The organism is Mycobacterium sp. VKM Ac-1816D (assembly GCF_000416385.1).
Taxonomy (GTDB): domain Bacteria; phylum Actinomycetota; class Actinomycetes; order Mycobacteriales; family Mycobacteriaceae; genus Mycobacterium; species Mycobacterium neoaurum_A.
In genome coordinates this window covers 56,165-169,657 of record NZ_AOHQ01000132.1, presented here as the reverse complement: position 1 = coordinate 169,657, position 113,493 = coordinate 56,165, and the positions used below count along the sequence as shown (strand labels likewise).

At 67.5% G+C, this 113,493-nt stretch carries 114 protein-coding genes and 2 riboswitches (2 of these 116 only partly in view); of the genes, 53 read left to right on the top strand and 61 right to left on the bottom strand.

Going from position 1 to position 113,493, the window contains the following annotated elements; genetic code table 11:
- Positions 1-1,946, bottom strand: partial view of an MMPL family transporter gene (locus tag G154_RS12475; protein WP_019513320.1) — the 5' portion only. Its footprint begins 31 nt before the window's first position; only the first 1,946 of its 1,977 coding nucleotides appear in the window; the start codon lies at positions 1,944-1,946; its stop codon lies off the left edge, out of view.
- A gap of 58 nt (positions 1,947-2,004) precedes the next feature.
- On the opposite strand from G154_RS12475, the gene G154_RS12470 reads away from it, so the two are divergent.
- Complete coding sequence (locus G154_RS12470; protein ID WP_019513319.1) at positions 2,005-2,469, top strand: MarR family winged helix-turn-helix transcriptional regulator; 465 nt, start codon at positions 2,005-2,007, stop codon at positions 2,467-2,469.
- Here G154_RS12470 and G154_RS12465 read toward each other — a convergent pair.
- Positions 2,456-4,024 carry a Na+/H+ antiporter gene (locus G154_RS12465; RefSeq protein WP_023985225.1) on the bottom strand — a complete coding sequence of 523 codons (1,569 nt, stop codon included), beginning with the start codon at positions 4,022-4,024 and terminating at the stop codon, positions 2,456-2,458. The two genes, G154_RS12470 and G154_RS12465, sit on opposite strands and share 14 nt — an antisense overlap.
- Positions 4,025-4,048: 24 nt before the next feature.
- Between G154_RS12465 and G154_RS12460 the strand changes: the two genes are divergently transcribed.
- From G154_RS12460 to G154_RS12420, 9 genes are all read left to right on the top strand, one after another.
- Positions 4,049-4,348 (top strand): UBP-type zinc finger domain-containing protein, encoded by a 300-nt coding sequence (locus G154_RS12460; RefSeq protein ID WP_023985226.1) that lies wholly within the window; start codon positions 4,049-4,051, stop codon positions 4,346-4,348.
- Positions 4,349-4,372: 24 nt separating this feature from the next.
- The gene (locus G154_RS12455) at positions 4,373-5,401 is read left to right on the top strand and encodes an ATP-grasp domain-containing protein (RefSeq protein WP_045546421.1); all 1,029 of its coding nucleotides are present in this window, start codon (positions 4,373-4,375) and stop codon (positions 5,399-5,401) included.
- Complete coding sequence (locus tag G154_RS12450) at positions 5,398-5,841, top strand: hypothetical protein (RefSeq protein ID WP_019513315.1); 444 nt, start codon at positions 5,398-5,400, stop codon at positions 5,839-5,841. The genes G154_RS12455 and G154_RS12450 overlap by 4 nt, the downstream gene beginning before the upstream one ends.
- Positions 5,842-5,857: 16 nt before the next feature.
- A complete protein-coding gene (locus G154_RS12445) occupies positions 5,858-6,289 on the top strand; it encodes a rhodanese-like domain-containing protein (protein ID WP_019513314.1) in 432 nt (143 codons plus the stop codon).
- Positions 6,290-6,297: 8 nt separating this feature from the next.
- Positions 6,298-7,506: an O-succinylhomoserine sulfhydrylase gene (locus G154_RS12440; RefSeq protein ID WP_019513313.1), complete on the top strand. Its 1,209-nt coding sequence runs from the start codon at positions 6,298-6,300 to the stop codon at positions 7,504-7,506.
- Positions 7,507-7,518: 12 nt separating this feature from the next.
- Complete coding sequence (locus G154_RS12435; protein WP_019513312.1) at positions 7,519-7,923, top strand: hypothetical protein; 405 nt, start codon at positions 7,519-7,521, stop codon at positions 7,921-7,923.
- A gap of 5 nt (positions 7,924-7,928) precedes the next feature.
- Positions 7,929-8,837, top strand: coding sequence for a LysR family transcriptional regulator (locus G154_RS12430; protein ID WP_023985228.1), 909 nt, complete (start codon positions 7,929-7,931; stop codon positions 8,835-8,837).
- A 106-nt stretch (positions 8,838-8,943) separates the two neighbouring features.
- Positions 8,944-10,476, top strand: coding sequence for an APC family permease (locus G154_RS12425; protein WP_019513310.1), 1,533 nt, complete (start codon positions 8,944-8,946; stop codon positions 10,474-10,476).
- 16 nt (positions 10,477-10,492) lie between these two features.
- On the top strand, positions 10,493-11,500 hold the full coding sequence (locus G154_RS12420) for an aminotransferase class IV (protein WP_019513309.1): 1,008 nt from the start codon (positions 10,493-10,495) through the stop codon (positions 11,498-11,500).
- Positions 11,501-11,525: 25 nt separating this feature from the next.
- Here G154_RS12420 and G154_RS12415 read toward each other — a convergent pair whose 3' ends face one another.
- Positions 11,526-12,386: an SDR family oxidoreductase gene (locus tag G154_RS12415; protein WP_019513308.1), complete on the bottom strand. Its 861-nt coding sequence runs from the start codon at positions 12,384-12,386 to the stop codon at positions 11,526-11,528.
- Positions 12,387-12,524: 138 nt separating this feature from the next.
- On the opposite strand from G154_RS12415, the gene G154_RS12410 reads away from it, so the two are divergent.
- The 3 genes from G154_RS12410 to G154_RS12400 are packed head-to-tail and all read left to right on the top strand — an operon-like array spanning position 12,525 to position 14,340.
- A complete protein-coding gene (locus tag G154_RS12410) occupies positions 12,525-13,007 on the top strand; it encodes a GNAT family N-acetyltransferase (protein ID WP_019513307.1) in 483 nt (160 codons plus the stop codon).
- On the top strand, positions 13,004-14,113 hold the full coding sequence (locus G154_RS12405; RefSeq protein ID WP_019513306.1) for an LLM class flavin-dependent oxidoreductase: 1,110 nt from the start codon (positions 13,004-13,006) through the stop codon (positions 14,111-14,113). The genes G154_RS12410 and G154_RS12405 overlap by 4 nt, the downstream gene beginning before the upstream one ends.
- Before the next feature lie 17 nt (positions 14,114-14,130).
- The gene (locus G154_RS12400) at positions 14,131-14,340 is read left to right on the top strand and encodes a hypothetical protein (RefSeq protein WP_019513305.1); all 210 of its coding nucleotides are present in this window, start codon (positions 14,131-14,133) and stop codon (positions 14,338-14,340) included.
- Positions 14,341-14,359: 19 nt separating this feature from the next.
- On the opposite strand, the gene G154_RS12395 is transcribed toward G154_RS12400, so the two are convergent.
- Positions 14,360-15,115 (bottom strand): bifunctional 2-polyprenyl-6-hydroxyphenol methylase/3-demethylubiquinol 3-O-methyltransferase UbiG, encoded by a 756-nt coding sequence (locus tag G154_RS12395; protein WP_019513304.1) that lies wholly within the window; start codon positions 15,113-15,115, stop codon positions 14,360-14,362.
- On the bottom strand, positions 15,112-15,843 hold the full coding sequence (locus G154_RS12390; protein WP_019513303.1) for an MBL fold metallo-hydrolase: 732 nt from the start codon (positions 15,841-15,843) through the stop codon (positions 15,112-15,114). The genes G154_RS12395 and G154_RS12390 overlap by 4 nt, the downstream gene beginning before the upstream one ends.
- 23 nt (positions 15,844-15,866) lie before the next feature.
- On the opposite strand from G154_RS12390, the gene fgd reads away from it, so the two are divergent.
- The gene (gene fgd / locus G154_RS12385) at positions 15,867-16,877 is read left to right on the top strand and encodes a glucose-6-phosphate dehydrogenase (coenzyme-F420) (protein WP_019513302.1); all 1,011 of its coding nucleotides are present in this window, start codon (positions 15,867-15,869) and stop codon (positions 16,875-16,877) included.
- On the opposite strand, the gene G154_RS12380 is transcribed toward fgd, so the two are convergent.
- Genes G154_RS12380 through G154_RS12370 form a run of 3 tightly spaced genes read right to left on the bottom strand, consistent with a single transcriptional unit; the run spans position 16,837 to position 19,381 of the window.
- Complete coding sequence (locus G154_RS12380) at positions 16,837-17,604, bottom strand: GntR family transcriptional regulator (protein ID WP_019513301.1); 768 nt, start codon at positions 17,602-17,604, stop codon at positions 16,837-16,839. The genes fgd and G154_RS12380 overlap by 41 nt on opposite strands.
- A gap of 2 nt (positions 17,605-17,606) precedes the next feature.
- Complete coding sequence (fabG, locus tag G154_RS12375) at positions 17,607-18,383, bottom strand: 3-oxoacyl-ACP reductase FabG (protein WP_019513300.1); 777 nt, start codon at positions 18,381-18,383, stop codon at positions 17,607-17,609.
- A gap of 8 nt (positions 18,384-18,391) precedes the next feature.
- Complete coding sequence (locus G154_RS12370) at positions 18,392-19,381, bottom strand: phosphotransferase enzyme family protein (RefSeq protein WP_019513299.1); 990 nt, start codon at positions 19,379-19,381, stop codon at positions 18,392-18,394.
- Between the two features lie 251 nt (positions 19,382-19,632).
- Between G154_RS12370 and G154_RS12365 the strand changes: the two genes are divergently transcribed.
- The 4 genes from G154_RS12365 to G154_RS12350 are packed head-to-tail and all read left to right on the top strand — an operon-like array spanning position 19,633 to position 25,602.
- Entirely contained in the window at positions 19,633-21,159 is a 1,527-nt protein-coding gene (locus G154_RS12365) for an APC family permease (RefSeq protein WP_019513298.1), read from the top strand.
- Positions 21,160-21,167: 8 nt separating this feature from the next.
- Positions 21,168-22,424, top strand: coding sequence for an aspartate aminotransferase family protein (locus G154_RS12360; RefSeq protein WP_019513297.1), 1,257 nt, complete (start codon positions 21,168-21,170; stop codon positions 22,422-22,424).
- Complete coding sequence (gene pta, locus G154_RS12355; protein WP_019513296.1) at positions 22,421-24,490, top strand: phosphate acetyltransferase; 2,070 nt, start codon at positions 22,421-22,423, stop codon at positions 24,488-24,490. The genes G154_RS12360 and pta overlap by 4 nt, the downstream gene beginning before the upstream one ends.
- Complete coding sequence (locus G154_RS12350) at positions 24,487-25,602, top strand: acetate kinase (RefSeq protein WP_019513295.1); 1,116 nt, start codon at positions 24,487-24,489, stop codon at positions 25,600-25,602. Before pta ends, G154_RS12350 begins: the two co-directional genes overlap by 4 nt.
- Here G154_RS12350 and G154_RS12345 read toward each other — a convergent pair.
- From G154_RS12345 to glnX, 4 genes are read right to left on the bottom strand one after another with little or no spacing between them, the layout of a single operon-like run.
- The gene (locus G154_RS12345) at positions 25,538-25,774 is read right to left on the bottom strand and encodes a hypothetical protein (RefSeq protein WP_036479613.1); all 237 of its coding nucleotides are present in this window, start codon (positions 25,772-25,774) and stop codon (positions 25,538-25,540) included. The genes G154_RS12350 and G154_RS12345 overlap by 65 nt on opposite strands.
- 2 nt (positions 25,775-25,776) lie before the next feature.
- Entirely contained in the window at positions 25,777-28,017 is a 2,241-nt protein-coding gene (locus G154_RS12340; protein ID WP_019513293.1) for a serine/threonine-protein kinase PknG, read from the bottom strand.
- A gap of 16 nt (positions 28,018-28,033) precedes the next feature.
- Positions 28,034-28,990 carry a glutamate ABC transporter substrate-binding protein gene (locus tag G154_RS12335; RefSeq protein ID WP_023985232.1) on the bottom strand — a complete coding sequence of 319 codons (957 nt, stop codon included), beginning with the start codon at positions 28,988-28,990 and terminating at the stop codon, positions 28,034-28,036.
- Positions 28,990-30,309, bottom strand: coding sequence for a protein kinase G-activating protein GlnX (glnX, locus tag G154_RS12330; protein WP_019513291.1), 1,320 nt, complete (start codon positions 30,307-30,309; stop codon positions 28,990-28,992). Before glnX ends, G154_RS12335 begins: the two co-directional genes overlap by 1 nt.
- An 87-nt stretch (positions 30,310-30,396) precedes the next feature.
- Between glnX and G154_RS12325 the strand changes: the two genes are divergently transcribed.
- A complete protein-coding gene (locus tag G154_RS12325; protein WP_023985233.1) occupies positions 30,397-30,876 on the top strand; it encodes an NUDIX domain-containing protein in 480 nt (159 codons plus the stop codon).
- Here G154_RS12325 and thiE read toward each other — a convergent pair.
- Positions 30,866-31,525 (bottom strand): thiamine phosphate synthase, encoded by a 660-nt coding sequence (gene thiE, locus G154_RS12320; RefSeq protein WP_019513289.1) that lies wholly within the window; start codon positions 31,523-31,525, stop codon positions 30,866-30,868. The genes G154_RS12325 and thiE overlap by 11 nt on opposite strands.
- 11 nt (positions 31,526-31,536) lie before the next feature.
- A riboswitch (TPP riboswitch) is annotated at positions 31,537-31,648 on the top strand.
- Between thiE and thiO the strand changes: the two genes are divergently transcribed.
- From thiO to G154_RS12265, 11 genes are all read left to right on the top strand, one after another.
- The gene (gene thiO, locus G154_RS12315) at positions 31,640-32,668 is read left to right on the top strand and encodes a glycine oxidase ThiO (RefSeq protein WP_019513288.1); all 1,029 of its coding nucleotides are present in this window, start codon (positions 31,640-31,642) and stop codon (positions 32,666-32,668) included. Its footprint overlaps the riboswitch before it by 9 nt.
- On the top strand, positions 32,665-32,862 hold the full coding sequence (thiS, locus tag G154_RS12310) for a sulfur carrier protein ThiS (protein ID WP_019513287.1): 198 nt from the start codon (positions 32,665-32,667) through the stop codon (positions 32,860-32,862). The genes thiO and thiS overlap by 4 nt, the downstream gene beginning before the upstream one ends.
- Positions 32,855-33,613: a thiazole synthase gene (locus G154_RS12305; RefSeq protein WP_019513286.1), complete on the top strand. Its 759-nt coding sequence runs from the start codon at positions 32,855-32,857 to the stop codon at positions 33,611-33,613. Before thiS ends, G154_RS12305 begins: the two co-directional genes overlap by 8 nt.
- The gene (locus tag G154_RS12300) at positions 33,610-34,497 is read left to right on the top strand and encodes an ATP-binding cassette domain-containing protein (protein WP_019513285.1); all 888 of its coding nucleotides are present in this window, start codon (positions 33,610-33,612) and stop codon (positions 34,495-34,497) included. Before G154_RS12305 ends, G154_RS12300 begins: the two co-directional genes overlap by 4 nt.
- Positions 34,494-35,171, top strand: coding sequence for an ABC transporter permease (locus G154_RS12295; protein WP_019513284.1), 678 nt, complete (start codon positions 34,494-34,496; stop codon positions 35,169-35,171). Before G154_RS12300 ends, G154_RS12295 begins: the two co-directional genes overlap by 4 nt.
- Before the next feature lie 15 nt (positions 35,172-35,186).
- On the top strand, positions 35,187-36,680 hold the full coding sequence (locus tag G154_RS12290) for a M28 family metallopeptidase (RefSeq protein WP_019513283.1): 1,494 nt from the start codon (positions 35,187-35,189) through the stop codon (positions 36,678-36,680).
- Positions 36,677-38,095 (top strand): M28 family peptidase, encoded by a 1,419-nt coding sequence (locus tag G154_RS12285; RefSeq protein WP_019513282.1) that lies wholly within the window; start codon positions 36,677-36,679, stop codon positions 38,093-38,095. Before G154_RS12290 ends, G154_RS12285 begins: the two co-directional genes overlap by 4 nt.
- A gap of 35 nt (positions 38,096-38,130) precedes the next feature.
- The gene (locus G154_RS12280) at positions 38,131-40,254 is read left to right on the top strand and encodes an MMPL family transporter (protein WP_023985234.1); all 2,124 of its coding nucleotides are present in this window, start codon (positions 38,131-38,133) and stop codon (positions 40,252-40,254) included.
- A gap of 60 nt (positions 40,255-40,314) precedes the next feature.
- Positions 40,315-41,382, top strand: a complete 1,068-nt coding sequence (locus G154_RS12275) for a type III polyketide synthase (protein ID WP_019513280.1) — start codon at positions 40,315-40,317, stop codon at positions 41,380-41,382.
- 1 nt (position 41,383) lies between these two features.
- Positions 41,384-41,878: an isoprenylcysteine carboxyl methyltransferase family protein gene (locus G154_RS12270; RefSeq protein ID WP_019513279.1), complete on the top strand. Its 495-nt coding sequence runs from the start codon at positions 41,384-41,386 to the stop codon at positions 41,876-41,878.
- A complete protein-coding gene (locus G154_RS12265) occupies positions 41,875-42,900 on the top strand; it encodes an NAD(P)/FAD-dependent oxidoreductase (protein WP_019513278.1) in 1,026 nt (341 codons plus the stop codon). Before G154_RS12270 ends, G154_RS12265 begins: the two co-directional genes overlap by 4 nt.
- Here G154_RS12265 and G154_RS12260 read toward each other — a convergent pair.
- From G154_RS12260 to thiC, 11 genes are all read right to left on the bottom strand, one after another.
- Entirely contained in the window at positions 42,881-44,137 is a 1,257-nt protein-coding gene (locus tag G154_RS12260; protein WP_031601304.1) for a uracil-xanthine permease family protein, read from the bottom strand. The genes G154_RS12265 and G154_RS12260 overlap by 20 nt on opposite strands.
- A gap of 26 nt (positions 44,138-44,163) precedes the next feature.
- A complete protein-coding gene (locus G154_RS12255) occupies positions 44,164-45,519 on the bottom strand; it encodes an aldehyde dehydrogenase family protein (RefSeq protein ID WP_019513276.1) in 1,356 nt (451 codons plus the stop codon).
- An 8-nt stretch (positions 45,520-45,527) separates the two neighbouring features.
- Positions 45,528-46,322, bottom strand: a complete 795-nt coding sequence (locus tag G154_RS12250; protein WP_019513275.1) for a coniferyl-alcohol dehydrogenase — start codon at positions 46,320-46,322, stop codon at positions 45,528-45,530.
- On the bottom strand, positions 46,319-47,866 hold the full coding sequence (locus G154_RS12245) for an acyl-CoA synthetase (protein WP_023985236.1): 1,548 nt from the start codon (positions 47,864-47,866) through the stop codon (positions 46,319-46,321). The genes G154_RS12250 and G154_RS12245 overlap by 4 nt, the downstream gene beginning before the upstream one ends.
- Before the next feature lie 168 nt (positions 47,867-48,034).
- Entirely contained in the window at positions 48,035-49,243 is a 1,209-nt protein-coding gene (locus G154_RS12240) for an APC family permease (protein ID WP_019513273.1), read from the bottom strand.
- Positions 49,244-49,513, bottom strand: a complete 270-nt coding sequence (locus G154_RS12235; protein ID WP_019513272.1) for a hypothetical protein — start codon at positions 49,511-49,513, stop codon at positions 49,244-49,246.
- A 34-nt stretch (positions 49,514-49,547) separates the two neighbouring features.
- Entirely contained in the window at positions 49,548-51,035 is a 1,488-nt protein-coding gene (locus G154_RS12230) for an NAD(P)/FAD-dependent oxidoreductase (RefSeq protein WP_019513271.1), read from the bottom strand.
- Between the two features lie 18 nt (positions 51,036-51,053).
- Complete coding sequence (locus tag G154_RS12225; protein WP_023985237.1) at positions 51,054-51,830, bottom strand: DUF4190 domain-containing protein; 777 nt, start codon at positions 51,828-51,830, stop codon at positions 51,054-51,056.
- Positions 51,827-52,453, bottom strand: a complete 627-nt coding sequence (locus G154_RS12220; protein ID WP_019513699.1) for an alpha/beta family hydrolase — start codon at positions 52,451-52,453, stop codon at positions 51,827-51,829. The genes G154_RS12225 and G154_RS12220 overlap by 4 nt, the downstream gene beginning before the upstream one ends.
- Positions 52,450-53,289: a bifunctional hydroxymethylpyrimidine kinase/phosphomethylpyrimidine kinase gene (gene thiD, locus G154_RS12215; RefSeq protein ID WP_019513700.1), complete on the bottom strand. Its 840-nt coding sequence runs from the start codon at positions 53,287-53,289 to the stop codon at positions 52,450-52,452. The genes G154_RS12220 and thiD overlap by 4 nt, the downstream gene beginning before the upstream one ends.
- Positions 53,286-54,854 carry a phosphomethylpyrimidine synthase ThiC gene (thiC, locus tag G154_RS12210; RefSeq protein WP_019513701.1) on the bottom strand — a complete coding sequence of 523 codons (1,569 nt, stop codon included), beginning with the start codon at positions 54,852-54,854 and terminating at the stop codon, positions 53,286-53,288. Before thiC ends, thiD begins: the two co-directional genes overlap by 4 nt.
- A riboswitch (TPP riboswitch) is annotated at positions 54,846-54,954 on the bottom strand. (Overlaps the previous gene by 9 nt.)
- 87 nt (positions 54,955-55,041) lie before the next feature.
- On the opposite strand from thiC, the gene G154_RS12205 reads away from it, so the two are divergent.
- On the top strand, positions 55,042-56,724 hold the full coding sequence (locus G154_RS12205) for an MFS transporter (RefSeq protein ID WP_019513702.1): 1,683 nt from the start codon (positions 55,042-55,044) through the stop codon (positions 56,722-56,724).
- A 38-nt stretch (positions 56,725-56,762) separates the two neighbouring features.
- Here G154_RS12205 and G154_RS12200 read toward each other — a convergent pair whose 3' ends face one another.
- A complete protein-coding gene (locus G154_RS12200) occupies positions 56,763-57,386 on the bottom strand; it encodes a TetR/AcrR family transcriptional regulator (protein WP_019513703.1) in 624 nt (207 codons plus the stop codon).
- A 405-nt stretch (positions 57,387-57,791) separates the two neighbouring features.
- Between G154_RS12200 and G154_RS12195 the strand changes: the two genes are divergently transcribed.
- From G154_RS12195 to G154_RS12175, 5 genes are all read left to right on the top strand, one after another.
- A complete protein-coding gene (locus G154_RS12195; RefSeq protein ID WP_019513704.1) occupies positions 57,792-58,394 on the top strand; it encodes an MSMEG_1061 family FMN-dependent PPOX-type flavoprotein in 603 nt (200 codons plus the stop codon).
- A 62-nt stretch (positions 58,395-58,456) separates the two neighbouring features.
- Positions 58,457-59,326 (top strand): PDR/VanB family oxidoreductase, encoded by an 870-nt coding sequence (locus G154_RS12190; RefSeq protein WP_200879137.1) that lies wholly within the window; start codon positions 58,457-58,459, stop codon positions 59,324-59,326.
- 53 nt (positions 59,327-59,379) lie between these two features.
- Positions 59,380-60,903 carry a PPE family protein gene (locus tag G154_RS12185; RefSeq protein ID WP_019513706.1) on the top strand — a complete coding sequence of 508 codons (1,524 nt, stop codon included), beginning with the start codon at positions 59,380-59,382 and terminating at the stop codon, positions 60,901-60,903.
- A 74-nt stretch (positions 60,904-60,977) separates the two neighbouring features.
- Positions 60,978-61,700 carry a siderophore-interacting protein gene (locus tag G154_RS12180; RefSeq protein WP_019513707.1) on the top strand — a complete coding sequence of 241 codons (723 nt, stop codon included), beginning with the start codon at positions 60,978-60,980 and terminating at the stop codon, positions 61,698-61,700.
- Between the two features lie 71 nt (positions 61,701-61,771).
- On the top strand, positions 61,772-62,242 hold the full coding sequence (locus G154_RS12175) for a hypothetical protein (protein WP_234713032.1): 471 nt from the start codon (positions 61,772-61,774) through the stop codon (positions 62,240-62,242).
- A gap of 73 nt (positions 62,243-62,315) precedes the next feature.
- Here the strand turns inward: G154_RS12175 and G154_RS12170 are convergent, their stop codons facing one another.
- Genes G154_RS12170 through G154_RS12160 form a run of 3 tightly spaced genes read right to left on the bottom strand, consistent with a single transcriptional unit; the run spans position 62,316 to position 64,758 of the window.
- On the bottom strand, positions 62,316-63,356 hold the full coding sequence (locus tag G154_RS12170; RefSeq protein ID WP_019513709.1) for a phosphotransferase family protein: 1,041 nt from the start codon (positions 63,354-63,356) through the stop codon (positions 62,316-62,318).
- Entirely contained in the window at positions 63,353-64,015 is a 663-nt protein-coding gene (locus tag G154_RS12165; RefSeq protein ID WP_019513710.1) for a TetR family transcriptional regulator, read from the bottom strand. Before G154_RS12165 ends, G154_RS12170 begins: the two co-directional genes overlap by 4 nt.
- Positions 64,012-64,758, bottom strand: a complete 747-nt coding sequence (locus G154_RS12160) for an SDR family NAD(P)-dependent oxidoreductase (RefSeq protein ID WP_019513711.1) — start codon at positions 64,756-64,758, stop codon at positions 64,012-64,014. Before G154_RS12160 ends, G154_RS12165 begins: the two co-directional genes overlap by 4 nt.
- 67 nt (positions 64,759-64,825) lie before the next feature.
- Here G154_RS12160 and G154_RS12155 point away from each other — a divergent pair, with 67 nt between their 5' ends.
- From G154_RS12155 to G154_RS25540, 3 genes are read left to right on the top strand one after another with little or no spacing between them, the layout of a single operon-like run.
- Positions 64,826-66,124: an acyl-CoA dehydrogenase family protein gene (locus tag G154_RS12155; RefSeq protein WP_234713052.1), complete on the top strand. Its 1,299-nt coding sequence runs from the start codon at positions 64,826-64,828 to the stop codon at positions 66,122-66,124.
- The gene (locus G154_RS25545; RefSeq protein WP_051154382.1) at positions 66,124-66,612 is read left to right on the top strand and encodes an alcohol dehydrogenase catalytic domain-containing protein; all 489 of its coding nucleotides are present in this window, start codon (positions 66,124-66,126) and stop codon (positions 66,610-66,612) included. The genes G154_RS12155 and G154_RS25545 overlap by 1 nt, the downstream gene beginning before the upstream one ends.
- Positions 66,551-67,168, top strand: coding sequence for a zinc-binding dehydrogenase (locus tag G154_RS25540; protein ID WP_019513713.1), 618 nt, complete (start codon positions 66,551-66,553; stop codon positions 67,166-67,168). Before G154_RS25545 ends, G154_RS25540 begins: the two co-directional genes overlap by 62 nt.
- Positions 67,169-67,177: 9 nt before the next feature.
- Here G154_RS25540 and G154_RS12145 read toward each other — a convergent pair whose 3' ends face one another.
- Positions 67,178-68,080 (bottom strand): DUF4344 domain-containing metallopeptidase, encoded by a 903-nt coding sequence (locus tag G154_RS12145; protein WP_200879138.1) that lies wholly within the window; start codon positions 68,078-68,080, stop codon positions 67,178-67,180.
- Positions 68,081-68,240: 160 nt separating this feature from the next.
- Here G154_RS12145 and G154_RS12140 point away from each other — a divergent pair, with 160 nt between their 5' ends.
- Positions 68,241-68,882, top strand: a complete 642-nt coding sequence (locus G154_RS12140; protein ID WP_019513715.1) for a class I SAM-dependent methyltransferase — start codon at positions 68,241-68,243, stop codon at positions 68,880-68,882.
- On the opposite strand, the gene G154_RS12135 is transcribed toward G154_RS12140, so the two are convergent.
- The 7 genes from G154_RS12135 to G154_RS12105 are packed head-to-tail and all read right to left on the bottom strand — an operon-like array spanning position 68,857 to position 77,207.
- Positions 68,857-69,516: a hypothetical protein gene (locus tag G154_RS12135; RefSeq protein WP_019513716.1), complete on the bottom strand. Its 660-nt coding sequence runs from the start codon at positions 69,514-69,516 to the stop codon at positions 68,857-68,859. The genes G154_RS12140 and G154_RS12135 overlap by 26 nt on opposite strands.
- Positions 69,516-70,283, bottom strand: a complete 768-nt coding sequence (locus G154_RS12130) for an exodeoxyribonuclease III (protein WP_019513717.1) — start codon at positions 70,281-70,283, stop codon at positions 69,516-69,518. The genes G154_RS12135 and G154_RS12130 overlap by 1 nt, the downstream gene beginning before the upstream one ends.
- Positions 70,283-73,654 carry an ATP-binding protein gene (locus G154_RS12125; RefSeq protein ID WP_019513718.1) on the bottom strand — a complete coding sequence of 1,124 codons (3,372 nt, stop codon included), beginning with the start codon at positions 73,652-73,654 and terminating at the stop codon, positions 70,283-70,285. Before G154_RS12125 ends, G154_RS12130 begins: the two co-directional genes overlap by 1 nt.
- The gene (locus G154_RS12120) at positions 73,651-74,322 is read right to left on the bottom strand and encodes a DUF4194 domain-containing protein (RefSeq protein WP_019513719.1); all 672 of its coding nucleotides are present in this window, start codon (positions 74,320-74,322) and stop codon (positions 73,651-73,653) included. Before G154_RS12120 ends, G154_RS12125 begins: the two co-directional genes overlap by 4 nt.
- Positions 74,319-75,731 carry a DUF3375 domain-containing protein gene (locus G154_RS12115; protein ID WP_019513720.1) on the bottom strand — a complete coding sequence of 471 codons (1,413 nt, stop codon included), beginning with the start codon at positions 75,729-75,731 and terminating at the stop codon, positions 74,319-74,321. The genes G154_RS12120 and G154_RS12115 overlap by 4 nt, the downstream gene beginning before the upstream one ends.
- The gene (locus tag G154_RS12110; protein ID WP_019513721.1) at positions 75,724-76,611 is read right to left on the bottom strand and encodes an N-acetyltransferase; all 888 of its coding nucleotides are present in this window, start codon (positions 76,609-76,611) and stop codon (positions 75,724-75,726) included. The genes G154_RS12115 and G154_RS12110 overlap by 8 nt, the downstream gene beginning before the upstream one ends.
- A 2-nt stretch (positions 76,612-76,613) precedes the next feature.
- On the bottom strand, positions 76,614-77,207 hold the full coding sequence (locus G154_RS12105; protein WP_019513722.1) for a peptide deformylase: 594 nt from the start codon (positions 77,205-77,207) through the stop codon (positions 76,614-76,616).
- Between the two features lie 128 nt (positions 77,208-77,335).
- On the opposite strand from G154_RS12105, the gene G154_RS12100 reads away from it, so the two are divergent.
- From G154_RS12100 to G154_RS12080, 5 genes are read left to right on the top strand one after another with little or no spacing between them, the layout of a single operon-like run.
- On the top strand, positions 77,336-77,644 hold the full coding sequence (locus G154_RS12100) for a DUF3263 domain-containing protein (protein WP_019513723.1): 309 nt from the start codon (positions 77,336-77,338) through the stop codon (positions 77,642-77,644).
- Positions 77,645-77,662: 18 nt separating this feature from the next.
- A complete protein-coding gene (locus G154_RS12095; protein WP_019513724.1) occupies positions 77,663-78,130 on the top strand; it encodes a LytR C-terminal domain-containing protein in 468 nt (155 codons plus the stop codon).
- A gap of 10 nt (positions 78,131-78,140) precedes the next feature.
- Positions 78,141-78,821, top strand: a complete 681-nt coding sequence (locus G154_RS12090; RefSeq protein ID WP_019513725.1) for a superoxide dismutase family protein — start codon at positions 78,141-78,143, stop codon at positions 78,819-78,821.
- Entirely contained in the window at positions 78,802-79,932 is a 1,131-nt protein-coding gene (locus G154_RS12085; protein ID WP_023985242.1) for a glutamate--cysteine ligase, read from the top strand. Before G154_RS12090 ends, G154_RS12085 begins: the two co-directional genes overlap by 20 nt.
- A gap of 20 nt (positions 79,933-79,952) precedes the next feature.
- Positions 79,953-80,570, top strand: coding sequence for an LON peptidase substrate-binding domain-containing protein (locus tag G154_RS12080; protein ID WP_023985243.1), 618 nt, complete (start codon positions 79,953-79,955; stop codon positions 80,568-80,570).
- Here the strand turns inward: G154_RS12080 and G154_RS25535 are convergent, their stop codons facing one another.
- From G154_RS25535 to G154_RS12005, 15 genes are all read right to left on the bottom strand, one after another.
- Entirely contained in the window at positions 80,571-81,344 is a 774-nt protein-coding gene (locus G154_RS25535; protein WP_019513728.1) for a hypothetical protein, read from the bottom strand. It abuts the gene before it with no gap.
- A 12-nt stretch (positions 81,345-81,356) separates the two neighbouring features.
- Complete coding sequence (gene mnhG, locus G154_RS12070) at positions 81,357-81,698, bottom strand: monovalent cation/H(+) antiporter subunit G (protein WP_019513729.1); 342 nt, start codon at positions 81,696-81,698, stop codon at positions 81,357-81,359.
- The gene (locus G154_RS12065; protein ID WP_019513730.1) at positions 81,695-81,976 is read right to left on the bottom strand and encodes a monovalent cation/H+ antiporter complex subunit F; all 282 of its coding nucleotides are present in this window, start codon (positions 81,974-81,976) and stop codon (positions 81,695-81,697) included. The genes mnhG and G154_RS12065 overlap by 4 nt, the downstream gene beginning before the upstream one ends.
- Entirely contained in the window at positions 81,976-82,509 is a 534-nt protein-coding gene (locus G154_RS12060; protein ID WP_019513731.1) for a Na+/H+ antiporter subunit E, read from the bottom strand. Before G154_RS12060 ends, G154_RS12065 begins: the two co-directional genes overlap by 1 nt.
- Positions 82,506-84,095 carry a Na+/H+ antiporter subunit D gene (locus G154_RS12055; RefSeq protein ID WP_019513732.1) on the bottom strand — a complete coding sequence of 530 codons (1,590 nt, stop codon included), beginning with the start codon at positions 84,093-84,095 and terminating at the stop codon, positions 82,506-82,508. Before G154_RS12055 ends, G154_RS12060 begins: the two co-directional genes overlap by 4 nt.
- On the bottom strand, positions 84,095-84,559 hold the full coding sequence (locus G154_RS12050) for a Na(+)/H(+) antiporter subunit C (protein WP_019513733.1): 465 nt from the start codon (positions 84,557-84,559) through the stop codon (positions 84,095-84,097). The genes G154_RS12055 and G154_RS12050 overlap by 1 nt, the downstream gene beginning before the upstream one ends.
- Positions 84,556-87,423: a Na+/H+ antiporter subunit A gene (locus G154_RS12045; RefSeq protein WP_019513734.1), complete on the bottom strand. Its 2,868-nt coding sequence runs from the start codon at positions 87,421-87,423 to the stop codon at positions 84,556-84,558. The genes G154_RS12050 and G154_RS12045 overlap by 4 nt, the downstream gene beginning before the upstream one ends.
- Before the next feature lie 134 nt (positions 87,424-87,557).
- Positions 87,558-89,699 carry an AAA family ATPase gene (locus tag G154_RS12040; RefSeq protein WP_019513735.1) on the bottom strand — a complete coding sequence of 714 codons (2,142 nt, stop codon included), beginning with the start codon at positions 89,697-89,699 and terminating at the stop codon, positions 87,558-87,560.
- Positions 89,696-90,559, bottom strand: coding sequence for a phosphatidylcholine/phosphatidylserine synthase (locus G154_RS12035; protein WP_019513736.1), 864 nt, complete (start codon positions 90,557-90,559; stop codon positions 89,696-89,698). The genes G154_RS12040 and G154_RS12035 overlap by 4 nt, the downstream gene beginning before the upstream one ends.
- Complete coding sequence (locus G154_RS12030; protein WP_023985245.1) at positions 90,559-91,269, bottom strand: phosphatidylserine decarboxylase; 711 nt, start codon at positions 91,267-91,269, stop codon at positions 90,559-90,561. The genes G154_RS12035 and G154_RS12030 overlap by 1 nt, the downstream gene beginning before the upstream one ends.
- 35 nt (positions 91,270-91,304) lie before the next feature.
- Positions 91,305-92,507, bottom strand: coding sequence for a gephyrin-like molybdotransferase Glp (glp, locus tag G154_RS12025; protein ID WP_019513738.1), 1,203 nt, complete (start codon positions 92,505-92,507; stop codon positions 91,305-91,307).
- A complete protein-coding gene (locus G154_RS12020; protein ID WP_019513739.1) occupies positions 92,507-93,430 on the bottom strand; it encodes an SDR family NAD(P)-dependent oxidoreductase in 924 nt (307 codons plus the stop codon). Before G154_RS12020 ends, glp begins: the two co-directional genes overlap by 1 nt.
- A gap of 46 nt (positions 93,431-93,476) precedes the next feature.
- Positions 93,477-94,235 (bottom strand): enoyl-CoA hydratase/isomerase family protein, encoded by a 759-nt coding sequence (locus G154_RS12015; protein WP_019513740.1) that lies wholly within the window; start codon positions 94,233-94,235, stop codon positions 93,477-93,479.
- A 22-nt stretch (positions 94,236-94,257) separates the two neighbouring features.
- On the bottom strand, positions 94,258-95,424 hold the full coding sequence (locus G154_RS12010) for an acyl-CoA dehydrogenase family protein (protein WP_019513741.1): 1,167 nt from the start codon (positions 95,422-95,424) through the stop codon (positions 94,258-94,260).
- Positions 95,425-95,434: 10 nt separating this feature from the next.
- Positions 95,435-97,018 carry a class I adenylate-forming enzyme family protein gene (locus tag G154_RS12005; protein WP_200879139.1) on the bottom strand — a complete coding sequence of 528 codons (1,584 nt, stop codon included), beginning with the start codon at positions 97,016-97,018 and terminating at the stop codon, positions 95,435-95,437.
- A 64-nt stretch (positions 97,019-97,082) separates the two neighbouring features.
- Here G154_RS12005 and G154_RS12000 point away from each other — a divergent pair, with 64 nt between their 5' ends.
- Entirely contained in the window at positions 97,083-97,883 is an 801-nt protein-coding gene (locus G154_RS12000; protein WP_031601309.1) for an enoyl-CoA hydratase/isomerase family protein, read from the top strand.
- Positions 97,880-98,371 (top strand): nuclear transport factor 2 family protein, encoded by a 492-nt coding sequence (locus tag G154_RS11995; protein ID WP_019513744.1) that lies wholly within the window; start codon positions 97,880-97,882, stop codon positions 98,369-98,371. The genes G154_RS12000 and G154_RS11995 overlap by 4 nt, the downstream gene beginning before the upstream one ends.
- On the opposite strand, the gene G154_RS11990 is transcribed toward G154_RS11995, so the two are convergent.
- The 4 genes from G154_RS11990 to G154_RS11975 form a co-directional block, all read right to left on the bottom strand.
- Positions 98,329-99,237 carry an SDR family NAD(P)-dependent oxidoreductase gene (locus G154_RS11990; RefSeq protein ID WP_019513745.1) on the bottom strand — a complete coding sequence of 303 codons (909 nt, stop codon included), beginning with the start codon at positions 99,235-99,237 and terminating at the stop codon, positions 98,329-98,331. The genes G154_RS11995 and G154_RS11990 overlap by 43 nt on opposite strands.
- Positions 99,238-99,245: 8 nt before the next feature.
- Positions 99,246-99,884 carry a TetR/AcrR family transcriptional regulator gene (locus tag G154_RS11985; protein WP_019513746.1) on the bottom strand — a complete coding sequence of 213 codons (639 nt, stop codon included), beginning with the start codon at positions 99,882-99,884 and terminating at the stop codon, positions 99,246-99,248.
- Positions 99,885-99,914: 30 nt separating this feature from the next.
- Positions 99,915-100,463 carry a TetR/AcrR family transcriptional regulator gene (locus G154_RS11980; RefSeq protein ID WP_019513747.1) on the bottom strand — a complete coding sequence of 183 codons (549 nt, stop codon included), beginning with the start codon at positions 100,461-100,463 and terminating at the stop codon, positions 99,915-99,917.
- 110 nt (positions 100,464-100,573) lie between these two features.
- Positions 100,574-101,857, bottom strand: coding sequence for a cytochrome P450 (locus G154_RS11975; protein WP_019513748.1), 1,284 nt, complete (start codon positions 101,855-101,857; stop codon positions 100,574-100,576).
- Positions 101,858-102,046: 189 nt separating this feature from the next.
- Here G154_RS11975 and G154_RS11970 point away from each other — a divergent pair, with 189 nt between their 5' ends.
- Positions 102,047-102,862, top strand: a complete 816-nt coding sequence (locus G154_RS11970; RefSeq protein WP_023985248.1) for an HAD-IIA family hydrolase — start codon at positions 102,047-102,049, stop codon at positions 102,860-102,862.
- Here the strand turns inward: G154_RS11970 and G154_RS11965 are convergent.
- The 3 genes from G154_RS11965 to G154_RS11955 all read right to left on the bottom strand — a co-directional run bounded on the left by G154_RS11965 (position 102,859) and on the right by G154_RS11955 (position 106,068).
- Positions 102,859-104,577 (bottom strand): DEAD/DEAH box helicase, encoded by a 1,719-nt coding sequence (locus G154_RS11965; RefSeq protein ID WP_023985249.1) that lies wholly within the window; start codon positions 104,575-104,577, stop codon positions 102,859-102,861. The two genes, G154_RS11970 and G154_RS11965, sit on opposite strands and share 4 nt — an antisense overlap.
- Positions 104,578-104,666: 89 nt before the next feature.
- Positions 104,667-105,161 (bottom strand): cupin domain-containing protein, encoded by a 495-nt coding sequence (locus G154_RS11960; RefSeq protein WP_023985250.1) that lies wholly within the window; start codon positions 105,159-105,161, stop codon positions 104,667-104,669.
- A gap of 10 nt (positions 105,162-105,171) precedes the next feature.
- A complete protein-coding gene (locus G154_RS11955) occupies positions 105,172-106,068 on the bottom strand; it encodes an SDR family NAD(P)-dependent oxidoreductase (RefSeq protein ID WP_019513752.1) in 897 nt (298 codons plus the stop codon).
- Between the two features lie 85 nt (positions 106,069-106,153).
- Here G154_RS11955 and G154_RS11950 point away from each other — a divergent pair, with 85 nt between their 5' ends.
- The 5 genes from G154_RS11950 to groL all read left to right on the top strand — a co-directional run bounded on the left by G154_RS11950 (position 106,154) and on the right by groL (position 111,051).
- Positions 106,154-106,717, top strand: coding sequence for a TetR/AcrR family transcriptional regulator (locus tag G154_RS11950; RefSeq protein WP_019513753.1), 564 nt, complete (start codon positions 106,154-106,156; stop codon positions 106,715-106,717).
- A 34-nt stretch (positions 106,718-106,751) separates the two neighbouring features.
- The gene (locus tag G154_RS11945) at positions 106,752-107,561 is read left to right on the top strand and encodes an ABC transporter permease (protein WP_019513754.1); all 810 of its coding nucleotides are present in this window, start codon (positions 106,752-106,754) and stop codon (positions 107,559-107,561) included.
- Positions 107,558-108,274 carry an ABC transporter ATP-binding protein gene (locus tag G154_RS11940; RefSeq protein WP_019513755.1) on the top strand — a complete coding sequence of 239 codons (717 nt, stop codon included), beginning with the start codon at positions 107,558-107,560 and terminating at the stop codon, positions 108,272-108,274. The genes G154_RS11945 and G154_RS11940 overlap by 4 nt, the downstream gene beginning before the upstream one ends.
- A gap of 43 nt (positions 108,275-108,317) precedes the next feature.
- Positions 108,318-109,262 carry an ABC transporter substrate-binding protein gene (locus tag G154_RS11935; protein ID WP_045546424.1) on the top strand — a complete coding sequence of 315 codons (945 nt, stop codon included), beginning with the start codon at positions 108,318-108,320 and terminating at the stop codon, positions 109,260-109,262.
- 163 nt (positions 109,263-109,425) lie between these two features.
- Entirely contained in the window at positions 109,426-111,051 is a 1,626-nt protein-coding gene (gene groL, locus G154_RS11930; RefSeq protein WP_019513757.1) for a chaperonin GroEL, read from the top strand.
- Positions 111,052-111,128: 77 nt separating this feature from the next.
- Here the strand turns inward: groL and G154_RS11925 are convergent, their stop codons facing one another.
- The 3 genes from G154_RS11925 to G154_RS11915 all read right to left on the bottom strand — a co-directional run.
- A complete protein-coding gene (locus tag G154_RS11925) occupies positions 111,129-111,962 on the bottom strand; it encodes an endonuclease domain-containing protein (protein WP_019513758.1) in 834 nt (277 codons plus the stop codon).
- A 61-nt stretch (positions 111,963-112,023) separates the two neighbouring features.
- Positions 112,024-112,398, bottom strand: coding sequence for a hypothetical protein (locus G154_RS11920; RefSeq protein WP_019513759.1), 375 nt, complete (start codon positions 112,396-112,398; stop codon positions 112,024-112,026).
- On the bottom strand, positions 112,395-113,493 hold the 3' portion of the coding sequence (locus tag G154_RS11915) for an amidohydrolase family protein (RefSeq protein WP_019513760.1). Its footprint extends 659 nt past the window's final position; the window shows 1,099 of its 1,758 coding nt (coding positions 660-1,758); its start codon lies beyond the right edge, outside the window; it ends in the stop codon at positions 112,395-112,397. The genes G154_RS11920 and G154_RS11915 overlap by 4 nt, the downstream gene beginning before the upstream one ends.

Sequence of the window (113,493 nt, the reverse complement as noted above, 5' to 3'; positions counted from 1 at the left end):
ATGCGCGGACCGATGAGGGTGAACAGTGCCGGGATGATCACGGTGCGCACCACGAAGGTGTCCAGCACGATGCCCAACCCGACGATGATGCCGATCTGGGTGAGCACGATTAGCGGTAGCACCCCCAGCACGCAGAACACCGCGGCCAGCACGATTCCGGCGCTGGTGATCACCGCACCCGTCGCCGAGACGGCGCGCACGATGCCCTGCCGGTTGCCGTACTGCGGGGTCTCTTCCTTGGCGCGCGTCACCAGGAAGATCGTGTAATCCACGCCGAGGGCGACCAGGAAGAGGAAGGCGAACAGCGGAGTTCCGTTGTCCAGTGCGGGGAAACCGAACAGGTGCACACTTGCCCACCCACCGAGGCCCAGTGCGGCCAGCGCGCTCAGCACGGTGACCGACACCAGGATCAGCGGTGCCAGCAATGAGCGCAACAGCACGAACAGCACCGCCAGCACCACCGCGAGGATGGCGGGGATGACCACCATGCGGTCGTGGCGGGCCGCGGCGGCCGCGTCCCTGGCCTTGGCGTCGGAACCGCCGACGAGGGCGTCCGGACTGACCGCGTGCACCGAACTACGCAGGGCGTCAACAGTATCGAAGGCGGCGTCGGAGGCGGGCTCGGCCTGCAGGACCGCCGACCACTGGGTCAGGCCGGTATCCGATTCGCCGGTCGGTCGAGCCGACACCACCCCGGGTGTCTGCCCGATCGCCTGGCTGACCGCGGCGGCATCCGAACTCGGGGCGATCACCACCGTCGGGTCGGTCAGACCGCTCGGGAAGTGCTGCGACAGCGTCTCGAAGCCGGCCACCGACTCGGCCTGCACGCGGAACTGCTCGGTCTGGGTCAGCCCGACGGGGGTGCCGACCAGGCCGAGGCACAGCGCCGCCAGCGCGGCCAGGGCGCCCCCGGAGACCCAACCGGGTCGCTGCGCAACCCACGAGGCGATCCGATGCCAGGCCCCGTTGTCGGTGAGCGCCTTGTTACCCACCTGCGGGATGAACGGCCAGAACAGCTTTCGGCCGAACAGGCCCAGGAAGGGCGGTAGTACCAGCAGGACGAAGATGGCGGCGACCACCAGGCCGGCGGCGGCCTGCACGCCGAGGCTGCGGTTGCTCGGCGCGGTCGCGAAGGCCAGCGTCAGCAGTGCCAGCACGACCGTGGCGTTGCTGGCCAGGATGGCCGGGGCGGCAGCCCGCACCGCTACCCGCAGTGCCTCGCGATGGTCCGCGCGTGCGCCCAGTTCCTCGCGGTAGCGCGAGATGAGCAGCAGCGCATAGTTGGTGCCCGCACCGAAGACCAGCACGCTGGTGATACCGCCGGTCGAACCGTCCGGACTCAGGCCCAGGCCCGCGGCCACCGCGGTCCCGACCACCGAGCCGACCCGGTCGGCGAAGGCGATCACCAGAAGCGGTACCAGCCACAGGATGGGGGAGCGATAGGTGACGATCAGCAGCAGGGCCACCACGGCGGCTGTGACCGCGAGCAGGGTGAAGTTGGCTCCGGCAAAGGAATTCGCGATATCGGCGCCGAAGGCGGGGCCGCCGGTCACCTCGGCCTGCAGGCCGTCGGGCAGGCGTTGCGACGTCGAGATGCGCAGCTCCTGCACGGCATCGTCGAGGGCGAACCCGGAAAGGTCGGCGGGCAGCGGCGCCACCGACAATGCCGCCTTGCCGTCCTCGGACACCTGTGCGCCTGGCCCGGCCGCGGCGATATCGGCCGCGCCGAGCGGCGTGCCGTCCGTGCGGCTGAACACGATGATCGCCGGCGCCTGATCGCCCCCGGGGAACTGGGCGCGCAGGGCGTCGACGCGCGCCGACTCCGCACCCGCCGGCACGGCCACCGGAGACTGCGATGCGGAATCTCCGCCGCTGAGCAGCGCCATTCCGGCACCCGAGGCCAGGATCACGAGCAGGGCAACAAGCCACGAGAGTCGACCGGACATGACATCAAATATTTCAGATACTTAACTAATAATCAACCCTTGCCGATATGATCGCGGGGTGACACGTGAGGACCTGGAGCGGTTGATCGCCGGTGACGTCCGCGCCCTGACCGCCGAGTCCGACCAGATCGGTCACGAGTTCGCACGTCGGCATGATGTGAGCGCCAACGACTTCCGGGCGCTGCTGCACGTGATGGTCGCCGACGCCGCGGGGGAGCCGCTGACGGCCGGCGAGCTGCGCAAGCTGATCGGAACCTCGGCGGCCGCGGTCACCTACCTGGTGGAGCGGATGATCGCCTCCGGACATCTTCGTAGGGAGGCTCACCCGAAGGACCGGCGCAAGGTCATCCTGCGCTACGACGATCACGGGATGGCCGTCGCGACCGACTTCTTCACCCCGCTGGCGAAGATCAACTCCGCGGCGCTGGCGGATCTGCCCGACAGCGATCTGGAGGCGGCGCACCGGGTGTTCACGGCGCTGGTCGGTGCCATGCACCGGTTCCGGACGGTCAACGACGGTTGAGAGTGGCCTCCTCGAGGTCGAGGCCGCGCAGCACCTCGCGCAGGACCTCGTCGTCGATGTTGCCCGCGTCGCGTTCGGCGATGAACACCGCTCGCTCGGCGGCCAGCATCTCCAGTCGCAGGCTGCGGAACGTCGAGGCCGGGCTCTGCCCGATCTCCTCCTCGCTGCGCCCCAACCGCTCCCAGGCCGCGTTGCGCCGCGCGGTGTTCCAACGGCGCAGCACATCGGCTGCGCTGTCCTGGATCGCGTTGCCCTCGGCGCGCTGCTGCTCGAGCAGCTCGTCGAGCCGGTCGGCCGCCGCGCGGGCCGCCTTGTCCTGGGCTGCGGCCTGCGCCAAGGCATCCGAACGCGCGTCGTCACCCTCGACACCGAACCGTCGGATCACCCACGGCAGCGTGAGACCGTGCAGCAACAAGGTGCCGACCACCACCGCGAAGGTCAGGAACACCAGCTGATCGCGGCCGGGAAAGGCGTCCCCGGACAATGTCGTCATCGGCACACCGAAGGCGGCGGCCAGCGATACGACCCCGCGCATCCCGGCCCACGCCACCACGAACGTCTCGCCGACCGACGGCCGTGGCGAGCGCAGGTAGGCGAAGGCATACACCCACACCAGACGCACCGCGATGGTCGTGCCGAGCACGGCGAGCGCCGACATGGCGATCCTGGCCGGTGAGAATCCCGCCAGCTGGTCCACCACGCTGGGCAGCTGCAGCCCGATCAGCAGGAAGGCGAACGACTCCAGGATGAACTGCAGCGCCCGCCACACCGCGTCGTCCTGCAGCCGGGTGGCATACCCGGCGTGGGTCGTGGTGCGCCCGCCGAGCAGCACGGCGGCGGTGACGACGGCCAGCACGCCGGAGGTGTGCGCCTCCTCGGCCACCAGATAGACGACGAACGGCGCCAGCAGGCCGATGGCGCTTTCGACGACGGGATCGTCCAGGCGTGCGCGCACGAACGTGATGCCCGAACCCGCGAGGGCTCCGACCACCACACCGCCGGCCGCGGCCAGCACGAAGGTGCCCAGTCCCGACGCCCACCCCGTCGATGCACCGACCGCCGCCGCCAACGCGACCTTGTACGCCGTCAGCGCCGTCGCGTCGTTGAGCAGGCTCTCGCCGCCGATCAGCGTCATCACCCGCCGTGGCAGTCCCAGCCGACGGCCCACCGCGCTCGCGGACACCGCATCCGGCGGGGCCACGATCGCCCCCAGCGTCAAAGCCGCGGCCATGGTCAGCTCCGGGACCACCCGGAACGCCACCAGCCCGACCACCAGCGTGGTGACCAGCGGGAGGCCGACCGCCAGCGAGCCGATCGCGCCCGCGTTCCTGCGCATGTTGAGATAGCTGCTCTCCAGGCCTGCCGACCACAGCAGCGGCGGCAGGATCACGAACAGCACCAGATCGGGATCGAGCTCCACACCGTCGAAACCCGGGATGTACGAGGCAGCCAGACCCGCCACGACCAGCGCCAACGGCGCCGACACGTCGAGGCGGCGGCTCACCGCGGCCAGCAACACGGCGGCCACCGATACCGCCAGTACTGTCACTCCCACCGCATCCACCTATCCTCGGTCACCATGCTCAAGCGTTCACGACGGCAGTCGCCGACTCCGCTGTGTGAGCATCTCCAGGCGATACCCCACAGCGCTGAACCGGCCCCGCTTACTCCCGGCAAGTGCCAGGAATGTGCCGAGCACGGCGAGAACACGTGGGCCCACCTGCGGATGTGCCTGTCCTGCGGTCACATCGGATGCTGTGATTCCAGCCCGCACCAACATGCCACCGCGCATTTCCGCGAGACCGGCCACCCGGTGATGTGCAGCATCGAACCGGGTGAGTCGTGGCGGTGGTGCTATGTCGACATCCGGCTCGGCTGAAAAATCTGGCAGGCTGGGATGGCGATGACAAGGCACGCCGAAGACGCTGACCCCCACGCCGACCCGAGGGCGCCCGTGGTGCTGCTGCGCGAACCCGGTGCGACCGGCCGCGAGCAGGCTCTGTCCTTCGCACGGCTGGGCGCCGTGGTCACCACGAATCCGGCCGACGACGCCGATTTCGTGGTCACATCCGAGCTCGACCTGGACCGCGAGGGGTTACGCAGGCTGGCCGCCGACGAGCTGGGGCTGCCGACCGCGCCGTTCTGGTTCGCCGGAACGGCCGCGGAGCTGGCCGCGATCGCCGAGCACGCGGGCTTCCCACTGGCGGTCACCCCGGTCGCCGACGAGGCGGACACGGGGCGATCGGTGTTGTTGCGGCCCGAGGATGTCGGTCCGGCCTGGGACCGTGCCGTCGCCGCCGGTCACCAGCGGGTGATGGCCGAAACGGTCGTCGAGATCGACGACCAGGTCACCCTGCTGACCGTGCGCACCGCCAGCGCCGCCGGTCCGGTGGTGCATTTCTGCGAACCGATCGGACACCGGGTCGCCGACGACGGCACCGTGTCGGCCTGGCAGCCGCACCGGCTGGCCCCGGCCGCGCTGGACGCCGCCAAATCGATCGGTGCGCGCATCGTGAACTCGCTGGACGGTCGCGGTGCCTACGCGGTGGAACTGCTGGTGCGCGGTGACGAGGTGTACTTCGCCGATGTGCGGCCGCGCCCCGTCGACGCCACCCTGCTGACCCTGCGCACGCACCGATTGTCGGTCTTCGACCTGCATGCGCGCGCGGTGCTCGGGCTTCCGGTCGACACCATCATGGTCTCCCCGGGTGCCGCTGTGGTGGGCCGGGCAGGCGACGCTGTGCTCGACGTGGCCGCCGACAAGGCCACGGCGCTGGCGGTGCTGGCGCAGGCCCACGAGGTGGCCGAAAGCGATGTCTGGCTTTTCGGTGACGGGCTCGGCGCGGCATTCGCCACCGCCCAGGACGTCACCATCGCGCGTGACCGTGCGCAACGCACCGCGGTGTCGCTGCGTAGACTCTGGCAGTCGTGAGCGGCGACGAAGCAGACCGGGACAGGCCGACGGCGACGCCGTTCCTGCTGGCTCTCGTCATCATCGTGGTTGTGATCACCGCGATTCTTGTCATCAACCGCGGCGAGGGTGACGGTGATCCCCAGCAGATCGGCCGCGTGGTGGTCGCCCAGAACGACGCCCTGCAGCGGCAGGACTATCAGGCGTTCAAGGCCAACACGTGCGCGGCCAAGCAGGGCACCGAGAAAGAGGTTCTCGACCGGCAGCGGGATTCGGTTGCCAAGCACGGTGATCGCTATGTCGACGGGACGGGAAACATCGCCGTCGTCGGCGATACCGCCACCGCCACCGTCAAGTATCACTTCGGCACCGCCGACGAAACGGACACCCAGGTCAGCGCCGACATGATGTTCACGCGCGAGGACGGTCAGTGGAAGGTCTGTTCGCAGGGTCCGGCCTAGCCGTTACGGTAGTGCTGTGTCCACATCCGAGAGCCCGGGTTACGCCGGTGACATCACGCCCGAGCAGGCATGGGAGCTGCTGTCCGACAATCCCGAAGCCGTCCTGGTCGACTGTCGCACCGAGGCGGAGTGGCGGTTCGTCGGCGTTCCCGACCTCGCCCCGTTGCGGCGCGAGGTGGTCTTCGTGGAGTGGAACAGGACCGACGGCTCGCGCAACGACGCCTTCATCGACGATCTCGGCAGGTCAGGTATCGCCCCTGGGGCGCGGCCGGTGGTGTTCCTGTGCCGCTCGGGTAATCGATCCATCGGCTCGGCGCAGGCCGCGACGGCCGCGGGTATCGGGCCGTCCTACAACGTGCTCGACGGTTTCGAGGGCAACCTCGACGAGAACGGTCATCGCGGTGGTACCGGATGGAAAGCCGTCGGCCTTCCCTGGAAGCAGAGCTGAGAGCAGCCATGAGTGACGTTCCCTCCGTGCGTATCCCCGCACCACTGCCCGACGGCGTCAGCCAGGCCACCATCGGCGTGCGCGGCGGCCTGCTGCGCTCGGGCTTCGAGGAGACCGCCGAGGCCCTGTACCTGACCTCGGGCTACGTCTACGAATCCGCCGCCGACGCCGAGCGCGCGTTCACCGGTGAGATCGACCGGTATGTGTACTCGCGCTACGGCAACCCCACCATCTCGATGTTCGAGGAACGGTTACGCCTCATCGAGGGCGCCCCGGCGGCGTTCGCCACCGCCACCGGCATGGCAGCGGTGTTCACCGCGCTGGGTGCACTGCTGGGTGCCGGTGACCGACTGGTCGCCGCGCGCAGCCTCTTCGGATCGTGTTTCGTGGTGTGCAACGAGATCCTGCCGCGCTGGGGGGTGGAGACCGTCTTCGTCGACGGTGACGACCTGTCCCAGTGGGAGGAAGCGCTCAGCGTGCCGACCCAGGCCGTGTTCTTCGAAACCCCGTCGAATCCCATGCAGTCACTTGTCGATATCGCCGCGGTCGCCGAGTTGGCGCACGCTGCGGGTGCAAAGGTGGTGCTGGACAACGTGTTCGCCACCCCGCTGCTGCAGCAAGGGATCCCGCTGGGGGCCGATGTGGTGGTGTATTCCGGTACCAAACACATCGACGGCCAGGGCCGCGTCCTAGGTGGCGCCATCCTTGGTGACAAGGAGTACATCGACGGCCCGGTGCAGAAGCTGATGCGCCACACCGGCCCGGCGATCAGCGCCTTCAACGCCTGGACGCTGCTCAAAGGCCTTGAGACATTGGCGGTCCGGGTCGACTACGCGAACCGCTCCGCGCAGCGGGTCGCCGAGTTCCTGGAACAGCAGTCCGGTGTGAACTGGGTGAAATACCCGTTCCTACAGTCACATCCGCAGTACGAGCTGGCGCAGCGCCAGATGCGCGGCGGTGGAACGGTGGTCACGTTCGAGGTGGACGGCGGCAAGGATGCGGCCTTCAAGCTGTTGGACAAGCTGCGCGTCATCGACATCTCCAACAACCTCGGCGACGCGAAATCGTTGATCACGCACCCGGCCACCACAACCCACCGGGCGATGGGTCCGGAGGGGCGGGCGGCGATCGGTCTCGGTGACGGCGTGGTGCGTGTCTCGGTGGGCCTGGAGGGCACCGAGGACCTGATCGCCGATCTGGGCCAGGCGCTGAGCTGATCGGGATAGTCGATGTCCAAGGGATCGGATGCGAAGAAGGCGCGTCGCAAGAAGCGTAAGACGACCGCTGACACACGGTGGGTTCCCGACGCGGTGATAGAGCAGCTCTCGGCCATCCAGGATGCGGTGGTCGCCGACCTTGCGGAGTTCGACGAGCGAATCACCGAGCGCGGCTGGATCTTCGACGAGGAAGAATCCGATGACGACTACGCCATCTGGTTCTTCGAGCCGTCCGGTGCGGTGGTCGAGGACGGCATCTCGGTCACCTCGTTGTGGCTGGACGCCGCCGAGGACGGTGCACTGGTTCACGTGACCTTCGTCGGAACCACCGATAAGCACAGCTTCACCCACGAGGAGCTGTTCGACCGACTCGACGCCATCGAGTCCTACCGGAACGGCGAGCCGATCCCGGAGTGAGTGACGTGACGTTGCGGCAGCTCCGCTACTTCGCCGTGCTGGGGGAAGAGCTGAACTACCGCCGCGCCGCCGAACGCCTGTTCATCACCCAGCCCGCGCTGTCCACCGCGATCAAACAGCTCGAGCACCAGTTCGGTGTGGTGCTCTTCCACCGCAACACCCGCGAGGTCACGCTGACCGATCTGGGCGCGGCGTGGCTGCCCCAGGTGCACCAGGCGCTGTCGGGGGTGGAAGCCGTCGTCGATAACCTTTTGCTGCTCTCGGGCACCCGGCGCGGTGTGTTGCGCGTCGGCTACCTGATCGGCACCGGAGCCGACCTGTTGTTCCGATTGGTCCGCCACTTCGAGTCCGCCTATCCCGAAGTGACCGTCGAACCGATCGAGTTCGATTTCGCCGATCCCACCGCGGGCCTTGCCGACGGGAGCACCGAGGTCGCGATCATCCGCCCGCCGGTCGACCTGCCAGAGCATCGCGTGCTCATCCTGGATTCCGAGTCGTGGGTCGCGTGTCTGCCGCGCGATCACCGGCTGGCCGACCGCACCGAGGTCGGGATCGCCGAGCTGCTCGACGATCCCATCGTCTGCGCTCCGCTCACGGCCGGAACGTGGCGGGACTATTGGCTGGCGATGGACGTCCGGGGCAACCGGCCACCGACCATCGCCGCCGTCGCCGCGACCTACGAGGCCGAGACGACGGCGATCGCGCGGGGACTCGGGATCAGCTTCACCACCTCCTCGGTGGCGCGCTTCTATGACCGCCCGGGCATCGTCTATGTGCCGATTTCCGACCGTCCGCTCAGTCATACCGCCCTGGCGTGGAACCCCGCGGCTCTCACGCCGCAGGCAGATGCGCTGGTCAGGCTGGTGGAAGCGCGTTGGGGAGTCGGCGGCGCCGACACTTCTGCCCAGGACTGATAACTCTTGCTTATAAGCAGATCAAAACATCGAACTTCCGATGTCCCCCGGATGACGGTTGTCTGACCTGGAGGAGTTCGTCCCCACGTCTTGACCTGGAGTGACTATGACCGACGCAATAGCTCCACCCACTCATTCGGATACCCCTGCCGCCCACAGCTCCGGCAACACGGTCGCCGCGCCCGGCTCCGAAGATGCCAAGCTGGCCGAGCTCGGCTACACCCAGAAGCTCGACCGCTCGGTCGGCACCCTGGCCTCGTTCGCCATCGGCTTCGCCACCATCAGCGCCACCACCGCGGTGTTCACCGGATTCGGCGCGGGCTACTTCACCGCAGGCGCGCCGTTCGTGTGGACGCTGCTGCTGGCCGGTGCGGTGTTCGCGCTGTGGACGTTCATCGCCGCCGACCTGACCGCCAAGCTGCCGCTGGCCGGCTACTCCTATCAGTGGATCAGCCGGATCAACGGGCCGAATCTCGCCTGGTTCACCGGCTTCATCGCGCTGATGGGCTGGGTCTGCGGCATGACCGGCGTCGGCTTCATCCTGTCCGGCTACCTCGGCGGGCTGCTGGGCTGGAGCATGACGCAGACCACCCAGATCCTGCTGGCCATCGCCGTGGTGTTCCTCTGCGTGCTGATCAACATCTACGGTGTCCGCTTCGCCACCATGGTCAACAACATCGGGGTCAGTCTCGAACTCGTCATCACCGTGGGCGCCACCGCCCTGATCGCCGTCATCGCCTTCTCCACACCGGAGAACCACCAGCCCATCTCCACCCTGTTCACCGGCGGCGAATCCGGGGACAAGGACTCCTACATGCTGGCCTGGCTGGCCGCCGCGCTCGGACCGTTCTTCGGTCTTATCGGCGTCGAGTCCGGTGCCGACGTCGCCGAGGAGACCAAGAACGCGCGACGGGTTGTCCCCAAGACGATGTTCTATGCCTTGATCACCTCGATCGTCATCGAGTTCCTGATGTACGTCGTGTATGTGCTGGCCATCAAGGATCCCGCTGCGGTGGAAGCGAATTCGGCCGCACCGATCGAGGAGATCATTACCCAGCAGGCCGGACCGGTCGTCACCAAGGTCGTCGTCGCCATCGCGCTGACCAACATCCTGGCCTGCCTGCTCGCCAACATCCTGGTGGCCACCCGGCTGACCTATTCGATGGCCCGGGACAACATGCTGCCGTTCTCGCACGTCTGGCGCCACGTCTCGCCGAAGAGCAAGGCCCCCACCTATGCCGTCCTCGGGTTGGGTTGTCTGTCAACGGTTCTACTGCTCTCGGCGCTGGTCAACGAGAAGGCCTTCAACTACATCATCGGCATCGCCTCGCTGCTCTTCTTCTTCGTCTACATCCTGCAGACCATCGGCCTGCTCGTCGGCTACAAGCGCGGCACGATCCCCGCGGCCGAGCCGGGCACCTTCGATCTGGGCCTGTTTCGGTTGCCGCTGTACGTCACCGCTCTGGTGGTGTTCCTCGGTGTCGCCGTCGCCCTACTCTTCCTGCCCCAGTTCACCACCAACAAGTGGGTCTTCCTGGGCATCGTCGTGATCGCCGCCATCTGGTGGGCCACCGGATTGAAGTCACGGCTGCGCCGTGGCGACGCCGGTGCCGATTACGCCAAGACCCACAACCTCTAGAAAGGACCGCATCATCATGAGCACAGGAACCTCCAACCTCGTGGCCGTCGAACCGGGAGCCATCCGGGAGGACACCCCGCCGGGGTCGGTGATCCAGTACAGCGATTACGAGCTGGACCACAGCAGCCCGTTCGCCGGCGGCGTCGCCTGGATCGAAGGAGAGTTCCTGCCCGCGGAGGATGCCAAGATCTCCATCTTCGACACCGGCTTCGGGCATTCCGATCTCACCTACACCGTCGCGCATGTGTGGCACGGCAACATCTTCCGGCTGGGGGATCACCTGGACCGACTGCTCGACGGGGCCCGCAAGCTGCGTCTGGACGCCGGTTACACCAAGGACGAGTTGGCCGATATCACCAAACAGTGCGTCGCGATGTCGCAGCTGCGCGAATCCTTCGTCAACCTCACCGTTACCCGGGGCTACGGAAAGCGAAGGGGCGAAAAGGATCTGTCCAAGCTGACCCACCAGGTGTACATCTACGCCATCCCGTATCTGTGGGCGTTCCCCCCGGCCGAGCAGATCTTCGGCACCACCGCCATCGTGCCGCGCCATGTCCGTCGGGCCGGCCGCAACACGGTGGACCCGACCATCAAGAACTATCAGTGGGGCGATCTGACCGCGGCCAGCTTCGAGGCCAAGGACCGCGGGGCCCGCACTGCCATCCTGCTCGACTCGGACAACTGTGTGGCCGAGGGGCCGGGTTTCAACGTCTGCATCGTCAAGGATGGCAAGCTGGCCTCCCCGTCGCGAAATGCGTTGCCGGGCATCACCCGCAAGACTGTTTTCGAACTCGCCGAGCAGATGGGCATCGAGGCCACCCTGCGCGATGTCACCAGCCACGAACTCTACGAGGCCGACGAGCTGATGGCCGTCACCACCGCCGGCGGTGTCACCCCGATCAACTCCCTGGACGGCGAGCCGATCGGCAACGGTGAGCCCGGTGAGATGACGGTCGCCATCCGGGACCGCTTCTGGGCGCTGATGGACGAGCCCGGCCCGCTGATCGAAGCGATCGAATACTGAGATCGGGCCGGGGTCGTCCGCGCTGTTACGAGCCGTCGGAATCGATGACGCCCTGGGCGGCCCTGGCCCGATCCTCGTAGGCCTTGCGCTTGCTCCTGTCGAACTCCAGGAACACGGTGTCCAGGCCCAGTGCCTTGTTCATCGCACGGCGGCCCTTGGGCGGCAGCATCTGCGCGGCCTGCGCGGTGAAGCGCAGCGGGGCGGGAACGGACACGTGGGTCTTGGGCTTGTCCAGCGTCTTGACGATCGCGGCCGCGATGTCCTCGGGCTCGACGGGTTTGATCGCGCCGCCGGACTTGGTGCCCGAGATCAGCTCGGTGTTGGTGAACGGCGGCATGATGACCGAGACGTTGACACCGTGCGGCGCCATCTCGTCGGCCAGCGCGGTGGACAGGCCCACGACGGCGTACTTGGCACCCACGTAGACCACCTGGCCGGGCAGCGGGATCAGGCCCGACAGTGAGGCGATGTTGATGATGTGGCCGCTGCGGCGGCGCACCATGTCCGGCAACGCGAGCTGACAGCCGGTGAGCACACCGTAGACGTTGACCTCCAGTGAGGACCGCACCGACTGCTCGGTCTCCTCGAGGAACGGGCCGACGGGCATCACGCCGGCATTGTTGATCAGCACGTCGATGTGGCCGCCACCGTCGGTGCGGGCCTTGTCGAGGAAGGTCTCGAACGAATCGCGATCGGTGACATCGAGCGGGTAGCCGGACACCTGGCCGAGCTTGGTGAGTTCGACGACGGCCGATTCCTGCAGCGCGACGTCCCGGTCCCCGATGACGACGCGTGCCCCGCGCGCCAGCAAAGCCTTGGCGGTGGCATAACCGATACCGCGAGCGGCGCCGGTGATCGCGATGGTCTTGCCCCTGATGTTGTCCATGGCGGCGAACTTTACACGTGTCAAGTTTTTCGCGGAAGAGGGGTTCGCCAGCCGGTATTTACGATCAGGACGAGCCGATGGCCGCTCCGGAATGCGCGGAGCCGCGCCGCGTTGGACATTCGAGTGATGGCAGGAGCAATGGTGAAGACTCTGCGTTTCGTCCCGGTGCGGCAGACCGACCCACTGGCCGAACCGCTACTGGCCGAACTCGCCGTCGAATACTCCCGGCGCTACGGCGGCACCGAGGCCGGTGTGGCCCGCTGGTTGCGGGCGCACCCGGCCGAGGATTTCGCCGCGCCGCACGGTGCGCTGCTGATCGGGCTGGACGACGGTGTCCCGGTCACCGGCGGGGCGTTCCAGCGCTTCGATGCCGACACCGCCGAACTCAAACGGATCTGGACCGCTCGTGAACACCGCAAGCGCGGCTACGCCAAGGCCCTGCTGGTCGAACTGGAGACGTTGATCGCCCAGCGCGGGTATCGGCGGATCTATCTGACCACCGGCGACCGCCAACCGGAGGCCGAAGCGCTCTACGAATCCAGTGGCTACACCCGCCTGAGCGAGCCGCTACCGAAACAGGGCGAGAGCTATCCGATCGCGTTCGAGAAGGTCCTGGGGTGACCGCCGCGCTGTCGGTGCTCGACCTGGCCCCTATCTCGGCGGGGGACACCGCCGCGGGTGCGCTGCGCAAGACGGTCGATCTGGCCCAGCACGCCGAGCGGTGGGGATATCGCCGGTACTGGGTGGCCGAGCATCACTATGCCGCGGTGGCCAGCGCCTCGCCCGCGGTGCTGATCGGGCAGCTCGCCGCCGCCACCACGACCATCCAGGTCGGCGCGGCCGCGGTGCAGCTGGGCCACACCACCGCGATCGCCGTGGTGGAGAGCTTCGCGACGCTGGATGCCTTCCATCCGGGCCGTATCGACCTCGGCGTCGGACGATCGGGCCAGCGCCGCGCCGAGGCCATTCGGCAGGCACCGCGCCCACCGCGACCGCCCCGGGCGCGCCATGAGGTGGACGGCGTCGTCGTACCGGCACCGTTCGACCTGTCGGTCCAGCTGCGCAATCCGCGGCTCAAGGCGATGTTGGGGACGCTGCAACAACCTGAGGCCGTCACCCCGGACTTCGGCGATCAGGTGGCCGACATCCTGGCGCTGCTGAACGGCACGTATCAAGTCGACGGCTTCGCCGCGCACGCCAGCCCGGGTGCGGGCACCGCGCTGCGGCCGTGGGTCTTCGGCACCAGCAGGGGGCAGAGTGCGCGGGTGGCGGGCAGTCTCGGGCTGCCGTTCGTGGCCGCCTATCACATCGTCCCGGCCACCGCGCTGGAGGCAGTCGAGGCCTACCGCAACGCTTTTCGGCCATCGCAGGTGCTCGCCGAACCCTATGTGGTGGTCTCGGCCGACGTGCTGGCCGCCGACGACAGTGCCCGTGCCCACCGCCTGGCCAGAGGCTTCGACCACTGGGTGTACTCGATCCGGGCCGGCGGCGGCGCGATCCCGTACCCCGACCCGGACACCGTGGGCCCGTTGACCGACGAGCAGCTGGCCGTGGTGGCGGACCGTCTGGACACCCGCTTCGTCGGATCCGCCGACGAGGTCGCCGAGCGGCTTGCCGCGCTGGCGCGGGTCACCGGTGCCGACGAGCTCGTCATCACCTCGGTGGCGTTCGACCACGCCGACCGATTGCGTTCCCATGAGTTGATCGCGACGGCCTGGGCGAGCTGATTTCGTAAGCTGATGCGGTGTCACTGCTCATCGTCGCACTGCTGATGGTGGTGGGCGCCGTCCTGGTGCTGCTGCTGGGGCTGGGCGTGCGCACCCTCGTCGGCCGCCGGGCCGACGTGGCCGACAGCGCCGAACTCGACGAGAAGATCCTGATGCCGACCATCGTGGTGGCCTGCGGTCTGGTCGTCACCGCGGCCTTCGTGGTCGGCTATGACCTCATCGTGTGAGACCTGATCGTGTGAGACCTCACGGTTCGGGTGACGGTGTGCACAACACAGCCAGCGCGTCATTGGTCGCCTGGACGCCGGCGGTGCTGATCAGCGCGGTCAGCCGGGTCCGCAGACGCTCCTGATCGGCCGCGGGCAGCCGCAACACATTGGAGTAGGTGGTGACCATCTCCACCCACTCGGGGCAGGAGTAGTGCGGATGCTCCAGGTACCGGCGACGCTCATGGCTCAGCCCGGCCGCCGCCAGCAGCGGGTCGAGGTCATCGCCCTCGATATCGGCAGAGGGGCGCTGCCAGTCCTCGAGGAGACCCGCATACGCCCGCCCGAGCTGGTCCCGGTCCGGGCTGACGGGCACGATACGGTTCCACAGCAGCGCCAGCCTGCCGCCGGGGGCCAGCAGGGCCCGCACCTTGTGCAGCGCCGGCTGCGGATCCACCCAGTGGAACGACTGCGCGAACACCACCAGATCGAAGGTGCGGCCGCGGGGTTCCCACTCCTGGAACGTCGCCAACTCGACGGACAGCCCCTTACGCCCTGCCACCTCGGCCATCTGCGGATCGGGTTCGACCGCCAGCACGTCGGCGCCTGCCGCGCGTAACTGCGCGCCGGCAATACCTGTCCCGGCACCCACATCGAGCACGCGGATCCCCTGGTACGCAACGAGATCGGCGATCAGCTCGGCGGGGTAGCGGGGCCGGTGGCGGTCGTAACGGGCGGCCGCCGAACCGAACGATTCGGCCCGCTGCCGATCGGCGTGCAGCGGGGTATCGCTCATCGGGCCGCCATCTCGGCCGCCTTGCGGATCGAGCCGCGCCACAGCGGGCCGTGCCCCGGCACCAGTACCTCGCTGTCCAGCAGGCCGAGCGCGGCCAGGCTGCGCAGGCAACCGTCCTGGTCGTGGTTGAAGATCGTCGGCAGCAACTGCGGGCCGTGCCTGCTACTCAACGGGTGCCCGGTGATCAGCGCATCGCCCGCAACCAACACACCGTCCACGACATAGGAACAGTGCCCGCCGGTGTGCCCTGGCGACGGGACCGCCATCGGGGTGCCCGGTAGCGACGCCGCGATGTCCTCGTCGAGGGCGAGCGCGGACGGGATGCCCTCATGGGTCAGCCCGCCCCTGCGGGCCAGCGCCAACGTCCAGGTCAGATAACGCGGCTGCCACGCCCGGGTCAGCACGTCCACCGGGGAAACCTGCTCCAGGTACTGCCGCTGTGCGTGACCGACCTCGGCGGCATGCGTATACACCGGTGTGCCATGGGTTTTCGCGAACCAGATGGCCGAACCCAGATGGTCGACGTGGGCGTGGGTGAGCAGGATCGCCCGGACATCCTCGGGGCCGAAGCCGAGCTCGCGCAGCGAATCCAGAACCTCGTCACGGTGCCCCGGGTAGCCGGCGTCGATCAGCAACACCCCGGATTCATCGGTCACCACCGTCCAATTCACGAGGTCGGTCTCGGCGAGGTGAACGCGTTCGGTGACGGCCGTCAGAACCGGTGCCATGTTGTGAGTGTAGAAACTTATGTATGGCTGAACTGAAACTGGGCTACAAGGCGTCGGCGGAGCAGTTCGCGCCTCGTGAACTCGTCGAACTCGCCGTCGCGGCCGAAGAGCACGGTATGGACAGTGCCACCGTCAGCGACCACTTCCAGCCGTGGCGGCACGAGGGCGGCCACGCCCCGTTCTCGTTGGCGTGGATGACCGCCGTGGGGGAGCGCACCGAGCGGCTGATCCTGGGTACCTCGGTGTTGACCCCGACGTTCCGCTACAACCCGGCCGTCATCGCGCAGGCGTTCGCCACCATGGGTTGTCTGTACCCGAACCGGATCTTCCTCGGTGTCGGCACCGGTGAGGCCCTCAACGAGATCGCCACCGGTTACGAGGGCGAATGGCCCGAGTTCAAGGAGCGCTACGCGCGGCTGCGCGAATCGGTGCGCCTGATGCGCGAGCTGTGGCTCGGTGACCGCGTCGATTTCGAGGGTGAGTACTACAAGACCAAGGGCGCCTCGATCTACGACGTGCCCGAGGGCGGCATCCCGATCTACATCGCCGCGGGCGGGCCGCAGGTCGCCAAGTACGCCGGCCGCGCCGGGGACGGTTTCATCTGCACCTCCGGCAAGGGTGAGGAGCTCTACAAGGAGAAGCTGATCCCGGCCATGCGCGAGGGCGCGGAGGCCGCGGGCAAGAACGCGCAAGACATCGACCGGATGATCGAGATCAAGATCTCCTATGACACCGACCCCGAGGCGGCGCTGGAGAACACCCGGTTCTGGGCGCCGCTGTCGCTGACCGCCGAGCAGAAGCACTCGATCGACGACCCGCTGGAGATGGAGAAGGCTGCCGACGAGCTGCCCATCGAGCAGGTGGCCAAGCGCTGGATCGTCGCGTCGGATCCCGACGAAGCCGTCGCCAAGGTCAAGGACTACGTCGACTGGGGACTGAACCACCTGGTGTTCCACGCCCCCGGCCACGACCAGCGCCGCTTCCTTGAGCTGTTCAAGCGGGATCTGGAACCGCGGCTGCGCAAGCTAGCGTGAGCCCGGTGCTGCTGGTCGCGGTCAGTCGGACGCGGTCGGCGCGGAACAGGTCGTAGGCGTACTCGAACGGCACGCCCGAGGTGGCCCTGGTCACCCGGGTGATGGCCAACAGTGGTTTGCGACTGCCGATGTCGAGGCACTGCGCCTCGCGGGGGCTGGCGCTGACGACCTCGATGGTCTCGGTGGTGCTGGCCGGTGCCAAGCCATAACGGGTCCGGAACAGCTCGTAGAGCGAGCCGCCCAAGGGCTGCTCCAGCAGATCCACGGCATGCGCGGCGACGAAACAGGACTGGTCCACCGACAGCGGCACCCCGTCGGCGTAGCGCAGTCTGCGGATGACGACGACCGGCTCGCCGTCCGGGATCGCCAGCGCGACGGACTCGGCCACGGTCGCCGGTCTGCTGTCGGTCGCCAGCACCTTGGTATGGCTGCTGTGCCCGCCGCTGTGCAACAGCGCGGGCAGACCGGCCTGCTCGGCCGCGTGGCGTTGGACGATATCGGCGCGCACGAAGGTCCCGCCGGCGCGGCCGGTACGCCGTTCCAGGACACCGGCCTGGCTCAGCGGCAGCAGTGCGCTGCGCAGCGTCGCGCGGGACACGTCGAAACGCGCGGCCATCTCACGCTCGGTGCCCAGCCGCGAACCGGGGCGCAGCGCGCCGCTGGACAGCATGGACAGAATCCGGCGGCGCACATCCTCGGCGACCGCTCCCCCCACGGTTTCCTCCATGGTCAGGTGACGATCGCGTCCAGCGATTCGGGTAGCACCTGCCCCCCGTCGACGGCGATGGCCTGCCCGGTGATGTAGGCCGCCTCCCTGGTGGCCAGGAACGCGGCGAGATGTCCGATGTCCTCCGGGGTACCGAGCGCGCCGGCCGGGATGGATCGCGCCATGCTCGCCAGATACTCCTCGCCGTTGTCGAGCAGCCCCTCGGTGAGGATGTTGCCGGGCAGTATCGCGTTGACGGTGATCCCCTTGGGCGCCAATTCGATTGCGGCGGTGCGCATGAAGCCCAGCTGGGCGGCCTTGGTGGCGCCGTAGTGTGACCAGCCCGGGTAACCGGTGATGGGTCCGGTGATCGAGGAGGTGAGGATGATCCGGCCTGCTCCCGAGGCGGTCAGCGCATCCAGACAGGCCTGCACGGCGTAGAACGTGCCGTGGACGTTGACCGCCATGATCTCGGTGAGCTGTTCTTCGGTCATGGTGGCCAGTGGGGCGTCCGGGAAAATTCCGGCGTTGGCGCACAACACATCCAGGCCACCGAACGCATCGATCGCGGCTGCGGCCATCTCGGCACACGATTGCCGGTCGCTGACATCGACACGCACGCCGAGCACCTTGCCCGCGCCAAGTCCGTCCAACGCGGCGACGGCCTCGTCCAAGCCGGCCGCCGTGCGCGCTCCGATCGCCACATTGGCTCCGGCCTTGGCGAACACCGACGCGATTCCGCGGCCTATGCCCTTACTGCCGCCGGTGACCAACACCGAGCGGGACTGCAGGTCGAACATTTCTCTCCTCACCGTAACCAGCTGTGGTCGTTGAGATAGCGCTCGGCGAGCCGGGCGGTACCGAGTGCATAGCCGGGGCCGATCGCGATCGCGGCGTCGGCATCGGCGTGCGAGGCGATCCAGGCGGTGAGCTGGATGCGTCGCAGCATCACGAATGTCGGGATGAGTGCCAGGTGTTCGTCGGCGAGCGTCCGCACCTTCGTGTAACCGCCCAGCCATTCGGTGATGATGCGTTCGGCTTCCGGGGTGTCCTCGATCCAGGAGACCACCGCGCCGAGGTCGGCAAGGTTCCAGCCCCAGCCGGCATCGTCGAAATCGATGACGGTGATACCCGCCGACGGCGCGGCCGGGTCGACCATCAGGTTGGACAACCGCAGGTCGGCGTGGATCAGTCCGAATCTGTCTGCGCCGGTGCCGTATCCGGCAAGTCTTTCGGTGATCTGGTGGGCCGCTCGCTGAATACCTGCCCGGTCCGGCTCGGACAGGCCCGGGGCCGCGCGCCAGTCGCCCCAGCGTGCACCGGGGCCGAGGATATCGTCGAGGTCCCAGCGGAAACGGGTGAAATCGGGCGGGGGAGCCCAGTTCAGCACGTGCTCGTGCATGATCGCGGTCAGCTCGCCGAGCTGGGCGAAGCCGACCGCGTGGGGGACCTCCTCGGCGGTGCACCCCGAGATCAGCGATACGGCGTCGACATGCAGCTCCCGCCCGCCGACCGAGGCGGTGACGACATCCTCGCCGGCGGTCGAGCACACCAGCTCCGGGGTCTGCACCGCGGTGTCGCGGCGCAGCGCGGCCATCCAGGCCAGCTCGGAGCGGATGCCCTGCACGGAGTGATAGCCGGGCCGGTGCACGCGCAGCACGATCGGGTCGTCGTCGCACACCAGGTAGGTCGCGTTCTCGGACAGGCTCAGCAGGCGCAGCGCGGTGTCGGGGGCGCGGCCGTAGGCGGGTAGCGCCGCCCGGGCGAAGTGCTCATGGTCGGCAGGCAATCCCGGCATGCCGACCAGTGTGGCCCAATGGTCGGGTCAAAGCAGACCAAATGGAGGTTTTTAACGCAGTCGTTGCACCATTCCCAGTTTCGAAACCTTGTCGAAACACAGCTGGCTGACAGCTGAATCTCCCAGTTGACCAAGCGATCTGGGGAGGGTAACAATTGCCCGCGTCGTTCTTGTCGAAGGCATCGGTGCCGACGACCCTTCAAAGACCAGACCAAATATCGGTCTGGGAAATGCCCTCAGATTGGGATCCAATGAGTGAGACTATCCAGCGACTCAAGCCGAATGCGGTCGGCTTGGTCGGTGTGCTGTTCATGGCGGTCGCCACGGCGGCCCCCATCACCGCCATGGTCGGCAACGTGCCGATTGCCGTCGGCTTCGGCAACGGCGCCTACGCGCCCGCCGGCTATTTCGTCGCCACCATCGTCTTGACCCTGTTCGCGATCGGCTATGCCGCGATGAGTAAACACATCACCGCCACCGGCGCGTTCTACGGCTACATCTCACACGGCCTCGGGCGCATCGTCGGGCTCGGCGCGGGCTTCTTGACCGCGCTGGCCTACATGGTCTTCGAGGCGTCGCTGATCGGTATCTTCAGCTTCTTCGGCACCGACCTGTTCTCGTCCCTGTTCGGGGTGGACGTGCCCTGGCTGGTGTTCGCGCTGGTGATGCTCGCGATCAACGCGTTGCTCACCTACTTCGATATCAACCTGGCGGCCAAGGTGCTCGGCGTCTTTCTGGTGACCGAGATCGTGATGCTGGCCGCGATGGCGCTGTCGGTGCTGTTCACCGGCGGCGGACCGCAGGGATGGTCATGGGGATCGCTGAACCCGCTCAACGGGTTTCAGAGTCTGTCCGGTGTCGTCGAGGGTTCTGACGGATCCACCATGGCCGTCATCGGATCCGCCGGCGTGGGGCTGTTCTTCGCGTTCTGGTCCTGGGTCGGTTTCGAGTCCAGCGCCATGTACGGCGAGGAGTCGCGCAACCCCAAGAAGATCATCCCGATTGCGGTCGTGAGCTCGGTGATCGGCATCGGCGCCTTCTATGTCATCGTGTCCTGGCTGGCGATCGTCGGCACCGGGCCGGAGAATGCCATTGCGCTGGCGCAAGATTCGGCCACCGCGGGTGACATCTTCTTCAACCCGGTGCATGACAACCTGGGCCAGTGGGCGGTCGACCTGTTCAAGATCCTGCTGATGACCGGGTCGTTCGCCTGCGGAATGGCATTCCACAACTGTGCGGCCCGCTACCTGTACGCCCTCGGCCGTGAGGACGTCATCCCCGGGATGCGCAAGACGCTCGGCGCCACCCACCGCGTCCACGGCTCACCGCATATCGCCGGTTTCGTGCAGACCGGTTTCGCGTTCCTGGTCGTTCTCTTCTTCGAGTTCACCCATCGCGATCCCTACACCGGTCTGTACGGCCTGATGGCCCTGCTGGGTACTACGGCCATCATGATCGTCCAGGCGCTGGCGGCCTTCTCGGTGATCTCGTACTTCCATGTGCACAAGCGGCATCCGGAGACGGCCAACTGGTTCACCACCTTCCTGGCGCCACTGCTCGGCGGCCTCGGGATGGTGTACGTGGTCTACCTGCTGGCCAAGAACGCGTCGTTCGCGGCGGGAGCCGCGGCCACCGACTGGATCTTCGCCGCCATCCCCTGGGTGGTCGGTATCGTGGGCATCGGTGGGGTGTTGCTGGCGCTCTTCCTCAAGTACAAGGATCCACAGCGCTATGCCGAACTGGGCCGTACGGTGCTGGAAGAAGCCCACGAACGCTGACGGGAATCATGTCTTTCTCCAACATCATGGACTCGAACAGCTATCGGGGCGGTCACCTCGGTGACCCCCTGATAGCTGCCCGCGACCGCGTGCTCGGGCCCGCCTACCGGTTGTTCTACGACAACCCGGTGCACCTGGTCCGGGGTCAGGGCACCCGACTCTATGACGCCGACGGCAACTGCTATCTGGATGCCTACAACAACGTGGCCAGTGTCGGGCATTGCCATCCGCACGTGATCGATTCGGTGACAAGGCAATTGGGCACGCTGAACACCCACACACGCTACCTTCACGAAGGTATCGTCGACTATTCGCAGCGGCTGTTGGCGACATTTCCCGACGCGGGATCGGCGGATTCCTATCAGGTCATGTACGCCTGCACCGGATCCGAGGTCAACGATCTGGCCCTGCGGGTCGCCGCCGCCTACACCGGCGCCCGCGGGGTGATCGTCACCACCGAGGCTTATCACGGCAACACCGAGGCGGTGACCGCCATCTCGCCGTCGCTCGGTGGTATCGCTTCGCTGGGGCCCCATGTGCGTGCCGTCGATCCGGATCTCACCGGTGTGGCCGAGGCCATCGCCGACCTGCAGGCATCCGGTTACGGGCTGAGTTCGCTGATCGTCGACACCATCTTCTCCTCCGACGGGATCTACCCGGACCGCAGCGTCCTGCGACCCGCGGTCGAGGCGGTGCACGCCGCCGGCGGCGTCCTGATCGCCGATGAGGTGCAGCCCGGATTCGGTCGCACCGGTGACGGTATGTGGGGATTCGATCGGCACGATGTCGTGCCGGATCTGGTCACCATGGGCAAACCGATGGCCAACGGCATGCCGGTGGCCGCGATGGTGGCCCGCAGTGCGGTGCTCGCACCCTTCGCCGAGAGCGTGCCGTACTTCAACACATTCGGCGGCAACCCGGTGTCCATGGCGGCCGCGGCGGCGGTGCTCGACATCATCGAGGACGAGAAGCTGATCGCCAACGCCGCCACGGTCGGCGAGGCCATGTGCTCGGCGGCCGCGGCGCTGGCGGACCCGCGGATCACCGCGGTGCGCGGTGCCGGGCTGTATGTGGGCGTGGAACTGGTGGACCGGGAGACCGCACGCCGGGTGGTCAACGGTATGCGCGAGCGGCGCGTACTGATCTCGGTCTGTGGGGCGGGTGGGAACGTTCTCAAGATCAGGCCGCCGATGGTGTTCTCGCTCGCCGACGTGGACTGGCTCATTGCCGAACTCGAGCAGGTACTGGCAAGCTTGGCGGAGTGACCGCGCCCGCTGCTTCGGCCATCTATATCGCCTCTCCCGAGGGCGACACCGGAAAATCGACGATCGCGCTGGGAATCCTGCACCGATTGGCGGCCACGGTCGCGCGTGTCGCGGTGTTCCGCCCCATCGCCCGCCAGGGTGACCGCGACTACATCCTCGAGTTGCTGCTGGCGCACACCACGGCCGGGCTGAGCTATGAAGAGTGTGTCGGTGTCGGTTATCAGCAGGTGCACGAGGACCCGGATGCGGCGATCGCCGATATCGTCGAGCGGTTCCACGCTGTCGCCGAGCGGGCCGACGCGGTGGTGATCGTCGGCAGCGACTTCACCGATGTGGCGACGCCGAGCGAACTGAGCATGAATGCGCGTATCGCGGTGAATCTCGGTGCGTCGGTGGTGCTCGCGGTCAAGGCGCAGGATCGTACGCCTGCCGAGGTTGCCCAGGTGGTCGAGCTGTGTCTCGGTGAGCTGGCCGCCCAACACGCCCATACCGCGGCCGTGGTGGTCAACCGGTGCGATCCGACGCAACTGGTCGCCGTCGCCGAGGCGCTCAACGCGCTGGAACCCAAGAGCTATGTGCTGCCGGAGGAACCGCTGCTGGTCGCGCCCTCGGTGGCCGAACTGTGTGCGGCTGTGCACGGCAGGCTCACCGGAGGCGACGAGGAGCTGCTGGGACGCGAGGCGATGGGCGTCCTGGTCGCGGGGATGACGGCCGAGCACGTATTGGAACGGTTACGCGAGGGGATGGCGGTGATCACCCCCGGCGACCGCTCGGATGTGGTGATGGCTGTGATGGGAGCACATGCGGCGGCGGGCTTTCCGTCGCTGGCTTGTGTGGTGCTCAACGGCGGTCTTGCGCTGCATCCCGAGGTGGCCAGACTGGTGGACGGTCTCGGCTCACGACTGCCCATCATCAGTACCGATCTGGGCACCTATGACACCGCGCGTGCGGTGGCCTACACCCGCGGTCGTGTCACGGTGAACACCCAGCGAAAGATCGATACCGCGTTGACGCTGATGGAAGAACATGTCGACACCGCCGATCTGATTGCGCGGCTGTCGATCCCGATTCCCAGCGTGGTGACACCGCAGATGTTCACCTATCAGCTGATCGACCGGGCCCGTGCCGACACCCGGCGGATCGTGCTGCCCGAAGGAGACGACGACCGGATCCTGCGGGCCGCGGGCCGGCTACTGGCCCACCGGGTGGCCGAGCTGACCATCCTCGGTGAGGAGGCGGCGGTGCGGGCCCGGGCGGCCGAGCTGGGGGTGGACATCGCGGCGGCCACCGTGCTCGACCCCAAGTCCAGCGAGTTGTGCGACCAGTTCGCCGAGCAGTACGCCCAGATGCGCAAGCACAAGGGCATAACAGTGGATCAGGCCCGCGAAACCATCCATGACGTCTCGTATTTCGGCACCATGCTGGTGCACAACGATATGGTCGACGGGATGGTCTCCGGTGCGCGGCACACCACCGCGCACACCGTGCGACCGGCATTCGAGATCATCAAGACCTTGCCAGGGGTGTCGACGGTGTCCAGCATCTTCCTGATGTGCCTCGAGGATCGGGTGCTCGCCTACGGTGACTGTGCCATCGTGCCGGATCCGACTGCCGAAGAGCTGGCCGATATCGCCGTTTCATCGGCGCGCACGGCGGCACAGTTCGGCATCGACCCGCGGGTGGCCATGTTGTCGTACTCGACCGGGACATCGGGTACCGGCGCCGACGTCGACAAGGTCCGTGCGGCAACCGAACTGGTGCGCGGGCGCGAGCCCGAGCTGCTTGTCGAGGGACCGATCCAGTACGACGCCGCGGTGGACCCGGCCACCGCGGCGACCAAGATGCCCGATTCGGAGGTGGCCGGCCGGGCCACCGTGCTGATCTTCCCGGATCTCAACACCGGCAACAACACCTACAAGGCCGTGCAACGCAGCGCCGGTGCCATCGCGATAGGCCCGGTCCTGCAAGGGCTCAACAAGCCGGTCAACGACCTGTCTCGTGGTGCGCTGGTCGAAGATATCGTCAACACCGTGGCGATCACCGCGATCCAGGCGGCGAACCGATGACCGCGCCTTCGGTACTCGTCCTCAACAGCGGCTCATCCTCGGTGAAGTACGAACTGGTGGAGCCCGACTCGGGTGTCTCGCTGGCACACGGCATCGTCGAGCGGGTGGTCGATTACGGCGAGGCGCTCAAGCAGGTGTTCGCCGAACTGCCGGACCTGGACGGACTGGTCGCCGTCGGGCATCGAGTGGTGCACGGCGGGAACAGGCTGTACGGGCCGACCCTGCTCGACGATGACACCATCGCCATCATCGAGGAGCTGGCACCGCTTGCGCCGCTGCACAATCCGCCGGCATTGCTCGGTATCGCCGAGGCGCGCAAGGCGTTACCGGACCTGCCGCATATCGCCGTGTTCGACACCGCGTTCTTCCACGATCTGCCCGCCGCCGCGGCCGAGTACGCCATCGACCGTGATATCGCCGAGCGCTGGCACATCCGTCGCTATGGATTTCACGGGACATCGCATCGTTATGTCAGCGAGCAGGCGGCCGCATTCCTGGACCGGCCGATCGGTGAGCTGAATCAGATTGTCCTGCATCTGGGTAACGGAGCCTCGGCATCGGCTGTCCGGGGTGGCCGAGCCGTGGACACCTCCATGGGCCTTACCCCGATGGAGGGTCTGGTGATGGGGACCCGCTCGGGCGATATCGACCCGGGCATCATGTTCTATCTGTGGCGGACGGCGCAGATGAGCGTCGAGGACATCGAGACGATGCTCAACCGTCGCGCTGGCGTGTACGGGCTCGGCGGTGAGACCGACTTCCGGGAACTGCACAAGCGCATCGACGGCGGGGATGAGCAGGCGCGGTTGGCCTATGAGGTCTACATCCACCGGTTGCGCAAGTACATCGGCGGTTATCTCGCGGTGCTCGGTAGCACCGATGTCATCACCTTCACCGCCGGGGTGGGGGAGAACGACGCTGCGGTGCGCCGTGACGCGCTGGCCGGGTTGAACGGGCTGGGCATCGAATTGGACGATGGTCTCAATACTGCGAAAAGCCATGATGCGCGCCGTATCTCGGCCGAGGGTTCACCGGTCCAGGTGCTGGTCATCCCGACAAACGAGGAGCTTGCGATCGCGCGGTCCTGTCTTGCCTTGTGCGACGGTCGGTGATCTCCAGCGCGATCAGCACGTCGGCGGTGGTGATCAACAGACCCCACCAGTACATCCACTTCATATCGTTATTGGGTGTCGCCCCGAAGTAGATCAACAAGAAGATCGGCCCGACGATGCCGTAGACGAAAAGCTGTCCCTGGATCTTCAGATAGGTCGTCAGGGCCGACATCGTCAGAAGGTACTCATCGGACGCACGCTGTTGGCCAGGTCGACCAGGGCGTAGCGATGCTCCTGGGTGGGGGCGACGCGGGCGAGCTGCCGCAGTGCTGCCTCCACCCCGAGCTGCAGACCGTGCTGGGTGAACGGGAACCCCAGGATGTGGTTGGTGCTCGCGGAGTTGTCGGCCAGCCAGTCCATGGCAGTGCCGAGCACCAGCGCGCGGATCTGCAACACCCTGGGTTCGCTGTCCGGCAGCGCCTCCACCCGCCGCGCGGCACTACGGATCTGCTGCTCGGTGACCTCGTTGGTGGAACGGCCGGAAAGCAACGTCACCGAACTGGTCAACCGGGCGGTGGTGAAATGCCGGGAGGTCGGTGGCACCTGGTCGAGCGTGCGCACCGCGTCATCGCGCTCCCCGGCGGCGGACTGGGCGCGGGCCAACCCGAATCCGGCGGAGATCACGCCGTTGTCGGTGCGCCACACGGTCTGATAGAACCGGCGCTCGTCGGAGCTACCTGCCAGCTCCGCGGTGGCCGCCAACGCCAGCTTCGGTGCCAGCTCGCCGGGCAGGGTGTCCAGGACCTCGGTGAAATGTTTTGTGGCCGTGTCGTAGTCGGCGGTCAGCATGGCCGCGACGCCGCGGAACCAGGACAGTCGCCACCGCCAACCGACGCGCTCGGTCAGGTCGTCGAGTTTGCGGGTGGCCTTGGCGACATCGCCGAGATCGAGCAGGGCGCGAGCCTCCATCAGCGGTAGCTCCACCGAATCCGACAGGTCCACCCCTTCGGAGTCCAGCGCGCCGTGGCGGGCCGCGCGCAGTGAGTCCAGGGTCTGCACCGGCTCACTGAGCACGGTCGCGGACAGGATGGGGGCGCCGACATCGGCGGGATCGACGAGTGGGACCTGCAGCGCCTTGACGATCTCGGCGGCGGTCAGCTTCTCCGAGTGCACCTGTCCGTCGAGGTAGACGTCGGTGTGAGCGACCAGCAGATCCACCCCGAATGTCGAGCGCGGTGGGCTGAACACCGTGGACAGGCCGGGGCGGGGCGCCCCGGTGTCCTGGGCCACCACCTCGCGCAACACGCCCATGAGCTGACCGGACATCTCCTCGGCGCTGGCGAATCGGCGCCGCGGATCCGGATCGATGGCGCGGCGCAGCAGTCGGCCGAACGAGTCGTACTTGGCCAGTACCGGATCGTCCTCGGGAAGGCCGTCGACATAGCGGCCCCTGTGGGTGCGCAGGTTCAAGGTGAGCGCGGCCAGCGTGCGCCCGACCGTGTAGATGTCGGTCTGCACCGTCGGTCCGGTGCGGACGATCTCGGGGGCCTGGTAACCGGGTGTGCCGTAGAGGTATCCGAACGAGTTGATCCGCGATACCGCGCCGAGGTCGATCAGCTTGAGCTGCTCCTCGGTGACCATGATGTTCTCCGGCTTGAGATCGTTGTAGACCAATCCGAGGGAATGCAGGTACCCCAGCGCGGGCAGGATCTCCAGCATGTAGGCGATGGCTTGGGCCACCGGCATTTTGACGCCCTTGGCCTGCTTGAGCGAGGTGCCCCCGACATACTCCATCACGATGTAGCCGACCGGCTCACCGTGCTTGTCGTCGTGCTCGACGAAGTTGAAGATCTTGACGATGGCCGGGTGCGTCACCTCGGCAAGGAACTGGCGCTCGGCCATCGCGGTGGCCTGTGCCTCGGCATCCCCGGAATGCACGAGACCCTTGAGCACCACCGGGCGTTCGTTGACGTTGGTGTCGAAGGCGAGGTACACCCAGCCCAGGCCACCGTGGGCGATACAGCCCTTGATCTGGTACTGCCCGACCACCATGTCGCCGGGACTCAGCTGGGGCAGAAACGAATACGGGCTTCCGCAATGCGGGCAGGTGCCCTCGGAGCGGCCAGGGCCCTCGCGGGTGGCCCGGCCGACGCGTTTACCGCAGTTCCAGCAGAATCGTTTGGATTCGGCGACCACCGGATTGCTCATCAGGGCCGTCAACGGGTCGCGTTCGTAGACCCGCGGCACCTCCACCAGTCCGCCGCCCAGCTTGCGGATCGGTGAGCGCGGTCTGGTGAGCACACCCAGCGTGGTCGCCGACGGCTCGGTGGAGGCAGTGGTGGCGCGGTCGGTGTCGTCGAAATCGGGCCGGTAGACGGCCTGCGTGGCCATCGGCCGCACGGTGGCTACCGACTCGTCGTCCAGATCGTCGAGGTCGGCCAGGCTGGCCGGCTGGGTGCCCGGGTCTTCGCTCATCAGCCGATGTCGTTCATCAGTTGTAGTACCTCGCCACCGGCGGGGCGGGTGTGGGGCCGAGCACCGTCAACCATTTGCGGTAGAGCGTGTTCCAGGTACCGTCGCGGCGGATGCGCTCCAGGGTGCCGTTGACGAACCGGACCAACCCCTCGTTGTTCTTGTTGATCCCGATGCCGTAGGGCTCGGAGTTAATGCTCGGCCCGACGATGTGCAGATACGGGTCCTGGCTGACCAGGCCCGCCAGGATGGAGTCGTCGGTGCTGACCGCGTCGACCTGACGCTGTTGCAGCGCGACCAGGCAATCGGCCCAGGTGATCACGTCGACCAGCTCGACCGGTGGCTGGATCTGCTGGACCCGTTTGCGCGAGGTGGTGCCCTTCACGGCGCACACCCGCTTACCGGACAGATCGGCGGCCTGCCGGATGCGCGAATCGCGGGTGGCCAGGATGCGCTGGTTCGCCGAGAGGTACTCGGTGGAGAACGCCACCCGCTCCCTGCGCTCGCAGGTCATGCTCATCGTCTTCACCACGATGTCGACCTGGTTGTTCTCCAGCGCCTCGATGCGGTCGGCCGAGGACAGGATGCGGTATTCCATCTGCGATGGCGTGCCGAAGATGTCGCGGGCCACCTCGCCGGCGATGTCGACGTCGAACCCGGTGATCTCGCCCGTGATCGGATCACGGAACGAGAAGAGATTGCTGCCGATGTCCAGTCCGACGATCAGCCTGCCGCGATTGCGGATGTTCTCGACGGCCTCGTCGGCCTGGGCGCGGTCGGCGAACGGCCGCAGGCTCGCGGTGCGGTCGCAGTCGTCGTTGTCGGGCAGTTCGGGCACCGGCTCCGGTGGAGCGGCCTCCATCCCGGCCGGTGTCGGCGGAGCCAGCGTCAGCTCGGGGATGGGGTCGATCTGGGGGTTCTGCTGGCACCCCGCCAACAGTGCGGCGGTGACGAGCACGCCGGCCAGCCGGGCGATCACCGGTACTCACTCAGCCTCGGCCACAACCCGAGGGTCACCGCGAACGCGGCGATGATCGACAGGCCGGCCGCGCCGACGGTGGTGCCCGAGAGCACCCGGCGGGCGTTGACGATATCGGTGCGCAGTTGGCTGCGGCTCTGCTCGATGGAGCGCGAGAGGGCTTCGTCGAGGGTGCTGAAGGCCGGGCTGGAATCGTCCTCACCGGTCCCGAGAGCCACCTGCGTGGCGGCCTGGTAGTTGCCCACCGAGATGTAGGCGTTGATCCGGTCGTTGGAGGCCCGCCACTTGCGCAGCAGGTCGTCGGCATCGGCGAGGTCGGCCTTGTCGATATCGTTGTCCGCGGCCAGGTAGGCCTTCAGCTGTTCCTGGATGGTCTCGATGCGCTGGTAGTACGACTGCTTGCGGACGTCCTCGTCACCGCGGCGGACCAGGGCCAGGGTTTCGTCGGCACGGGCCTGCTGGGCGGTGATGGCCATCGTGGTGACGGTCTTCAGCGACTGCGCCGCAGTGTTTTTGGCGCTGCGGCTGTCCGCCGTCGAGATGACCAGAGCGGTACCCACCCAGACCACCATAATCAAGACCGCCAAACCGCCGGCCACGAAACCCATGTTGATCCGGCGCCGGGTCCGCTTGCTGAGCCAACGGTTGGCGAACAACCCGAACAGGATGGTGGCGAGCACCACCAGGATGACCGGGGCGGGAATGCGCGTCGACGCGGTCGTCTCGGTGTCCACGCGCGCCGAGGTCGCCTCGTAGAGTCGCTGGGCCTGCGGCAGGATCTCCGACTGCATCAGTGCCGAGGCCTCGGACAGGTATGACGAGCCGACCGGATTGCCTGCCCGGTTGTTGGTCCGGGCCGTCTCGACCAGACCGGTGTAGACCGCCAGTTCGGCGTTGACCCTGCCGAGCAGTTCGACCATCGGCTCGGTGGTCAGACCCGCCGATGCGCGGGTCACCGCGACGGAGGCATCGGTGATCGCCTGTTCGTAGCGCTCCCGCACATCCTGCGGCTCGGCACCGGCGATGAAGGCGGTCGCCGCGGCGGCGTCGGCGACCGAGAGCTTGGTGTAGAGCTGTCCGGCGGCGAAGGCCAGCGGCTCGCTGTGGTCGAGCACCGTGCTCAGTGCTTCCTGGCGGTCGGTGATCGTCGTGGAGGTAGCGAAAGCGCACGCCATCACCAACGCCGACAGCACGATGCCGATGGTCAGGATGCGCCCCGGCGTGGTCCACAGGAACCACCACCGGGGGTGTACGGGGCGCGTCGGCGAACGGGATGCCAGCGGCTCGGTCGACGGGTGCGCCAACTCCACGGTCACGTGTCCGCCAACCTCCTCGGTATTTCTAAGAAGTCTAAGAGACATTGGTGTGACGTGTGGGAATTCGCGTACCCCTATTCTGAACACGTGCGCGGTGACGGTGACGGTTGGGTGTTGTCGGACGGCGGTGCGCACTTCTGGGGCCGGCATGGCGCCGCGGGACTACTGCTGCGCGCACCGGATGCCGATGGCGGATTCGCGGTCCTGCTCCAGCATCGTGCGCCGTGGAGCCATCAGGGCGGGACCTGGGGATTGCCCGGCGGCGCGCGCGACAGCCACGAGACGGTCGAGGAGGCCGCGGTACGCGAAGCGGCCGAAGAGGCCGGCCTGTTGGCGGGGCAGTTGACCGTTCGGGCCACCGTGGTCACCCACGAGGTTCCCGGATGGAGCTACACCACCGTGATCGCCGACGCGGCGGAGCAGCTGCCGACGATCGCCAATCGAGAGAGCGCCGAGCTGCGCTGGGTGGCCGAGGCGCAGGTCGCGACGCTCCCGCTGCATCCCGGCTTCGCGGCCAGTTGGGAGCGGTTGCGCGAGGTCACCGCCGAGCTGCCGCTCAAGCCCTGAGTGCGGCCTTGAGCGCCGTCTTGAGCGTGGAGGCCGCGGCCTGGGGATCCTCGGCCTCGGTGATCGCCCGCACCACCACGATCCGTGTCGCACCGGCGGCGAGCACCTGCGGCAGCCGTTCGGCGTCTATACCGCCGATGGCGAACCACGGTGTGGCCGGCTCGATATCACCGGCCAGCGCGGCAGTGTGGCGCACCAGGTCGAGACCGGGCGCGGGACGGCCGGGTTTGGTCGGTGTCGGCCAGCACGGGCCGACACAGAAGTAGTCGATGAGTCCGGCGTCCGCATCGACGAGAGCTCTGGCCACCTGATCGGTGTCGTGGGTGGACCGGCCGATCAGCGCGTCCGGCGCGATCTCACGGGCAATCGTGAGCGGCAGGTCGTCCTGGCCGAGGTGCAGGACATCGCTGCCCGCCGCCCGCGCGATATCGGCGCGATCGTTGACCGCCAGCAGCGCGCCGTGGCGGCGGGCCGCGTCGGCCAGCACCGCCAGAGCGTCGAGCTCCTGGCGAGCCTCCAACCCCTTGTCCCGCAGCTGGATGATGTCCACCCCGCCGGCCAGCGCCGCGTCGGCGAACTCGGCGAGATCACCGCGTTCGGTGCGGGCGTCGGTGCACAGGTACAGCGAGGCGGAATCGAGTCGGGACACCCGAGTATCCTTTCAGCAGACACGGGAGTCCCGGGAGCGGGGACTGAGAGTGGGCGCGCACCGGCCTTGACCGTCGTACCTGATCCGGGTCATGCCGGCGAAGGGAGAGGAAGAATGGGCAGTACGTCGAGGGCCGGCTCGGTCGGCTCGTTGGGCATCGTGGGCGGTGGCGTCATCGGGCTCGCGGTCGCGCGCCGGGCCGCCTCGGACGGCTGGGATGTGCGGGTGCACCGCACCGAGCAGCGCGGCGCCTCCTGGGTGGCCGGTGGCATGCTCGCCCCGCACAGCGAGGGCTGGCCCGGTGAGGAGGCTCAGCTCGCGATCGGTCTGGAATCGCTGAAGCTGTGGCACAGCGGGTTCCTGGCCGGTCTGCCCGGCGATATCGTCACCGCGCGCCGGTCGTTGGTGGTGGCGGTCGACCGCGCCGATGTCGCCGATCTGCGGACGGTGGCGGACTGGCTGTCCGCCCAAGGGCATCCGGTGACGCCGACCACCACCGCCCGGGACTTCGAACCCCTGCTGGCGCAAGGTATCCGGCACGGCTTCATCGCCGAGACCGAACTGGCGGTGGACAATCGGGCCCTGGTGGCCGCGCTGGAGACGGCCTGCGTCGACGCCGGTGTGCGCTGGGCGCCGCCGGTCACCGATCTCGCCGAGGTCGACGCCGATGTCCGGGTGATCGCCAACGGTATCGACGCGCCGACACTGTGGCCGGGCCTTGCTGTCCGCCCGGTCAAGGGAGAGGTGCTCCGATTGCGTTGGCGCAAGGGCTGTATGCCATTGCCGCAGAGTGTGATTCGTGCCCGGGTGCACGGCAGGCAGGTGTATCTGGTACCGCGTGGTGACGGTGTGGTGGTGGGCGCGACCCAGTACGAACACGGTCGCGACACCACCGTGGTGGTGACCGGGGTGCGTGACCTGCTCGACGACGCGTGCACGGTGCTGCCCGCCCTCGGCGAGTACGAGCTCGCCGAATGCGCGGCAGGTTTGCGTCCCATGACCCCCGACGGCCTGCCGTTGGTGGGTAGGCTCGACGAGCGGACGCTGGTGGCCACCGGCCACGGGCGCAACGGATTTCTGCTGGCACCGTGGACTGCCGAGCGGATCGCCAGGGAACTCGCGGTATTCGGAGGGGCACAATGATTCTGCTGGTCAACGGGGAGGATGCCGACGTTCCCGACGGCACCACCGTCGAGGGGCTGATGAGCCGGCTGGGTTTCCCGGACAAGGGCATCGCCGTGGCGGTCGACTGGGAGGTGCTGCCGCGCTCGTCATGGCACACCGTGCTGGCCGACGGTGCCAGGGTGGAGGTCGTGACGGCGGTGCAGGGTGGCTGACGCGACGCTCAGCATTGCCGGCCGCGAGTTCGGTTCGCGGCTGATCATGGGCACCGGTGGCGCGGCGAACCTGGCGGTGCTCGAAGAGGCGTTGATCGCCTCGGGAACCGAACTGACCACGGTGGCGATGCGCCGGGTGGACGCCGAGACCGGTACCGGAGTGCTGGACCTGCTCAACCGGCTCGGCATCGCGACGCTGCCCAACACCGCGGGTTGTCGCGGCGCCGCCGAGGCGGTGTTGACCGCCCAGCTCGCCCGCGAGGCCCTCGGCACCGACTGGGTGAAGTTGGAGGTCATCGCCGACGAACGCACCCTGCTGCCCGATGCCATCGAATTGGTCAGGGCCGCCGAGCAACTGGTCGACGACGGTTTCATAGTGCTGCCCTACACCAACGACGACCCGGTCCTGGCCCGCCGCCTGGAGGACACCGGCTGCGCGGCGGTCATGCCGTTGGGTTCACCGATCGGCACCGGACTCGGCATCTCCAACCCGCACCACATCGAGATGATCGTCGACGCGGCGAACGTGCCCGTGATCCTGGACGCCGGAATCGGCACGGCCAGCGATGCCGCGCTGGCGATGGAACTGGGCTGTGACGCGGTGTTGCTAGCGACCGCGGTGACCAGGGCGGCCGACCCCGCCACCATGGCGTCGGCGATGGCCTCGGCCGTCACCGCCGGGTATCTGGCCAGGCAGGCCGGCCGGATCCCGAAGCGGTTCTGGGCCCAGGCGTCCAGTCCGGCGCTGTGATCGAACTGGTCGGACTCACCAAAACCTACGGTCGCAGCCGGGCGGTCGACGGGCTGAGCTGCACCATCAAACCGGGTGTGGTGACCGGCTTCCTCGGCCCGAACGGTGCGGGCAAGTCCACCACCATGCGGATGATCGTCGGGCTGGACCGGCCGACGGCGGGCACCGTCACCATCGGCGGACGCCGTTACCGGGACCTGAAACAACCGCTGCGCACCGTCGGTGCCCTGCTGGATGCGCGTCAGGTCTACCCCAACCGCTCGGCGCGCGCCCACCTGAGCTGGCTGGCGGCGACCAACCGGATCCCGCAGGCGCGGGTCGACGAGGTGCTCGAGCAGGTCGGCCTGACCGCGGCCGCCGGCAAGCACGCCGGGTCGTTCTCCCTCGGCATGCTGCAACGGCTCGGGATCGCTGCGGCCCTGCTCGGCGATCCGCAGGTGCTGTTGTTCGACGAGCCGGTCAACGGCCTGGACCCGGAGGGAATCCGGTGGATCAGGACGTTGATGCGTGACTTGGCCGCCGAGGGACGCACGGTGCTGGTGTCGAGCCACCTGCTTGCCGAGATGGCCAACACCGCCGACGAGCTGGTGGTGATCGGCCGGGGCCGGTTGATCACCGCCACCACGATGGCCGATTTCCTGCGCAGGGACGCAGCGGTGCGGGTGCGCAGCCCGCAGCTGGACCGGCTCGCCGCGCTGCTGCCCGAGGCCCGCCGCGATGGCGATGCGCTGCTGGTGCCGGGCAGCACCGAGCAGATCGGTGAGCTGGCGGCCGAACACGGGATCGTGCTGCACGAACTGAGCGCCCGGCAAACCTCACTGGAGGAGGCCTACCTCGGACTGACCGATGATGCGGTGCAGTATCGCGGTGGGGGCCCCTCGTGACCGGCGCGCTCGAGGCGGAGGCCCGCAAACTGGCCACCACCCGGTCGGCGCTGTGGTTGACGCTCTCCGTGGCGGTACTGGCCCTCGGGCTGGCCGCGATGACAAAGGATCCGTTGCTCGGGGTCGCCAACTTCGGGGTGCCGGTGCTGATGATCCTGTCTGCGCTGACCGTCACCGGCGAGTACCGCACGGCCATGATCCGCACCACCTTCCTGGCCACCCCGCGCCGCACCGGCGTGCTCGCCGCCAAAGCCCTTGTCACCGCCGGATTCTCCGCCGTGGTGGCCGCCGCCATGACGGCCGGGTCGATCCTGATCGCGGGGTCGGGTGAGTGGTGCTCGGTGGGCGCGCTCGCGTTGTATGCCGCCGCCGGCGCTGTCCTGGCGGTTGCGGTGGGGGCACTGCTGCGACACACCGCCGCCGCGGTCGCGGTGCTGCTGTTGGTGCCCTTCGTGGTCGAGCCCATGCTCAGCGTCAGCACCGACATCGGGGGCACCGTGGGGCCGCTGCTGCCCTTCGTCAACGCCGCCGCGTTCACCGGCGCATCGATTTTCGGCTTTCTGCACAGCTTTTCGATGTGGTGGGGTCCGCAGGGTTCGGCGCTGTACTTCGGCGGTGTCGCCCTGGGGATCTTCGCGGCGGCCGTCGTCGTGGTCGAGCGCCGGGACCCCTGAGCTACCGTGGGGTCCATGCAGCGCAGATCACGGTCCCTGGGGGCCCTGTTGGCCCTGACCGCCCTCGTCGCCGGTTGCGGATCGCCGGGTGCGCCCGAGCCGTCGCCGACCGCCGATGCCGCCGGCTACGCCGACGAGATCAGCAAGCGTGTGCAGACCGATGCCATGATGGCGCATCTGACCCGGCTGCAGGAGATCGCCGATCAGCACGACGGTAACCGTGCGCTGGGAACGCCCGGCTACCAGGCCAGCCTCGACTATGTGGTCAACGCGCTGCGCGACAAGGGTTTCGAGGTGCAAACCCCGGATTTCGAGGTGCGCATCCCGTTCGCCGAGGACCCCACCGTCGAGGTGTCAGGCACCCCGGTGGCGGCCCTGCCGATGAGCTTCACCATCGGAACGCCTGCCGACGGGGTGCGCGGACCGCTGGTCGCCGCACCCGTCGACGACACCCCCGGTTGCGCCGACGCCGACTACGAGGGCCTGCCCGTGCAGGGCGCGGTGGTGCTCGTCGACCGCGGCTCGTGCCCGTTCAGCGACAAGCAGGCCGTCGCCGCGAAACGGGGAGCGCTGGCCCTGCTGGTGGCCGATAACGAGGACCGTCCCGTCGAGGACTTCGGCGGCACGCTGGGCAGCGGAACCGACGTCAAGATCCCGGTGCTCGGCATCACCAAGAGCGAGGGCGCGCGACTGCGCGCGAACCCGGGCCAGGCGTCGATCCGGCTGGAGGCCGGGGTGAACGTCAAGCGCAGCAACAACATCATCGCCCAGACCAGCACCGGCGCAACGGACAACGTCGTGATGCTCGGAGCGCATCTGGACAGCGTGCCCGAGGGGCCCGGTATCAACGACAACGGATCCGGGGTGGCCGCGGTGCTGGAGACCGCCCTGCAGATGGGCAGTGCCCCCGAGATCCGCAACGCGGTGCGCTTCGGGTTCTGGGGCGCTGAGGAGGTCGGGCTGGTCGGCTCCGACCGCTACGTCTCCTCCCTGGATGCAGAGGGGCTCAAAGATATTGCGCTGTACCTGAATTTCGACATGCTCGGCTCCCCGAATCCGGGATACTTCACCTATGACGGTAACCAGTCGGCGCCACCGGCGGCCGACGGCAGCGTGCCCCGTGTCCCGGAGGGATCGGCGGGTATCGAACGGATGCTGGTCGGCTATCTCGACGGTGCGGGCAAACCGGCTCAGGACACCAGCTTCGACGGCCGTTCCGACTACGATGCGTTCACCCGGGCCGGAATCCCCTCGGGGGGACTGTTTTCCGGAGCGGAAGAAAACATGACGGCCGAGCAGGCCGAGCTCTGGGGTGGCCGGGCCGATGAGCCATTCGACCCGAACTACCACAAGGACACCGACACCCTGGACAAGATCGACACCACGTCCCTGGAGATCCAGGGTCGCGGCGTCGCGTATGCCGCCGCGTTGTACGCCCAGGACATCGGCGGACGCAATGGCGTTCCGGTGCGCGAGGATCGGACCCGTCACGTGCTCGCCGAATCATGAGGCGCCTGTGTGCCGCGGCGGCCACCGCGCTGCTACTGACATCGTGTGGCAGCACACCCGAGCCCGCCCCGCTGCGGGCCGACGAGCTCGCTGCCTCGGTCAGTGCCGATGCCATCTTCGCCCACCTGGAGCGGCTCGCTGCCATCGCCGATGACAATGCCAACAGCCGGGCCGTCGGCACCGCGGGCTACGACGCCACCGTCGAGTACATCTCGGAGGTGCTGCGCGATAACGGCTTCGAGATCAGCACACCGGAGTTCGAGTGGCTGAAGATGGGTGATCCCGGCAACCCGACCCTGGCGGTGGCCGGTCGCAGCTACCCCGTGACACAGGCCTCGCCGCTGGCGTCCACCCCGCGCGGAGGGCTGAGCGGGCTGTCGCTGCGTCCGCGCACCAGCGACGGATGCGAGCGCGCCGACTACGGCAACGTCCGCGGCGCGCTGGCGATCGTCGACGACACCGGATGTTCGGTGGTCGCCAAACAGAACGCCGCGGCGGCCAATGGGGCGGTCGGTCTGCTGGTGGTCAGCGCCGGCGGTACCAAGGGACTGTTCGAACCGGGCTACTACCAGAAGCTGACCATGCCCGTCGCCGTCATCGATCGCACCACCGACGCGGCCCTGCGCCGGACCAACGACCCGGTGCGCCTGGTGCTCGACGGCCAGGCCAGCGTGGCCAGATCCAAGAGCGTCATCGCGCAGACCTCCACCGGTGACACCGGCAATGTCGTGCTGGCCGGTGCACATCTGGACAGTGCGCCGCGCAGCCCGGGCATCAACGACAACGGCAGCGGGGTGGCGGCGTTACTCGCCATCGCCGATGCGATGGGGTCGGCGCCGCGGATCGACAATGCGGTGCGGTTCACCTTCTGGGGGTCCCAGCGGCTGGGCGCCGCGGGCAAGTACCTGGCGGGTCTGGATGACGGCGGCCGCGACGATATCGCCGCGTACCTGGATGCCACCATGATCGGTTCCCCGAACCCGGGGTACTTCACGCTCGACGGTGATCAGTCGGGGCAGGCCAATCCGGCGATCCCCGCCGACACCGTCCCGGAGGGCTCGGCCGGTATCGAACGCACCTTGGCCGGTTACCTCAATCAGGCCGGTGTGCGCCCGGCTGATATGCCGTTGGACACCGCCGGTGATTACGCGGCGTTCCTCACCGCCGGAGTGCCCATCGGCGGCTTGACCACCGGCGCCAACCAACAGAAGACACCGGTGCAGGCCCGGCTGTGGGGCGGTCGCGCCGGGGCGCCGTTCGACCCGAACGCCGGCGGACCGCGGGACGGGATGGACAACGTCGACCACCGGGCGCTGTCGATCACCGGCCCGGCGATGGCCTTCACCATCGCCACCTACGCCCGCTCCATCGAGGGTGTCAACGGCGTACCGCCCCGAGACCGCCGAAATCGGTAGCCATCGGGCACCATGTTCGGGTGGACAACCCCGGCGTGCTCGAACGCCTCGCCCGCCACGCCATGGCGGCACCCAGGCGCATCCTGGCGATCGCCGCGCTGTGTGCGGTGGCCGCGGCGATCTTCGGGGTGCCGGTCACCCAGGAGCTGAGCGCAGGCGGATTCACCGATCCTGACGCCGAGTCCTCGCACGCGGCCGAGCTGCTGACCGACAAGTTCGGTCAGGGTGACATGCAGTTGCTGATCATCGTCTCCGACGCCGCCGGCGCCATGAGCCCGGCCGCCCGCCGGGTGGGCACCGAGATAGCCACGGCGCTGGGCGAATCCGAGCATGTGGCCCAGGTGAGTTCGGCATGGACTGCCCCGGCGGCAGCCTCGGCGGCATTGCTCAGCAGGGACGGCACCGCCGGGCTCATCGTCGCCGGTATCACCGGCGGTGAACAGCACGCCCAGGACCACGCGAAGGACCTCACCGACCGTCTGGTCCACGATCGCGATGGCGTGCGGGTGCAGGCGGGCGGCGTCGCCATGGTCAACACCCAGATCACCGAACAATCCCAGCACGACCTGCTGGTCATGGAATCCATCGCCATCCCGTTCAGCTTCCTGGTGTTGGTGTGGGTGTTCGGCGGGCTGTTGGTCGCGGCGGTGCCCGTGCTGGTCGGCGTGCTGGCGATCCTGAGTTCCCTTGCGGTGCTGCGGCTGATCACGTTCGCCACCGACGTCTCGGTGTTCGCGCTGAACCTGTGCATGGCGATGGGGCTGGCCCTGGCCATCGACTACACGCTGCTGATGGTCAGTCGCTACCGAGACGAACTGGCCGAGGGCGCCTCCGCCGAGGCCGCCCTGGTGCGCACGATGGTGACGGCCGGTCGCACGGTCGTGTTCTCGGCGACGACGGTGGCACTGCCGATGTCGACGCTGGTGCTGTTCCCGATGTACTTCCTGAAATCGTTCGCCTACGCCGGGGTGGCGACCGTGGTGTTCGCGGCCATCGCCGCGCTGGTGCTCACCCCGGCCGCGCTGGTGCTGCTCGGTGATCGTGTCAAAGGCCGCCGGTCGGGCCCACCCAAGCCGGTTGAGCAGCAATTCTGGTACAGATCAACGAAATTCGTGTTGCGTCGCGCGCTGCCGATCGGCCTGGCCGTGGTGGCGCTGCTGGTCCTGCTCGGGCTGCCCTTCACCGGCGTGAAATGGGGCTTTCCCGATGATCGCGTGTTGCCGCCATCGGCATCGGCACATCAGGTCGGGGACCGGTTGCGGGCGGACTTCGCCGACAACTCCGCCACCGAGGTCAGCATCGTCATCCCGGATTCCGGCGGGCTGACACCCGAGCAGTGGGAGCGCTACCTCACCGAGGTGGCCGGCGCACCGGACGTCCTGGCCGTGGCCGCGCCGGTGCACCGGGAGGGCAGCGCGTTCATCCGGGTGTCCAGTTCGGCCGATCTGTTCTCCGACGGTTCGGCGGCACAGCTGGACCGGTTGCACGCGATCGCCGGCCCCGGCGACCGGCAGGTGCTACTGGGCGGGGTGGCCCAGACCGACCGCGACAGCGTGGCCGCGATCGGTGCGACACTGCCGCTGGTACTCGGGCTGATCGCGGTGATCACGTTCTGTTTGCTGTTCCTGCTGACCGGCAGCGTGGTCTTGCCCGCCAAGGCCCTGGTGCTCAACATCCTGTCGCTGACAGCCGCGTTCGGTGCCATGGTGTGGATCTTCCAGGACGGGCATCTCGGTGCCTTCGGCACGACGGCCACCGGCACATTGGTCGCCAACATTCCGGTATTGCTCTTCTGCATCGCGTTCGGCCTGTCGATGGATTACGAGGTCTTCCTGCTCGCGCGGATCCGCGAATACTGGTTGGCCTCCGGCCGCACCTCCGCCGATGTCGGTGAGAGCGTGGCGCTCGGTCTGGCGCGCACGGGTCGGGTGGTCACCGCCGCGGCGCTGGTGATGTCGATCTCGTTCGCAGCACTGATCGCGGCGAACGTGTCGTTCATGCGGATGTTCGGTCTCGGTCTGACGTTGGCGGTGCTGATGGACGCCACCCTGGTCCGGATGGTCCTGGTGCCTGCCTTCATGCAGTTGATGGGCCGATGGAACTGGTGGGCGCCCGCACCGCTGGCACGACTGCACGATCGGATCGGGCTGCACCACTGAGAAAGGGCGGCCGACCTGGGAGTCCCCCGCATGAGTGATATGTCAACTATTCTCGCGGAAATGGCCAGTCTCAGCACCATTGCCGGCGTTCACGGGGTCCTGCCGCCGCATCGCTATACCCAGGACGAGATCACCGAGGCCATCCTGGGACTGCCCGGTTACGAGGGCGCCCACGATGCCGTGCGCAAGCTACACAAGAGCGCGCGGGTGCACAGCAGGTATCTGGTCCGCCCACTGGAGGAGTACGTCCGGCTCACCGATTTCGGTGAGTCCAACGATCTGTTCATCGAGCACGCCACCGAACTCGGTACCGCCGCGCTGCGCGGCGCGCTCGACGAGGCGGGACTGCGGCCCGAAGACGTCGACATGATCATCACCACCACGGTCACCGGTGCGGCGGTGCCCTCGCTGGACGCCCGCATCGCGGGCCGGCTCGGACTGCGTCCCGATGTGCGCAGGGTGCCGATCTTCGGGCTCGGCTGCGTGGCCGGTGCGGCGGGTATCGCCCGGCTGCACGACTATCTGCGCGGTGCGCCGGACCAGGTGGCGGTGCTGGTGTCGGTGGAGTTGTGTTCGCTGACCCGCAAACACCATCCGACGATGCCGACCGTCGTCGCCGGCGCGCTGTTCGGCGACGGCGCGTCGGCCGTGGTCGCGGTCGGAGCCCGACGCGCCGAGACCATGGACCCGACCGGCCCGGATGTGCTGGACTCACGCAGCCACCTGTATCCCGACTCGCTGGATACGATGGGCTGGAAAATCGGCAGCGGCGGTTTCGAGATCGTCCTCAGTGCCGAGGTGCCCGCGTTCGTGGGGCGCTATCTCGGTGCCGATATGACCGATTTCCTTGGCGCACATAGACTCACCGTGTCCGATATCGACACCTGGGTGAGCCATCCGGGCGGCCCGAAGGTCATCGAGGCCATCATCGACACCCTGGCGTTGCCATCGGACGCCCTGGATCTGACCTGGCAGTCGCTGGCCGAGGTGGGCAACATGTCCTCGTCCTCGGTCCTGCATGTGCTGCGCGATACGATCCGCACCCGCCCGACGCCGGGCAGCCCCGGCGTGCTGATGGCGATGGGGCCCGGGTTCTGCTCCGAGCTCGTGCTGCTGAGGTGGCGCTGACATGCGCGGGTTCATCGTCCTGATCGCGCTCGTCGCGGTGGAGCGGGTGGCCGAGCTGGTGGTGTCCAACCGGAATCTGACATGGTCCAAGGCCAACGGCGGCAAGGAGTTCGGTGCCGAGCACTACCCGGTGATGGTTGCGCTGCACACCGGACTGCTGGCCGGCGCGCTGGCCGAGGCACGGGTGCGCAGGCGGTGGGTATGGCCCGCCTTCTGGGTCGTCATCGGTGCCCAGCTGCTGCGCTGGTGGTGCATCACGACCCTCGGCAAGCAGTGGAACACCCGGGTGGTCGTGGTGCCGGGCGCCCCTCGGGTCACCGGCGGGCCCTACCGCCTCATGCCGCACCCGAATTACGTGGCGGTAGTCCTGGAAGGCGCCGCACTACCGTTGGCGGGCGGGGCCTGGATCACCGCCGCGGTGTTCTCGATCGCCAACGCACTGCTGCTGCGCACCCGGATCAGGGTCGAAGATGATGCGCTGCAGAGCCTGACATGATCGATCTGCTGGTCGCCGGCGGCGGACCGGCGGGGCTGGCCACCGCGCTGTACGCCGCGCGGGCCGGGTTGGAGGCCGTTGTCGTCGAGCAGCGAACCGGTCCGATCGACAAGGCGTGCGGCGAGGGGCTGATGCCACACTCCCTGGCCCGCCTGCGCCAACTCGGTATCGACCCTGACGGATATGACTTTCATGGGATCCGCTATCTCGACGGCAGGCACACCGCGGCGGCCCGGTTCGTCAACGGAGCGGGCCGCGGGGTGCGCCGCACCGTGCTGCACACCGCGCTGGCCGAGGCCGCGACCGCCGCCGGTGTGCGGATCGTGCAGTCCGAGGTCGGTGAGCTCACCCAGGGTCCAGACGCGGTGTGTGCGGCCGGATTTCGGGCGCGCTACCTGGCGGCCGCCGACGGTCTGCACTCACCGATCCGACGGGCGCTGGGCCTCTCGGCGGGGGAGTCCGGCCGGCGCAGATGGGGAATCCGCCGACACATCGCGGTGGCCCCGTGGTCGGACTGCGTCGAGGTGTACTGGGGGCGGGGGCCCGAGGCCGGGGAAGCGTATGTCACCCCGGTGTCCGATGACTGTGTCGGCGTGGCGATCCTGAAGTCCACCAGGGGCGGGTTCGATGCGCACCTACCACAGTTTCCGGCGCTGATGGAACGCCTGGATGGCCTGCCGCACGGGCCGGACCGCGCCGCAGGTCCACTGCGCCAACGGGTACGCGGGCGCACCTCCGGTCGCGTCCTGCTGGTCGGTGACGCAGCCGGATATGTCGACGCGCTGACCGGCGAGGGGATGGGCCTGGCCTTCGGTGCGGCCGAACTGCTGGTGGACTGCGTCGTCGGTGACCGCGTTGGCGAGTACGACCGCCGGTGGCGGCACCTGACTCGGCGCTACCGGATGCTGACAGCGACGCTGTTGTACGGCACCGGAATCCGGCCCGTGCGGGCAGCCATCACCCCGGCGTCGGCCGCGCTGCCGTCGGTGTTCGCCGCCGCGGTCAACGCGCTCGGCGACTAGCACCCAGCAGCGTCATGCCGTGGTAGACCACGAGTGCGGCGATGGAGCCCAGTGCGATACCGGTGAATGTCAACGAGCCTGCCTGCCAGGTGAAGTCGGCGATGCCGATGATCAGCGGGATGGCGGCCGTCATCTGGTTGACCGGCTTGGCGAAGTCGACGTGGTTGGTCAGCCAGATCCGGATACCGAGCACCCCGACCAGGCCGTAGAGCACGATCGTCGCACCACCGAGCACACCGGGCGGGATGGCCGAGATCGTCGCACCCACCTTCGGGCACAGGGCCAGCACGATGGCCACCACGGCGGCCACCCAGTAGGCGGCGGTCGAGTAGATGCGAGTCGCGGCCATCACGCCGATGTTCTCGGCATATGTCGTGGTTGCCGAGCCGCCGCCAGCGCCGGCCAGCACGGTGGCCACACCGTCGGCGGCCAGCGCCCGGCCCATCAGCGGATCGAGATCCCTGCCGGTCATCTGGCTCACCGATTTCACATGCCCGATGTTCTCGGCGACCAGGGCGATCACGGCGGGCAGGAACATCGGCAGGACCTCGAGGCGCAATGTCGGCGTCTGGAACTCCGGCAGCCCGAACCACGCCGCCTGCGCGATCCCGGAGGTGTCCACCTGACCCAGTACCAGCGCCAGCACGTAGCCAAGGACGACGGCAAGGAAGATGGCCAACCGGCCGATCAGGCCCTTGAAGAAGGCCAGCGCACCGACCAGCAACACCAGGGTGACCATCCCGACGACGGGACCCTGCTCGAAGTTGTTCTTGGCCGCCGGCGCGAGGTTGAACCCGATGAGCGCCACCACCGCCCCGGTGACCACCGGCGGCAGCACGACGTCCAGCCAGTGCGTGCCGACCAGGTGGACCACCGCGCCGATGATGATCAGCAGCAGACCCACCGCGATCAGCCCACCGAGTGCGCTGCCGGTGCCCTGCGCGGTGACGGCGGCGGTGACCGGGGCGATCACCGCGAAGCTGGACCCCAGGTAGCTCGGCAGCCGGTTACCCGTGATGAGCAGGAAGGCGAGGGTGCCGATACCGGAGAACAGCAGCGTCGTCGCCGGCGGGAAACCGGTCAGCACCGGCACCAGGAACGTCGCACCGAACATCGCCACCACGTGCTGGGCGCCGATCCCGAGGGTGCGCGGCCAGCTCAATCGTTCGTCGGGGGCGACGATATCGGCATCGGGGCCCACGGGCTTCCAACGCGGCGTCACAGACAGCTTTGCCATCAGGACAAGGTAGCCGGGCCCGATTGCTATTGCAGCAGACGGATGATCTTCCTGGACAGTGCGGTGTAGGGCGGATAGACCAGCCGGGGATCGGGACGAGTGGACTTGGCCAGCACCGCACGCCGGTGCGACAACGCCTCGAAACCCCACCAGCCGTGATAGGCGCCCATGCCGCTGGGGCCGATCCCGCCGAACGGCAACTGCGGCACCAGACAATGCATGATCGCGTGATTGACCACCGCACCACCGGATTCGGTTTTATCGATCACGTCCTCGGCCAGCTCCGGCGTCTCGGTGAACACATAGAGGGCCAGCGGACGTGGCCGGTGCCGGACGAAGCCGATGGCCTCGGAGATCGAGTCGACCGTGATGATCGGCAGGATGGGACCGAAGATCTCGTCGGACATCACCGCATCACTGTGCCCCGGATCGAGGATCACGGTCGGTTCGATGCGCAGGGACACCTCATCGGAGCCGCCGCCGGTGACGACCTGACCACTGGTGTCCGCGATCAGTGCCGTCAACCGATCGAACTGGCGTCGGTTGACGACGGGCAGGTCGGGTGTGGTGCTGAATTCGGCGATCGTGGCGCACAGCGCGGTGACCAGCTCCGCGGCCACGGACCGCTCGACGAGGATGTAGTCGGGTGCGATGCAGGTCTGCCCCGAGTTCACCAGTTTGGTGTGCGCCAACCGACGGGCCGTCACCGCGAGGTCGGCGTCGGCGGCCACGATGGCAGGGCTCTTGCCGCCCAGCTCCAGGGTGACCGGTGTCAGGGTGGGTGCGGCACCGGCCATGATCTTGCGCCCGACCTCGGTGCCGCCGGTGAACAGGACATGATCGAAACCCTGTGCCAGCAGGTCCTGGGTCACCTGGGCGTCGCCCTCGACGACGGTGATCGCCTCGGTGTCCAGATAGCGCGGCACCAGCCGCGCGATCAGCGCGGAGGTGGCCGGGGCGAGTTCCGATGGCTTGATCACCACGGTGTTGCCCGCCGCCACCGCCGATACCACCGGCGCCATCGCCAGGTAGAACGGGTAGTTCCACGGACCGATCACCAGGACCGCACCCTTGGGGTCATATTGCACCCAGGCGCGAGCCGGTTGCTGGCTGACCGGAACCGATACCCGACGCCGGCGCATCCACTTGCGAATTCTCTTGCGCGCAAACGCCGCTTCGGCCTTGGTGGGTTGCACATCACCCATCCAGGACTCCATGGCCGGGCGGCCGAGGTCGGATAGCAGGGCCGCCGCGATGGCCTGCTCCTGCTCATCGCACATGCGCTCGATGGCGCGCAACTGCTCGATGCGCCATTCGGCGGGGCGGGTGCGACCGGTGTCGAAAACGGCGCGCGCGTGTGGTGTTGCAGCTGTCGTACTCATGGTGTGCCCTAACGCATTTCCGGTGCGGGGATGACGCCGGCGGCCACCGCCGCCATGCCGCCACCGTCGACGGCCAGGGTCTGACCGTTGACCCAGCCGGCGTCGGCGGAGATCAGATAGGCGACCGCGCCGGCGATGTCCTCGGGGGTGGCATGCCTGCCGAGCAGGGCCTTGGCGCCGTCGAGGGTGTCCTTGCCCATCGTCTCCTCGAAATCGGCGAGGATCGGGGTCTGCACCGGGCCCGGCAGGACGGCATTGATGCGCAGCCCGCGTTGGGCGAATTCCAGGGCCTTGGCCATCGTGTAGACGGTGGCGACCTCCTTGGAGAAGTTGTAGGCGTTACCTGCCTGCGGGTTCTCGGCGAACCAGCGTGCACCCTCGGCATAACCGTCGGTGGCCAGCAACGCCTGGATGGCGGGCATCCTTGCCGGCCAGCCGAATCCGGCGATCGAGGACACCACGACCACGGAGCCACCGGCGCGGAGCCGGTCGATCAGGGACTCGGTGAGGTGGCGCACCGCCAGCACGTTCACCGCGATCACCGTGGCCGCGGGTGCGGTGCCGGGAACGCCGGCGACGTTGATCAGCGCGTCGAACGAGCCGTCGAGCTGGGCCACCGCGGCGTCGATGCTCTGCGGGTCCGCCAGATCGACCGCGATATGGTGCTTGACCGCCGCCGACGGGGTGTTGCGGTCCAGGCTGATCACCTCCGTGCCCGCGGCGACAAGACGTTCGGCGACGGCGTGCCCGATGCCGGAGGCGGCGCCGGTGACGATGTAGCGCTTGTGGGATGTGGCGGTCATGCCTGGCTCCTCGTGGTGTCGGTGTAGCGGGCTTTGAGCTTGCCCTTGACCAGTTTTCCGGTGGGTGTACGTGGTAGCGCGTCGACGAAGTCGACGGTGCGGGGTGCCTTGTAGTGGGCGACGCGGTCACGCACGTAGTCGATGAGATCGGCGGCGAGGTCATCGCTCGCGCTGAATCCTGGTCGGAGCGCGACGACGGCCTTGACCTGTTCGCCCATCTCCGGATCGGGAACGCCGATCACCGCGACGTCGAACACGGCGGGGTGCATGGTCAACACGTTCTCGGTCTCCTGGGGATAGATGTTCACCCCGCCGGAGATGATCATGAACGATTTACGATCGGTCAGGAACAGATAACCGTCCTCGTCGATATAGCCGAGATCGCCTACTGTGGTCCAGTTTTCGTGCTGGGGATGCTGGGCCTCGCGGGTCTTGGCCGCATCGTTGTGGTAGACGAAGGGCATGGCATCGCGCTCGAAGTAGACGGTGCCGACCTCGCCCGCAGGGAGTTCGGTCCCCTCGTCATCGCAGATGTGGATGGTGCCGAGCACCGCGCGTCCCACCGATCCGCGCTTGGTGCGCCACTGCGCGGAGTTCATCATCGTCATCCCGTGCGCCTCGGTGGCGCTGTAGTACTCCACCAGGATCGGGCCCCACCAGTCGAGCATGGCGTCCTTGACCTCGGGCGGGCAGGGGGCGCCGGCGTGGACGACGGTGCGTAGCGAGGACAGGTCATACCGCGACCGGATCTCGTTCGGCAGCTGAAGCAATCTGACGAACATCGTCGGGACCATCTGCGTCATGGTCACCCGATGGGTTTCGATGGCCGCCAGGATCTTCTCGGCGTCGAACTTCTCCATCAGGATCACGGTCGCGCCGAGCGCCTGCATGCCTGCGCAGTACTTCAGCGGTGCGGCGTGATAGATCGGCGCGGGGGAAAGGTAGACGGCGTCCGGTCCGATGCCGAAGACGTTCTGCAGTACCGCCAGGACCGGGTCGCCCGGCTCATCGACCTGGATGGGCAGCAGGTGCGGTTTGATGCCCTTCGGGCGGCCGGTGGTTCCCGACGAATACAGCATGTCCGCACCGCGCGGTTGATCGGTCAGCGGTGGGACTTTCGCGTCCAGCAGTTCGCGGTAGGGCCGATAGCCGTCGACTTCGGCGCCGAAGGCATAGCGCGCCACGTCGCCCGGTATCTCGTCGAGCACCTGGCGACCGAGTTCGGCCAGTGCACCCGAGACGAAGAATGCCTTCGCTCCGCTGTCGGTGACGATGTATCCGGCTTCGGGCGCGGTCAGGTGGTGGTTGACCGCCGTCGCATACAGACCCGAACGCAGTGCGGCCCAGTAGATGACGAACACCTCGGCGGTGTTGTCGGCCAGGATCGCGATGACATCGCCGCGGCGCAGGCCGGCGGCATGTAGCGCGGCGGCGATCTGGGCCGAGCGGGAGTCCAGGTCGCCGTAGGTCAGGGTATCGCCGCTGCCGGCCATGATGACCGCCGGGCGGTGCGGATCAGCGGCGGCGTGAGTTCCGGGAAACACATATCTCCTTGGGATGCGGCGCATTCCTGCCGTCGGGTCAGGAGGGGCGCGGACGGTGACCGCTCACCGTGATCGGCGCCACAGCCCGCGACGGGATGGACGGTATGCGCTGCCGAGACAGTCTGTCAAGACACACTGTCTAGTAACGGGCGGGGATGACCCAGCGGCTCACGCTGTGGAGCGGCGGGCCAGGTACAGGGCGGCGCCGAGCGCGATCACCGCGGACCCGGTGAGCACCGAACCGGTGGGCAGGGTGCACGCCAGCACCACACAGCCGGCGAACCCGATCGCCGGGATCAGCCGCCGCGCCGGCCGCAGCGTCCAGGCGCTGGCATTGGCGATGGCGTAGTACACCAGCACCGCGAACGACGAGAACCCGATCGCCCCGCGAAGATCGACGAACGCCGCCAAGACCGCGACGACGATCCCGACCGCGACCTCGGCGCGGTGCGGTCCGCCGAACCGCGGATGCACCGCGGACAGCCCGCTCGGCAGATGCCGGTCCCGCGCCATCGCCAGTGTGGTGCGGGAAACGCCGAGGATCAGCGCCAGCAGTGATCCGAGCGCGGCGACCGCGGCTCCGACACGGACCACCACGGCCAGCTCGGGATGTCCGGCCACCGATACGGCATGGGCCAATGGTGCTGTCGCGGTGGCCAGTCCGGCGCTGCCGAGCACCGCGAGCACGGCGACGGCGACCACCGCGTACACCAGCAGTGCGATGCCCAACGCGATGGGTATGGCGCGGGGAATGGTGCGGTCCGGCTCTCGGACCTCCTCACCGAGGGTGGCGATGCGGGCATAACCGGCGAACGCGAAGAACAGCAACCCGGCGGCCTGCAGGACACCCCATGGGCCGGTATCGGTGCCGATCGACAGATTGGCGGGCGTTCCGGCGCCGCTCAGCACGACCACCACGACGGCCAGCACCGCGAGCACCACCGCGACGATCACCCGGGTGAGCAACGCCGACTTCTGCACGCCCGCATAGTTCACCGTAGTGAGGGCGACCACGGCGGCGACCGCCACGGCATGCGCGTACGGCGGCCACGCGTACACGCCGACCGTCAGGGCCATGGCGGCACACGAGGCCGTCTTCCCGACGATGAAACACCAGCCCGCGGTGTGACCCCAGAACGCGCCGAGGCGTTCTCGGCCGTAGACATAGCTGCCGCCGGACTGGGGATAGATCGCCGCGAGACGTGCCGTGGACGTCGCGTTGCAGTAGGCCACCACCGCGGCGATCGCCAACCCGATCAGCAGCCCGGAGCCGGCGGCTGCCGCGGCGGGCCCGAGCGCGACGAAGATGCCGGCCCCGACCATCGAACCCAGACCGATGACGACGGCGTCGAACGTGCCGAGCCGGCGCTGTAACACCTATTTGTTGCGGACGGCGTTGACGCCCAGGTAGCCGACGTAACCCAGCGCGCCGAGCAGCGCCAGCTTGCGCGTCTTGGGCACCAGCAGTCCCACACCGAGGGCGGTCTCGATGGTGCCGTTGGTCTTGATGTGGCGTGCGGTGTCGTTCGGGAAGGCCGGCTTGGTGATCGACTCGAACAGCTGCGGGGCGACGAAGTGGGCCAGACCGGCGCCGACCAGTGACACCCCTGCGAGCGTGACGCCCGGCGAACTCTTCTTCTCGGTCAACGGATTTCCTCTCGACAGTTGGTTGATTGCGATGTCAGGCGATCGCGTAGTCGCTCAGGGGGAACTCGGAGGCTTCCCTGATGGCGGTGTCGGTGGTGGTGGGCCGCAACAGCGTGGGCTCACCGGCGGGGTTGTAGTAGTAGGACCGCGCGCCGGCGCAGTTGCCGAGGGTGAACAGCGAATTGCCCAGCAGATCGGTCATCCGGTCCAGGTAGCGGCTGTTCGCCTCCTCGGTGACCTCGAAGGTGCTTGCGCCGCGGCGCTGCACCTCGGAGAACAACCGGTCCATCAACCGCATCTGGTACTCCATGGTGTTGAAGAAGTTCAGCCCGAGGAAGGCGTACGGGCTGGCCAGACTCAGGTAGTTCGGGAAGTACGGCATGGACACACCCTGGTAGGCCTGGAAACGCGTTTCGCGCCACCACTTCCCGAGATTGCGGCCCTCGCGGCCGATCACCTCGATGGCCGGGAAATTGGCCTCCCACAGGTCGAACCCGGTGGCCAGTACCAGGGTGTCGATCTCGTTCTTGGTGCCATCCTTGGCGACGATGCCGTCGGTCTGGATGTGATCGATCCCGACATCCTGCAGGTGGACGTTGTCCCTGGTGAACGCGCGGTAGTAACCGTTGCTGAATGTCGGTCGCTTGCAGCCGAAGTCGTAGTCCGGAGTGAGCCGCCGCCGCAGATCCTTGTCCCTGATGGTCAGGAATCGGTGCAGCTTGGACAGGTCGGCGGCCGAGATGTTGCCGCGTCCGCGGAAGGTCTTGTAGTAGACGACGCCGATGGTCACCATCCACTCGTAGATCGAGTCGGTGAGCCAGCGCAGCGCCCGCTGGGTGGCCGGGATACGGGCGAACAGCTTCTTGGTCCGCGGGCCGAAACGCATATCGATCTTGGGCACCACCCAGATGGGGGTGCGTTGATACACCGTGAGGTCGGCCGCGGTTTTCGCCAGCTCCGGGATCAGCTGCACGGCCGTGGCACCGGTGCCGATGATCGCGATGCGACGTCCGGCGGGGTCGAAATCGTCATCCCATTCCGCGGTGTGGATGACCTTGCCCGCGAAGCTGTCGATGCCCGGGATATCGGGCAGCTTGGGCTGGGACAGGAAGCCGGTCGCGGTGATGAGATACCGGGTCGTCAGCGTCTCGGTCGTGTTGTCCTGGGAAGCGATGCTCACCTGCCACGCCTTGGCCTCGTCGTCCCAGCGGGCACCGTGGACCACGGTGTTGAACCGGATGTGGCGTCGGATGTCGTACTTGTCGGCCACATCGTCGGCGTACTTCTTGATCTCCGGACCGGTCGAGAACAACCGCGACCAGTTCGGGTTGGGTTCGAAGTAGTAGGAGTAGGTGGTGGTCGGGACGTCGACGGCCAGCCCGGGGTAGTGGTTCACATACCAGGTGCCACCGAGATCGTCCTCTCGGTCGAGCAGGACGATGTTGTCGATCCCCAGCCGTTTGAGCTGGATGGCGGCACCTATACCGGCGAAGCCGGCGCCCACGATGACGGCGTCAAACATGGTTGAAACGGTACCTCGCTACTGCTGCAGCGATCCGGTGCGTGGGACGTCGGTGGTGGCGATGCAGGTCACGGCGCGATCGCCGCGCTTCCAGGAGTCCTCGGTGGGGTAGAGCACGAACATGCCCACCTCGGGGTCTTCCATCGCGTCCGGGGAGAACTCCTGCAGCGCGGGTGCGCAGCGATCCTGGTAGTCGATGATCGCGGACTGGCCGGGGAAGCTGCCGCCGGGCACGTCGATGACGAAGTACACCTCGCCCTTGTGCGGTTCGGTGCAGCTGACCGTCTTGACCGAGGCCACCAGGCTGGCGTCCGACGGGATCTCCGAGAGGCAGTCGCCCAGCCCGATATCGGCGGCGTTGACGGAGTTCGGGTCGAAGAGATCGGCGAACTCACTGTCGGCGATCTTGTCCTTATTGGCCGCCACCAGCGCGAACACGGCGATGAGGCCGACAATCCACAGCGCAGAGAGGATGAGGCCCGCAATCGCCATCCCGCGGCCGCCCTGGCCCTTCTTGGCCTTGTTCAAGCCGACGATGCCGGCGACGACGCTGATCAGCACGCCACCGATCACGCCGAAGATCAGCGAGACGACGGCCCACCAGTTGGTGCCCGGCGCCTGCTGCGGCGGGTAGGGCTGGCCGTACTGGTCGGTGTAGGGCAGCGGCGGAGGGGGCGGGGGATACTGGCCACCCGGTGGAGGCGGTGGATATTGGCCACCGGGCGCAGGCGGTGGATACTGGCCACCGGGCGGGGGTGGGGGGTATCCCTGGGGCTGCTCCGGCGGCTGCGTCATGAGAGAAAGATAACCGCGGCGGCGACCGAGAGCGCGGGCACGTCCGAAGTCGTGGAACGAAGATCATGGCGTGCGCCGGCGACCTCGACGATCCGGGTCGGCCCGGCCACCAGATCCGCCGCCGCGCGCAGCTCCTCGATGGTGCCGAACGGGTCCGCGGTGCCGTGGGTGAACACCGTCGGCACGGTGATACCGGGCAGGTGCTCGGTCCGGGACCGTTCGGGCTTGCCCGGTGGGTGCAGCGGGTAGGAGGACAGCGCCAGCAGGTCCGGGCGTTCGCTCGGGTTCGCGGTGACCATGGATGTCATCCGGCCGCCGTAGGAGTGCCCGCCGGCGATCACCGGTCCGTCGGTCTGGGTGCGCGCCCAGGCGATGGCCTCGGCGATACCGGCCTGATCACTGGCGGCGGAATTCGACGGCGGGCCCTTCGGTCTGCGGCGCCGGTAGGGCAGGTTGTAGCGGATGGCCAGATAGCCCTGCCGGGCCCATTCGTCGCACAGGCCGACCAGCAGCGCGGCGTCCCGGTCGCCGCCGGCGCCGTGGGTCAGCAGCACGATGCCCGCGGGGGTGGTGGCCGGTTCGTGGGCTATTCCTGCTATACCGGCGGGGTCGGGCAGGCTCACAACCGCTGCAGCCGGAACAGCGGGTTCACCGGGCCGTGGCCGTGACCCAAGGGGTACGCCGCGCGGATGCATTCGGTGATCCACGACTTGCCGAACGCGACCGCGTCGGGGACCGAGAAGCCATGGGCCAGAGCGGATGCGGTGGCCGCGGCCAGCGTGTCGCCGGCGCCGTGGTCGTGTCCGGTGTCGACGCGAGGTTCGCTGAACTCGTGGAATTCGGTGCCGTCGAACAGCAGGTCGGGGCTGAGCTCGGAGGATCGCAGGTGCCCGCCCTTGACCAGGGCCCACTGCGGGCCCAGAGCATGCAGCGCCCGCGCGGCATCCCGCTGGGTGTCGGTGTCCACCACCTCGATACCGGTGATCAGACGGACCTCGTCGAGGTTCGGGGTGACCAGGGTGGCCAGCGGGAACAGTTCGGTACGCACCGAGTTCAGTGCCGACGGATGCAGCAGCGGGTCGCCGTGCATGGAGGCGCACACCGGGTCGACGACCAGGGGCACGGTGCCGGCCAGTCCCTCGGCCCGCCAGGTCTCGGCAACCACACCGATGATCTCGGCGGAGGCCAGCATGCCGGTCTTGGCGGCCTGGATGCCGATATCGGAGGCCACCGCGCTGATCTGACCGGCGATGATGTCCAGTGGGATCTCGTGAAAGCCCTTGACACCCACCGAGTTCTGCACGGTCACCGCGGTCATGGCCACCGTGCCGTGGATGCCGAGCATCGCGAAGGTGCGCATATCGGCCTGGATGCCCGCGCCGCCGCCGGAATCGGACCCGGCGATCGTCATCACCCGCAGCGGGGTTGCCCCTGGCCGGGGCAGCGGTAGGAAGTTCATGGCACCAAGGGTAGATAGACCCGATTTCCACGTTCGGCGAACTCCACCGATTTGTCCGCCATGGCGTCGCGAATGTCCTGCGTGATCCGCATGGAACAGAATTTCGGACCACACATCGAGCAGAAATGCGCGGTCTTGGCCGGTTCGGCGGGCAATGTCTCGTCGTGGAACTCGCGCGCGGTGTCGGGATCCAGTGACAGCGCGAACTGATCGGCCCAGCGGAACTCGAACCGGGCGGCGCTCAGGGCGTCGTCACGCTGCTGGGCGCGGGGATGGCCCTTGGCGAGGTCGGCGGCGTGCGCGGCGATCCGGTAGGCGATCACCCCGTCCTTGACGTCCTTGCGGTTGGGCAGCCCCAGGTGTTCCTTGGGGGTGACATAGCAGAGCATGGCGGTGCCGGCCTGGGCGATGATGGCCGCGCCGATGGCGCTGGTGATGTGGTCGTAGGCCGGGGCGATATCGGTGGCCAGCGGGCCGAGGGTGTAGAACGGCGCCTCGTCGCAGAGTTCCTCTTCCAGGCGCACGTTCTCCACGATCTTGTGCATCGGCACGTGCCCGGGACCTTCGATCATCACCTGCACGCCATGGGATTTCGCGATCTTGGTGAGCTCGCCCAGGGTTTCCAGTTCGGCGAACTGGGCGGCGTCGTTGGCATCGGCGATGGAGCCGGGCCGCAGGCCGTCACCGAGGGAGAAGGTGACGTCATAGCGCTGCAGGATCTCGCAGAGCTCCTCGAAGTGGGTGTACAGGAACGATTCCTGGTGATGGGCGAGCATCCAGGCGGCCATGATGGAGCCGCCGCGGCTGACGATCCCGGTGACCCGTTCGGCGGTCAGCGGAATGTAGCGCAGCAGGACCCCGGCGTGCACCGTCATATAGTCGACGCCTTGCTCGCACTGTTCGATCACGGTGTCGCGGTAGGACTCCCAGGTCATCTTGGTGGGATCACCGTTGACCTTCTCCAGTGCCTGGTACATCGGGACCGTCCCGACCGGGACGGGGGAGTTGCGCAGGATCCACTCCCGGGTCAGGTGGATGTCCTTGCCGGTGGAGAGGTCCATGATGGTGTCCGCGCCCCAGCGGGTGGCCCAGACCATCTTGTCGACCTCTTCGGCGATGGAGCTGGTGACCGCCGAATTGCCGATATTGGCATTGACTTTCACCCCGAATGCCTTGCCGATGATCATCGGTTCGCTCTCGGGATGGTTGTGGTTGGCCGGGATGACCGCGCGGCCGCGGGCGACCTCGTCGCGCACCAGCTCCGGTGACACCGCCTCGCGTTCGGCGATGAACGCCATCTCCGCGGTGATCTCACCGTTGCGGGCGCGCTGCAACTGGGTGCCGCGGTCGCGGATGACGTTGGCGCGCTTGGGCAGTCCGCGCTGCAGGTCGATGACGGCGTTGTGATCGGTGTACGGCCCGGAGGTGTCGTACAGGTCGAAGTGCTCGCCGGTGCTCAGATGCACCCGGCGCGACGGCACCCCATTGGGTGAGTAGACCTTGGAGCTGCCGGCGATGGGGCCGGTGGTGACATCGGAGGTACGGGGGTCGACAACGGCACTCATTACACATCTCCCTACGCCGGCATTATCCGGTCAGGTTCGTACGGTCGACGGCCCTAGCCGTCCTCTCAGCGCGCTGGTGCGTGCTCCCGTGTGGACCCGTTCACGGTAGCGCATGCTCGTCCGATTGCCGAGCGATCGTTTGTATAGCTAATATATGTTTTTGCCGATCGTAGGGATTTGAGTGCCGATGACCCTTGAGCTGGACAAGATCCATGAGCACCCCCGCTACAAGTGGGTCGTGCTGTCGAACACGACGTTGGGCATCCTGCTGGCGTCGATCAACGCCTCCATCGTGCTGATCTCGTTGCCGGCGATCTTCCGCGGTATCGGTCTGAACCCGCTGGACCCGGGCAACATCAGCTACCTGCTCTGGATGCTGATGGGTTATCTGGTGGTCACCGCCGTGCTGGTGGTGCCGTTCGGCCGCCTCGGCGACATGTTCGGCCGGGTGCGGATCTACAACCTGGGCTTCGTCGTCTTCACCGTGGCGGCGGTGGCACTGTCCTTCGACCCGTTCCAGCTCGACGGCGGGGCGATCTGGCTGATCGGGTGGCGGGTGATCCAGGGCATCGGTGGCGCGATGCTGATGGCCTCGTCCTCGGCGATCCTCACCGACGCGTTCCCGGCCAATCAGCGCGGCATGGCGCTCGGGGTGAACATGGTGGCCGCCGTCGCGGGCTCGTTCCTGGGACTGCTGATCGGCGGGGTGCTGTCGGAATGGCATTGGCAGGCCATCTTCTGGGTGGGCGTGCCGATCGGTGTGCTCGGGACCGTGTGGAGCCTGCACTCCCTGGTCGAGCTGGGGGTGCGCACACCGGGCCGGCTGGATTGGGCGGGGACGCTGACGTTCGGTGTCGGCCTGACCGTGTTGCTGATCGGCATCACCTACGGCATTCAGCCGCATGGTGATTCGAGCACAGGCTGGACCAATCCGTGGGTGCTCGGATCGATCATCACCGGACTTGCCGTGCTGGTGGTGTTCTGTCTGATCGAGCTGCGGGTGGACCAGCCGATGGTCGATATCCGGTTGTTCCGGTCGGCGGCCTTCGGGATGGGGAACCTGGCCGGGCTGATGTCCTCGGTGGGGCGCGGCGGTCTGCAGTTCATGCTGATCATCTGGTTGCAGGGCATCTGGCTTCCGTTGCACGGCTACAGTTTCGAGTCGACACCGCTGTGGGCCGGTATCTATCTGCTGCCGGTCACCATCGGCTTCCTGATCGCGGCCCCGCTGGCCGGGTCGCTGGCCGACCGGTTCGGCGCGCGGCCACTGACGGTGGGCGGCATGCTGCTGATGGCGGTGTCCTTCGTTGCGCTGTTGCTGATTCCGGTGAACTTCGACTACTGGGTGTTCGCGGTGCTGGTGTTCCTCAACGGACTGGGCGGCGGCATCTTCACCGCTCCCAACACCGCGGCCATCATGTCCAGCGTGCCCGCGTCGCAGCGTGGTGCCGCCTCGGGTGTGCGCGCCACCTTCTTCAACGCCGGATCGTCACTCTCGATCGGAATCTTCTTCTCGCTGATGATCGTCGGGCTGGCCGATGCGCTGCCCTCGGCGATGAGCAGCGGGCTGCAGGCTCAAGGGGTGTCGGCTTCGGTGGCCCAGCAGGTGGCCAACACGCCACCGGTCGGCAGCCTCTTCGCCGCGTTCCTGGGCTACAACCCCATCGACGAACTGCTCGGTCCCTCGGGTGCGCTGTCGGATCCCGGCGTGAACGCCGAGGTGCTGACCGGTAAGACCTTCTTCCCCGAACTGATCACCGGTCCCTTCCATGCCGGGCTGACGGTGGTGTTCCTGGCCGCCGCGTCGATGATGCTGATCGGGGCGGTGTCCTCGATGTTCAGCGCGGGCCGCTACAGCGGAGACACCTAGATCGGCGGGGTTCGTCCGCGCCGGTTGATCGCCGTCGGTCAGGGTTCACGGGTGAGGTATCGCGTGAGCATGGAGACCAGCTCTGTTTGTAAGGTATCGGCATCGAAATCCTTTGGGGCGGACATCGCTTGGTGGACGACCGACTCGATCGTCAGAACGACGAGTCGCGCTGCCGCATCTTTGTCTTCAACGACGACCTCTGGTCGTCCGTCGAGGAGCTTCTTCATCGCCTGAACTGACTCTTGTTGCTGTTCGGCAACCTTGGCCATGAGTTCGTGGGTGCGTGGCGCCTGGTCGATGATGACTCGCAGAAACTCGGGGTCGTGGCGGTGATTGTGAATGGCCGCCGCGACGATATTGCGTATTGCGTCCTGCACGGAGGTGATGGCACCTGCCTCGAGGTGGTCGGCGGTTGCGGCGACACCGGCGTCGAGGTGACGGCCGGCGAGTTCTATCAGGATTGCGTCTTTATTGGGGTAGTACTGGTACAGGGATCCGACGGAAATATCGGCGCGTTCGGCGATTCGGTTCGTCGTGCCTCGGGCATAGCCGTGCTGGGCGAAGACCTCGACCGCCGCTTCGAGGATCTGGTCGCGGGTGCGTGCGGACCTCTGCTGACGCGGCCGCTTACGCGGCTGTAGCGGATGCTTGTTCGAGGGCACCTCACCGTCCTCACTGCTGGAACGATCAGCCTAGCCGCGCGCGGATCCGAGTGAAGGGTGTCGTACACGCCTTGAATCAGTGCCGGTCTGACGTTCCGCGACATCGTTATCCGGGTTGTCCGGCCGCGAAATGCGAGCAGGGCCGGTCGCCGAGGGAACGTGGATGCCCACCGAACGTCGCTGCAGCGGCCCCACATGCGGAGAACTCGTCTCCGGCTGCCGGCGATGATCGCGCTGAAAGCGAGTAGCCATTGGCGTGGCTGTGTGCGGATAATTAGTGCTCTAGCTGCAGATATGCATTTCACCAAGGTCGGCGCGCCTGGGTGCAATAGCTCACTTTTGATGTGGGGAGGGAGTCGTCTTATGGGAAGTTCCGTGATTCAGACGAGGAGCCGCTTTCGGCGGGTGGAGCTGTCGGAGATTCGGCGCGTGCTCGGTGAGCCCGACGGCATGGCGCGGGCGAAGATCTTCGACCACATCGGTGAGCACCACCGCCGGTTCATCGCGCACTCACCGTTGGCGATGATGGCCACCGCCGATGCGGTGGGCCGCGCAGACTGTTCTCCTCGCGGCGACTACCCGGGGTTCGTCAAGGTACTCGACGCGCGCACGCTGGCGATGCCGGACCGTCCGGGTAACAAGCTGGCTGATTCGTTCACCAATCTCGCCGAGAATGACGGCGTCGGCCTGTTGTTTCTGATTCCTGGGATGCGAGAAACATTGCGTGTCAACGGCAATGCCTATGTCACCGATGAACCCACGGTGTTGACCCGGATGCGCACCGAAGCCAAACAGCCCTCGCTGGCGATCATCGTCGAGGTCGCCGAAGCCTACTTTCACTGTGGACGTGCCCTGATCCGATCCCGGGTGTGGGACCCGGCAAGTCAGGCCCTCGCCGGGCAGATGCCCTCATTTGGCGAGATCGTCGCCGCGCAGATGGGTCTTGACATCCCCGGCGAAGCCATCGAACACGATCTGGAGCGCAACTCCTACCGGTCGTTGTACTGATCAAGGAGACAATGCTCGTGCAACACACCATTATCGAGCGCATCGCTCACACCGTTGACGGCGTGGCAAGCCTCACCCTCAGGGGTGGCGACGGACCGCTGGCGCCGTGGGATGCCGGGGCGCACATCGACGTCGAATTACCCAACTGGCTGACCAGACAGTACTCGCTGTGCGGCGATCTCGATGACCGTGAGCATTACCGCATCGCGGTGCGTCACGATCCGCTCAGCCGAGGCGGGTCGGAATATGTCAATCTCTTCTTGCGTGAGGGGCAGCGCCTGTCGGTATCGCTGCCGCGCAACCACTTCGAGCTCCAGGAAGCCTCGTCATACCTCTTCATCGCCGGCGGTATAGGCATCACACCGCTGCTGCCGATGATGCAGGCCGCCAGCGCGGCAGGTGCCGCGGCAACGCTGCTGTATGTGGGTAAATCCCTGGCCGACATGCCGTTCGGAGCCGAACTCCGGGATCGCTACGGTGCGGGGGAGCAGGCCATACTCGTCGAGACCAACCGTCATCAACGGCCCGACTTCGCGGCAATCGCCGACGTGCTGGACCCGCACGCTCTGGTCTACGGCTGCGGGCCCGAATCGATGCTGGCTGATGTCGAACGTGCCTTTCCCGCTGAGAAAACCCGTATCGAACGGTTCCGGCCGGCCATCAAGGCTCGTGGGTCCAACTCACGTTTCCAGGTGCTCTGCGCGCGCTCACGGCAGTCCATCGACGTCGCCGCTGACACCTCGCTACTGGATGCGCTGCTGGATGCCGGATACCCGATCGGCGCCGGTTGCCGGGAAGGAGTGTGCGGCAGTTGCGAAGTCCGCGTCCTCGCCGGGCAACCCGATCACCGCGACGACATCGGTGCACCCCACGGGTGCATGTATGCCTGCGTGTCGCGGTCGTCGACGCCTCGGCTCGTTCTGGATCTCTAGCCGGCCATCCCGGCCCGTACCGCGCTTCACGACGAAGGAATCGACGAAGAATCATGACCGGCCCATTGTGGTTCGCCTCTCCCCCCGAAGTACATTCGGCGCTGCTGTCCGCGGGCCCCGGCCCCGTCGCCTTGCTGGCGTCGGCAGGTGCCTGGCACCGATTGAGCATCGAATACCGTGAAGCGGCGATCGAACTCCGCGCCATCCTGGCCGCGGTGCAGGCGGGTCACTGGCAAGGGCCGAGCGCCGCAAGCTATCTGGTCGCGCATCAGCCCTATCTCGGGTGGCTGTCCGACGCGTCGACAGTCTGTGCCACCACGGCCACCCAGCTGGAGCACGTCGCCGCCGCCCATCTCGTCGCGCTCGCCGACATGCCGACGCCGGCCGAACTCGCGCTCAACCACACCACCCACGCGGCACTGGTCGGCACGAACTTCTTCGGCATCAACACCATCCCGATCGCCGTCAACGAAGCCGACTACCTGCGCATGTGGATGCAGGCTGCGACGGCGATGGTCGTCTACGACGGCGTCGCAGCCACGGCACTGGCCTCGGTTCCGCGGTTGCCGCCGGTCCCCCCGATTCTTGCGAGCAGTCCAGCGTGCTCCGACGGTCTCGCGAATGCCGCGCGCATTCACGCCGTCGACACCGCGACGGCGCTCAACAGCAGTGCGAGCCTGTCCGACCTGCTGGAGGCCGTCCTGAAGATCCTGGTCCCAGCGCCCGTGTTCGACATCATCGACGCGCTCCAGAATCTCAACCTCGGCGAGATTCTGGCCTTACTTGCCACCAGTCCCGCCGCCGCGCTCTTTGCCCTGTCCCCGTTGATCACCGCCGTGTTCGGATTCATCGGATACATCAGCATCAGCCTCACCCTTTTCGCCCTGCAGATCGGTGCCGCGCTCCTACTGCTCGGGCCCGCCATCGCCTTGCCAGTTGCCATCGCCCTGTCGGATCCCGGCCGGCTGCTTCACCCTGCTGCCCCGATCCCTGCACCGGCACCTGCCGGAACAACCCCGACCGGCACGGCCACCGCAGTGACATCGCTGCCGGTGATGACGGCTCCGGCCACGCCCGCCGGTGCCGCGGCCCCCACGGCGACTCCCAGCCACAGCACACCTGCAGGCCCGCCGAGCCACACTCCCACCGCAAGCCCGGCGAGCCCGCTGCCATATGCCGTCGTCCCACCGGATTCCGAGCCGCCCACCCATCCGGGTCTGCACGGCGCGGACACGCACGGCGCTCCCACCGCCGTCGGCGCCGCCGCCTCGACAGCAGCGACCCGACGCAACGCATCACCTGGACGACGCCGCCGACGGCGCCGAGAGGACCTGCCCGGCGAGGACCACATCCACGTCTACGAAGATCTGCAGGACACCACACCCGCCGATCCCGTGCCCTCCACGGCCGTGGCCGGTTCGGGTCCCGGCGCCGGCACCCTCGGTCGTCGCAATGCCCTCGCTGACCGACGCTCTCGTGCACGCGGTTTCACCCATGCCACCGCATATCTCGACGATGACACCCCCTCTTCCGCACCGCTGTTGCCGGGCGCCTGGCCACCACTGGACGAGCGCTAACACCATTGCCCGCATAGGACCCCCAGCGCCACATCATCCCGAACCGGGACGGCGCGACGACGAAAGGAATTGCCATGGCTACCCTCACCGCCCGCCTCTCCGATCTGGCCGCCGACGTCCTGTTCACCTCGGTGCGGGTCACCGAGGTCACCGAACTGACCCCGAAGTTCCTCAAGGTGAGCCTGGGCTGCGACGCATTCACGCGCGCCCACTGGACTCCCGGCGACAAGCTGCAACTTCGTCCCCGTCGCGGATCGCTGGCCATGCGGACCTACACACCGATCAACTGGAACCCCGACGAGGGCACCACCGATGTGGTCGCCTACCGTCACGGCGACGGCCCGGCCGTGCGCTGGTTCGACAACGCCGTCGCCGGCGTCGATGCCGAGATATTCGGCCCGAGCAAGTCGCTCGATCTCTCCGACACGGTGACGCACACCGTGTTCGTGGGAGACGAGACCAGCATCGGCCTGGCCTACGCACTCCAGCAGCTCAACCCGAACGGCGTATTCCTCTACGAAGCACATGAACCGGAACAGTTGTCGAATGCACTGGCCGCGTTGGGCATTGACGCCGATTCGCACATCCTGCGCAAATCCGCCGATCGCAGAGAATTGCTGGATCACCTCTTCGAGGCCGCCGCGATCGGTCGAACGGGAGCATCGGTCGACATCGTGGTCACAGGCGACGCCGCCACGGTGAACGCCGTGCGCCGCGGTCTGAAGGCTCGTCCCGACCTGGCACTCCGGATCAAAGCGCGCGCCTACTGGGCATCCGGGTGCACCGGACTGAGCTGATTGGACCGCCGATATCCGCGCCACCCAAAGCCCTTGCAGGACAAGCACCAATGAGGAGAAGGACGAACACCATGACGCTCACGACCATATGCCGGAACCGCGCCGACCGTCCGACGTTGGCGACGATGACCGTCGTACTCACTGTCGTAGCTACGCTCGGAGCCGCTGTGGCCCGGGCCGAACCTGTGCCGACCGCACCGTCGGCCGATCAGTTGACCTCACAGATGGCCGTGATCTTCGACCTGAACGCCAACAGAGCGCAGCGCGCGTCCTATCTGGAAGCCGGCGACGCGGCGCTCCCGGTGGCAGATATCGTGGCTCGACCGATGGCGCAGCATCGGTCGATGGTGTCCATGCGCGTGGAGAATCCGACACTCGACGGCACACGGCTGAGCGCCCAGCTGGTGATGTCGGTGATGGGCATGGGAGTGCAGCACCGCCCACTGGCTTGGGTCGACGAAGGCGGAACGTGGAAGTTGTCGACCGGCTCGCTGTGCAGCATCTACACCGAGACCTCCCGAACTTCTGACTGCCCGGTGTGACGCGGGTCGTGTAGTCCCAGCATGGCCACACGCACGCCTCAACGCGCCTTCAAGCTTTCGCCGTGACGGCGATTCATCGGCTCGGTGACCAGTCACCCACCGCGATACGGGCAGACAGTTCGAAGAGGCCGATGGCGCACCGGTGCAGATGCTCGCCGATCTCGCGGGGTGCTCGGCCGGATAGCGCGCGTACCCAGGTTCCCTCCAGTACCACGGCCATCTTGAAGCCGGCGAGCGCTGTGTACCAATCGATCTGGTCGGTGCTTCTGCTGCTGGTGGCCGCGTAGGCCTCGATGACCTGGCGCCGTGCCGGTAGCCCACCCGCCGCCGCCAGCCGTTCCCCGGTGGCGACCGGTGCCGGGTCCTGCGGCCAGCAGGCGAGCAGCCAGCCCAGGTCCAGCAGCGGGTCGCCGACGGTGCACATCTCCCAGTCCACGATCGCGGCGACCTCGGGACGGTGTGCGTCGAGCAGCACGTTGTTGAGGTGGAAATCGCCGTGCATGATGCCCGGGCGAGGATCGGCGGGCTGGTGGTTGCGCAGCCACTGCACGGTCGGCCCGACATCGGGCAGGTCACGGGCTTCGGCATCGCCGTAGTCGTACCCGGCCAGCACGCCGACCCACTGGTCCACCTGGCGGTCGAGGAAGCTGCCGGGTTTGGCGAATCCGGCCATCGGGGTGCCGGTCGGATCGAGCTCGCCCAGTGCGGCCAGCGCGCGTGCGACCGCCAGCCCGGATTCGTGCCGGGTCGCCGCGTCCGCGCTGTAGTGCTCGCTGATGTTGTCGCCGGGGTTGAACCCATCGACCTCTTCCATCAGGTAGAAGACCATGTCCATGACGGCGAGGTCGTCGCAGCACGCGACGAGCCGGGGATGCGGGACTTCCGTGCCCGCCAGCGATGTCAGCGCCGCGACCTCGCGAAGCATCGTGCGGTTGCTCGACGGTCGGGGGTGCACCGGCGGGCAGCGCAGGACCAGCCTGCGGCCGTCCACCTCGAGCGCGATCACCCTGTTCTGGGTCCCGCCGGTCAACGCACGGGCATCGGTGATCGAGTCGCCGATACCGCGTTCGCGTAGCCAGGTCTGCACTGGGGCGAGGTCGATTTCCAGATTCACTGTGGTGGTGTGCCTTTCGTGCTGTCGACCCGAAGGGATCGCAGTCGGCGCGTCTCGGCGGAGACCGGGGCCAGTAGCTGCCCGGCCGCGACGTCGATCAGGTGGCTCAGGAACAGCGCGTGTTCGGTGCGATCAGTACGGGCCCGCAGGGCGAGTTCGACGACGACGAACCGGGTGGTGAGGAAACGGCGGTGCAGCAGTACGGCTTCGGGTTCCAACAGCGGTTCGAGCAGCGTGCGCCAACGCTGCATGCTGCTGGTGGGGGAACCCGCACCGAGTGGTTCGACCGACGGGTCCGGTCTGGTCAGCAGATCCGACATGGTTCGCAAAAAGCCGGCACCGGCGATGCCCTGATCCAGCTTGGCGCCCAGCGGCCGGACGAGTGCGGCGGCCAGCAGGGCGACGTCGCCGGTTCCACCTGCCTCATACGCGTCCAGCAGGGCGTGCCGACGACTCTCGATCTCGGGATTGTGCTTGTCCAGCAAGGCCTTGACCAGACCGTCGCGATCCCCGAACCAGTACTGGCCGGCGACGACGTTCTTCGATCCCGCTTCGCGACTGATCTCCCGCATGGACACGGCGTCGACACCGCGTTCGGCGAACAGCCGTTCCGCGGCCTCCAGCAGCCGCTCGCGGGTCTCCTTGTTCGGGGCGCTCATCCCAGTCCGCTGGCCATGCCGCCATCGACCTTGAGGATGGCGCCGGTGGTGAACGAGGCGTCCGGACCGGCCAGGTAGGCGACGGCGCCGACGATCTCCTCGGGTCGGCCGATGCGTCCGAGTGGTACCGACTGCTCGATCCGGTGCACCGTGTCATCGTTCCAGGCGGCGGTGACGTCGGTGTCGAACGGACCGGCCATCACGGCGTTGACCCGCACGGCGGGGCCGAATGCGCGGGCCAACCCGCCGGTGACGGTGTTCAGCGCTGCCTTGGCGGCCGCATACGGCAGGTCATACGGTTCGGGGTGCACCGCGGCGATGCTGGTGATGTTGATGATGGACCCGCCATCACCCCGGCGCATCAGGTCGCCGGCGCGCACCGCCAGCCGGAACGGGCCGCCGAAGTTGACCCCGACCACCTTGGTGAACAGTTCCTCACTGAGCTCGGGCAGTGACGGATAGTGCGGGGACATCCCGGCATTGTTGACCAGGACGTCGATTCGGTCGAATCGCTGTTCGACGAAATCGATCAGCGCGTCGCACTGGTCCCAGGACGCGACGTGGCAGCCGAAGCCGACGGCGTCCACCCCGTGCGCATCGCGTAGTTCGCGGGCGAGCGCATCGCAGGCATCGGCCTTGCGGCTGGAGACCACCACATGATCGCCCGCGGCGGCGAAATGGCGACACATCGCCTTGCCAAGGCCGCGGCTCCCTCCGGTCACCACGACAACTCGTCCGGCCATCTGGCGGGCACCTCCCTCTAAGCGATACAGTCGCATCGAAGTTTAATGCAACTGTATTGGAGTGTAGCTGATGTGGGACTTCTCGACGGAGCCGGAGTTTCAGGCGAAACTCGACTGGGCGGATGCCTTTGTGCGGTCCGAGGTGGAGCCGCTCGACCATGTGCTCGGCGATCCGTATGACAAGAGCGACGCGCGGGCGATGCGGCTGATCGCACCGTTGAAGGAACAGGTTCGCGCCCAACGGCTCTGGGCCTGCCACCTGACCCCCGAACACGGCGGACAGGGCTACGGCCAAGTCAAGCTGGCGCTGCTCAACGAGATCCTGGGGCGCTCGCGCTGGGCGCCATCGGTCTTCGGTTGTCAGGCGCCGGATTCGGGCAACGCCGAGATCCTGGCCAAGTACGGCACCGCCGAGCAGAAGGCCCGCTATCTGCAGCCCCTGCTCGACGGGGAGATCTCGTCCTGCTACTCGATGACCGAACCGCTGGCCGGCGCCGATCCGACCCTGTTCACCACTCGCGCGGTTCTCGACGGTGACCACTGGGTGATCAACGGCGAGAAGTGGTTCTCCTCCAACGCGCGGTACGCCAGCTTCCTGTTGGTGATGGCGGTGACCGATGACGGCCCCGACCGGCACCGGACGATGTCGATGTTCATCGTGCCCGCCGATACCCCCGGGGTGGAGATCATCCGTGACGCCGGGGTCGGTACCGAGGGCGCGGACCATTCCAGCCACGCCTACCTGCGGTATCGCGATGTACGGGTGCCCGCCGATCACCTGCTCGGCGCGCGGGGTGCCGCCTTCGAGATCGCCCAGACACGGTTGGGCGGCGGACGCATCCACCACGGCATGCGCACGATCGCGCAGGTCCGCAGGGCGTTCGATCTGATGCTGGAACGTGCCGCGTCACGCACCACTCGGCACGGTCGGCTGGCCGACCTGCAGGCCACCCAGGAGAAGATCGCCGACAGCTGGATCGACATCGAACAGTTCCGGCTGCTGCTGCTGCGGACCGCGTGGTTGATCGACAAGCACGACGACTACCGGGCCGTCCGCAAGGACATCGCCGCGGTGAAGGTCGCCATGCCGCGGGTTTTCCACGATGTGGTGCAACGGGCCATGCAGTTGCACGGTGCACTCGGGATCTCCAACGAGATGCCGTTCTCGGCCATGATGGTCGAAGCACAGGTGATGGCGGTGGCCGACGGGCCGACCGAGGTGCACAAGTGGACCCTGGCCAAGAGTCTGTTGCGCGACGTGGTCCCGGGAGACCCGAAATTCGGCTCGGGTCACCTGCCGACCTTGCGCGATGCCGCACGCGAGCACCTCGCCGCGCGGCTCGAGGCGGCGGCGGCCGACCTGTGATGCGCGCGGCGGTGATGTCCGGGGTGGGAGCCCCGCGCCTTGTCGATATCGCGGTTCCCGAACCGGGGCCCGGTGAGGTGCGGGTGGCGGTGCGTGCCTGCGGGGTATGCGGTTCGGACCTGCACCTCATCGACGGCGATATTCCGGTGCCCGAGATCCCGCTGATCCTCGGCCACGAGGCGTCCGGCGTCATCGACAAGGTGGGACCAGGTGTGTCCGCCCCCGTGGCACCCGGGGACCGTGTGCTGGTCAACCCCATCGTGGTCTGCGGGACATGCCGGGCCTGCCGCGCGGGCCGGACCAACCAGTGCCCCGACAACATCGTGCTCGGGGTGGCGCGCGGGCGCGGCGGCCGACTACGTGGTCGTACCTGCGGGCAACGTCCACCGGATACCGGAATCGATCGACTTCGCCACCGCGGCGATCATGGCCGATGCGGTGGCCGGGCCGTTCCATGCCATCCGGACCGCCGGGGTGCGCGCGGGTGACACGGTGGCGGTGTTCGGACTCGGCGGACTCGGCATCCACGCGGTCATGATCCTCAAGCAGGTGGTGGGTGCAAGGGTGGTCGGCGTCGATACCTATGACGCTGCCCTGCAGCGGGCGGCCGGGTTCGGGGTGGATATCGTCATCGATGCCCGGGCGGGCCTGCCGAGTCAGCAGATTCACGCCGAAACCGGCGGGGTCGACGCCAGTTTCGAGTTCGTCGGCCGCGCCGATACGGTCGAACAGGCGGTCCGCAGCCTACGGCCGGGCGGGCTGTGTTCGGTGATGGGAATCGGAACCGACAAGCTCGGCGGCAGCATGTCGGTCTCGACGTTCGTCGCCAACGAATGGACGCTGCGCGGATCCTACGGTTACGTCCCCGCCGACCTCGATGACCTGATCGAGCTGGTGGGCGGGGGCACGCTGCGCATCGCGGGGACCATCAGTCATCGCATGCCCCTGCACGACTACCAGCAGGGGCTGGCCACCCTGCGCGATCGCAGCCGTAACCCGATCCGGGTGGTGATCGACGTCGACAACCGGCCTACGGATGAATGACCCAGGACGCTAACGAATGTGGGGTTCGAGGAGCGTATCCCACGCGGTGGATAGCTTCTCGTACTCTTCGGCGCAGCTTTCGGCGCGGTCCTCGTTGAGGGCACCGTCGTCGACCAGGTACCGGAAATTGGTCTCGTCGGAGCCGTATACATAGCAGAGGAAGTTCGCCGATCGTTGGGGGTCGAGCGAATGGGTATCCGAGAAGTCCGTGTCGTCGTATTCGGCGACGCGGCTGCCGGCGAGAGCGTAGGACTCCGCTGCGGTCAGCAGAAAATCTTTCGAATCGTCATCGCTGGTGAGTATGTACGCGGCCATCTGGTCGGCGACATCCTCCTCCCGGCCCGTGATGGGCAGCTCGAGCTCGCCGATGAGAGCGTGCCCTAGTTCGTGGTATAGAACCGCGACGACGCTGCGATACACGGAGATGTCGAGATCGTCTCCGGTAACGCCTGCCGCCGAGAAGCTTTCACGCTCCTCGCGCACCAACTCGTAGCAGAGTTCGATGCTGTGGGCCTCCTCGTTGTAGAAGGCGTTCGATTCTCCGCAGTCAAGGCCCATCACCTTCACCTCGCGTGGAATCCGCACGTAATCGTTCATGTTGTCGGCGAAATCCTCCAGGACACTGCGGTCCCGAAGGAACTGCTCGTCGACGGCGGTTTCCGGGCTCGCGGGTTCGTATGTCACGACGAATAGTCCTTCGGGATCGACAGGCTTCGCACTTTCCGGCAGGTGCGCAATCTCGGAAGCCTGCCCATCCCCACAGGCAACCACCACGCACGCTGACAGAACCCCGAGTGCGAGTAATCGCCCGCCCGGCGGCCGGCGCCTCCGAAGGCGTCGCTGCGGCGCCACGTCGCTGCGGAAAAGGCTCGCCCACAGCGAGGTCGGGATCACGGGCACATCGACGCTCAACTCGGAGCCACCTATCTGTCCTTGGGTTCCAGCGAACCGACAGCAACGATTGCACACCCACAAGGCCCGCGCCCTCGCATCTGGTCGGTTCAGTGCCGACTCCGGTGATGGCATTCGTGAAGTGAACCGGCCGGTGCCGGCCGCGCCTACACTCGGGCCGATGACCACCATCCAGCGCCGCGCCTTCAACGATGCGATCACCAAGTTCTGGAGCTTCGCCGCGCCGGCTTACGACACGGCCTGTCTGCAGCGGTTCGTCTACAAGCCCGCCCAGGACGAGGTCATCGACCAGCTGCGGCAACGTGGCGCGACCCAGATCGCCGATATCGCGTGCGGCACCGGCATCCTGGCCGACCGCATCCAGCGCGAACTGCGCCCCGACGAGGTCTACGGACTGGACATGTCCGACGGCATGCTGGCCCAGGCCCGCAAACGCTCCGACCGCATCCGCTGGAAGACCGCACCCGCCGAGCAACTGCCCTTCGAGGACGGATTCCTCGACGCCGTCGTCACCACCTCGGCCTTCCACTTCTTCGACCAGCCCGCCGCCCTGCGGGAATTCCATCGAGTGCTACGCGCCGGCGGCATGGTGGCCGTCACCACCATGAGCCCGCGGCAGTCCTTCCCGCCGCTGCACGCGCTGTCGGCCGGTCTCGGCGCGCCCGCGCACGCGCCGACCCCGGAGGCGATGCGCACCCTGTTCACCGACGCCGGATTCGAGATCGCCGATCAGCACCGCGTACGGCGGCCGACGTGGACGCCGATCTCGGATCTGATCACCGTGGGCGTGAAGCCTTCGTGAGCCACTTCTGGCCGGCCTTCGCCGCCCGATGTAGGGCCCCGTACTCACCCAGGTAGGCGGCCACGGCACCGACCAGCGGCAGCATCCCGATATAGCGGAACACCGCCCGCGGGTGCGGACGCTTACCCAGTTCGCCGCCAATGGCGTTGAGAATGCCCGCCAGATGCCACACCTTGGCCAACACATTGTCCGGCCATGGCTCGTCGGTATCGGGGATGGGTGGGTGCGGGATCTCGCGGCCGCACAACACCGAGGCCAGCATGCGCACCGTGTCCCGCCGGTCGGTCACCCCGTACTCGCGAGCCACCGCACACAGGATCAGCGTCTGCGAGGCGAACCCGAGCAGATCCTGGATCGGTAGCCGACTGGCCAAGGCCCCCAATGCTCCCGGCCACGCCACGGCGACGGTGTCCAGCGCGCCGACCCGCCAGATCCACCAGCCGATCCGCTCGTCGCGGCTCTTCTGCTGCCAGGCCTCGGTACCCGGCAGCCCCAGGAACTCCAGATGCCGACGCACTCCGAGTGGGTCGAACCCGGCGAGCACATCGAGGATCAGGTCCGACAGTGCCACCGCCCGCGCAAGCACGTCGGCGACATCGTTGTCGGAAAGTTCGGCCTTGGGTAGTAGATCCATCACGTCAACTCCACCAGTACGGGCGCATGATCACTGGGTGCCTTGCCCTTTCGTTCCTCGCGAACGATCTCGGCGTGTGTCACCCGCTGCGCGAAGTCGGGTGAGCCGAGGATGAAGTCGATCCGCATGCCCTGACGCTTCGGGAAGCGCAGCTGCGTGTAATCCCAATACGTATATACGCCGGGGCCGGGGGTGAAGGGCCGCACCACGTCGGAGTAGCCGGCGTCCAGGATGGCCTGGAACGCCGCTCGTTCGGGTGCGGACACGTGTGTGGAGTCTTCGAACACCGCCGGATCCCAGACGTCCTCGTCAGTGGGTGCGATATTCCAGTCTCCGACCAGCGCCACCGGGCCGGTCCAGGACGTCGCCGCATCACGAAGGGCGGCAAGCCATTCCAACTTGTACGGATAGTGCGGGTCGGCCAGGGTGCGGCCATTGGGCACATACAGACTCCACACCCGCACCCCGCCGCAGGTGGCCCCGATGGCGCGTGCCTCGGCGACGTCCTGCCAGGACGGCGCACCGTCGAACCCGATCTGCACGTCCTCCAGGCCGACCCGGGAGGCGATCGCCACCCCGTTCCACTGGCTGAGCCCCACATGCGCGATCTCGTATCCCAGCGCGGCGAACGGCATCGTCGGGAACTGGGAGTCCTTGCACTTGGTCTCCTGCATGGCGAGCACGTCGACATCGGCACGCGCCAGCCAATCGGTGACCCGGTCCACCCGCGTGCGGATCGAGTTGACGTTCCAGGTGGCGATGCGCATCAGACGGGCTCCGGGACCTTGAGTTCGCGCTTGAGCGCGGTGAAATCGGAAATTGTCTTGGTGGTGACATGCGCGACCGGCCGGGCATTGCGGCCGCTGGCCTCGGTCTTGGACACCATCACCACACCGTCGATATAGGGCTGGATGGTGGTGGCGTTCTGCACGGTGGCCACGATGACGAGCTGGAAACCGAACTTGCGGAACGCCTGCAGCGCCTGCTGGGCGAACTGGGGATCGGATTTGGAGAACGCCTCGTCGAGCATCAACTGGGCGAACACCGGCTTGTTGTCACCGCTGTCGGGATTGGCGAGGTTGAAGCTCAGCGCTCCGGCGAGGCAGAACGCCATCAACTTCTCCTGCTCACCACCGGAGTTGTCGCCCGCGTTGCTGTGCGTGCGGATCAACTCCTCGGTGCGTACATCCCACTCGGCGCAGTCGAAGGTGAATCGGTTACGCACGTCGAGCGCATCGCGGGTCCACACCCGGTCCTCGGGGGTGTTGCCCGCCAACCGGTTCCGCAGCCGCAGGATGTCGGCGTACTGCTCGAGAATCGCCTTCTTGTCACCGAGGCCGACCTCGGCGATGCGCCGCGAGATGGCCTTGACGATCTCGGTCAGCTCGGTCACCGCGGTCAGACTGCGGGGCGTGGCCCGCAGTGTCAGCCGGGTACCGCGGTTGAACTCCACCGCGCCAAGACCGGTGTTCACCCGCTCGATCTGCTCGGCGATGCGGCGGGCCTCCTGCTCGGCGATCCGGTGCAACGTCAGGATCGCATCGGGGGCCTGCTCGGTGATCAGCCGCATCATCCGCTCGTAGGCATCGGGGAGTTCGCGCTCGTCGATGTGGCGGCACACCGCGACATAGTCGTGCACCCGCTCGTCGAGATCATCGGAATCGTTGGGTATCGCATCGGGGAACGACGAGTCGTAGGTGGCGATGATGCGGGCCAGTTCATCGTGAGAACGTCTGCGGCTCTCGGTGAGTCGATCCCGCTCACGCCGGATCGCGTTGAACAGGGCCTCGCGGTAGGGCTCGGGGTTGAGCAGCTCCAGGCTCACCGGGATCTGCGCCGCATAGCGGTTGAGCAGCTCGGTGGCCTGCTCGGACACTGCCGCCGGATCGAGGCGGTCTTGCAGGTCGAGCAGCCGGGTACGACGCGAATCGAGATCGTCGCGGCGGGTCTGGATGGCGCCGCGCCGGGTCATCAGAACCTGAATATCGTTCCAGCACTCCTCGGCCCGCGTGCTCAGCGCCTCGACATCGGGATTGTCGGCGAGCAGCAACTCGTACTGTTCACGCAACCGGTCGGCGTGCCCGTCGGCGGTCTCGGTGTCGATATGGCTCCACTGCGGGAACTGTTCACAGATGGCCTTGCAGGCGGCGGCCTGATCGCGCCAGTGTTGCCGGCCCGCGGCGATCTCGTCGGCCGCCGTGCGGGCCGCCGCGAACACCTCCTCGGCCTCGGCCAGTTCTGCGGTCAGCGCATCCAGCTTGGCGGTGATATCACCCTGGTAGATGTACTCCGAGGGTTTCAGCGGGCGCCGGTCGTCCTTGATGGCCAACCGGTCGGAGTCCTTGTACAGACCGGTGTCGGTGACCGCGCGGCGGAACCTGGCGAACAGATCCGGGCTGTCCACGCAGATGTGATCACCGGCGGCGGCCAACACATCCAGGGCCTCGGCGGCACACGGGTGGCTCGGGTTCACCACGAACAGCTTGCCCGCCAACGTGTTCGGCTCGGGACGCCGATCGGGGGCATTGACCCGAACCTGATGCAGCGCCAGCCTGCCCCGCATGTTGTTCTCGTTGACGAAGCGCAACACCTTGGCATAGTGCTGATCGGGAACCAGCAGGCGCAGTCCGACCGAGCGCAGCACCTTCTCGACCGCGGCGCGCCAGCGGTTCTCCTCGGGCCGAAGGTCCATCAGTTCGGCGACATAGGGCAGCGCCGACGGGTCGATACCCAGTGTGGTGCAGATGTGTTCGCGCATGGCGACGGCGAACTCGGGAAGCGCCGACCCGACATGCTCGACGCGTTTGAGTTCCTTGGCCGCGTGATCGCGGGCCATCCGGGCGGCCTTCTGGGCGTATTCGGCGTCGGTGGAGGACTCCCGGCCGCGGTCGAGCTGGACGGCCAGACCGGCGGCCTGCTTGGACAGCTCCTCACGCAGATTCCAGAATTCGTCGGCGGTCTCGGGCACCTCGGCACCGTGCGCGCGGACCATCTCCGCGTAGGCGGCGTACCGGCGGGTGACCTCCTCGGCCTGTGCCTCGGCGGCCGCGACCTGGGACTGCAGCGGACCGATGCTGGCGCTGGCCCCGCTGATCTGCGCGTTGAGGGCGTCGCCCTCGGCCTTGGCGAGATTGAGCTGGCGGGTGATGTCGCCGTACTCGTTCTCCAGCTGGTCGATGGTGCCGTCCAGCGATTCGATCTGGGCCGGGCACTGCTGCAGGCGCTGGTGATCGGTATGCGCGCGGACCATCGGCATATCGACCAGATCGATGATGCCCAGGTCCGAGGATTCGGAGGCGTAACGCAGCTGGATCGCCTCGATATCGCCGAGCACCTTGCGCTTGCGCTGGGCAACCGCCAGCAGCTCGCGTGCCTCGACCAGCGGGTCGATCTGCTTGAGTGCCTCGGGAAGTCGGCTCAGGCTGTCCGGTTCGTCGAGCATGAAATCGCGGACGAACTGTTCCAGGCCGCCGACGCTCTTGAGTGACTTGGCCTTGCCAAGCAGCTGCTGGGCCGCCTCGGAGGCGCGGATGCCGATGGCGGCGTAGAGCTGGGCCAGGTACTGCGATTCGACCTTGGTGGAGAACCGCCAACCGTGTGACGCCCCGTCGCTTCGCTCGCCCCGGGAGTCGGTGAAGACCTTGCTGTCGAAACGTCCCGCCGCCCACCGATTGCAGACACCCTCGATGTCCAGATCGCCGTCACCGAGCACGAACCGGCTCGACGAATCCGAACGGGACTCTCCGGTCAACCATTTGAGCACCAGACCCGTGATGGTGCGCCCGGTGTTGGAGGTGTAGGTGACCGCGACCGCCGACCAGGTGGTGCCGTCACCGCGCAGATACATCACCTGGCTGGTGCCACCGTCGCTGCGCTGACCCCACGCGCCGCGGACGTACTTGTCCACGGTGCGTCGCCCGGCGCTGGAGCCCGCGGCGGTGTTATCGCCCGAGGCGTTGAAGTTACGCCGGTTGAACGGCAGGAAGCCCAGTGAGATCGCATCCAGCAGAGAGGATTTACCGCTGCCCGACGATCCGGCGATCAACGAGCCGCCGGCGTTGATCGGGATGGAGTGGTAGCCGTCGAAGACACCCCAGTTGATGACCTGCAGGCGGGACAGATGGAACTGCTCGCTCATTCGGCACCACCTTTCGACAACTGCTCGAACTGCTGCTGCAGTTCGGTGATCACCGACGCGGTCATGATCGCGGTGATGACGGGGCTGACGGTGTAGGAATCCTCGTCATCGCGGGTGCGGCGCAGGATGTCCAGTCCGGCCAGCCGGGCGATCGCGGCGTCGATACGCGCGGTGAACGTGACGGTGTCGCGGTCGGTGTCGTTGAGCACCCCGGCGAACAGGCCGTGCACCTCGTCGCGGGTGATCAGGAAGCTGACGTCACCCCCGGCGCGCATCATCTGCGCCAGATGCAGCGCCAGGATGGAGTCGTAGGTGCCCAGCGGTTCCCGACGCAGAAGCTTTGCGCCCCGTGTCGGTTCGTAGCGGGCCTGTTCGATGTAGGCGATGTCGACCTGCGCCGAGATCTGCAGTTGTAGGTCCAGTTCGGAGAGCCGGACGGCCAGATCGTTGCGGTACTCCAGGATCCAGCTGTAGATGTCCGGATCGGCCTCGCCGCTGACGTAGCGCCGGGTCAGCAGATGCTGCAGCGCCCAGCAGGCGCGGTCGGGCAGCACGCTGACATCACCGTCGAACCGTGGTCTGCGTGTGCCGGTGCTGCGCCCGGAGCGGTCGACATCGGGCAGCGAGGCGAAATCGACTTCCGGTGTGGAGGTCGTGGCGTCGGTCATGAAGCAACCTCGGTGACGGGTTCGGTGAACATCAGGTGCGGGACCTCCATCTCGCGGTCGTGCCCGTCCAACGAGTGGAAGCGCACGGTCACCGACTCGGTGACCGCGGGGGCCGGTTGTTTGAGCGCCCAGGACCACAGCACGATGACATGACCCAGGTAGGGCGCGTCGAGCATCGCGCACGCGTCCGGAAGGGATACCGGCAGAGCGGAATTGAGCATTTCGGTCAGTGCGGGTGCGTCCACCTGGGTGGTGAGCGAGGAGAACGTGCTCAGATCGACTTCGCCCTGGGCGATCTCGGCCGGTTTCGGCGAGGACAGGTCGTTGATGCGGAAGCTGAGCGCGCCGACCGAACTGATGGCGTGCCGGGCCAGCGGCACCTCGATATCCAGGCGAGAGTCGGTCAGCGACTCCTTGAGCAGCGTGCGCGCGGCGCCGATGGCCTCGTTGAGCTGGCGGGCCACGCCGCGGCTCTGCTCTAGGGTGCCGAAGGCGGTGAACCGCTTGACCCGCTGTGCGCAGCGCTGCTGGATGCGTTCCACCTCGTCGATCTGGTGGCCGACGAGTTCGAAGAAGTTGGCCATCACCTTGCGCAGGGCCGGGTCGAGCTCGGGCAGTTGCGAAGCGACGGTGGCGATATCGGCCTCGAACTCGGCGCGCTGCTGCGGATCGTTGATCATGTGCAGGAACGCGCGATGGGAGTCGCGGCCCGCTGAGTCCCAGGCGGCCTGATAGTCGGCGTACATCTGGCGCTGCCGGTCGCGGTATTCCAGGTTGGTGTCGATCGGGTCGTCGAGTGCGGCGGTGGCCTGCTCGATCATGTTGCCGTACAGGCCGATATCGGTGATCAACCGTTCCATCTGCATGGCGATGGCGCGGGCCTCGTCGTACATGGCGACGGTATCGGGCTCCGGGCGGGTTCCCGCGGCGAGTTCGTCGAGTTCGGCGTGCAAGGCGGCGATCTCGGCCTCGATACCGGCCCGGATCCGATCGGGATCATCCCCGGCGCGGGTGGCGACCTGCTTGAGCCGGGCGGCGATTCCGTGGATGGACCCGCCGGTGGCGATGGTGTCGTTGCGACGCACGCCGCGCACGAAGTCCAGCGCCCGGCGGGCGTCCTGGGTCAGATAGCAGACGTTGCGCTCGACACCCGCGTGTTGGCTGGCGACCCGGTGCAGCCAGCCCTGGCTGGCCCACGATTTGATCAGGGCGAGGCCGGACTGTTCTCCTGCCTCGTGCAGGGTCTCCAGATCGCGCTCGAGGCGGACGACGAGGTCGGTTTCGCCGACCAGTCCGTCGAAGAGGTGGCGTTCCATCAGCGTGGCGTAGACCGCGAGATTCGACGTGGCCAGCAGGCGCAGCGCGCGGGACGCCTGCACCTCGCGATTGGCATCGAGTAACTCACGCATGGAGCACGAGGCTATCTGCGCGCACGTAGCGATGCCGGTGGTGGAGTGCGAACCCCAGCGACTCATACAGCGCCCGGGCGGGCGCGTTGTCCTCGAGCACCTGCACATATGCCCGGGTCGCGCCCTGTTCGGCGCCCCAGGCCGATAGAGCGGCGAAGACCTCGCGGGCCAATCCCTGCCTGCGGGCGGACTCCGCGACACGCACGCACGACACGCCGAGCCAGCGGGTGCCCTCCGGTGCGGTGGTCACCGCGCCCCGCCCGACGGCGTCACCGACGGTCGCGAAGGTCACCGTTCCGTCGATCACAGCGGTGAGGATGTCCGGCGGCACGTCACGTTCGTAGATCCGCAGCCAGTGCTCGTCGGGAGCCGCTGCCAGCGAGACGGCGGGCAGGCGCGGCGTGGGGGAGAGATCGTGGACGAGCACGCGGGTCGGCTTCACACCCGGGGCCTTGATCGGCAGCAGCCGTTCGGGCAGCGCCAGCCACGGGCGCAGACCGCGCCCGGCATACCAGGAGACGATCTCCGACAGCGCCTCTGTCGATGACGAGAACAGCAGTGGGACAGCCGAGTTGGCCCGGCTGGTGTGACCGGATCCGGCCCGCAACAACCAGCCGTCTTGCCAGTGCTGCTCGGTGCCGGGCCAGGCCAGCGCCGCGGCGTGCTCCAGCGCGCGGATCTCGGAGTTGCGCACCGGACGGTGGGACAGCTCGCGCACCGACACCACGTCGGCGGGATCGATCGCGACGTCGTCCCCGGATTTCGGACGGACGATCACGGTGGGGGTGAGTGCCTCCAGATGACCGACCACATCGGTCAGGCCCTCGGAGGTCCGGTAACGCAGGGAGACCCTGCTGCCGCGGGATGCCGCGAAAGGCACGGTTAGTGGCCGAAGGGGTCGGGATCCTCGCCGGGCAACCAGCTCAACCCCGGAACCCCCCACTTGTTGGACTTGACCATCCGCTTGGCCGCCCGGGCATGCCTGCCGATCAGCCGATCGAGATAGGTGAACCCGTCCAGGTGTCCCGTCTCGTGCTGGAGCATCCTGGCGAACAGCCCGGTTCCCTCCAGGGTGATCTCGGTGCCGTCGGCGTCCAGGCCGGTGACCCGCGACCAGGACGCCCGCCCGGTGGGGAAGGACTCGCCGGGCACCGAAAGGCAACCCTCGTCGTCATCGTCGGGATCGGGCATCGTCTCGGGGACCTCGGAGGTCTCCAGCACCGGGTTGATCACGACGCCGCGCCGGCGGGTGGTCTTGCCGCGATCATCGGCACAGTCGTAGACGAACACGCGTTCGGTGCGCCCGATCTGGTTGGCCGCCAGGCCAACCCCGTTGGCGGCGTCCATCGTGTCGAACATGTCGGCGATGAGCTCAGCCAGCTCGGCAGGTAAGGTCCCGTCGGCGCCAACGGGCACCGGCGTGGTCGGAGTGTGCAGGACGGGATCTCCCACGATGCGGATCGGTACGACAGCCACGATTGGCAAGCTTAAGTCAGCCGACTCGCGGGTAACGATCACGCCTCAAACTCCGGCGCCGTGATTGAATGAGCGCCGAACAACACCAATGTCATTTGCGAGTGAATCGGAAGGGTCCAAACAGCGATATGGATGGCGCCATCGCGCGGACCGGCCAATCCGGGGACGACTCCGAACCTGCGGACGGGCTGACCCGCCGCGAACACGACATTCTGGCGTTCGAACGCCAGTGGTGGAAGTACGCAGGGTCCAAAGAAGACGCCATCAAGGAGCTCTTCTCGATGTCGGCGACCCGGTACTACCAGGTACTCAACGCGCTCGTCGACCGGCCCGAGGCTTTGGCCGCGGACCCGATGCTGGTCAAGCGGCTGCGCCGGGTGCGCGCGAGCCGGCAGAAGGCCAAGGCCGCCCGGCGGCTCGGTTTCGACATCACGTGAGCCGTTAGGCTGGCCCCGATGAACCAGCGAGACTCTTCCGGGCTGCCCCTGCGCGCCATGGTGATGGTGCTGCTCTTCCTGGGTGTCGCGTTCCTGCTGATCGCATTTCAGTACATGGGATCCGATGACGACGACGCCTCGGACGAATCGGTCGCCATCAGTGCCACGACGACCAGCAGCCCCACCTCCAGTGCCGAACCGACGCCCGCGGCCCGCGATGCCGAGGTGCGCGTCTTCAACACCTCCGAGGTCGCTGGTGCGGCCGAGGGAGCGGCCGACAGGTTGCGCGAGGACGGCTGGAACGTGACCGAGACGGGCAACCTCGTGTTGGAGGGTCTGCCTGCGACGACGGTGTTCTTCGGCAGTGAGCCGGGGGAGCGCGAGGCCGCCGAGGAGGTCGGCCGTCTGCTGCAGGCGCCGGTCGAACCGCGGCGCCCCGAACTCGTCGAACAACCGCCGGGCGTCATCGTGGCGGTCACCGGCTAGGCTCTCGGACATGCCGATCTCAGCTCCGCTCCGTCTTCTTGCCGCCGCCGCTCTGACCGTGCCGATTGCCGCCGCCTGCGCACCGTACGAGCCGGAGGCCACCTCGCCGGGAACCACACCGCCGGTGTGGACCGGATCGCCGTCGCCGAGCGCGCCCGCCGCAGGCGGACACGGCGAGGGTGAGGCGCACGGATCGGCGGCCGGTGCCGAGACGCTGACCGCGGAGCTGAAGACCGCCGATGGCACCGACGTCGCGAAGGCCACGATCGACTTCACCGGTGGATTCGCCACCGTGACCGTCGAGACCACCGCCGCCGGCGAGCTGACCCCGGGCTTCCACGGCCTGCACATCCATCAGGTCGGATCCTGTGAGGGCGACTTCACCAGCGCCGGTGGGCACTTCCAGGCCGAAGGCCACTCCGGGCATCCCTCCAGCGGCGATCTGAGTTCGCTGCAGGTGCGCAGCGACGGTTCGGCGAAGCTGGTCACCACGACCGATGCATTCACCGCAGAGGAACTGCTGGCCGGCACCAAGACCGCCATCGTGATCCACGAGAAGGCTGACAACTTCGGCAACATCCCGCCCGAGAAGTACCAGCAGATCAATGGAACTCCCGGCCCCGACCAGCAGACGCTGGCCACCGGTGACGCGGGCGGTCGAGTGGCCTGCGGTGTCTTCTCCGCGGAGTAAGAACCGCATCGACTTCGCCGGGTCACCCCGGCCGACCGTCGGTGTCGAGTGGGAGTTCGCGCTCGTCGATCCCGTGACCCGCGACCTGTCCAACGAGGCAGCCGCGGTGATCGCCGAGATCGGCGAGACCCCGCACGTGCACAAGGAGTTGCTGCGCAACACCGTCGAGGTCGTCACCGGCATCTGTGAGACCGTGCCGGAGGCGATGACCGATCTGCACGACACCCTGGTCCCGGTGCGGCGTATCGCCCGCCAACGCGGGATGGAGTTGTTCTGCGCCGGAACGCACCCGTTCGCCGAATGGGAGATGCAGCAGCTCACCGAGGGGCCGCGGTACGCCGAGCTGATCAAACGCACCCAGTGGTGGGGCCGACAGATGCTCATCTGGGGCGTGCATGTGCACGTCGGGATCTCCTCCGGGCACAAGGTGATGCCCATCATCACCTCACTGCTCAACCACTACCCGCACCTGCTGGCCCTGTCGGCCTCCTCGCCGTACTGGGACGGTGAGGACACCGGTTATGCCAGCAACCGGGCGATGATGTTCCAGCAGTTGCCGACCGCGGGTCTGCCGTTCCACTTCCAGAAGTGGTCGCACTTCGAACGGTTCGTCCACGACCAGAAGAAGACCGGCATCATCGATCACATGAACGAGATCCGTTGGGACATCCGGCCGTCCCCGCATCTCGGCACGATCGAGGTGCGCATCTTCGACGGGGTGTCCAACCTGGCCGAACTGGGCGCACTGGTGGCACTGACCCACTGCCTGATCGTGGACCTGGACCGCCGGCTGGATGCCGGTGACCAGTTGCCCACCATGCCGCCCTGGCATGTGCAGGAGAACAAGTGGCGCGCAGCGCGTTACGGGCTTGATGCGGTGATCATCCTGGATGCCGACAGCAACGAGCGGCTGGTCACCGAGGACCTCGACGACCTGCTGAACCGACTGGAGCCGGTAGCCGACTCGCTGGGCTGCGCCGACGATCTGCGCCGCGTCGAGCGGATCTACCGCGACGGCGCCTCGTATCAGCGCCAGCGCCGGGTGGCCGAGGAACACGACGGTGACCTGCGCGCCGTGGTCGATTCGCTGATCGGTGAGTTGAAACTGTGAACACCCCGCCGCCGACAGCCATGTTCCCGCTGGAGGTGGCGATGCTGCCGGGCGAGGAACTGCCGTTGCGGATCTTCGAACCACGTTATTCGGCAATGATTTCGGACTGCCTGGCCGGCTCCGGTGAGTTCGGGGTGGTGCTCATCCAGGCGGGCCGGGAAGTCGGCGGCGGCGACGTGCGCAGTGACGTGGGGGCATTGGCGCGCATCGCCGAGCACACCGACCTGGGCGCCGGCAAGTACCGCCTGCGCGCTGTTCTCGGGGAGCGCATCCGGGTGACGCAGTGGCTCGAGGACGACCCGTATCCCCGCGCACGCACCGAGGCATGGCCCGACGAGGACGGCCCGATGGTCACCGGCGGGGACATCTCCGATGTCGAAGACACCGTGATGGCCCTGTTCGAGCGAATCGCCGCCGCCCGCGATGCGGTGCTGCCGCCGCGTGAGGTGCTGCTCGGTGGGCCGGAGCCCGGGCAGAGCCCAGGAGATCGGTTGTACGCGTTGGCCGCCCGGATACCGATCGGTCAGGCCGACCGGTACGCCGTGCTGGCCGCCCCGCACGCGTCCGCGCGGCTGGCGGCGCTGCGCGAAGCAGTCGAGACGGTGGCGGCGCTGGTGGAGTTCCAGCTGTCGGAGTGACTACTCGGGACTGAAGTCCTGGAGACGCAGTCGCTCCAGGGCGGTTCCGTCTTCGAGTTCGTGACGGTTCTCTGGGTGCAGCCAGTAGTGGCGGATCATCCAGTAGAGCGTGGCACCGTGTGGGACGTATCCGTCGAGATGGTGGATCACCAATCGATCGTCGGATCCCTTGCTGCGCAACACCGCGGGATGGTGGGCTCTGATTCTCGGTGCGATATCGACGATGTCCTCGATGCGGTCCCACGGCACCGCTCGGGTGCGACGTACATCGGCGTACTCCACCCGATCGGCCGAGAGTCGGAGAAATGTCTTATGCCCCCGCGATGCCACCGCGACCGTGCCGTAGAGCGAGAGCAGCAGCACATTCGACATCGCGAAGAATGCCTTGAACTCCTTGCCCTCCGGGACTATCGAGATCGTCTTGCCCGCCAGATACCCGGTCACCGATGCGGCGGAGCAGATCACCAACGCCAAGAAAGCCACAAAGAGCAACGCCATCGCCACCGGGTGCGAACGAAAGGTCGTCCCGGCGGTGGATGCCTCGGCACGAAGGGTTTCCGATCCGAGTTTGCCCACCGCGATAGAGGCGACGAAAGCGGTGATCCCCGTTGCGAACATGCTCGCCACCGTGGCGGACGTCACGTCGGAAGCGGCGATCGCATCGACGGTTTCGAAGGCGCAGTACACCGAGATCACCGCAGCGATCAGCACCGCGAACGGGATCAATGCCGGCCGGGATTTCCAGTTGGTCGGATCGGGCAGTTGCTGATGCACCAATTCGGGTGACTACTCCGGGTCGGGCAACGGGTTGTGCTTCAACTCGTCGGCAACCAGGCTCTCCTGCACATTCTGCTCCCGGTAGGCGAGCTGGCCGACCCGGTTGGCGACCACGGGCGCGGTGAAGAGGGTGAACAGCCCCGCCAGGATGATCATGCCGACATCGGGATGTCCCCGCAGCTGCACCGCCGCACCGGCCAGCACCAGCAGCAGACCGAGCACCTGTGGCTTGCTCGCGGCATGCATGCGGGTCAACGTGTCCGGGAAGCGCACCACCCCGATGGCGGCGGTCAACGCCAGCCCAGACCCGCTGAGGATGAGAACCGCGGTGATGACATCGGCAATGGTCATGAAGCTCTCCGCTCGTCCGGATCGCGGTCGGGCACGCGGAATCGGGCCACGCTCACCGATCCGACGAAACTGATCAGCGCCAGCGCCGTCAGGCTGTAGGTGACGGTGCTGTCCAGACTGAACGCCGCCCAGGTGCCGATGCCGCACATCGACACCGCCACAAAGGCATCCAACGCCACCAGCCGGTCCAGGGTGGTGGGCCCGGCGAGCAACCGGTAGACGGTGATCGCGGCGGCGGCCGAGAGCATGACCGCCGCAGCGATCCATACGATGTGCATCAACCGTCCTCCTTCGACGCGGAAGGTTGCCAGTCCGTGTCCCGTTCGAACGCCGCCACCATGAGTCGCTGCAGGGTCTCGGCCTGTCGGTAGAAGGCCGCGACCGCCTTCTCCGACCCGACATCCAGGACGTGCAGGTACACCAGTCGACGCTTCTGGTCGATCTCCAACACCACCGAACCAGGGATCAGGGTGAGGATGCCTGCCGCGAGGGCAAGCACGAGATCGGATTTGACGGCAAGGTGGACGCGCAACACCGCGGTCGCCGGTGGCGGTCCCGGTCGGATGGCCAGCCAGGCCACCTGGAACGAGGACACCACCAATTTGACGATGACATAAAGGATCAGGCGCACCAAGGACAGTGGCCGGACCCGCCCCTCGACGGGCACCCGCGGCAGCGGCAGCAACAGGGTGATCACCAGGGCGACCGCCAAGCCACCCAGGATGTTCGCGGCGGAGAACGTGCCCCACAGCAGCACCCACACCAGCGTCAACCAGCACAGCGTCCAGATACGTAGGGTGATCTTTCTCATTGCAACACCGCCGAGATGTATTGCTCGCGATCGAGTATCTGTTCGCCGGCTCGCTCGCTGTAGGCGTAGATGGGTCCGGCGAACACCGTGAGCGCCAGCCCCACCGCGATCAGTGCCCCGGTGGGCAACAGCATTCCCAGCGGCATCTTGCCGACATCGTTGCGATCGGCGAAGGCGATATCGTCGTCATCGTCGATCAATGCCGCGGGCACCGTGTTGGACAGGTCGCCCTCCGGCGCGTCGGCGCGAGCCCGCCAGAACGCCTTGGTCCACACCCGTGTCACCGCGTAGAGCGTCAGCAGGCTGGTGGCCACACTGCCGCCGACCAGGACCCAGGCCAACGTCGTGCCGGACTGGGCGCCGGCCTCCAGCAGGGCCACCTTCCCGATGAACCCGGAAAACGGCGGAATACCACCCAGATTCAGGGCCGGGACCACGAAGATGAACGCCAGCAGGGGACTGGCCGCCGCCAATCCGCCGAGGCGCTGCAGCGTCGACGCGCCGGCCTGGCGTTCGATCAGGCCGACGACCAGGAACAGGGTGGTCTGCACGACGATGTGGTGCGCGACGTAGTAGACGGCACCCGACATACCGAGGGCGTTGCCCAGGGCGACCCCGAAGATCATGTACCCGATGTGGCTGACCAGGGTGAACGACAACAACCGCTTGATGTCGTTCTGCGCGATCGCGCCGAGGATGCCGACCACCATGGTCAACAACGCCGCGACGAGCAGGACATCGTCGAGACCGCCGTCGGGGAACAACAGGGAATGTGCCCGGATGATGGCGTAGACACCGACTTTGGTGAGCAAGCCGGCGAACACCGCCGTGACCGGCGCGGGCGCGGTCGGGTACGAGTCGGGCAACCAGGCCGACAGCGGGAACACCGCCGCCTTGATGCCGAACGCCACCAGTAGCACCGCGAACAACGCCGTGCGGGTGCCTGCGGGCACATCGGTCAGGCGGACCGCGACCTCGGCCATGTTCAGGGTGCCGGTCGCCGCGTACACCAGCGCGATGCCGGTCAGGAAGATCAGCGAGGACACCATCGACACCATCACGTAGGCGATGCCGGCACGCACGCGTTCGGCGCTGCCGCCGATGGTCAAGAGCACGAAGCTGGCGGCCAGCAGCACCTCGAAACCGACGAACAGGTTGAACAGGTCGCCCGCCAGGAAGGCCGTGCACACTCCCGCGGACAGGATCAGGTAGGTGGGCTGGAAGATCGAAACCGGTTGGCGTTCATCACCGTCGCTGATGCCCTGCCCGATGGCGTAGAACACGACCGCCAGCAGGACGATCGAGGACACCACGAGCATCAGCACCGACAGACGGTCGGCCACCAGCGTGATGCCCAACGGGCCCATGCCCGGTTCGCTCTGGCCCCACCCGCCGACCTGCACGGCGACGGTGCCGTCACGGTCGACCAGATAGAGCAGCAGGGCGCACACCGCCACGACGGTCGACAGCGCGGTCAGCGAAATCAGTTGCTGAATACGGGGACTGCGGCCGGCGACCATGGCGATGGCCGCGGCGATGGTGGGAATCAACACCGGCAGGGGAGTCAGGATCTGCGCGAGGGCCATCAGCGGGATCCCTCCGCGCCCGGCAGGGCGTCGAGTTCGTCGGGTGCGTCGGTATCCCGCGAGGGCACCACATCCGGGATGTCGCGGTCCACGACATCCTCGTCCGCGCGCTCGGCGACCCTGGTGTCCTCGGGATCGTTGCTGACCTCTTCGACGGTGGTCAGCTGATACGAGCGGTAGGCAAGGGCCAACACGAAAGCCGCGACACCCATGGCGATGACGATGGCCGTCAAGATCATGCCCTGGGCCAGCGGATCGGCATCGGTCTGCGCGCCGTTGCTGGTGCGCCCGTACACCGGCGGATTACCCGACGGGCCACCGACATTGAGGATCAGCAGGTTGACGGCATTGCCGATCAGCAGCAGTCCCAGCAGCATCCGGGTCAGGGTGCGTTCCAGGAGCAGGTAGACACCGGTGCTGGTGAGCCCGCCGATCAGGATCAGTGGAACGAGGTAGGTGGTCATTTCTGCACCCTTTCCGCATCGACCCGGGCGCCGAGGCTGCGCAGGATGTCCAGAACCAGACCCACCACGATCAGATAGACACCGATGTCGAAGAACAACGCGGTGACGAGCTTGATGTCCCCGAGCACCGGTATGTCCAGATAGAGCACCGCCGAGGAGAGCACCGGGGCGCCGAGCGCCAGTGAGGTGATCGCCGTGCCCGCCGACATCAGCAGCCCGGCGCCGAGGATCTTGCCGGCATCCAGCGGCAGCGTCTCGCCGAGTTCGTAACGGCCACCGGCCAGATAGCGCAGCACCAGGGCCAGCCCGGCGGTCAGGCCGCCGGCGAACCCACCGCCGGGAGTGTTGTGTCCGGCGAAGAACAGATACACCGAGAGCACCATGATCAGCGGGAAGATGATCCGGGTGGCGACCTCCAGGACCAGCGACCGATGCCGCGGGTCGCGCAACTCGCTGCCCCGCAGCCAGGTGACATCACCGGCCGCCGGACTGTAGGCGGTCACCAACCCGATATCGGGCTGGCCCGCGACACTGGGTTTGGCCTGCGGCACCCGGGGGGCCGCACCGAAGCGCCGATTGCGGAACACCATCGAGGCCACCCCTGTTGCCGCGACGACCAGCACCGAGATCTCGCCCATGGTGTCCCAGGCGCGGATGTCGACGAGCAACACGTTGACCGTGTTGGCGCCGTGCCCCCGGTAGTAGGCGGCGTCGGGCAGTAGCGCCGCGATGGGACGCGTATCGCGCGCGGCCATGGCGAACACCGCCAGCGTCGTCACCGCCGCGCCGACCGCCGCCGACAACACCGCTCGCGGTGCGCGGCTGCGGGTGACGTTGGACCGATCGGCCTCGGCCGGCAGCGTGCGCAGCACCAGCACGAAGATCACCAGCAGCAGCGTCTCGACCAGGAACTGCGTCAGCGCCAGATCGGGCGCGCCGTGCAGGGCGAAGATGGCACCGCAGCCGTAACCGGTGACGCCGACCAGCAGCACCGCGGCCAACCGATTGCGCATCACCGTCGCACCCAGCGCGGCCGCCAGGATGACCGCGCCGATCACCACCTGCAGCGGGGAATCCCACAGCGCCATCTCGGGCCGGTTGCGGGCGCCCAGGGCCAACATGACCAGCGGCAACACCACAAGGGTGCACAGGATGACCGACTGGGTGGCCGGCAACGAACCGCGCTGGGTCTGCGCGGTCACCCGCACCGCGAGCAGGTCGAGCCCGCGCATCACGTCGTCGTAGATGCGGTCGGCGTTGCCCAGTGGGGTGAAACCGGTGCGCGCGCGAGGCAGTCGCCGGCGGCCGAAGAACACCACCGCGCCGGTCACCAGGATGAACACCGACAACAACAGCGGAACACCGAATCCGTGCCACAGCGCCAGGTAGTAGTCCGAACCGCCGGGGATGGTCTTGGCGTAATCGTCGAGCACCGCGTCGATACCCGAGGGCCACAAGCCGAACACCAGGCCTGCGGCGGCAAGGACCGCCGGCGGCACCAGGAACGTCACCGGCGGTCGGTGCATCTCGGTGACCCGGACGCTGGGTTCGGCGGTGCCCTTGTCGGCGAACGCGCCCCATAGGAAGCGCAGCGTGTACATGGTGGTGAACACCGAACCGAACACGATGCCGGCGAGCACGAACGGTGCGGCGCCGCCGAGAACCTCGCTGTGCAGCACCGTCTCCAGATCCGCCTCTTTGGCGATGAAGCCGAAGAACGGCGGCAACGCGGCCATGCTCGCGCTGGCGCCGGTCGCGATGATCAGCAGGGGCCGATGTGCCCGGCCCAGCCCGGCGAGTTTGCGGATATCGCGGGTACCGGTGGCATGGTCGATGATGCCGACCACCATGAACAGCGCGGCCTTGAACATCGCGTGCGCGCAGAGCATGGCCAGCCCGGCCAGCATCATGTCCGGACCGCCGGTGCCGACCATGACAGTGATCAGACCGAGCTGGCTGACGGTGCCGAAGGCCAGGATGAGTTTGAGGTCGTATTCGCGGATGGCGCGCCAGCCGGCCAGCAGCATGGTCAGCAGTCCGAGCCCGACCACCATCGGTCGCCAGAAGGCGGTGTCGGCGAAACCCGGGGTGAGCCGGGCAACCAGATAGACACCGGCCTTGACCATGGCTGCGGCGTGCAGATAGGCGCTGACCGGTGTCGGCGCCGCCATGGCGCCGGGCAGCCAGAAGTGCAGCGGCACGATCGCCGACTTCGACAGCGCGCCGACCAGGATGAGCGCGATGCCGACGCTGGCGGCAAGGCCGGTCGGCGGGGCGGCGATCAGTTCCGAGAGCAGATAGGTCCCCGACATCTCACCGAGGACGACGATCCCGACCAGCATGGCCAGGCCGCCGAATGTCGTCACCAACAGCGCCTGGGTGGCGGCGCGCCGGCTGGTGGCGCGTTCGGCATAGTGCCCGACCAACAGGAAGGACAGCACCGTCGTGGTTTCCCAGAAGATGTAGAGCAGCAGCATGTTGTCGCTGACCACCAGACCGAACATCGCGCCGGAGAAGGCGACGAGCTCGGCGGCGAAACTGGGCAGCCGTTTCTCGATGCGGCCCTCGTGATGGTGGAAGTACTCGGCGCAATAGAAGAGGACGAGCGCACCGATGGCCAGCACGAGCACACTCATTATCGCGGCCAGCGAATCGAACCGCAGCGTGATGTCCATCGACAGCATCGGCAGCCACGGGATGTGCACGGTCGGCACGTGCTCGGCGGTGGGCCAGTTCAGGCCGACCCAGATGAGCGACAGCAGTGGAACCAACGCCAGCGGGTAGAACGCGAGGCGCCCCCAGCGGGCCACCAGAAGGGGCGCCACCGCGGTGGCGATGACGTGGGCGAGCAAAACGACGAGCATGGCACTCCGATCGGGTTGGGTCGGGGTGTCAGTGACCGATGAGCACCCGAAGAGGGCGCAGCGGCGGGTATGACCGTTGGTACGAACTCATTCTACGTGCACGGTTTTGAGTTCATCGAACCCAGCCTGAACGGTCAGTGGCCGTCTGCGAAAGCCCGTAGAGAATCGACCTGTTGGGGATCGAGCGACGGCCGCACGTTCTCGCGGGCGGTGGCCACATCGGCTGCGGTGACGTCGGCGGCGTCGATCGATCGCCGCATCGCGGTCAGTGCGGCCTCGCGCAGCAGGGCGACGCAATCGGCCGCGCTGTAGCCGTCGAGATCGTCGGCCAGGGTGTCCAGGTCGACCTCTGGGGACAGCGGTATGGACTTGCCCGCGGTCCGCAGGATGTCGCGGCGCGCGTCGGCGTCCGGCGGCTCGACGAACACCAGGCGCTCGAGCCGGCCCGGTCGCAACAGTGCCGGGTCGATCAGGTCCGGTCGGTTGGTGGCACCGAGCACGACGACATCACGTAATGGCTCGATACCGTCCAACTCGGTCAACAGCGCGGCCACCACCCGGTCGGTCACCCCGGAGTCGTGGCTCTGCCCGCGCCGCGGCGCCAGCGCGTCGATCTCGTCGAGGAACACCAGCGACGGTGCCGAATCGCGGGCCCGGCGGAACAGTTCGCGCACCGCCTTCTCCGATGATCCGACCCACTTGTCCATCAGCTCGGCACCCTTGACCGCGTGCACGGACAACCGGCCGGAGCTGGCCAGCGCGCGCACCACGAAGGTCTTGCCGCACCCGGGCGGGCCGAAGAGCAGGACACCGCGCGGGGGCTCGACGCCGAGCCGGGCAAAGGTGTCCGGATGCTGCAGTGGCCACAGCACCGCCTCGGTGAGCGCCTGCTTGGTGGCGACCATATCGCCGACGTCCTCGAGGGTGACCGAACCGACCGCGACCTCCTCGGTGGCCGACCGCGACAGCGGGCGGATCACCGAGAGCGCCCCGGAGATATCGTCCTGGGCCAGTGCCGGCGGCGAGTTGTCGGCGCTGGCCCGCGCGGCGGCACGCAGCGCCGCCTCCCGGATCAACGCGGCAAGATCGGCCACCACGAACCCAGGGGTGCGCTCGGCGATGGTGTCCAGATCCAGATCGGCGGCGGGTACCCCGCGCAGCAACACCTCCAACAGGGCCGCGCGGGTGGCGGTGTCGGGCAGGCTCAGCCCGAGTTCGCGATCGCAGAGATCCGGGGCGCGCAGCCGTGCGTCGACGTTGTCCGGGACCGCGGAGGTGGCGATGAAGGCAACACCCTTGGTGGCCACCGCTTTCCGCAATTCGGTGAGGATCAGCGTCGCGACCGGTTCCGGTGCGGTCGGTAACAGGGCGTCGATATCGGTGATCAGCAGCACGCCGCCGGACTGCACGGAGGCCACGGCCGCGGTGACGCTGGCAAGCCGGTCGTCGCCGGCCAGGGCGCCGACCTCCGGGCCGTCGAGTTCGACGAGCGCGCGTTCGGCGCACACCGAGCGCACCAGGGTGGCCTTGCCGACTCCGGCCGGTCCGGATACCAGAACACCGAGATGGGCGGTGGCACCGAGCTTTTCGAGCAGTTCGGGTTGGTCGAGGGCGAGCTTGAGCCATTCGGCAAGCTTGCCGGCCTGGGTGTGGGCACCCTTGAGGTCATCGCGCGGGACGGCGGGCTCGGCGGGCGCCTGGCTCGGGGTCGGTGCGACGGACAGGGTGCCGTCGCCCCAGCTGACGTTCGAATTGGGTTGCACGCTCACGGTTCCCGCGGGGTCGACACCGGTGACGGTCAGCAGTTCGGAGGTCCAGGTGATACCGACCGAGGTGGTCAACGCGGTCGTCGCGGCCGAGGTCGAGGTGCCCGGACCAAGGTCGCGGGGCAGCAGAGACACCGTGTCGCCGACGGTCAGCACCTTGCCGAGCAGCGCCATCCGCAACGTCGCGGAGCTCACCGACTGGGTGGCCAGCCGGGAACCGGTCAGGGTCACCGCGCGGGCGCCGTGCACCGTCACCGGGGCCACCACGACGCCGGTGTCCTCGCGCAACCCCGCATTGGACAGCGTCACATCGTCGAGCAATGCGACCCCGGCCGGGGTGCCCGCCGGGGCGATCCCCACGACGGCGGCGGTGCTGCGCGACCCCAACAGCGATACCGCGTCCCATTCGCGGATCCCGAGCGCGGCAATGGCCTCCGGGTGCAGGCGCACCACACCGCGGCGGCTGTCGGAGGCCGACGTGTTCAGCCGGGCGGTGAGCGTCAAGCTCATGGGCGGCCCGGCGGCTTGCGCAGGCCCAGCCGCGACATCGACCGCCGGTGCGGTTGTGCCCGCCGGATCTCGCGGCGCTGGGCCCGGCGCTCCCTGGGCATCGCGTCCCAGGCCTCCGGACGGGCGGCCACCCAGCGCTGGCTGCGCACGGTGAACGGAATGATCAGCACGTAGCCGATGATGATCAGCAGCACCAGCACGTAGGGGAAGAGCAGCAGGGCGGCGGCGGCCGCGGCGATCGCGATGAGCAGGATCGGTGCGGCGTTCGGGGGCATCGACACCGATTTGAGCGCCAGCGTCGGCACCCGGCTGACCAACAGCGCGGCGTTCGCGGCGAACCACAGACAGACGAACCACGGTGCGGTCCACCATCCGTCGCCGAACTGCAGCATGGCCGCCAACGGCCCGATCACACCGACCGCGCCACACGGCGCGGGCATCCCGGTGAAGTACTGCCGGGTATAGGCGGGCTTGGAGGTGTCGTCGAGCAGCGCGTTGAAGCGCGCCAGCCGCAGCACGATGCAGACCGCGTAGAGCAGCGCGAAGATCCAGCCCACGGGCGAGGTCGGCAACAACGTCACATAGACGACCAGCGCGGGCGCGACACCGAAGTTCACCGCATCGGCCAGCGAGTCGATCTCGGCACCCATCCGCGACTGGGCATCCAGCGCGCGGGCGATACCGCCGTCGATACCGTCGAGGACCGCGGCCGCACCGATGAGCGCCAGCGCGATATGCGGTTGGCCGTCGAGCGCGAATTTGATGGACGTCAGGCCGCAGCAGATCGCCAGCACGGTCGTCGCGCTGGGCAGGATCTTCATCGCCGCCGGGCGTGGCTTGGCGCGGTCACGGTTGGACATCAGGGCAACTCGGCCAGGATCGTCTCGCCGCCGATGGCGCGCTGTCCGGCCTCGACCAGGATCCGCGAGCCCTGCGGGAAGTAGGTGTCCAGCCGGGAGCCGAACCGGATCAGTCCGTAGGTCTCACCCAGTTCCAGGGTGTCGCCGGTCTTGGCGGTGCACACGATCCGGCGGGCCACGAGGCCGGCGATCTGCACGGCGACGATGTCGACATCCTCGGGGGTGCGGATCCACAGGCTGTTGCGTTCGTTGTCCGCGCTCGCTTCGTCCTTGTCGGCCGACAGGAACTTGCCGGGCCGATGGACTACGCCCATCACCCGCCCGGCGATCGGCGCCCGCTGCACATGGGCGTCGAAGATGGACAGGAAGATGCTGATCCGGGCCATCGGGGTGTCCCCGAGACCGAGTTCGGCAGGCGGGACGGCGGTGTCCAGCAAGGTCACCAGACCGTCGGCGGGTGCCACGACGGCACCCGGCCTGCTCGGCGGCACCCGCGGCGGGTGCCGGAAGAACAGTGCACAGAAGCCGGCCAGTCCGAGCCCGGTGTTGCGCAGCCAGCGGCGGTTCTTGCCGGCGGCCGCCACGCCGAGACCCCCGGCGATGAACGGGAGGCCGGCCGGATGCAGCGGCGGGACGGTGGAACGGACCAATTCGACGAAGCGTTGGGCTTCTGAGCTGTGGTCATCGGGTGAACGCGCAGGTCTGGCCATGTTGGCTCCCGATTCTACGTTGATTTTCGGGTGGGTCAGCAGCCGGACAGGTCCCACACGTCCAACTGCGCGCCCGCGGCGAGCTGATCGACATCGGCCGGGATATCGAGCAGACAGTTCGCCGAGGCCAGCCATCGCAGGTGATGCGAGGCCGGCGGTCCGTAGCTGGTGACGGTGGTTCCGGCCAGCACGCCGCGACGGAACTGTCGCTTGCCGCGCGGTGAGGTCAGCCCCTCGGTGAGGGTGGCGCGCACGCGTGGCCGGTCGGGGAACAGCCCCATGGCCGCACGCAGCGGTGGACGCACGAACACCTCGAAGGACACCAGGGCGCTGACCGGGTTACCGGGCAGCGTGACGATCGGGACATCTCCGACCCGCCCGCAGCCCTGGGGCATCCCGGGTTGCATCGCCACCTTGGTGAACTCGACCTGCCCGCCGAGGGCGTCCTTGACCACCTCGTACGCACCGGCGCTCACACCACCGGTGGTGATGATCAGGTCGGCATCGGCGGCGTGCTCGTCGAGTGCGGCGCGGAAGGCAGCCGGATCGTCCCGCACCATCGGCGCGGTGATCGCCTCGGCACCCGCCTCGCGGACCGCGGCCGAGAGCATGACGGCATTGGACTCGTAGATCTGCCCCGGTTCCAGCGCGGCGCCGGGGGCGACCAGTTCCGAACCGGTCGACATCACCAGCACGCGCAGCCGCGGCAGGGTGCTCACCCGGTCCAGCCCCAGTGCGGCCACCAACCCCAGCGCCGCCGGGGTCAGCAGCTGGCCGGTGCGCAACACCGCGGTTCCTGCCGCGACATCCTCCCCGGCGCGGCGGATGTGCTGTCCCGCGACGGTGGCCCGCCGGATCGCTACCTGCGTCGCGGTGGTGGTGAAATCGGCGTCGGTGCCCTCCACCGGCACCACGGTGGTCGCACCGGCCGGCAGCGGGGCGCCGGTCATGATCCGCTGGGCGGTGCCGGGTTGCAGCGGTCGGGTATCGGTGCGGCCGGCGGGGATGTCGTCGACGACGGGCAGGGTCACCGGTGTCGCGTCCCCGGCGGCGGCGATGTCGGTGTCGAGCACCGCGAAACCGTCCATCGCCGAGTTGTCGAATCCGGGCAGCGAGATCGCGGCCACCACGTCCTCGGCCAACACCAGACCCAGCGCCGCCGCGGTGGGGACCGCGGCCGCCGCCCGGGGCCGGATCAGCTCACCGACGATGTGCTGATGCTCCTCGACCGACCGCATCAGAGGTCGATGTGCACGTCGGTCAGCTCCTCGGATACCTGCCACAGTCGTCGGGCCACCGCCGCGTCGTGGGACTGCTCGCTGGAGGTCACCAGCTGCGGGTGCCCCACCAGCCCGAACGAGGCGATCGGGAAGGCGGGACCGTAGTACTGGCCACCGCGTACCGCGGGGTCGGTGGCCGCGCGCAGCGTCGCCAGCGCACCCACCAGCGGCGAGTTGGTGACCAGGCCGGTGAGCGCGCCGACGCCGGGCAACGAGCTGCCCGGGGTGTGCCGCATCAGTTCGGTGTTGGAGATACCGGGGTGCGCGGCGACCGAGAGGGTCGGCTTGCCGGCCAGCCGCCGGTTGAGTTCATAGCTGAACATCAGGTTGGCCAGTTTGGACTGGCCGTAGGCCGCCACCCGGTTGTAGGGACGACGCTCCCACTGCAGATCGTCGAAGTCGATCTCGGCCTGGATCCGGTGGGCGATGCTGGCGACCGCGACGATGCGTGAGTTGTCCGCGGCCAGAACATTTTCCAACAGCAGTCCGGTGAGGGCGAAGTGCCCGAGGTGGTTGGTGCCGAACTGCAACTCGAAACCGTCGGCGGTGGTCTGCTTGGGCGGGTACATCACGCCGGCGTTGTTGATCAGCAGATCGATGCGCGGATGGTCGGTCTTGATGCGCTCGGCGGCAGTGCGGACCGACTGCAGCGAACCCAGATCCAACTCGAGCACCTGCAGATCGGCCTTCGGGGCGGCCGCCCGGATTCTCGCGGCGGCCTGGTCGCCCTTGGCGGTATCGCGCACGGCGATCACGACGCGCGCGCCGCGGGCGGCCAGCACCCTGGCGGTCTCGTAGCCGAGCCCGGTGTTGGCGCCCGTCACGATCGCCGTGCGGCCGGACTGGTCGGGAACGTTCGATTCGGTCCATTTCTGGCTCATGACCTAGAACATACGTTCCCGAGCGTCCGGCCTCGAGTGCGGCGACTTACTTGCGCAGGTTGCGATAGGCCTGGCCGATACGGTCGACGACCTCGGGGTGCCAGATGACCTCGCGGTAAGCCAAGGTCTCGTAGGTCAGCGCGGCGATGGGGTCCATCGCGGGTGCGCGCAATGCCATTTCCTTGTTGTTCATCGCCGACGCGGTGGTGGTGGCGGCGATGGAGCGGGCCAACGCGGTCGCCGCCTCGACCGACTGTCCGGCGGGCACCATGCGGTCCAGTAATCCGATGCGCAGCGCCTCGGCGGCATCGATGCGGTCGCCGGAGAACGTCAGCAGTTTGGCCTGGCTGAGGCCGACGATCTTCCACAGCGGCGAGAAGTACGGGGTCAGCCCCATCTTGATCTGGGGGTAGCCCATGACCACGTCGTCGGAGCCGATCCGGATATCGGCGAAGACGGCGATATCGCAGCCGCCGCCCAGGGCGGGACCCGCGACGGCGGCGATCGTGGGCTTGGCGTAGTCGAGCAGGGTGCCGTAGGCGCGCATACAGGCGTCGGAGTACTTGACCCGCGTTTCGCCGGTGAACCCGGACTGCAGCTGCAGATCCAGTCCCGCGCAGAAGACCTTGTCGCCGCCGGTGATGACCACGCAGGCCACCTCGTCATCGGTGCGCCAGTCGTCGAGGCAGTCGCTCATGTCTGCCATCAGCTCGAGGCTCAGCGCGTTGCGCCGGTCGATGCGGTCGAAGGTGATGGTGCCGACACCGTCGGTGATATCGGTCTTGATCTGGGTGTAGTCGCTCATCGGGATTGGTCCTTTCAGGGGTTCAGAGGCCGAGATCGCGGCCGATGATCTCTTTCATGATTTCGGTGGTGCCGCCGTAGATGGTCTGGATGCGTGCGTCGGCAAAGGCCCTGCTGACCGGGTACTCGCGCATGTAGCCGTAACCGCCGTGCAGTTGCAGGCAACGGTCGGCGACGCGAACCTGCAACTCGGTGGTCCACCATTTCGCCTTGGCGGCCCGCGCGGCGCTGAGTTGGTTCTCGGCGTGCAGGCTGACGCAATGGTCGACATAGACGCGGGCGATGTCGATCTCGGTGGCCAGTTCGGCCAGCAGGAATCTGCTGTTCTGGAAGGTGCCGATGGTGCGGCCGAATGCCGTTCGCTCACTGACATATTCGAGAGTACGTGCCAGTACCCCTTCCGCCGAGGCGACGGCGGTGATCGCCAGGGATAGGCGTTCCTGCGGCAGGTTGTGCATCAACTGGTAGAACCCGGAGCCCTCGTCGCCGAGCAGGTTGGCTGCGGGCACCCGCACATCGCCGAAGCTGAGTTCACTGGTGTCCTGACCGTGCAGCCCCAGCTTGGCCAGATTGCGCCCCTTGGTGAATCCGGGTGTGCCGTCTTCGACGACGAACAGTGACAGTCCTTTGTGTCTGTCGTCGCTGGTCCGTGCGGCGACGATCACGAGATCGCAGTTCTGGCCGTTGGAGATGAAGGTCTTGGCGCCGTTGATGACGTAGTGATCACCGTCGCGCACGGCGCGGGTGCGGATGCCGGACAGGTCACTTCCCGCGCCGGGTTCGGTCATCGCGATGGCGCCGATCAGTGATCCGTCGGTGAGCCCGGGCAGCCAGCGTTGTTTCTGTTCCTCGTTGGTCAGCTCGGTGAAATACGGCCCCAGTACGTCGTTTTGCAGAGCGATGCCCAGGCCGGCCGAGGCGTAACCGGACCGGCCGAACTCCTCGTCGAGGACCGCGTTGAACCGGAAGTCCGGCACCCCCGCACCCCCGAATCTCTCGGGAGTGGCGAACATCAGCAGGCCCTGTGCGCCTGCGGCGGTGAACAGCGACCGGTCGACCTTCTTCTCGTCCTCCCAGCGTTCGAAGTTCGGGGCGACGACGGTGTCGATGAAACCGCGCACGGTGGCACGGAACTGTTCGTGGTCCGCGGAGAACACGGTGCGCGGGGCGGTATCGGAAACGGTCTTCACGGAGGATTCCTCAGGAGAGTCGGGCCTGGGTGGCGGTGGCGAGATCCGGGATCTGGTGTAGGGCGTACTTCTGCACCTTTCCCGATGCGGTGGTCGGAATCTGCTGTACGACATGCCATTCGACAGGGAACTTGGCCTTGGCCAGGTGCGCGGAGTCGAGGTGGCGCAGATAGCTGGACGGGCCCGGCCACTGGACGCCGTCGGCGAGCACGATCCACGCCCCGACCGCCTCACCGAGGCGCGAATCGGGTACGGCGGTGACCGCGGCGGCCACTATGTCGGGGTGGGTGAGCAGCGCCTGCTCGATATCCTGGGTGGAGAACTTCTCCCCGCCGCGATTGACGATGTCCTTGCTGCGCCCGGTCATTCGCAGCCAGCCGTCGTCGAGAACGCCGACGTCGCCGGGATAGAACCAGCCGTCCGCGTCGAACTGGGCGGCGTTGAGGCCGGGGTCGGTGTACCCGGAGAACAACTGGGGCCCTCGGATCCGGAGCTCGCCGGCGCAGCCGTCGGCGAGTGGGCGGCGGTCGTCGTCGACGGCCTGGATCTGCATGCCGGGCAGAACCCGCCCGTCCCATTCGCGGCGTCGCTGCGCAGGATCGGAACGGTCACTGCCGGTGCATATTCCGGCGGTCTCGGTCATCCCGTAGTGGCGGGTGGCGAAGATGCCGACGCGCTCGGCGTCATCGATGAGGCCGGGCGGGATGGCGCTGCCCGCGCACATGTAATGCCCCAGTCGGTGTCCCGGTGCGGCGCCGCCGGCATACTGCGACACCAGATCCTGCAGGAAGACGGTGGCGCCCATCATCGTGGTGACGCGTTCGGCGTCGATGAGCTCGACGGCCTCCTCGGGTCGCCAACTGGGCAGGATGACCGCCCGCGCACCGAGGTAGGCGGGCAGGAGCAGACCCGCGACGAATCCGCTCAGGTGCGACAGGGGGGTACCGACGGCCAGCACGGTGGTCTCGTCGAGGGCGGCGCTGGAGACCATGTTGCGTATCTGAGCCAGCAGCGAACGGGAATCGAGGACGGCACCCTTGGGTGCCGATGTCGTGCCCGAGGTGTAGAGGATGAGGGCAGCGTCGTCCGGGTCTGCGGGTTCGGGCAGGTCCGGCCCGGCGGTACCGTTCGGATCGGCGTCGGGTAGCTGGTGCCACCCGCTACTCGGCTGGCCCACCGAGTAGCGAACGGCAGGCTGGTGGCCCAGATCGTGCAATATGCCGTCGATCTCGTGTTGTGGTCTGCGTGAGCCGAGGCCGGACGCGGCGGCGATCACTGCGGGCCGGGTGTCGGCGATGATTTGTCGGGTCTCGTGGGTGCGGTAGATCGGGATGACGGGAACGTCGATGGCGCCGATCCGGAACGCCGCGACCTGAAGGACGAGCGCCTCCAGGCAGTTGGGCAGCTGCACCAGGATCCGGTCGCCACGGGTCACACCGTGGCGGTGCATGTCGGCGGCCACCGCCGTGACCCAGGAATCGAATTCGACGTAGCTGACCCGGCGTTCGTCGAAGCGGAACAGCTCTCGATCGGGGAACCGGGCAGCCCGGGTCGGGATCAGGTCGCCCACCCGGCGGTCGGTCCACTCGGTCATGAATTGACCATACATGCTGTTCGACTTTTCACTAAAAAACTCGAACACTATGTACGATATTTCCATGACTGCTTACCGATACCTGTTGACCAGCATCGAAGATGGGGTCGGCATCATCCAGCTGAATCACCCCGAGAAACGCAATGCCCTGGGCTGGGAACTGCACGAGGAACTGATCGGTGTGCTGGCCGCATGGGCCTATGACGACCGGGTGGCCGCGGTGCTGTTGATCGGCAACGAGGACTACTTCTGCGCGGGCTGGGCGCTGGACGTGCTGCAGGGCACCCAGGGCGAGGAGCGGAACCGCTTCACCGATCTGGCCCTGCGTTTCATGACCGACCTCTACGACTTCCGCAAACCGACGGTGGCGGCCGTGGCCGGCGTCGCACCCGGCTACGGCATGGATGTGGCCAACATGTGCGACATCACCATCGCCTCCGCGAATGCCGCCTTCGGTTCCACCCAGGTGAAATACGCGATGAACGGCTTCTACCACGGCATGCTGCGCAAGGTGAACACCCAGCGGGCCCGGCGGATGTTCTTCACCGGCGACCCCATCGACGCGCAGGAGGCGCTGCGGGTGGGCCTTGTCGACGAGGTGGTGCCCGTCGGGGCCCTTCGGGACGCCGCGCTCACCCTGGCCAAGCAGATCGCCGAGTCCGGCGCCGAGCTGACCACCGTGCTCAAAGAGGTCGCGCTGCGGGCGCAGAACATGGATCACATCGGTGCCACGGCCTACGAGCTGCGCGTCACCCAGGACCTGCTGCAACGCGGTCTGTTCGAACGCCGTATCGACGAGGGGCTCAAACGGCTGAAGGCCGGTCGCAGCCGTGCCACCGAGCGGTTCGAGCGGAGCACCCGATGAGCGCGTCGGCGCAGACCCCGGAATTCCTGCGCGACTTCGGGACTCGCTGGGATCATGCCTGGAATTCCCATGACACAGCGCGGGTGATGGCGCTGCTGCACCCCGAGATCGTCTGGGATGACACGGTGTTCTGGCACGAGGTCCTGCACGGTACCGAGGCCGTCACCACCTATGTCGACACCATCTGGAAGATCATGCCGGATGTGCAGTTCCGGGAGGTACAGTTCTTCACCGCTCCCGACGACGGCCGCGCACTGTTCCTGTTCGAGCAGAGTGGTTCGGCGCCCGCACGATTCGGCGACGGACAGTTCCGTACCCATGGCTGCGACATCTTCCTGGAATTCCGTGACGGACTGCTCTCGAGCTACCTCGCCCAGTACGAGATCACCGAGATGATGCGGCAGTACGGCGCCCTACCGCCGCGCGGTAGGGCGATCGGCGGCAGCTACCTGCTCTCGCTGCTGGCCGCCGATCCCGGCGCGCGCTGACCCGACAGCGCGTCCCGGGTGCGCGCCCCCACCTCGTCGGGATGCAGGGGTGCCGGATGCGCGGCGAGGTCCCGCAGCGCCGAATCCAGCTCTGCCGGACTCCACGGGCTGCGGTGGCAACGCCGGTCGATACGGTCGGGGTGGCTCCACACCGAGAGTTCGGAGCCGTCGAAGCCCAGGATCTGGCCGGTGATGGTGGATGCCGACGGACCGGCGAGCGCGACGACGATGCGCGCCACATCCGCCGGTGCGCCGAAGACGTCCTGTAATGGTCCGCCCGGCCCGCCGGCCAGATCCAGCACCGGCCGCGTCATGTCGGTCAGTGCCACCGGGTAGAGCGCGTTGACCCGAATATCGTAGCGGCGCAACTCCACCGACAATGCCCGGGTGAGCGCGTTCACCCCGCCCTTGGCCGCGGCGTAATTGCTCTGCCCGACAAGTCCGAACAGCGCGCTGCCCGAGGTGATGTTGAGGATCGCGCCGCCGGTGCCGCGCATCTGCTGTGCCGCGGCTCGGCACATCAGCCAGGTGCCGCGCAGGTGGACGGCGATCACCTCGTCGAACTCGGCCACCGTCATCTTCAGCAGGCTGCGATCACGGGTGATCCCGGCGTTGTTCACCACCAGGTTCACCGGCCCGAAACGGCTGTGGCATCGCTCGACGAGATCGGCGGCCGTGTGCTCGTCGGCAACCGAACCCACGACATGTTCGAGACCGCCGGTGACCTCGGGGGCCAACGCGTCGATCGCCGTGCGGCAGGCGTCCTCGGAGCGGCCGTTGATCACCACGTTGGCGCCGGCCGCGCCGAGTGCGGCGGCGATGGCCAGCCCCAGCCCGCGGGTCGACCCGGTCACGATCGCGTTCATCCCGTCGATCACGGCGCGTCCGGAGCGTAGAGGGCGTGCCAGATGATGGCGGCCAGGGCCGCCACATGGCGACGGGTCTGGGCGGGCCCGGCGGGCCTGATCTGTTGGTAGAGACCGCGTTCGACCATCCAGACCAACCAGGCGGCGGTGCTCTCCGGGTCGATGTCGGCGCGGGCACCGCCCGCGTCCTGGGCACGGCGGATGTGTTTGGCCAGCTCGACATGCCCGACGGTGAGCAGCCCGTGGAATTCCTCGCGGACGCCGGGATCGTAGACGGATGCTTCGGCCAGCGCGGCAAGGAGTTTGGCGCGCCGCCGGTATGTCTTCACCAGGTCGGTGAAAATCTCCACCAGAGCTGCCTCGGTCACCGCGCCGTCGAGGTCCATCCACCGGCGGGCGGACTGCACCACCTCACCGACGACACCCTGGCCGACGACGCGCAGCAGATGACCCAGATCGTCGAAGTAGCTGTAGAAGGTTGACCGCGATATCTGGGCCCTGGCGATGACCTGCTCGACTGATATCTCGGAGAAGCGGTCCGACTCGGAGAGCAGATCCTCGGCGGCGGTGACGATGCGGCGCACCGACGCGGCGCGCTGCAGTTCTCGCTTGGACGGGCCGCCGGTGCTGGCTTCGGCTGCTGGCATCAGATCACTGTATCCAGGATCGTCGGGTGGTCAGGACGGGTCCCGGCGCAGATCACCGTGTAGCCGGACCAACGCAATGAACTGTCCCAGAGACCAATCCATGGTCTGCACGTCGAGGTGTTGGTGGCCGACCACGATCGACAATCCCATCGCGGCCAGCCGCGATGCCGTATCCGGATCGGCGACCAAGGCATTCACGGTGTCGAAGATCATCTGCCTGCGCATCGAATCGACCTCGTCGCGCACCCGGGCGGCACGCGGTTCGGTGTTGCTCCAGGCCCGCAGCGCCACCTCGGCCTGATGGGGCACCGACAGCGCCAGGCCCCGTAGCTGGTCCAGGCGCGCCGCCGGATCCTCGGTGGCGGTGACCTTGCCGAGCAGCCGTTCGGTCAGCTCGATCTCCCAGTAGGTCAGGAACTGGTCGACGAAGTCGTTCCAGTCGCGAAACCAGTTGTAGAACGAGCCGGTGGTCATGCCCAGTGACCGGCACAGCGTCGTGACCCGTAACGCCCCGAAGCCGTCGGCGGCCATCAGATCCAGCGCACCGCGGAAGTAGTCGTCCCGATTGACGCTGGCCATCGATCTGTTTCCCGTCTGCCGCAGCTGCGATCGGCGCCCATGGCCTCAGCCGGTGATCATGGTAGCGGCGTCGGGTGCCTCGCCACGCCGGTCGGTGCTCCGTCGGCGGCTCACCGTGCCGATTCCGGGCTGAAGCGCACCTGCTGGCGCTTGATGCCGTTGATGAAATTGCTTGTCAAATAATCGGGTTCGCCGACGGCCTCGATATCGGGCAGGCGGCGGAACAACTCGCCGAAGATGGCCTTGAGTTGCAGTTTGGCCACATGACTGCCCAGGCAGTAGTGCGGTCCGCGACCGCCGAAACCGATGTGCGGATTGGGTTTGCGGCTCAGATCGAAGCGCTCGGGATCGGCGAAGGCCCGCTCGTCCCGGTTGCCGGAGTTGTAGAACAGCACCACCTTGTCCCCGGCCTCGATGGTGACACCGTTGAGGTCGAAGGACCGCAGCGCGGTGCGCCGGAATGTCATGACCGGACTGGCCCAGCGGATGAGTTCTTCGACCGCGAGGTCGACGCGCCCGTCGAAGTCGGCCAGCAGATACGCGCGCTGATCCCGGAATTCGGTCAGGGCTCGGATGGTGTGCGTGGTGGTCTGCTTGGTCGTGTCGTTGCCGGCGACGCAGAGCAGGACGAAGAAGGACCGGATCTCCTCGTCGGTGAGTTGGACACCGTCCACCTCGGCCTGGACCAGCGCGGAGACGAGGTCGTCGCGCGGGTGTGACCGGCGGGCGTCGATGAGCTCCTGGCAACGGGCGTGCAGCGTGGTGATCCCGGTGAACATGGTGGTGAGCGGGTCGGTGGCAGAGGTGCTTTCGTCATCCCATGCGGTCAGCGGGGTGGCCGCGTCGGTGACTTCCTGGCGCTGCTCCTCGGGGATGCCGATCATCTCCGAGACGGTCCACATGGGTAGGCGTGCCGACACCGTCTCGACGAACTCCACCTCGCCCCGCCCGGCGATGTCATCGACGATCTGGCGGGCCTGACGGAAGATCTGGTCGGCGATCAGGTTGATCCGCCGCGGGGTGAACACCGAGCTGACGATGCGCCGCACCTTCCCGTGCCGCGGCTCGTCCATGGACAGGATCGACGATGCCGCCTCGAGGACCTCGGTGGGCATGTCTTCGAAGGTGACCCCGCCGGTGGCCGAGGAGAACACCTGCGCGGTGCGACTGACGGTGACGATGTCCTCGTGGCGGGTGATCGCCCAGTAGCCCGGCGGGGAGGCCTGGCCCAGCAGATCCATCATCGGGCTGCGGATGGGGCGCTGCCAGCTCACCGGTCGGTCCCGGCGGAGCTGGGCGAACAGTGCGTCGCGTTCGGCGCTGGGGCCGTCCCACACCCAGGGCTGGGACAGATCGATGGCGTCGTGCTCGCGCTCGGTGGATGTCAGGGTCATTGCCGGCTCCTCGGTCGCTGGTCGGAACGTCCTGTGCATGACGTGGCTCACATTAACATAAATTAAATTATGTTAAAAAGGTGTTTGGTGCGAATCGTTCCCGAAATCTACGGGCTGTGCATAAACAATATTACGATCTGGTGGGGGAGCCCGGTGGCCGACGTGGACCGCGCGCCTTAGTCTCGCTGCATGGCTACCGGCGGAGTGCTGTTCGACATCGATGGTGTGCTCGTCACCTCGTGGCAGCCGATTGCCGGCGCCCGGGAAACCCTGCACGCGTTGGCGGTCAATCAGATCGCCCGTGCATACCTGACCAACACCACCACCCGAACCCGGGTGCAGATCGCCGATCTACTGACCGAGGCCGGGATGGACGTCACCCCCGACGAGGTGATCACCGCGGCGGTGTTGACCGCCGATTTCGTCAGGGACCGTTATCCCGGTGCACGCTGCTTCCTGGTGAACAGCGGAGACATCGCCGACGATATGCCCGGTATCGACCTGCAGGCCTCGGTGGACACCCACGGCGGACCGATGCCCGACACCCCCGATGTGGTGCTGCTCGGCGGCGCGGGTCCGGAATACGACCACGTCACCCTGTCGTGGGTCTACGACTGGATGGCGCAGGGGGTTCCCGTCGTGGCCATGCACCGCAGCATGTCGTGGACGACGACCGAGGGCCTGCGCATCGACACCGGCATGTACCTGGCAGGTATGGAGGAGGGCTCGGGCCGCAAGGCCACGGCCGTCGGAAAGCCCGCGCCGGAGGGCTTTTTGGCATCCGCCGCACGCCTGGGTGTCGAGCCCGACGAGATGTACATCGTCGGTGACGACCTCAACAACGATGTGCTTGCCGGCCAGGTCGTCGGGATGACCGGTGTGCTGGTGCGCACCGGAAAGTTCCGGCAGCAGACGCTGGACCGTTGGGCCGCAGACGAATTCGCGATGCAACCCAATCATGTGATCGACTCGGTCGCCGATCTTCCGGGGCTGCTCGGTCTTTAGCGCTGCGAGGACGAGCGCAGGCTGCGCACCGCATCGATGCGCGCCTTGATCTGCTCACCGGTGGCCGCGGCCAGCACCGGGCCGCCGCAGAGCTGACGCAATTCGTTGTGGATCTGCCCGTGGGTCTTGCCCGTGCGGTGATGGGCGATGGACACCAGGGCGTTGAGTTCGCGTCGCAGTTCCTGCAACTGGCCGTGCGTGGTGCGCGGTGGAGGGGGGCTGCCGGCAGCGGCGGCCGCCGCGCTGCGCTTCTGGAGTTGCTCGTCCTGCCGCTTGCTGAGCAGATCGCGCATCTGCGAGGCGTCGAGCAGGCCGGGGATGCCGAGATAATCGGCCTCCTCCTCGCTACCCGCGGCCGCGGCGGTGCCGAAGGTGGAACCGTCGAAGATCACCTGGTCGAGTTCGGCGTCGGCGCCGAGTGACTCGAAACCGCGGTCCTGATCGGACTTCTCGTCCTTGGTCTTGTTGGCGTCGGCGATCAGCTCGTCGTCGAGACCGTCGGATTCGCGGTGCGGCTTGCCCAGCACGTGGTTGCGCTGCGCTTCCATCTCGCTGGCCAGCTGCAGCAGGTTGGGCACCGAGGGCAGGAAGATGCTTGCCGTTTCACCGGGGCGCCTGCTGCGCACGAAGCGGCCGATCGCCTGGGCGAAGAACAGCGGCGTCGAGGCACTGGTGGCGTACACGCCGACGGCCAGCCTCGGCACGTCGACACCCTCGGACACCATCCGCACCGCCACCATCCAGGGCGTGGACGCCTCGGAGAACTGTGAGATCCTGCTCGATGCCGTCGGGTCGTCGGAGAGCACCACCGTCGGCTCCTGCCCGGTGATGGTGGTCAGCAGTTTGGCATAGGCGCGGGCAGTGGTCTGATCGGAGGCGATGATCATGCCGCCGGCGTCGGGCACGTGCTCGCGCTTCTGCATCAGCCGCTTGTGGGCGGCCGCGATCACCGCGGGCATCCACTGGCCCTCCGGGTTGAGCGCGGTGCGCCACGCGCGGGCGGTCTGCTCGGCGGTCAGCGGTTCCCCGAGCCGGGCGGCGTGCTCCTCACCGGCGCTGTCCCGCCAGCGGGCCTCCCCGGAGTAGGCCATGAACACCACCGGCCGCACGACATTGTCGGCCAGCGCGTCGGCGTAGCCGTAGACGTGGTCGGCCTTGGAACGCGCGAAACCCGCGGCATCGGTCTCGTAGGTGACGAAGGGGATGGGGCTGTCATCGGAGCGGAACGGGGTTCCGGTCAGGGCCAACCGGCGCGTCGCGTCGTCATAGGCCTCCCGGATGGCGTCGCCCCAGGACTTGGCATCGCCGCCGTGGTGGATCTCGTCGAAGATGACCAGCGTCTTGTAGTTCTCGGTGCGCACCCGGTGCCGGGTCGGGTGACTGGCCACCTGGGCGTAGGTGACGACGATGCCGTGATAGTCGCTGGAGGTGTGCGAGGCGGAGTTGCTGAACTTGGGATCGAGCGCCAACCCGAACCGGGACGCGGACTGCGCCCACTGGGTCTTGAGATGCTCGGTGGGGACGACCACCACGACCTGGGTCACGGTGCCGTCGGCCAGCAACTCCGAGGCGATCCGCAGAGCGAACGTGGTCTTACCGGCGCCAGGGGTTGCGACAGCAAGGAAGTCCCGCGGCTTGGCCGCCAGGTACTTCACCAAAGCCCGACGCTGCCAGCTCCGCAAATCCTGGGTGCTGGGCGCTCCACTAGCCGACACCCGAGACTCCTATCTGGTCGAAGGGCAGTCTAGGGCAAGGGGTTCCGGGTACGCATATCCGCTGCGCGAGTCCCGCGTCCGGCGGCGTGTCAGACGAAGAAGTTGTCGTTGTCGATGAACCACTGGGTGCGTTCGTCGTCGGTCAACTCGCCGAGGCGGGTCAGGTTCTCGAAGTAGTGCTCGCGTGGCGCGCCCGGAGCAAACAGCATCAACATCGCCGCCGGTGCGTCGGCAGTGTTGCGGAAGCCATGGACCCCGCCCGGCGGGACGTACAGGAAATCGTTGGGCCCGGCCGTCGACCAGTCGGCACCGTCGTAGATCTCCACGTCACCGGAGAGCACATAGAACGCCTCGCTCATGGCGCGGTGGAAGTGTGGTCCCGGTCCACCGGCCCGCGGGCTGAGCTCGATGCGATAGAGCCCGTAGTCGCCGCCGGTCTGCTGTTGGTTCGCCAGGTAGTGATAGCGCACCAGGCCGAGCGCATCGTGGTCGGCCGGAGTGTCAGCCCGGCGCACCCAGGCGCTGACCTCTGGCTCGTCCGCGGTGTAGCGCGGCGGGGGATAGGGCGGTACGACCAGGGACACGACCCTCACGCTAGACCGCGAAGCCGACCCCGGTGAGCTCTTCGGACACCGTCCACAGGCGCTGCTGCAGGGCGACGTCATAGGACCGGTCGCTGGAGGCGACGACGACCGGCGCGCCGCGCCATTGCGCCAGGTTCGCGGGCCCGTAGTACTGACCGCCCAGCACTCCGGGATCGGTCGCAGCGCGCAAAGTCGGCAGGGCTCCGTCGGCGGCCGGTTGCGCGGCGACCTTGGTGACCAGTTCGGTGACCGGCCTGGCGAGCGAGGGCAGATGGCGGGCCAACTCGGTGCTCGAGGTGCCCGGATGGGCGGCGACGGCGATCGTGGTGCCACGCGGGGCGAGCCGGCGCTGGAGTTCATAGGTGAACATCAGGTTGGCGAGCTTGGACTGGGCGTAGGCGCCGATCCGGTTGTAGGAACGTTCCCACTGCAGATCGTCGAAGTGGATGGCGCCGCCCATCTTGTGGCCGTTGCTGCTGACGGTGACGATGCGCGAGCCCGGCGTGTCGAGCAGCGTGTCCAGCAGCAGGCCGGTCAGCGCGAAGTGACCCAGATGGTTGGTGCCGAATTGCAGTTCGAAACCGTCGGCGGTCGTGCTCTTCGGCGGGGTCATCACGCCCGCGTTGTTGATCAGCAGGTCGATGCGCTCATGGGCCCCGCGCAGCTCGGCGGCGGCCGCGCGCACCGACTCCAGCGAGCCCAGATCGAGCTCCTGGACGCTGACGTCACCGGTGAGCTGCGCGGCGGCGTGCTTGCCCTTCTCGGTATCGCGGACCGCGAGGACGACGTGCGCGCCGTGTTCGGCCAGTGCCTTGGCGGTCTCGAACCCGAGTCCGGTGTTGGCGCCGGTGATGACGGCCGTGCGGCCGCTCTGGTCGGGAATATGGTGGGTGGTCCAGCGGGTCATGGGAAGCTCCTGGGGTCGGGCGGGTTTCGGTCATATACGGAACGTGCGCCCCGCTTATCTGGTTCCCGGGAGGTGGTGACGATTCATGCGAGCCGATGCCGCCCGTAACCGCGCCCGGATCCTGCAGGTCGCCTACGAAACCTTCGCCGCCGACGGACTGGGGGTCCCCATCGACGAGATCGCCCGTCGTGCCGGCGTCGGGGCGGGCACCGTGTACCGACATTTCCCCGCCAAGGAGGACCTGTTCCGTGCGGTGATCGCCGACCGGATCCGGACGCTGGTAGACCAGGGCCGGGAGTTGGCCGCGACCGACCCCGGCGGCGGGCTGTACGCGTTCCTGAAGTCGATGGTGCTGCACTGGGGCGCGGCCGACCGCGGCCTCGTCGATGCACTCGCCGGGATGGGCATCGACGCGAATGCGTCGATGCCCGAGGCCGAAGGCGACTTCCTGGCGATGCTGGCCGATCTGGTCGACGCCGGCCAGCGGGCCGGCACGGTCCGCCCCGACGTCACGGTGCCCGAGGTCAAGGCACTGATGGTCGGCTGCCAGGCCGCCCAGGCCTATAACCCCGAGGCGGCCGGGCACGTGACCGACATCGTGTTCGACGGACTCCGTCCGCATTTGCCGTCACGCCGATCGCAACCGTAGGAACCGCAGGCCGGCCGCGGCAACATGGCCAGTCATGGCCACCCAGATCGCGGAGATTCCGCATGCCCGGCACGCGTTGCCGTGGTGGCGACGCCCCGGGGTCCTGCGCTCGATAGCGCCGATCGCACTGCTCGTGCTGTGGCAGCTGGCCAGTCAGAGCGGGTTGCTCTCGGCCAAGATCCTGCCCGCGCCGTCGGCGGTGTTCGAGGCGGGTGTCTCGGTCCTCGAGTCCGGAGCGCTCGCCGATGCCCTGCTGGTGTCCGGTCAACGGGCGCTGTTCGGATTCGTCCTGGGGGCGACGGCCGGAATCGGGTTCGGAATCCTGGCAGGCCTGTCGAAGATCGGTGAGTACGCCGTCGACCCGCCGCTGCAGATGCTGCGCACCATCCCGCTGTTCGGTCTGATCCCGCTGTTCATCATCTGGTTCGGGATCGGCGAGGAACCCAAGGTCTATCTGATCGCGCTCGGTGTCGCGTTCCCGCTGTATCTGAACACCTTCGCCGCCATCCGCCAGCTCGATCCCAAGCTCGTCGAACTCGGCGAGGTGCTCGGGCTGAGCCGCGGGGAACGGCTGCGCCATCTGGTCATCCCCGGTGCCCTGCCGCAGATCCTGGTCGGCATGCGGCAGAGCCTCGGCATCGCCTGGCTGTCGCTGATCGTGGCCGAGCAGGTCAATGCCAGTGCCGGACTGGGCTACATCATCAACAATGCCCGAGAATTCCTGCGCACCGACATCGTGATCTTCGGCCTGCTCGTCTACGGGCTGCTGGGTCTGGTGACCGACGCGATCGTGCGCCGGCTGGAGAGCTGGGCGCTGCGCTGGCGGCCGGGTGTGTCGCGATGAGCGCCGTCGTACGCGGGCTGACGAAGCGATTCGACGGGCGCGCGGTGCTCGACGGTATCGACCTGAGCGTGGGGCGCGGTGAGATCGTCGCCCTGGTGGGGCGCAGCGGATCCGGTAAATCGACCCTGCTGCGGGTGCTGGCCGGACTGTCCGACGACCACGACGGGCACGTCGACGTCCACGGCACCCCGACGGTGGTGTTCCAGGAACCGCGGCTGGTGCCGTGGCTGTCGGTGACCCGCAATGTCGCGCTCGGCGACCCGCAGCGGCGCCGCAAGCGTGCGGCCGAGGAGAACGCGCGACGTGTGCTCGGCGAGGTCGGCCTGTCCCATCGCGTCGATGCCTGGCCGTTGACGCTGTCCGGTGGTGAGGCCCAGCGGGCCGCGTTGGCCAGGGCTCTGGTCGCCGAGCCCACCCTGCTGCTGCTCGACGAACCGTTCGGTGCGCTGGACGCGCTGACCCGGCTGGCGATGCACGACCTGTTGCTCGGGTTGTTCGCCGAGCACGGTTTCGGGGTGCTGCTGGTGACCCACGATGTGGCCGAGGCCGTGACGTTGGCCGACCGCGTCCTGATCCTGGACGAGGGCCGCATCGCCCACACGGTCGACATCGACCTGCCGCGGCCGCGCAGCCATGCCTCCCCGGAGGGCGCCGTCCTCACGGCCCGACTGCTCGAACTGCTGGGCGTCGACGTCCTGCAACGACAACACTGAGGAATATCTGGTGAAGATCGCATCTCTGCTGGTGGCCCTGCTGATGGTGCTGACGGCCTGCTCGGGCGGCTCGGAGAAGGCCGCGCCTGCGGGACCCGTCGACCTGTCGACGGTGACGCTGAAGGTCGGCGACCAGCGCGCGATCTCGATCGAGGTGCTGATGAAGGCCTCCGGCCAGCTCGCCGCGCTGCCGTACAAGGTCGAGTTCTCCACCTTCACCGCGGGCCCGCCGCTGGTCGAGGCGGCCAGCGCGGGCGGTATCCACCTGGCCCAGGTCGGCAACACCCCTGGCGTGTTCGGCGCGGCGGCAGGCGCGGACATCAAGTTCGTCGGCGCGCTGCAGGCCACCGGTAAGGGAGACGCCATCCTGGTGGCCAAACAGTCGCCGGTGTCCGGGGTGGCCGACCTCAAGGGCAAGAAGGTCGCGGTCACCAAGGGCAGTTCGGCCAACGCCAACCTGCTGCTGCACCTGAAGAAGGCCGGCCTGGGTCTCGCCGATATCGAACCGGTGTACGTGGCACCCGCCGACGGTTATGCCGCGCTGACCCGCGGTGAGGTCGACGCGTGGGCGGTCTGGGATCCGTACACCGCGATCGCCGAGCAGGAGATCGGCGCGCGGATCATCGCGGCGGCCGACACCGCCGGCAATGGTTACAACTTCTGGGTCGCCTCGACGAGTGCGCTGGACGACGCGGGAGTGAGCGCGGCGATCGCCGACTTCCTGGATCGCTATGCCGTGGCGACGAAGTGGTCCGAGGACAATCTCGACAGGTGGTCGGCCGACTACGCGAAGCTGACCGACATCAGCCCGCAGGCCTCCACGATCACCTGGACCCGGTCTCTGAAACGGCCGGTCCCGCTCTCCGCCGACGTGGTGGCCTCCGAGCAGCAGATCGCCGATGCGTTCGCCGAGGCCAAGGAGTTCCCCGGCGCGGTCGACATCGCCGATTTCGTCGACGACCGCTTCCAGGGCGACGGCGGCCGGTGACCTTGCACTCGCCATGCCCGAGTGCTAAAAATGAACTTGGCACTCTCGATCTGTGAGTGCCAGGTCGGGACGGTGAGGCGGGGAGCACACCCACGCCGTCCGTCGCGGGCACTGAACCCGACCAATGAGACGTGCAATTCCCAACCGGAGGAATCACTTCGCAATGGCCAAGACAATTGCGTATGACGAAGAGGCCCGCCGTGGTCTCGAGCGTGGGCTGAATGCCCTCGCCGACGCCGTAAAGGTGACGCTGGGCCCCAAGGGCCGCAACGTCGTCCTGGAGAAGAAGTGGGGCGCCCCCACGATCACCAACGATGGTGTGTCCATCGCCAAGGAGATCGAGCTGGAGGACCCGTACGAGAAGATCGGCGCAGAGCTGGTCAAAGAGGTCGCCAAGAAGACCGATGACGTCGCGGGTGACGGCACCACCACCGCCACCGTTCTCGCCCAGGCCCTGGTTCGCGAAGGTCTGCGCAACGTCGCGGCCGGCGCCAACCCCCTCGGCCTGAAGCGTGGCATCGAGAAGGCCGTCGCGGCAGTCACCGAGCGCCTGCTCTCGACCGCCAAAGAGGTCGAGACCAAGGAGCAGATCGCTGCCACCGCGGGTATCTCCGCCGGTGACCAGTCGATCGGTGACCTGATCGCCGAGGCGCTGGACAAGGTCGGCAACGAGGGTGTCATCACCGTCGAGGAGTCGAACACCTTCGGCCTGCAGCTGGAGCTCACCGAGGGTATGCGCTTCGACAAGGGCTACATCTCGGGTTACTTCGTGACCGACGCCGAGCGGCAGGAAGCCGTCCTGGAGGATCCCTACATCCTGCTGGTCAGCTCGAAGGTCTCGACCGTCAAGGACCTGCTGCCGCTGCTGGAGAAGGTCATCCAGTCCGGCAAGCCGTTGCTGATCATCGCCGAGGACGTCGAGGGCGAAGCCCTGTCGACCCTGGTGGTCAACAAGATCCGTGGCACCTTCAAGTCCGTCGCCGTCAAGGCCCCGGGCTTCGGTGACCGCCGCAAGGCGATCCTGCAGGACATCGCGATCCTGACCGGTGGCCAGGTCATCAGCGAAGAGGTCGGCCTCTCGCTGGAGACCGCTGACCTCGCCCTGCTGGGCCAGGCCCGCAAGATCGTCGTCACCAAGGACGAGACCACCGTCGTCGAGGGTGCCGGTGATTCCGACGCCATCGCCGGTCGCGTGGCCCAGATCCGTGCCGAGATCGAGAACAGCGACTCCGACTACGACCGCGAGAAGCTGCAGGAGCGCCTGGCCAAGCTGGCCGGTGGCGTTGCCGTCATCAAGGCCGGCGCTGCCACCGAGGTGGAGCTCAAGGAGCGCAAGCACCGCATCGAGGACGCCGTCCGCAACGCGAAGGCTGCCGTCGAAGAGGGCATCGTCGCCGGTGGCGGCGTGGCCCTGCTGCAGTCGGCTCCGGCCCTGGATGAGCTGAAGCTCGAGGGTGACGAGGCGACCGGTGCCAACATCGTGCGCGTCGCGCTGTCGGCTCCGCTGAAGCAGATCGCCTTCAACGGTGGTCTGGAGCCGGGCGTCGTCGCCGAGAAGGTGTCGAACCTGCCCGACGGTCACGGCCTGAACGCCGCGACCAACGTGTACGAGGACCTGCTGGCCGCCGGCGTTGCCGACCCGGTCAAGGTCACCCGCTCGGCGCTGCAGAACGCGGCGTCCATCGCGGCGCTGTTCCTCACCACCGAGGCCGTCGTCGCCGACAAGCCGGAGAAGGCGTCCGCACCTGCGGGCGACCCGACCGGTGGCATGGGCGGTATGGACTTCTAAGTCCAGTTGTTTCGGAAAGCCCGGTCCCGTTCGCGGGGCCGGGCTTTTCCAATGTTCGCCTGACAGTGCCGTCGTGCCTATATATCCACGACGGCGCTGTCAACGGAACATTGCGTCGGGCCGCGATGCACGCGGCGGCGGATGACGGCCAGAATGTCTTCGATCACCACGTCCCAGCGGTAGACAACATCCTCATAGGTCAGTCGAATCACCAAGAACCCCAGGCTCGTTGCGACCCTGTCCCTGGTTCGGTCGTTCTGATACTTCGGGAGATGGTGCTCGCGGCTGTCCGCTTCGATGATGAGTCGACGGCCCAGCAGAAAGTCGACCCGCCCGACGCCGGGAATGTCCACTTGGGTCCGGAGGCGGACGCCGAGGGCACGCAGCCGTAATCGGATGATCGTCTCGGTGCCCGACTCACTCCTGGCATCACATCGCTCGGCGAGGTTCAGACGCGCAAAAGGGGACGCGGCCACGATCGACCGTGCGTCGGCCATCTCGATCATCCGCTTGTTCAGCATCGAGTCCAACACGATCACGAGCTGCTCGGCGTCGAGGCAATTGGCCGCCGAGGCCACTGCGATGTCGATCGGGTCGACGGCGGCGACGATCGGTGGGTCCAGGCGGTAGGGGTGGCAGGACCGCACGCCCGGGCGGCGCGCACGTTTGGAATAGCGCACGTGTAGCGCCGGATCGAGGATCCAGACTCGACCCAGGCGCAGCGCCGAGGTGCAGCCGAGGACGCCGCCGGCCGATACGGCCCGAACCACCTGCGGATCCGCAGACGGGCTGGCGTACCAACCGCGCCGGAGCAGCATCCAGGTCGGCGGTCGCGCTACCCCTGCCGCACGTAATTGTGCCGCCGACAGCACCCCGCCGTTCGCCGCGAGGGCACGCTCGATTCCGGCCACACTCCGATCTCAGCTCACACCGAGTCCGCACGACAGCCCCCGCCGTCGCCCTGTGGATAACTCAGTGCTTGAGCGGGACGCAGTCGTGCAGGCCGCCGGGGTCGGTGCCGGCGCCGGGCTCGATCGCACTTCGGTGCAGCACCGCGCGAGTGGGCGTCAGGCGCACACTGTCCTCGGTGACCACGGCGGTGCCGTCGACGATCAGCGAGTATCCGGTCGGCTCCCGCGGTGGCCACAACACGGTGACGACCTCGTGCGATCGGGCATTGCGGCGGGTGGTGTTGCCCAGCGGCCCGATGGTGAAGATGCCGTCGGCGAGGACCGGCGTGACGGCCACCGTGTGTGCCCGGAAATCGTCGCCGACGGTGATCAGATAGCCGAACGGGAAATCGGCAAGGGTCTCGGCAAGCTTGTCCAGATCGACCTTCACGCTCATGCGATCGGCGCCTCCTGCCGGCCGCGGACCAGTCGCCCGGGCCGCGCCGCCGTCGGCACGCCGTGCTCGGCGATGACCTCCCCGGACACGATCGTGGCGACATAACCCTCGGCGGCCTGGTCGAGTCGGCGACCGCCGGCGGGCAGATCCGCCCTGACCGTCGGGCGGTGCAACCGCATGGCGGCGGTGTCGAGGATGTTCACATCGGCCTTGTAACCGACCGCCAGCCTGCCCCGGTCGGCCATCCCGGCGATCCGCGCGGGTACCGCGGTCAACTCGCGGATCACCTGCGGCAACGGCAGCCGACCGGAGGGCCTGTCGCGCACCCAATGGGTCAGCATGTAAGTGGGAAAGCTTGCATCGCAGATCATCCCGTAATGGGCGCCACCGTCGCCGAGGCCGAGCACGATGTCATCGCGCTGGATCAGTTCGGCCACCGTGTCCAGGGAATGGTCGCGGAAGTTGGCCAGCGTCACCAGCAGCATGGCGTGTCCGTCGTCGTCGAGCAGCCGGTCATAGGCTTCTTCGAGGGGATCGACACCGCGGGCCCTGGCCCGCGCACCGATCGAATCCTGCGGCGAGGGTTCGTAATTGGGTGGATCGCCGAGTGGGTACATGTAGTCCCAGGCCTGGGCGGCGAACATCAAGGGGTGTCCGTCCGCGGCCGGTGTGTCGGTGAGGATACGTGCGCGCACGTCGGGTGTGCGCATCAGCGCAACCCGCTCGGCCAGCGGCAGGTCGGCGATCTCCCGGTAGGACGGGTACATCACGAACGGGTTGCCCGAGAGCTCCAGGCCGAGCACCAGGCCGATGGGGCGCGGGAAGATCTGCCCGGTGACCGAAGGTCCGTCCGGGCCTGCCTGCGCATTGGCCTTCTCGACCATCCGCAGGGCATCCAGATGCAGCGGTGGGCCGGCGTTGCCGATCGCCAGGGTGAAGGTCACCGGCAACCCGACCTCGGCGGCGACGTCGAAGACGGCCTTCAATGCACCCTCGTAGTCGCCGGCCAGAAGGTCGGGCACGAACTGCAGCAGCCCGCCACCGGCATCGTCGACACCGCGGGCGATGGCCTCGATCTCGGCGTGCTGCGCCTCA

Excerpts from the sequence above, each read along its gene's own strand:
- G154_RS12095 (WP_019513724.1), top strand. The coding sequence starts at position 77,663 with ATGAACCAGCGAGACTCTTCCGGGCTGCCCCTGCGCGCCATGGTGATG.
- G154_RS12000 (WP_031601309.1), top strand. The coding sequence starts at position 97,083 with ATGACTGCTTACCGATACCTGTTGACCAGCATCGAAGATGGGGTCGGC.
- G154_RS12130 (WP_019513717.1), bottom strand. The coding sequence starts at position 70,283 with ATGCGCATCGCCACCTGGAACGTCAACTCGATCCGCACGCGGGTGGAC.
- G154_RS12290 (WP_019513283.1), top strand. The coding sequence starts at position 35,187 with ATGCAGCGCAGATCACGGTCCCTGGGGGCCCTGTTGGCCCTGACCGCC.
- G154_RS11940 (WP_019513755.1), top strand. The coding sequence starts at position 107,558 with ATGAGCGCCGTCGTACGCGGGCTGACGAAGCGATTCGACGGGCGCGCG.
- G154_RS12035 (WP_019513736.1), bottom strand. The coding sequence starts at position 90,559 with ATGTCCAACCGTGACCGCGCCAAGCCACGCCCGGCGGCGATGAAGATC.
- G154_RS12345 (WP_036479613.1), bottom strand. The coding sequence starts at position 25,774 with ATGTCGGCCCTGACGACCTATCTGAAGATCCAGGGACAGCTTTTCGTC.
- G154_RS12370 (WP_019513299.1), bottom strand. The coding sequence starts at position 19,381 with ATGCCGGGATTGCCTGCCGACCATGAGCACTTCGCCCGGGCGGCGCTA.
- G154_RS12175 (WP_234713032.1), top strand. The coding sequence starts at position 61,772 with ATGACGCTCACGACCATATGCCGGAACCGCGCCGACCGTCCGACGTTG.
- G154_RS12360 (WP_019513297.1), top strand. The coding sequence starts at position 21,168 with ATGTCTTTCTCCAACATCATGGACTCGAACAGCTATCGGGGCGGTCAC.
- G154_RS12460 (WP_023985226.1), top strand. The coding sequence starts at position 4,049 with ATGCTCAAGCGTTCACGACGGCAGTCGCCGACTCCGCTGTGTGAGCAT.
- thiS (WP_019513287.1), top strand. The coding sequence starts at position 32,665 with ATGATTCTGCTGGTCAACGGGGAGGATGCCGACGTTCCCGACGGCACC.
- thiO (WP_019513288.1), top strand. The coding sequence starts at position 31,640 with ATGGGCAGTACGTCGAGGGCCGGCTCGGTCGGCTCGTTGGGCATCGTG.
- G154_RS12425 (WP_019513310.1), top strand. The coding sequence starts at position 8,944 with ATGACCGACGCAATAGCTCCACCCACTCATTCGGATACCCCTGCCGCC.
- G154_RS12390 (WP_019513303.1), bottom strand. The coding sequence starts at position 15,843 with ATGGCACCGGTTCTGACGGCCGTCACCGAACGCGTTCACCTCGCCGAG.
- G154_RS12380 (WP_019513301.1), bottom strand. The coding sequence starts at position 17,604 with ATGGAGGAAACCGTGGGGGGAGCGGTCGCCGAGGATGTGCGCCGCCGG.
- thiC (WP_019513701.1), bottom strand. The coding sequence starts at position 54,854 with ATGAGTGCCGTTGTCGACCCCCGTACCTCCGATGTCACCACCGGCCCC.
- G154_RS12365 (WP_019513298.1), top strand. The coding sequence starts at position 19,633 with ATGAGTGAGACTATCCAGCGACTCAAGCCGAATGCGGTCGGCTTGGTC.
- G154_RS12140 (WP_019513715.1), top strand. The coding sequence starts at position 68,241 with ATGACCACCATCCAGCGCCGCGCCTTCAACGATGCGATCACCAAGTTC.
- G154_RS12415 (WP_019513308.1), bottom strand. The coding sequence starts at position 12,386 with ATGGACAACATCAGGGGCAAGACCATCGCGATCACCGGCGCCGCTCGC.
- G154_RS12045 (WP_019513734.1), bottom strand. The coding sequence starts at position 87,423 with ATGCTCGTCGTTTTGCTCGCCCACGTCATCGCCACCGCGGTGGCGCCC.
- G154_RS12255 (WP_019513276.1), bottom strand. The coding sequence starts at position 45,519 with ATGAGTACGACAGCTGCAACACCACACGCGCGCGCCGTTTTCGACACC.
- thiD (WP_019513700.1), bottom strand. The coding sequence starts at position 53,289 with ATGAACTTCCTACCGCTGCCCCGGCCAGGGGCAACCCCGCTGCGGGTG.
- G154_RS12420 (WP_019513309.1), top strand. The coding sequence starts at position 10,493 with ATGAGCACAGGAACCTCCAACCTCGTGGCCGTCGAACCGGGAGCCATC.
- fgd (WP_019513302.1), top strand. The coding sequence starts at position 15,867 with ATGGCTGAACTGAAACTGGGCTACAAGGCGTCGGCGGAGCAGTTCGCG.
- G154_RS11980 (WP_019513747.1), bottom strand. The coding sequence starts at position 100,463 with ATGGCCAGCGTCAATCGGGACGACTACTTCCGCGGTGCGCTGGATCTG.
- G154_RS12160 (WP_019513711.1), bottom strand. The coding sequence starts at position 64,758 with ATGGCCGGACGAGTTGTCGTGGTGACCGGAGGGAGCCGCGGCCTTGGC.
- G154_RS12440 (WP_019513313.1), top strand. The coding sequence starts at position 6,298 with ATGAGTGACGTTCCCTCCGTGCGTATCCCCGCACCACTGCCCGACGGC.
- G154_RS11975 (WP_019513748.1), bottom strand. The coding sequence starts at position 101,857 with ATGACCCTGACATCCACCGAGCGCGAGCACGACGCCATCGATCTGTCC.
- G154_RS12205 (WP_019513702.1), top strand. The coding sequence starts at position 55,042 with ATGACCCTTGAGCTGGACAAGATCCATGAGCACCCCCGCTACAAGTGG.
- G154_RS12180 (WP_019513707.1), top strand. The coding sequence starts at position 60,978 with ATGGCTACCCTCACCGCCCGCCTCTCCGATCTGGCCGCCGACGTCCTG.
- G154_RS12455 (WP_045546421.1), top strand. The coding sequence starts at position 4,373 with ATGACAAGGCACGCCGAAGACGCTGACCCCCACGCCGACCCGAGGGCG.
- G154_RS11945 (WP_019513754.1), top strand. The coding sequence starts at position 106,752 with ATGGCCACCCAGATCGCGGAGATTCCGCATGCCCGGCACGCGTTGCCG.
- G154_RS11920 (WP_019513759.1), bottom strand. The coding sequence starts at position 112,398 with ATGAGCGTGAAGGTCGATCTGGACAAGCTTGCCGAGACCCTTGCCGAT.
- groL (WP_019513757.1), top strand. The coding sequence starts at position 109,426 with ATGGCCAAGACAATTGCGTATGACGAAGAGGCCCGCCGTGGTCTCGAG.
- G154_RS12350 (WP_019513295.1), top strand. The coding sequence starts at position 24,487 with ATGACCGCGCCTTCGGTACTCGTCCTCAACAGCGGCTCATCCTCGGTG.
- G154_RS12340 (WP_019513293.1), bottom strand. The coding sequence starts at position 28,017 with ATGAGCGAAGACCCGGGCACCCAGCCGGCCAGCCTGGCCGACCTCGAC.
- G154_RS12065 (WP_019513730.1), bottom strand. The coding sequence starts at position 81,976 with ATGCACATCGTATGGATCGCTGCGGCGGTCATGCTCTCGGCCGCCGCC.
- G154_RS12125 (WP_019513718.1), bottom strand. The coding sequence starts at position 73,654 with ATGAGCGAGCAGTTCCATCTGTCCCGCCTGCAGGTCATCAACTGGGGT.
- G154_RS12395 (WP_019513304.1), bottom strand. The coding sequence starts at position 15,115 with ATGAGCGATACCCCGCTGCACGCCGATCGGCAGCGGGCCGAATCGTTC.
- G154_RS12435 (WP_019513312.1), top strand. The coding sequence starts at position 7,519 with ATGTCCAAGGGATCGGATGCGAAGAAGGCGCGTCGCAAGAAGCGTAAG.
- fabG (WP_019513300.1), bottom strand. The coding sequence starts at position 18,383 with ATGTTCGACCTGCAGTCCCGCTCGGTGTTGGTCACCGGCGGCAGTAAG.
- G154_RS12285 (WP_019513282.1), top strand. The coding sequence starts at position 36,677 with ATGAGGCGCCTGTGTGCCGCGGCGGCCACCGCGCTGCTACTGACATCG.
- G154_RS12060 (WP_019513731.1), bottom strand. The coding sequence starts at position 82,509 with ATGAGAAAGATCACCCTACGTATCTGGACGCTGTGCTGGTTGACGCTG.
- G154_RS11995 (WP_019513744.1), top strand. The coding sequence starts at position 97,880 with ATGAGCGCGTCGGCGCAGACCCCGGAATTCCTGCGCGACTTCGGGACT.
- G154_RS12015 (WP_019513740.1), bottom strand. The coding sequence starts at position 94,235 with ATGAGCGACTACACCCAGATCAAGACCGATATCACCGACGGTGTCGGC.
- mnhG (WP_019513729.1), bottom strand. The coding sequence starts at position 81,698 with ATGACCATTGCCGATGTCATCACCGCGGTTCTCATCCTCAGCGGGTCT.
- G154_RS12225 (WP_023985237.1), bottom strand. The coding sequence starts at position 51,830 with ATGACGCAGCCGCCGGAGCAGCCCCAGGGATACCCCCCACCCCCGCCC.
- G154_RS12270 (WP_019513279.1), top strand. The coding sequence starts at position 41,384 with ATGCGCGGGTTCATCGTCCTGATCGCGCTCGTCGCGGTGGAGCGGGTG.
- G154_RS12120 (WP_019513719.1), bottom strand. The coding sequence starts at position 74,322 with ATGACCGACGCCACGACCTCCACACCGGAAGTCGATTTCGCCTCGCTG.
- G154_RS12165 (WP_019513710.1), bottom strand. The coding sequence starts at position 64,015 with ATGAGCGCCCCGAACAAGGAGACCCGCGAGCGGCTGCTGGAGGCCGCG.
- G154_RS12135 (WP_019513716.1), bottom strand. The coding sequence starts at position 69,516 with ATGGATCTACTACCCAAGGCCGAACTTTCCGACAACGATGTCGCCGAC.
- G154_RS12040 (WP_019513735.1), bottom strand. The coding sequence starts at position 89,699 with ATGAGCTTGACGCTCACCGCCCGGCTGAACACGTCGGCCTCCGACAGC.
- glp (WP_019513738.1), bottom strand. The coding sequence starts at position 92,507 with ATGCGGTCGGTCGAGGAGCATCAGCACATCGTCGGTGAGCTGATCCGG.
- G154_RS12020 (WP_019513739.1), bottom strand. The coding sequence starts at position 93,430 with ATGAGCCAGAAATGGACCGAATCGAACGTTCCCGACCAGTCCGGCCGC.
- G154_RS12050 (WP_019513733.1), bottom strand. The coding sequence starts at position 84,559 with ATGACCACCTACCTCGTTCCACTGATCCTGATCGGCGGGCTCACCAGC.
- G154_RS12005 (WP_200879139.1), bottom strand. The coding sequence starts at position 97,018 with ATGACCGAGTGGACCGACCGCCGGGTGGGCGACCTGATCCCGACCCGG.
- G154_RS12030 (WP_023985245.1), bottom strand. The coding sequence starts at position 91,269 with ATGGCCAGACCTGCGCGTTCACCCGATGACCACAGCTCAGAAGCCCAA.
- G154_RS12260 (WP_031601304.1), bottom strand. The coding sequence starts at position 44,137 with ATGGCAAAGCTGTCTGTGACGCCGCGTTGGAAGCCCGTGGGCCCCGAT.
- G154_RS11950 (WP_019513753.1), top strand. The coding sequence starts at position 106,154 with ATGCGAGCCGATGCCGCCCGTAACCGCGCCCGGATCCTGCAGGTCGCC.
- G154_RS12275 (WP_019513280.1), top strand. The coding sequence starts at position 40,315 with ATGGCCAGTCTCAGCACCATTGCCGGCGTTCACGGGGTCCTGCCGCCG.
- G154_RS12185 (WP_019513706.1), top strand. The coding sequence starts at position 59,380 with ATGACCGGCCCATTGTGGTTCGCCTCTCCCCCCGAAGTACATTCGGCG.
- G154_RS12265 (WP_019513278.1), top strand. The coding sequence starts at position 41,875 with ATGATCGATCTGCTGGTCGCCGGCGGCGGACCGGCGGGGCTGGCCACC.
- G154_RS12410 (WP_019513307.1), top strand. The coding sequence starts at position 12,525 with ATGGTGAAGACTCTGCGTTTCGTCCCGGTGCGGCAGACCGACCCACTG.
- G154_RS12230 (WP_019513271.1), bottom strand. The coding sequence starts at position 51,035 with ATGTTTGACGCCGTCATCGTGGGCGCCGGCTTCGCCGGTATAGGTGCC.
- G154_RS11935 (WP_045546424.1), top strand. The coding sequence starts at position 108,318 with ATGGTGCTGACGGCCTGCTCGGGCGGCTCGGAGAAGGCCGCGCCTGCG.
- G154_RS12055 (WP_019513732.1), bottom strand. The coding sequence starts at position 84,095 with ATGGCCCTCGCGCAGATCCTGACTCCCCTGCCGGTGTTGATTCCCACC.
- G154_RS11990 (WP_019513745.1), bottom strand. The coding sequence starts at position 99,237 with ATGAACGCGATCGTGACCGGGTCGACCCGCGGGCTGGGGCTGGCCATC.
- G154_RS12090 (WP_019513725.1), top strand. The coding sequence starts at position 78,141 with ATGCCGATCTCAGCTCCGCTCCGTCTTCTTGCCGCCGCCGCTCTGACC.
- G154_RS25545 (WP_051154382.1), top strand. The coding sequence starts at position 66,124 with ATGCGCGCGGCGGTGATGTCCGGGGTGGGAGCCCCGCGCCTTGTCGAT.
- G154_RS12115 (WP_019513720.1), bottom strand. The coding sequence starts at position 75,731 with ATGCGTGAGTTACTCGATGCCAATCGCGAGGTGCAGGCGTCCCGCGCG.
- G154_RS11970 (WP_023985248.1), top strand. The coding sequence starts at position 102,047 with ATGGCTACCGGCGGAGTGCTGTTCGACATCGATGGTGTGCTCGTCACC.
- G154_RS25540 (WP_019513713.1), top strand. The coding sequence starts at position 66,551 with ATGGCCGATGCGGTGGCCGGGCCGTTCCATGCCATCCGGACCGCCGGG.
- G154_RS12250 (WP_019513275.1), bottom strand. The coding sequence starts at position 46,322 with ATGACCGCCACATCCCACAAGCGCTACATCGTCACCGGCGCCGCCTCC.
- G154_RS12100 (WP_019513723.1), top strand. The coding sequence starts at position 77,336 with ATGGATGGCGCCATCGCGCGGACCGGCCAATCCGGGGACGACTCCGAA.
- G154_RS12080 (WP_023985243.1), top strand. The coding sequence starts at position 79,953 with ATGTTCCCGCTGGAGGTGGCGATGCTGCCGGGCGAGGAACTGCCGTTG.
- G154_RS11985 (WP_019513746.1), bottom strand. The coding sequence starts at position 99,884 with ATGCCAGCAGCCGAAGCCAGCACCGGCGGCCCGTCCAAGCGAGAACTG.
- G154_RS11955 (WP_019513752.1), bottom strand. The coding sequence starts at position 106,068 with ATGACCCGCTGGACCACCCACCATATTCCCGACCAGAGCGGCCGCACG.